Raw genomic sequence first — 89073 nt, 5'->3', positions numbered from 1 at the left:
CGCTGACCCTCAGGCCCGCTGGCCCCTGGCCCCGCCCCCGGCCCCCCCCCCCGGCCCCCGCGGGCGCTCGTATGAGGAACTGAGGCTGCGATGGTGCCCGGTGACGCGTCGCGGAGACGAAGGCGTACATTTCGTGGTCCACGCGGCGATCGACGGAGGGCTTCGGGCCGGTGAGACTCGCTACGTTCAACGTGCTGCACGGTCGGCGGATCCAGGACGGGCGCCCGGTGGCCGTCCCGGCCACCGTCGCGGCCGAGGCACCGCTCGCCGAAGCCGTCGCTTCCTTGAACGCCGACGTACTGGCACTGCAGGAGCTGGATCGTCTCCAGGAGCGCTCGGGCCGGGTGGACCAGGCGGCGGTCGCCGCCGCCGCGGCGGGAATGCGGGACTGGCGCTACGCGGCAGCCGTGCACGGCCGTTCCACGCCGGACCGGGGGTGGGTCCTCGATCCGTCCGAACGCGGCCTGCGTGTGCACGGTCCGCGGGACGCGCCTTCGCAAGGCGAAGTCCCTTCACATGGCGTCGCGTTGATGTCCCGCCTGCCGGTGCGGGTGTGGCGGGCACGGCGGTTGGCCCCGGCGCCCCTCGGGCTGCCCCTTCGAGTGGCGGGACGGCCCGGTCTCACCCGGGTCCGGGACCAGCCGCGCGCGGCGCTGGCCGCCGTACTCGAGGGACGCCACGGCACGTTGACGGTCGTGGCGCTCCATCTGTCGTTCGTACCGGGTTGGAACATCAGGCAGTTGCTCGTCGTCCGCGACTGGATCGCCGATCTCCCCCACCCGCACGTGCTGCTGGGCGACTTCAACCTGATCGGCGCGATTCCCCGAGCGGTGCTCAACGCTACGGGGCTGATGAGTCCCGTACGGCCGGGCGGGTGGCGGGACCTGGCCCGTAGGCCCACCTATCCCGCACACCGGCCGGTCGTGCAGTTCGACCATGCGCTGGCGCAGGGGGTGGGGGTGGAGGCTGTCGGCACCGCGCGTACTCCGAGGACGGCGATCTCGGACCACCGACCCCTGGTGGTCGAGGTGTCCCTGTGAACTCCGCTGGTTCGGGCACGTGGTGCCCGGAGTCGATTCCGTGACCGCGCGCGTCGGGTGCCCACTCCCGCGGGTCGGCGTCGATGACGCGTGCGGGGATGTCCGGCCGGGCGAAGAAGAACCAGTGCCACCACCGGGTGGCGAACGTGGCGGTGATGCGGGTCAGGCGCTCGCCGCGTCTCGGTTCAGGCCCAGCGGGGTGGCGCGTAGGCGCGCACCTGCTGCGTGGCGCGGCTCGCCACGCGGAACCGGCCGTTGGGTACGTTGCGGGACCTGGTGACATGCACCGTGAGGGGGCCGGCCCACTCGTAGCCCTTGAGATCCCCGTGGCGGGCCAGACTGTCGGTGAGCACCTGGTCGACGCGTCCCCCGTTCCGCTCCAGTTCGTCGTGGGCGAATGCGGCCAGCTCGACCTCATAGGCGTTGGGGACGACGACGCGGCTCTCGCTGCACACGACGATGTTGTCGTCGCACTCCCGGCACAGGGCCTCGACGAGTTCGACCGGGTTCTTGGGGCGGATCTGCGCGAGCAGCGCGGATCCGAAGCGTTCCAGTGCTCGCTCCATGCCAGTCAGCGTGCTCACGCTCTCCCTCTCCTCCTGCTCGCTTCTTCCTTCGTCCTTCTTCGACATGCCGTCGGTCGGGTGCCCCGGCAGCGGCGATCGAGTCATGCGTAAGCGGGACGGGCCGGAGCAGGGGCCTCCGTCAGGACGGTTCCCGGGAAGCCGGCAGCCCCTGTACAGCGGCAGTGACACACCGTGTTCGCCGTGATCCTCGGCATGCCGGAACGTGTGGCCTGGGTCAGCCTGGATACGTGGGCTGCAAGGCACAGAAGTCCGTCCGGAAGGTCACCCGCATCATGGTCCGCGAGAACGACGACAGCGACGACGTCGAAGACGTCATGGGCGACGTGGTCTACCAGCCCGCGGGCCCCGACAGCCGTGAGGACGAGGGCATCCTCGATCCGGAGGACACGCTCAACGGCCGGGACAGCGATCCCTACGACGAAGGCTGGTCGCCGCCCGAGCGGCCGCTGGGTGTGGAGCACCAGGGCACGACCGCACGTGAACAGCGGGAGGGCGAGACCCTGGATCAGCGGCTGGCCGAGGAGCGCCCCGACCCGGCGCTGGAGGAGCCTGACACGGACGACGACGTCGGAGACCTCCCGGGCGGGGAAGGTGAGCCGCTGGACGACGAGGCGGGGGCGGATCGCGCGGGCCTTCTCGCCGCCCCGGGCCGGGCCGCTCACGACGACGCCGAGCAGGACATGCTCTCCGAGGACGTCGGCATCGACGGTGGCGCTGCCTCGGCGGAGGAGGCGGCCGTTCATCTGATCCCGGACGCGGACGAGGACGACTCCTCATAGCGGTCGGCACCGCCGACTCCTCATAGCGGTCGGCACCGCCGTCACCCGCGAACCAAGGTGGTGCGCCCTGGAGGCCGTTGTCGCCACGACGTGCCCCAGGTCAAGGCCGGCTTCTCCGGCGATGGCCTGGGGCAAGGCGGTCGCCATGGGCAGGGCGATCGCGATGAGCGGGTCAGTTGCGCTGACGCAGGTCAGTCGCGATGACCGGGGGCGCAGAGGCGCCCACGCCTGGCGTCCACTCAGGTGACCAACAAGCGGTTGAAGAACGAACGGTAGTGGCGCAGTGCCAGCCGCAGGTCCTCGGTGTTCGCCTGCTCGCCCCGATTCCACTGTCCTTCCAGTTCCTGTTTGTGATCCGCGAAGGTGGCGGCGAGCCTCTGCATCACGTCAGCGACGAGGGCGTCGGCGGTGTGCACGGCGTCGCGCGGGTCGTCGACGAACTGGTTCTGCACCTCCTGCCAGCGCGCGCGGAACCCTTCCTCGTCCTCCGTGGACAGGAGCTGGGGAGTCTCATCCCCCGCGTCGGCGTCCTCGGTTCGGGCGTCCTTGGTCTGGGCGTCCTTGGTCTGGGCGTCCTCGCTCTGCGTGTCCTCGCTCTGCGTGTCCTCGGTCCGGACGTCCGAGAGCCCGGCCCCGCTCGTGGTGTCGGAGTCCTCGTCCCTGTCCTCAGGCTCGGTGGACTCGCTCGCCGTCCGCGTGCTCTCACCAGGGAAGGTCGGGGCTTCGGACGGTGGGCCCGCCGCGTTCTCCGTCGTCCGGTCGCGGGGCTGGGCAAGATCGTCGGTGGACAGGCCACTGGCGGACGCCGTGTCAGGTATGTCTTGACGCTTCATCTTTCTCTCCTCCGTTCCTGGGCGCCTCGGTGTCCCGGATCGGGACGGTGGGGCAGGCGCCGAGCCGCTCAAGCACGGGCGTGACGGGCTTGGCCTCCGTCGGAGAGCAGCTCGTCGAAGAGGGCGCGGTAGTGCACCATGGCACCCCGCAACTGCTCGGTGGTGGCCTGGTGCCGGCTGCTGAGCTCGTCCACCTCATGGGCGACGCGGTAGTGCTCCAAGGTGCGGCCGTGCTCGACCGAGAGGTCCTTGATCTGCTGCTCGAAGCCCTGGGTCGGATAGCCGCGCTCGTGCATCAGGGAGGTCACCAGACGGTCCGCGTCGTGCACGGCCCCCTCCGGATGGTCCACGAATTCTTCCTGGACGCTGGTCCAGTCCCGGGAGTACCGGTCCTTGACGCTGCTGTCCAACGGCTTGATGTCCAGCGAGTCGTGCCGCTTCTCGCGAGCCTTGAGCTCCCGCTCGGCGGACATACGGTTGTCAGCGTTCTCGACTGTCCGTTCGTACTCCGGACCGAACCGTTCGCGCAGCTTCCTGCGGCGCATGAACAGCGAGGCCGCCACTGCGACCAGGGCGAGCACCACCACGATGGGAATGATGATCGCCAGGAGTGTTCCTGTTGACATCGGGAAAGACCTCCTCACGGGCGCCCGATTTGCTCCCTTTCTTACCGAATCCCCCTACCTTTCCAATCGAAACGGAACGGACGGAACGCCCTGCGCGACGGCACCTTGAGGAGGCGGCCGGGGGCCTTGAGGAGGCGGCCGGGCACATGCGGGAGACGGGTCAGCCCGGCGACCGCCCCGGATGCTCCGGCCCGGGCCGTGCCCGCAGCTCGCTGAGCACGGACCAGGCGACCGACACCATCGGCACGGCCACCACCGCGCCGATCACGCCGGCCAGGATGCTGCCGGCGATGACGGAGACCGCCACGACCACGGGGTGCAGCCGGACCGCCCAGCTCAGCACCAGGGGGTGCAGCACATGGCCCTCGAGCTGGCCGATGACCACGATCAGCGCGAGCACCACCAGCGCGACGACCGGCCCGCGCGAAGCCAGCGCGACGACGGTCGCCACGGCCAGCGCGACGGGCGAGCCCACCAGCGGGATGAACGCGGCGAAGAACTCCAGCAGCGTCAGCGGCAGTGCCAGCGGCACGCGCAGCACGAACAAGGCGATCCCGACCAGTACGGCATTGGTGGCCGCCACGATGATGATGCCCCGCGTGTACCCGGCGAACGTCCGCCACGCCGCCCGGCCCGCGCGGCCCCATGGGTCCCGCGCCCCCTCTGGCAACAGCTTCTGGAACCAGTGCCAGAACTTGTCCCCGGAATGAATGAAGAACAGCGAGCAGAACAGCGCGAGCACCACGGCGGTAAGCACCTCCACCAGCCGGCCGGCGCCGGTGAGCGCGCTGCTGATCAGCACGGAACGGTGCTTCGAGATGAAGGTGGTCAGCTTGCCCTGGAGATCCGACACGACCGTATGGCTCACATGTAAGGGAGAGCCCTCCAGCCAGCGCTCGATCCGCCCGATGCCTCCCGCGAACTCCTGCCCCAACTGGTCCGACTCGCCCGCCACCAGGCTGCCGATCAGCGCCAGCAGCCCCAGGACGACCACCAGGCTCCCCAGCACACTCAGCACGACTGCCACGGTCCTCGGCAGATGACGTGCGAGCAGATCGGCGAGGGGGCGCAGCACCGCGGTCACGACCAGTGCGAGGAACAGCGCCACGGCGACCAGCTGCAAGAGCCCCAGGATCCTGAAGACCACATAGACGGCCACTCCGAGCACCAGCAGCCGCCAGGCGTACGCCGCGGCCACCCGCAGTCCGGGGTTCACCTCCACGCCGTCGCGCCGCCCGGCAGCCCGCATCGCCTTCCCGGCCGTACGGGCCCGCGCCACCGCCCCCACCCCATGGGCCGGCCGGCTGCCCAGCACGGTGTACCGCATCCGCTGCCCGCCGCGACCGGAGCCGGGCCCCGGGCCGGGCGCACCCGGCGGTCGCCGCGAACGCGAACGACGCGATCCGTCGTTCACCTGAGAGCCACCGCCTCCCGTATGTTCCCCGTCGGGCCTCTTCGACAGCCTGGACGTCGTGCAGCCGCCACGGTTCACCAGCCGTGGCGGCCGCACGCAGGCCCGATGAACGACGGAACAAGGGACGTCGGGCTATTCGACCTTGGCCCAGTCGAGCGTGCGCTCCACCGCCTTCTTCCAGCCCGCGTACCCCTCCTCGCGCTGGTCCTCGGACCACTGGGGCTCCCAGCGCTTGGACTCCTGCCAGTGGGTGCGCAGTTCGTCGGTGTCCCGCCAGAAGCCGGTGGCCAGACCCGCCGCATAGGCGGCGCCGAGCGCGGTGGTCTCGGCGACCACCGGGCGGCTGACGGGTACGCCGAGGACGTCGGCCTGGATCTGCATGCACAGGTCGTTGGCGGTCACACCGCCGTCGACCTTCAGCACGTCGAGGTGGACTCCGGAGTCCTGCTCCATGGCCTCGACGACGTCGCGGCTCTGGTAGCAGATGGCTTCCAGGGTGGCCCGGGCCAGGTGGCCGTTGTCGTTGTACCGGGCGAGGCCGACGATCGCACCGCGGGCGTCGGAGCGCCAGTACGGGGCGAACAGGCCCGAGAACGCGGGCACGAAGTACACGCCGCCGTTGTCCTCGACGGTACGGGCGAGTGTCTCGCTCTCCGCCGCGTTCTTGATGATCTTCATCTGGTCGCGCAGCCATTGCACCGCGGACCCGGTGACCGCGATGGAGCCCTCCAGGGCGTAGATCGCGGGGTCGTCGCCGAACTGGTACGCCACCGTGGTGAGCAGGCCGTGCTGCGAACGGACCAGCTCCGTGCCGGTGTTGAGCACCAGGAAGTTGCCGGTGCCGTAGGTGTTCTTGGCCTCGCCGGGCGCGTAGCAGACCTGTCCGACGGTGGCCGCCTGCTGGTCGCCGAGCACCCCGGTGATGGGGATGGCGGCCTGCAGTGGCCGGGTGGTGCGCGTCACCCCGTACGCCTCCCGGTGCGAGGAGGGGTTGATGGTGGGCAGCATCGCCCGCGGGATGTCGAAGAAGCCCAGCAACTCGTCGTCCCAGTCGAGGGTTTCCAGGTCCATCAGCATGGTGCGGCTGGCGTTGGTCACGTCGGTGGCGTGGATGCCGCCGTGTGGCCCGCCGGTCAGGTTCCACAGGACCCAGCAGTCCGTGTTGCCGAAGACGGCGTGTCCCTGCTCCGCGGCCTCGCGGACGCCGTCGACGTTCTCCAGGATCCACTGGATCTTGCCGCCGGAGAAGTACGTCGCGGGTGGCAGCCCCGCCTTGCGGCGGATCACGTCGCCCTGACCCGAGCGTTCCAGGGCCGCGGCGATGGAGTCGGTGCGCGTGTCCTGCCAGACGATGGCGTTGTAGTAGGGACGTCCGTTGCGCGGATCCCAGACCACGGTGGTCTCGCGTTGATTGGTGATGCCGATCGCGGCCAGGTCCTCCGGGGAGAGGTTTCCGTGCCGCAGGGCGTTCTGCATCACCGAGTTGGTGCGTTCCCAAATCTCCACCGGGTCGTGCTCGACCCACCCGGAGCGCGGAAGGATCTGGGCGTGCTCCAGTTGATGCTTCGCCACCTCGTTGCCGGCGTGGTCGAAGATCATGAATCGGGTGCTGGTGGTCCCTTGGTCCACCGCGCCGACGAAGTCAGCCATGGGTGCCGCCTCTGGTTGTGGGGGTCAGGCCTCGGGGGTGGGGACGCGCCCGGGAGGCTCCGGCTCCGCCGTCGGCAGGAACCGACCGATGAAGAACTTGTACACGGCCGCTCCGAGCAGACCGCCGACCAGTGGACCGACGATCGGCACCCAGAAGTAGAAGTTCCCGTACTGATCTCGCCATGCTGTGCCGTACCCCGTGATGAAGCTGGCCAGCCGGGGACCGAAGTCACGCGCCGGGTTGATCGCGTAACCCGCGTTGGTACCCCAGGCCATGCCGATGCCCACGACCACCAGACCGATGATGAACGGGGCCAGGTTGGCGCCGGGCGGTGTGTTCAACAGGTCCGTGATGGCCAGGATCAGCAGCAGCAGAATGGCGGTGCCGATGACCTGGTCGCGGAACGCGCCCCACTCGTGGACCGGCAGGTTCGGATTGCCGTTGGCGGGGAGGGTGGAGAACACGAACTGCGTCTTGATGGTGTGTCCGGGGTCTGCCTTCGCCAGCGCTTCGGTGTAGTTCCAGCGCACGATGAGGGCCGCCACGAAGGCGCCGGCCGTCTGGGCCAGCGCGTAGGGGGCCACCTTGCTCCACGGGAAACCCTTGAACGCGGCCAGGGCCACGGTCACCGCGGGGTTGAGGTGGGCGCCGCTCAGCCGGGCCGCCACATAGACGCCGAAGGTGACACCCAGGCCCCACGCCCAGGCGATGCTGTCGTGGTTTCCCAGACCGCCCGGCGGTGTCGTCAGCGCTCCGCCGGCGACCACCTGGGCAACGACGCCCACGCCGAAGAGGATGAGAATCATGGTGCCGAGGAATTCGGCCGCAACCTCGCCGATCAGCCCCATGTTTTTGAGTCGCTCAGCCATGGAAACCCGCTTCCCGCCGGCTCAGCACCGGCCGCCGAATGCCCGAGTCATCCACATATGAGCATAGATCGATCCGGGAGGGGCCGCAGAAGATCGCGGGCGCCCCTGGGCGGCTGGTTCCGGGCCCTCGGACCGGCGCGGGGACCGTCCCGCCCGACGGCGTCCCCCGGCTGCCTGAACCAGGCGCCGGGCGGGCGTCGGACATCAGCCGGGCAGGCGTCGGACATCAGCCGTGCAGGCAACAGACACCGACCGGGCGGAGGTCAGACATCGGTGGGCAGGCCACTCACCTCCGCGATCCCTCGCAGCTCCTCGTCGGTGCGGTGCCGTTCACCGATGAAGTCGGCGATCTCCTGGCACCTGGCGGGGTCAGCGGCGGTGTCCGAGTCCGTCACGACCCTGACGGGTCCGGCCTCCTCGGTCTCGATCTCGACGATCTGGTTGTCCAGGCGGCCCGTCACGGCGACCGCGACGACGAGGGACGCCTCGTCACGGACCTCCTGCGAGACGCTCTCCCCCTCAGCGCCGTCCAGGCTGAGCTCGATCGGCCCCGCGCGCTCCTCCTCGATCGCCTTGAGCACGGGGTCGACCATGCGCAGCAGCAACGCGTAGTCCGCCGGGGTCATGCGGAGGCGGAGCAGATCGAGGTACAGGTCCACGGGCCGGCCTTCCGGCGATTGCTCTGATTCACTCATGGGTCTCGCCTTCCCCATTGTCGGCAACGTGATCGCATGTCCGTCCAGAATGGTGCGCCTCCACGTCCACCGCCGCTCGGGGAGCGCGCCAGGGGGACGGGGGTGATCCGACGACACGACGTGGTGAACCGGCACGCCCCGCCACGGCCGGCCTGTGCGCCGGTCGCCGCCCGCCGGGTGCTCACGGCCCGGCCGTCACGGGCGTGGCGTGCCCCGGAGTCCGGCCGAGAATCCGCGGCCGCACGGCAGAGTGCCCGCCGGAGGTACCAAGGCCACGCCGTCACTGGGCCGTTGAGGCAGGCCCGATGCGCGTGTGAGGTCAGGCAACCCCTTGGGCTCGGCTTCCGTCCTCGTGGGGCGGGGAGTGTTCCGGGATCTTTCCCGGGACGCACAGGGCAGGCCGACCAAGAGGAGAAGACCTTTGATCCGTGTCCGGCGAATAGGGGTCGCCGCTACGGCGTTAGTGGCCATGATGGCGGGATCGCCAGGAGTTGGCCACGCGGAACCGGCGGCAGCCGGTGCCGCACGGTCCGCGCCCTCCGCGGATTCCGGCGGACAGCTGCCGGTGGGCTGGCAGATCACCGGCGAGGGGGCGGCGAGACAACTGGTCTGGCGCTCGGACGATCCGGTGCCCGTGAGCGACTCCGGTGTCGAGTTCTACGCCGGAGACCGGTTGCTCGGACGGCCGGTCGGCTCACGGGACGGCCGTACGTTCGTGCTCGCGCTGCCCGATGCGCGACGTGAGGAGCTGTCGGACCTTCGGGCACGGGCCGGCGGACGCCGTCTGGACGTGGCAGGCGCCGCCGAGGCCGGGCCGAGCCGACGACCGGGGGTCACCACCCAGCCGCCTACCCGGCTTCCGGCCAACGCGGTTGACCCCGGCAAGCCGGGCACGTACCGGACGGTCACCGGCGAGTACACGCTCCCCTCGGTGCGGCTGCCCGGGTTGGCCGCACCCGTGGAGATGCGCGCGGTGGTGGTCGCGCCCACCACCGCCCCGGGGCACCGCCCGCTGGCCCTGTTCCTGCACGGCCGCCACTCCACCTGCTACACCGGCCACGGTGAGGACGTGACCGGCGACTGGCCCTGCCCCGCGGGGTCGAAGCCGATCCCCAGCCACCGGGGCTACCTGCACGACCAGAAACTGCTGGCCTCCCAGGGATACGTGACCGTCTCGCTCTCCGCCAACGGCATCAACGGTCAGGACTACGCCGCCGAGGACGGCGGCGCACAGGCTCGATCATCGCTGGTACGGCAGCACTTGGCCCGCTGGGCGGACTGGGCGGCGCACCCGGCCTCGGCACCGCGGATCGTACGGAGCTCGGCACCGGCCGATCTGTCGCGCGTCCTGCTGGTGGGCCACTCGCGAGGCGGCGAGGGCGTGAACCGGGCCGCCATGGACAGCCTCTACCCGCCGCCGGCCGACCAGGACGGCTACCGGGGCCCGGTGCGCTGGCACATCCGCGGCACCGTCCTCATCGGCCCCACGATCTTCGGGCAGAACCCGACTCCCGACGTGCCGTCGGCGACGATCCTGCCCGGCTGCGACGGCGACGTCTCCGATCTGCAGGGCGAGATGTACGTGGACGGCACGCGCGGAGTCAGCCGCGGCGCCGCCCTGCACAGCGCCGTCTACGTGGTCGGCGCCAACCACAACTTCTTCAACACCGAGTGGACGCCGGGACAGGCCCAGGCACCGGCGGAGGACGACTTCTGGGCCGGGGACCAGCCGGACCGGGTGTGCTCGCCGGGCACCGCGACCCGGCTGACGGCCCGTCAGCAGCAGGCCGCCGGTGCGACGTACATCGCCGCAGCGGCACGGCTGTTCGTCGCGAGCGACGACCGGGTGCGTCCGCTGCTGGACGGCTCGAACCGGCGCGCGCCCTCGGCCGACCCCGCGCGCGTTCTCACACACGCGGTCGGCGGACGCCGGACGGCGGCTTTCCTGCCGGACGACCAGGTCGCCGTGGACGGCGGCCGACTGTGCGCGGAGGTGGACACCGATACGACCACCGCCTGCCTGCATCCGGACGCGGGAGGCGTCTCGCCGCACTTCGCCCAGTGGGAGACGTCGAAGGAGCCCGGCCGGCGTGCGGTGGCACTGCACTGGACAGCCGCCGGCTCCGGCTCCACGGTGCGGGTACGTCCGGCGCGGGCGGTCTCCGTCGCCGGGTCCAAGGCCCTGGCCCTTCGGGTGATCGTGCCGCCGAACGCCAGGGACACCCGGCTCGACGTCACCCTCGCCGACGCCGCGGGCCATCGGGCGACCCTGGGGCGGGTACGCCTCGACGGCCTTCCCGGAACCGACCGCACCGCCTCCCTCTGGGGCCAGGAGGTCCGCGTACCGCTGACCGCCGCCACCCGCGGCGGACTCGACCTGCACCGAGTGACGGCCCTGGAGCTCATCCCGCGCACCCGGTCCGGACGGGCCTGGCTCATGGACGCCTGGGGCTGGCGCGCCGGCACGCCGACCGTGCGGGCCGCCGCGCTGCCCCGTGTCGACATCGGCCGGTTGACGGTCAAGGAGGGGAACTCCGGAGTGCGGACCTACCACGTGCCGGTGAACGTCTCCGGGCACGGCAGCGGCACGGTCCGCCTGTTCGTCGCCGATCCGGCCTCGGACGGGGCCACGGCACGCGAGGTGACGGTCCGGCCCGGCAGCCACAGCATCGACGTACCGGTCGAGGTACGGGGCAACACGCGCTTCGGCTACGACGTCTCGCACGACGTCTTCGTGAAGGCGGTCCGCGGCGCGGTCGTCGGCGCCCACCGCGGAGGCGTCACCGTCCGCAACGACGACCCGCTGCCCGCCGTCACGGTGACGCCGGTCGCCGACCGGGTCGCCGAGGGCCGGCGCCTGACCTGGCGGGTGTCCCTCTCCGCGGTGGCCGACACGGAGATCCTGGCGGAGTTCGGCGTCCTGCCCGTCACCGGTGGCGCGGAACTGTCCACCACCGATGTCGACCCCCAGTGGCTGCTGGACAGTTCCGGCGCGTCACCGCGGCCGTCGCGGCCGCTGTCCTCGGTGGGCGGACTCACCTTCTCGGCCAGTGTCCCGGCCGGCCGGACGAACGCGGAGGTGACCATCCCCACCGTCACGGACGGACTGACCGAGCCGGAGGAGACGGTGCGAATCCAGACCACCGTGTACGACGACTCGGGTCAGCCGCGCACCGGGCCGGTGTTCACCGGAAAGGTGCATGACCCCTCGTAGGCCCGCCGAGTCGGTCACCGGTGAGCGCACGCCCGTCGCTCGGGGCGTGCGCTCACCGGCACCGGGTCCGGCCGACCCGCTGGTCCGTTCCGGATGCCGCTGTGCGGACAACCGCGCGCTCGCACCGCGCCCCTGCCGACGTCCTGACGAGTGGTCGGACCGCCGCTACGGGAGCCTGCTCGCCCTTCATCGTCGGCTCAGGACGTGAAGCCCACGTGCACATGGTCGTGGTGCGTGGCGTCCGAGAAGAACTGGTTGCCGGAGCCCCCCGACAGCTGGAGGGGGCCGCCCACGTTGTACGACCCGGCCGCCGCGGCGTCCCGCATGAAGGACTCGACCAGCCGCCGCGACGTGCCCGGGTCGACCACCGCGTGCCCGTCGATCTGCCACACGTCGAAGGCCCGGCCCCGCGGATGGTCACTGGGCCGGCTGGTGCCGAACACGTCCAGCGGATGCCCGGAGCGCACCACGCTGAGGTACATCCGATACGTCCCGGACAGCTCCAGCAGCGCCCGCAGCACGCTCGCGTGGACACCGCCGCCGCGGATGTCGGCCTGCGCCGCGGGCGGCAGCACGATCCGCGGGGCGGCGAGCGCCTGCCGCGCGGCGGCCGGCAAGGACGACGCCGCCGCGCCGGGGTGCGCCGGGTGCAGCGCCGTGACCGTCCACTCGGGCCGCGCACGGCTCAGCCGTACGTCGACGGTGGTACCGCCCGCACGTCCCGGCACCCACTGGCGGCACACCACGAGGACGCTGGCGGAGTCGGACAGAATGCCGCCGTACTGCACGTCGACCACTTGGAGCGCCGCCTCGTCGGCCGACGGCAGCAGCGCGCCCGCCTGGTCCACGAGTGAGGGCGCCGCACCGAGCGCGGCGACCTGTCGCTTCGCCGCCGCCGCGCCGCCCTGCCCGGCGGTCCAGGCTCCGATGGCCTCGACGACGCGCACGGCCCGCAGCTTCACGGCGGGTTCGACGTCACCCCGGTTCGGCTGCCACACCGTGGTCGCGGGCAGGGACGGGGCCGAGGAGGGAGCGGAGTGCGAAGGGGACGTACGAGGAGAGGATCCGGAAGAGGCAGGTTCGGCGCGGCTTCCGGTCGGCGTCGATCTCGAACAGCCGACGGCAGCCACCAGCAGCCCGCCGGCGCCGAGCAGCACCGTGCGCCGGTCGACCGGACGCCTCATGGCCGCACCTCCCTCGACCGCCGACGCCGTTCCCTCCAGCGTCTCACCGGCGCCCTCCACTCGTCCTTCCCGGCCTCGCGGAGTGTCCCGGCAGCCGGTCTCGGCCCATGGGGCGGTGAGGTACTACTTCTCGTCGAAGACAAGGTCCTCCGCAGGGCGGTTGAGCCGCACGGTGTCGCCGTTGGTGACCTCCACCACCGTGTCGAAGCCCGTCCACTGTCCGGTGGAGAGGATGAACAGCCGGTCGTCGCGCTGTCCCAGATAGGCACGGAAGCCGTCCAGGGAGGGGTCGCCGTCGTTGAGCTGGAGGTAGTCCGCCAGACGGCGGAACAGTTTGGGCAGCAGCACCGCCGAGTCGGTCAGGGTGCTGCGTCCTTCCACTTTCGCCCCGCTCTCGGTCTGGTCCCGGGGCCACAGCCCCTGGCCGCCCTGCCTCGCCTGTTGCGCGGCCGCGGTCAGCTCCTGGCGCAGGTCGACGAAGAGATTGCGGTAGAAGGTGGGGTAGGCGAGGCCTTCGCCGAGCTGGTGGTGGTTGGCCGTCTCGCGCAGGTGCTCGGTGGTGACGGTGACGAATCCGCCGCCGGGGCCGGGAGCCTCGCCCCCGCGACCGGCCAGAGCCACGCAGCGCCCGTGGATGTCCGCGTTGCGGGTCAGGACGTATCCGGGCACGGAGTCCGGCCGGCCGCGCGTGACGATCCCGTTGGCGCCGCGCTCCACGTCGGCGAAGCCCAGCCAGTCGAGCAGCGCTGCGGCGGCCCGGTCGGCGAACGGTGCCGGCTGGTGGAGCTCGGGGCCGTGCGGCGGGCGGTAGTGGGTCTCCAAAGAGTCGATGCCGTCCAGCCGGAGCTGGGCACCACCGGCCTTGTTGCGGCGTACCTTCCGGCCGGGCAGCAGATCCCACTGCCCGGGGTCGTCCGGGTAGAAGCGCACCGAGTCGCCGTCCGGACTGGCCCCGACGATCCTGTACGCGCCCTTGATCAGCAGCATCGGCATGGCAGTTCCCCCATGATCCCTTGGTCGCTCTGCCCGCTCGGTGGCAGTGCTCGCTTGATGGCAGCGCCCACTTGGTCGCCGTACCCACTCCACGATGGCGGGCTCTTGGCCCGACGGGACCGGAGAGGAGCCGGATAGGTACGGAAGTCATGCAAGGAGGGGACCGCCGTCGCGCATCTGGCGGGCGGCTCCTACGCGGCGCCGCAGAAGGCGGGCAGGGGTGCCGTGTCTCGCGCCCGGCGGCGTGCGACCGGTTGCGCTGTGGTCACCTCGGGCGGTCGGCCGCACCTACGGTGTCGAGCCAGGCCCTCGCCGCTCGCGGGGTCCTGAGGTGGATGACGTCGAGGGGCGCGAACTGTTCGTCGGCGCAGCGGTCGGCGATGTCGGCCCTGCGGCCCGCGTATTGCGACCAGGCCCACCGGACGGGGTGCTCGACGCTGAACCACGAACGCACCGTCTCGACGTTGCCGCCGAAGATCCGGCGCCGGAACAGGGTGCGGGCGACTGATCGGCGCAGCACGCGGCGTATGACCACCGCCCGTGAGTAGTCCAGCCACACGATCGTGTCCGCACGGTCCCACAACAGCTCGCGCACGGCCGGATGGCCGAAGGAGTCGAAGACCCAGCAAGGGCCGGAGCTGATGTGCGACACGTCCTCGAGCAGCCCCTGGTTCTCCCGCCAGTCGGGGCCGACGATGGCCAGCGCGTCCATCTCGTGGAAAGGAATCGCCCGACGCCTGGCGACCGCTCGGGCCAGGGTCGTCTTTCCTGCGCCGGTGCTCCCCGCGACCAGAATTCTCTTCATGCCCGATCTTCCCCACGCGGCATATCGATCGGCAAGATCGACCCTCCCGTCCCTCGGCGAGGTGGCGCCCGGGGGGAACAGTGACGGGGCCTGCCCGGGCAGGCCCCGTCCATACTCAGCGCCCTCATGACGTGCTGTCGTCTGCGCGTGCGCCCTCAAGAGTGCTGTCACATGTGCGTTTGCCCTCAAGACGTGCTGTCACATGTGCGTACGCCTGATGCGGCGGAGCAGCACGAAGCCGGCGATCACGAAGATCGCCCCGACCGCGGCCGGCCACAGTTGTGTGCCGGTGGCGGCCAGGCCGCCCTGGACCGCCTGCGGTTCGGTCTGCGCCGCCGCGGACGGGTCCGTCCCGGCGGTCGGCGGCGGTGTCTGCGCGGCGCTGCCCACTTCGCTGCCGTGATCGTGGTGCGAGCCGCCCTGCGAGGAAGGTGCCGCATGGCCCTGGGCGGCGGACGGCGTCACGTCGGCCTTGGGTTCCGCGCTGACGGGGGCTGTGGGTGAAGCCCCGCCCGCCGGTTCGGTGGCGGGCGTGCCGGCTGTGGGCTCGGAGGTCTGCCCGCCCTGGGGGTCGGTGGTGTGCGTGTCCCCCTTCCCGTCGGACGGAGCCTCCTGAGTGGCTGTCGGCTTCTCCTGCGGCGCGTCCGATCCCGAAGGCTGCTGCGGCTCCCCGGTGGCGGAGGGGTCCTGAGGTCGACCGGTGCCGGAGGGGTCCTGGGGCTGACCGGTGCCGGACGGCTCCTGGGGCTGACCGGTGCCTGTGCCCGGGCCGGCGCCCGAACCGCACTGCCGGCCCTCGTTGATGCACCCGACCATCTCCTGCATGAGGTCGTCGTCGAAGACATTGATGAAGTCGCCGTGGTCCGTGACCGGCTTGTGCAGCTGCTCGGGGAAGGAGTCCACCGCGAACAACGGTGTCGTGCGGCCGCCGTCCCGCAGGCTCGGCGCGGCGACGTCGTACACGATGCGCTGCACCAGCTGCGGAATCGCCCGGAAGTTGTCGGGGCAGTTGCCCTCGGCGTCCGTGAAGGCCACATGGGTGCGGTGGTTGGCGCTGTCGATGTTCTGGCCGTCCCAGCAGCTCTGGAACTTGAAGGTGCGGACCACGTCGCTGCCCTTCGGGCAGATGGGGTACTTGTCCTTCAGCTGCCGGTCCTCGAACCCGGTGCAGCTCCACGAGGCGTTGGCGTTGGCGTTTCCGTTGACGAACGCCTTGGCGTCACCGGTGATGATGCGCAGCAGTCGCGGCATGGCCGTGACCTTGTCGCGCGGGTTGCCCACGAACGTCAACGTGACCTCTTTGGGAGTGACGATCTCGCCGGCGTTGCCTTCGGTTCCACCCCCCGCGGCCCCCGCGTCCCGCTCCCGGGTGCCGTTCTGCAGCCGCAGCACGGGCCAGTAGTAGGTGGACTTGTCGCCCTTGTTCTCGCACGTCGTGTCGGCGTTGGCCAAGTCGTCGTCGCTGGCGAAGGCGTTGTTGGCCTGGTTGCCGACGTAGTCATGGAAGTGGTGGGCACCGTTGGTGACGCCGGGAGCCACGATCACGTTGTCGGAGTTGAACAGGCCGTTGGCGTTCACCCCGCAGCTGGTGGTGAAGTCGCCCCGGGAGGCGCCGTTCCCGGGCCGCGGGCTCTGCGCGCTGGGCTGGACGGTGTTGATGTCCGCGAAGTCGGCGGCCACGGGTCCGTTGCCCGCTTGCCCCCCGTTGCCTGCTTGCCCCCCGCTGCCCGCTTGGCCGCCGCTGCCGCTCTGCTGGTTGCCCTGACCCGGATCGCCGCCCTGGTTCTGTTCGTCACCGCTCTGACCGGCGCCGCCCTGCCCGGCGTTGTCACCGCTGCCGGACGGGTCGCCGGAAGGACGGAGGGTACAGGCCGCCAGTGCCTCCAGCCCCTGCGGGCGGTCCCCGTCGCGATCGATGACGTTCACGATCCGGTCGATCGCCGCGGCCCGGTCCTCCTTCAGCGGATTCATGATCGCGCTGTCGACGGCGCCGCTGTCCTGGCCGATGGTCTGCGCCTGGTTCTGCAGCCGCTGGTAGGCCTCGGCGATCTGCTGGTCCAGGGTGGCGAGTTCCTTGTCGACGTCCTCCCGCGCCGGGTCCGGAACCGCCGTCAGCTGACTGCCGACGTCCGGGCAGTCGATCGTGGCGGCCCCCGACGACAGGACGTGGTCGTTCGCGTTCGGCTGCTCGGCCGAACCACTTTCGGTCGCCGACGCGTAGACGTTGGCGGCTACCAGCCCGCCTCCCCCCAGTATCAGCGCGACTGCTGCAGAGGTGGCGCGTCTTGCGCCCTTGGGGCGTCTGCGCGTGTTGCGTCTCAAGGAAGTGCTCCTACGCGTCGTGGTCGGGTCGGCATGGAAATCCCCCGCCCCATACGCAGACGCGCTCCGCTGCGTTCAATCGCCTCGTGGATTCATAGGAACCTCGTAGGAAGCAGACGCACCCGGCACCAGGGCACGCGGATGCACCGCGGGTTCCGGGCGATCGCGTACACCTGCGCGTGCGCCGCCGACCAGAACGGCGCCACCGTACGAGCCGCCTCCACCGTCACGTCGTACGCCCTTGCCTCACCCCATGTGCCGATGACGCCGAGGACGAGAAACGAAGAGCTGGTCAACCGAAACGTCAGCCGTGGGGCGACCGTGACGCCACCCGATTACCGCACCCCACGCAGGGCGCCGACGCGAAGAACCCCGCGGGTGTCCCGCAGAATGCGGGGTATACGGGCGATCACGCCACCGACCGCATCTCCGGAAGGCACCAGACCCGTCAGCACCGAGGAAACCCCCCACGCGAGGAGCGCCTGTGACCACCTACGTCATCACCGTCCCCGGGACGTTCGTCCACGGCATCTCCGATGCCTCGCGTTTCGACGTGGAACGCAGGCTGCGCCCGCAGGACCCGCAGAACACGGACCTGGGCGAGACCGAAGAGCTGAGTCTGCTGACGGTCGATGAGAACCACACGTTCTCCGTCCGCCTGGAAGTCGAGGCCTCCGACATGCGCGGCGCCGAAGCCGAAGCGGTGCGCCTCGTCACCGGCGCCCTGCGGGACAGCGGCTTGTCCGAGGACGACGCCCCGTTGGGGCCGGCCGCCGTCACCGGTATCGACCGCGAATTCTGACCGTCCGTGGCTCCCGGTCCGCGACGCGGGACCGCGGTCAGCCGACGTACGCGGGCGCGCAGCGCTCCGTGGCGTCCCGCGGGTTCCGTTCGCGCAGCGGGTCGTACGACGCCTCGCCACGAGCGGCTCACATGGTCGCGGTCCACGTACGCCCCGGTCGGTGCCTTCGTCGCGCCGACGACGATGTCGGCGCGGTACCGGTCGACGACCTGAGGGCCCGTCGCGAACGGCGTGAGGGTCGGCGCCTCCCCTGCCTTGTCCGCGCTGCCGGACGCGTCGCAGGAGGTGTCGGCCCCGGTCTCCCCTGTCTGCCCCACGGAGCACAGAAGCGACCGAGGTCGCGGCATGCGCACGCATCGGATCGAGCACCCGGCTGTGGGCTCCCCGGCCGGGACGATGGCGGCGGGCGCCCCCGCGACCCGCTGCGTGATGTCGTTTCACGACGGTCAGGCGCTGCTGGAGGAAGACGAACTCTCCGAGAGGCCTGCCCGGTTGCTCACCGGCGTCCAGCGCCAGGTCCATGCGCGCATCCCGGACCTGGGTGCGGAGCGACGGGAACGGCACGACGAACGGCCTTGGTCGACACTGCCCTCGACCTGGTCATTTCCCGCGGCGACGCGGTCGTGCGCGTGGTGGGCCGGCGTATGACCCGGTCCGAGCGCGGCCGCCCGAGTGCCTCAACGGGCAGGTCGGGAAGGAGATATGCCAGGCGTGGAGCGTCGTGGCCGGCATCGCGGACGATCAGGATGTCCGTATCGCCTGTCAAAGGTTGCGGGTGATGAGGTGCTTGCCGTCCCGGGCGGAGACGATGAGGTTCCACGCGCGGGCGTTGTCGCCGTCGTCGCCGTCCCACCAGGTCGCGAATGCGTCTGCCAGCTGTTTCACTCCGGCTTTCGCACTCGTGCCGGTGTAGGCGGTGGCGAGTTCGACGTCGTAGTCCCGGTCCCCGAGGTGGACGAGGACCACCTGACCGATCTGCCGCGCGGGCTGCTTCGCTCCGTTCGCAAGGGCCCAGGACCGGAACCGGGCCAGGAGGTCCGGATCGGATTCGCGGCGTGTCACCCACCTGGTCGGCGGATGACGGTCCGTTCCCGATCCCACGGCCTGCTTGCAGCCCAGCACCCAGGCCCCGCGGTCCTTCTCCACGACGTTGTGCGGCTGAGCCGTAAGTGACCGGCGGACGCAGCCTCCCCACACCACCTCGCGGACCCCGGCGCCCTTGCCACCGTCCTTGAAGAGGCGTTCGCCTTCACGCCATCCGGCGTCGTACGCCGCTTCGTAGCCATGTTCGGCGGTAGTACGGGACGCGGGCGACTTCGGCGTGGTGCTGCCGCCGCCACAGGACACGGTGATCAGGCCGAGCAGAGCCGCCGCGACAGTGAGCCTGACCGGCCGTGCCCGTGCGGGTGCGTGCATGCCCGCTTCCCCTCTCGATGCCCTTGACAGTCCAGCCGGTCAGAGCCGATCCACAGTCCCTTGGTTGCTTCACGGACTCGCCTCCGCGTTCGAGAGGGGTCGGCGTCGACCCCCGACCGGCGGTCGTCGCAGGCCACCGAGCCAGCGGGGCCAAGCCGTCGCGGCCCGCCCCACCCGACGCCACTCTGGTCGAGCCCTCGCGACCCCGACATCGCTCTGGTCGGGCGCCCGCGACCCGTCGATCCACAGCCGCGGCTGTCATTGGCATGGACCTGACCGCTGTCCCTCGCTAACCTCGTCGTCGCACACCTGTGAGAGCGCTCTCACCCTGCCCTTCCGCTCCACTCCCCACGACCGGAACGACGAGAGGCAACTCCCTTGAGACGCACAACAGTTCTGCGCGCCGGCATGTCCGTGGCCCTTCTGATGACCACCGTGGCCGCCGCGCTCGGCACCCAGGCATCCGCCGCCGACACCCACGCCACCGCGACCGAATCAGCCGGCGCCACCACCACCGCCCCGGCCTCCACGGCCCTGCTGACCGCCATGCAGCGGGACTTCGGACTGTCCAAGGACCAGGCCACCGCCCGCCTCGCGGCCGAGACGTCCGCGCGAGACGTCCAACGGGCCGCCGAGCGCGCCGCGGCCGGCTCCTACGGCGGCTCGTGGTTCGAAGCGAAGGACGGCATACTCACCGTCGCGATCACCGACAGCTCCCGGAGGGAGGCCGTCGAGGCCACCGGCGCCCGGGTCGCCCTCGTCGAGCACACCGAGCGGCAGCTCGACGCCACCATGGTGCGGATCGACGCCCACGACGCACCGTCCGGCGTCACCAGCTGGCACGTCGACCCCGAGAGCAGCTCGGTCGTGGTCGGTGTGGCCGCCGACCGGAAGGATGACAACGATGTCCGGGCGTTCATGGCGTGGGCCCGGAAGGCCGGCCCGGTGACCGTCCGCACCGTGCGCCAGGCGCCGCGCACGCTCGCGGCCGGAACGGTCGGCGGAGATCCGTACTACACGGGCAACGTGCGCTGCTCCATCGGCTTCTCCGTGTACGGCGGCTTCGTCACGGCCGGGCACTGCGGGCAGGCCGGTGCCGGCGTGAGCGGCTGGGACCACAGCTACATCGGCAACTTCCAGGGCTCCTCCTTCCCCGACAACGACTACGCCTGGGTCAACGTCGGCAGCGGCTGGTGGACCGTGCCCGTGGTCCTGGGCTGGGGAACGGTCTCCGACCAGCTGGTCCGCGGCTCGGCCGAGGCGCCGATCGGAGCGTCCATCTGCCGTTCGGGCTCCACCTCGCACTGGCACTGCGGCACCGTGCTCGCCAAGAACGAGACCGTCAACTACAGCCAGGGCGCCGTGCACCAGATGACGAAGACGAACGTCTGTGCCGAGCCCGGTGACTCGGGTGGCTCCTTCATCAGCGGCGACCAGGCGCAGGGCGTGACCTCCGGCGGCTGGGGCAACTGCACCAGCGGTGGCGAGACCTGGTACCAGCCCCTCAACGAGATCCTCAACCGCTACGGGCTCACCCTCCACACGGCCTGACCGAGCCGACCACCGTCCGCCGACGACCGACCGCTCCGACACGAGCCACGTGTCGGAGCGGCACGACCCGCCTGTCGGAGCGGCACGACCCGCGTGTCGGAGCGGCACGACCCGCCTGTCGGAGCGGCACGACCCGCGTGTCGGAGCGGCACGACCCGCCTGCCGGAGCGGCACGAGCGAGTCCCAGGGGCAACAAATCAGGCAGAGCCCCGCAAACCGGGATGTCCGTGATCTCCGCACACCTCGCCTCTCACCCCGTGACCTGCGCTGACCATACTGGGAGGGCACACCGCTCCCCACCCGCGAAGTGACCCATGCCGAAGACCCACACCGACCGTCCCACGGCCCCGGAGACCGTCTGGCTGGCAAGCGGGCGCCACGCCGGACCCGCCCCCGAGGAGGTCCTTCGGGACAACCTCCGGAAGCTGAAGACCAACGAGACGATCCAGGACTTCCGGGAGGCGGACCGTTCCGCGCCCTCCGACGACCATGTCTTCGAGGCCCGCTGGATCGTGCGGGACGCCGTCACGGTACGGGCGCGACTCACCGTCGACGGGCGCGAGCGCGCGGAGAACGAGTGCCGCTGGACGCTGGCGGCCGAGGCCGAACAGCCCTGGGATCTCTCCTGGCCCTCCCCCGCGACGATGTTCTGGCCCGATGAGGACGACGCCTCCTGGGACCACGACGTCGTGGCCGGCCTTCGCCTCCAGGACATCAATCCGCTCCCGAAGGAGGACGCGGTACTGCGTCGCCGGCTCAGGGATGCCGCGCGCCACAGCTGGAGCATCAACGTCGTCGTCCATGAGGCGATGACTCCCGGCGACGGCGGCCGCCTCCCTCTGACGCGCCTGCTCCCGCCGGGTCTACGGCATCGGGTCGTGGAGCACCGCGCCGCGCCCGAGCAGTTCCAGGCCGTCAACTGGGCGCTGTACGACGTGGGGACGCGGGTCCCGCGCGGTGGAGCCGTCATTCTGCCCGGCACACCCGCCCGGCTCGGGTACGACGAGCAGGAATGCGGTGTGCGCAGTGTGTTCCTCGACGGTTCGGAGCCGACTGAGCTCCTGGACAAGGTCGTACGCTATGCCGCCCTGCCGTGGCCGCTGCCGGAAGACGCGGCGGCAGCCCTCACCGCTCTGCATGCGGACTGGCGGCTGATGACCCTCGAAGAGGAACTGGCGCAGGCACGCGCGCAGGTGGCCTCCTACGCCGAAGCGCTCGACGCCATGACCAAGTCCCGCGACCTGTACCGCGAGGCGACCGAACTCGCGCATGCGGCGCTGGCCGAGCTCAAGGAGTTCCGGGGCACGGTCTCCGCCGCGGGCGAGATCTCGCACGGACGGGACAGGCGGGGCAAGTGGTCGCCGAGCCCGCTGGGGAAGACCCTTCAGCGCGTGGCGGACACCATGCGGTCTCGGCGTACGCCGGGCGACGCGGCCCTCCCGGAGGATGTGCCCGGCGCCGAGGACAGGCCGGAGACGCCAGACACATCCGAGTGATCACCGCGGGGTTCGGACCGCCCACGACCGGCAAGGGGGCCGTCTCGTCCGCGCCCGCGTGGTGGTCAGGGGCCTCGCCAGATATTGGCGAAGGCCGCTTTTTCGATGGCACGCCGCTGGCGTACGGCTTCCAGTTCCATCACCGCGTCGTTGACGACGGCCAGCACGGTCGTCACCGCCTCGTCGTCGAGGTCCGGTGCGTCCGTGGGCTGCTCGCTCGGGATCCCGACGGCCGCCGCGAGGGCGGCGAGCACGGGCTCTCCCGCCGTCCAACGGCTCATGGCCCGGCTGCGCGCATCCGAATCGGCCGGCGTCAGGTGGTCGGCGCCGAAGAGCGCCCGGCCACGTCGTCGGGGAGTGAGGTCACCGGCCTCCTCCAGGGCGGCCTGGTAGACCGCGGCGAGGTCACGGCCCCTGCGCCACAGCCAGTCCTCGACCCGCTCGTACGGCACCTGCCGGACCAGTGCCGACGACGCCTCGCCCAAAAGCCGATCGTCCGGCGCCGGGTGCACGTTCGGCACGATGCGGTCGCCGTCGAGAGTGGCGGCCTCCGCAGCGAGGAGATCGATCAGCTCGGCTCCCGCGAGTGCGAGCGACAGGTCGCCCTGCCCGACGGGAGGACTCGGCCGCGGGTCGAGGGCGGTGATGAACAGATCCTTCGCCGTGGTCATGAACGGCTCTCCTCGGAGTCATCGGCAGCGGCACGTCGCCACGCGGTCGGCCCGGCATCTGGCGTGCGGCCGAACGGCGAGATCAACTGCCACGATCAGTGCCCTCCACGAGCACGGAACGACGTGCCGTCCCGACGAGCGTGAAGCCCGGCCGAAGGAGCTTCCGCTCCGTCCGACTCCAGTATCGCCTCGTCGCCGACGGCCCGTCGGGCCCGGGGGCCTCCTCGGCGCTGTCCGCCGGTCTCCGTGATCGTCAGAACCTCGGTGCCGGTGCCTGGCTCTCCACCAGTTCGGCGGCCTCCTCCGGCGTGCCGACGGAGGGCGGGGATCCGGCCAGCGGCTGCTGTGCGGTCTCCTTCATGCACGCCACGGCGATCACGCCGACGAGGGCCGCGGCCATCGCGTAGTAGGCGGGCATCATGTCGCTGCCGGTGGCGGAGATCAGCGCGGTGATCACCAAGGGGGTGGTACCGCCGAAGAGCGAGGCGGAGAGGTTGTAGCCGACGGACAGGGAGCCGTAACGGACCTGGGTCGGGAACAGCGCGGGAAGGGCCGCCGACATGGTGCCGAGCATGCAGACCAGGGAGAGACCGAGCATCAGCATGCCCGCCGAGACCGCCGCCAGGCCGCCCTGCTGGACCAGCAGGAAGGCCGGGACCGAGAGGACCAGGAAGCCCAGCATGCCCGCCATGAGCAGCGGCTTGCGGCCGAAGCGGTCGGAGAGCTTCCCCACCTGGCTGATGATCAGCATGAGGACCGCCATCGTGGCGATCAGGATGAGCAGCCCGTGGGTCTCGCTGTAGCCCATCTCGTCCGACAGGTACGTGGGCATGTACGACAGCAGCATGTAGTCGGTGATGTTGTAGGCGCCGACCAGGCAGACGCACAGGATGAGCGTCGGCCAGTAGTCCCGGAAGATCTTCGCCAGGTCACCCTTGGCGGTCGCCTCGACCGCGGAGGCGGCGTCGGACGCCTTGTGCGAGGACTCGTCCTCCAGCTTCTGGAACGCCGGCGTCTCGTCCAGCCGCAGCCGCAGATACAGGCCGACCAGACCGATGGGACCGGCCACCAGGAACGGCACCCGCCAGCCCCAGGACTCCATGCCGCCGCTCCCCAGCACGCCCGTCAGCACCGTCACCAGGCCGGCCGCCCCCACGTATCCGGCGAGCGTGCCCAGCTCCAGGAAGCTGCCGAAGAACCCTCGGCGCCGGTCCGGCGCGTACTCGGCGATGAACGTGGAGGCGCCGCCGTACTCACCGCCGGTCGAGAAGCCCTGCACGAGCCGGAAGAGGATCAGCAGCACGGGAGCCCAGAAGCCGATGGCGGCGTACGACGGGATCAGTCCGATGGCGAAGGTGCCGACCGCCATCATGATCATGGTCAGTGCCAGCACCTTCTTCCGCCCGATCCGGTCCCCCATCGGGCCGAAGACCATGCCGCCGACCGGGCGCACCAGGAACGAGACCGCGAAGGTGGCGAACGACGAGAGGAGCTGGACGGTGCCGTTCCCGGACGGGAAGAAGACATGACCGATGGTGACGGCGAGGTAACTGTAGATGCCGAAGTCGAACCACTCCATGGCGTTGCCGAGCGAGGCCGCCTTCACCGCGCGCTTCACCGCCGCCTCGTCGGTGACCGTGATGTCGGTGCGCCGCAGCGGCGGGTTCCTGCGCCGTCTCACCGCCCTGAACAGGGTGCGGTGCCGCTTGACGGCCTCCGGATCGACGCCGGCCTCGACGGGATCGGTCTCGGTGGCTGCCATGAAGGGTCCTTTCTGCCGGCACGGTCGACTGTCCGGGAACTCGCTTGCTCACTCGTGGCGGCTGCAAACGGAAAGTCGTCGAAGAGCTGCGCCGGCGTCGGCCCCTGGGGCGGTGGAGCGGTGCCGCGTGCCATGCTGGAACTTCCGGATCATGGCGAAGAGCGGAGAAAAGCGGCGGCGTGAGGACAGTGACACGAGCGGGCCGGACCGGGATCTGGGACCGCTTCTCGGCATCCGACCCCGGGCTGCTCCGGCTGATGGCCGGGCTGCGGACGGCCGGCTCCATCGCCCTCACCCTCGCGGTCCTCGCGCTGCTCAAGGTCGATGTGACTCACATGGTGGCCGGTGCCATCGCGGCCATGGTCGCGACCTTCGCCATCAAGGAGAAGCAGTGGCGCGAACAGGCCCTCACGCTCGCGCTCGGCCTGCCCGTGGCGCTCGTGGCGATGTCGCTGGGAGCGCTGCTGAGCACCCAGGTCGTGGCCGGCGACCTCTTCTTCCTCGCCCTGATCTTCGCCGCGGTGTACAGCCGCCGGTTCGGTGATCGCGGTACGGCCCTGGGACTCATCGGGTTCCAGTTGTACTTCGTGTCCCTGTTCGTCAGAGCCACTGTCTCCGCGCTTCCGGGGCTGTGCGGCACTTTGGTGGTCGCCTTCGTCTGCAGCGCGGTGGTGCGGTTCGCCCTGGTCGTCGAGACGCCCGAACGCATCCTGCTGCGACTGCGCGGGGCCTTTCGAGCCCGACTCGCTCAACTGGTGTCCGCCCAGATCGAGTTGCTCGACGCCGGGCCGGACCGCGTCGAGAAGGCCCTGGAGGACGTACGCCGGCACACGGCACGCCTGCACGAGAGCGCGATGATGATCCAGGGGCTGCTGGAGGAGGGCACCAGCGACAGGGCCGCCGCCTCACTCGTCCAGCGTCGCGTGGCCGACGCCGAGATCGCCGCCGAGCGGCTCGGCGTCCTCATCCTCAGCGCGCGCAGCGCCGAGCGGGCCGACACGCTCACGCTGCATCTGCCGCACGCGCCCGTACCCCCGCCCGGCAACGGGCTGCGGGCGCAGGACGACACGACCGCGACACTGCGCCGCGATCTCCACGCGCTGCGCCTGCTCGTGGCACGGCCGGCCCCGAACAATCGCGGCGCCGCGGTGGCCCACCTGCGCAACCGGCTGATCGGCTATCGGGACGAGGAGAATCTGCCGCGCGCCTCGGCCCCCGTCCAGGACGTCTTCCGCGGCATCGGCGAGGCGGCGCGCGCTGTGCTGGGCCTGCGGCTGGCCCTCGACGGGCCCCAGGACGAGTCCGACGACACCCCCTCGACAACGCGTTCCCGTGAGGAACTGGACGCCGAGGACGTCGCCATCGCCCAGGCCGAGGAGCCGGAGCCGGAGCCGGACGTGCGCAAGGGGCTGGAGCGTCCGACGACCCGTGCCGCGGTGCAGGTGTCGGTGGGTTCGGCGCTGGCCATCGTGGGCGGGGAGTTCCTGTCCAGTCAGCGTTGGTACTGGGCGGTGCTGACCTGCTGGGTCGTCTTCCTGAACACGTCGTCCACCGGGGAGATCCTGGTCAAGGGCTACCGTCGGCTGCTGGGCACCGTGCTCGGCGTGGTCGCCGGTGTCGGCCTGGCGGGGCTGGTGGGCCACCACACCTGGACGGCGTTCGCACTCGTCCTGCTGTTCGTCTTCGCCATGTTCTTCACCGCACCGCTGTCGTACGCCCTGATGTCGTTCTTCGTCACGGCGGCGCTGGGGCTGCTGTACACCCTGCTCAACACCTACAGCGCCGCGGTGCTCGTGCTGCGCATCGAGGAGACGGCGCTCGGCGCCGCCTGCGGGGTGATCGCGGCCGCCGTGGTCCTGCCGGTGCACACCGATCGCCGTACCGACGAGCTCCTCGGCACGGTGCTGACCCGGCTCGGTGACGTCACCGACGCCGCGGTGGAGCAGCTGAGCGGCGGTCCCGCGCTCGATCTGCTGGACAAGGCCCGGGACCTCGACACGGCACTGGACAGTCTGCGGTCCTCCGTGCAGCCGTTGACCCATCCGATCACGCCGCTGCGGGGCCGCCGCCAGACCGCTCGCTATGTAGTGGCCCTGTTGGAGACGTGCGCCTACCACGCGCGCTCACTGGCGGCGACCGCCGAGCTTCTCCCCTACAGCAAGACCGTCGCCGCGGATCCCCGCCTGAAGGGGGCCGGCCGGCGCATCGCCCACAACATCGACGTCCTCGTCGCCCGTGTGGAGGACGCCGACAGCGAGGGTGTGGTGGAGACCGGCGCGAGTCTCGCCTCCATGCTGGAGACGGACCAGCCGGGTTCCCCTCGGCACGACCGCGTCACGGGTCGTGTGCTGCGGCATCTGCAGCGTCTGGACGAAGGGGTGATCGGTCTGGCCCGCCCCCTCGGGGTGTCCGTCGCGACACCCGAGCCTGCCCCGTCCCGGGTGGTCGGCTCGTAGCCTGCGCCGGCGTCACGGGGTTCAGCCCACGTTCCACAGAAAACGGTGCGTGTGGATCCCGAAGTACGGGAACGACTGGACCTGGTGGACCCCTTCGATGGGGCGTACGACGTCGTTGACGAAGTCCAGCAGGTCTCTGGGACCCGGGCAGACCACCTCGGCGAACAGGTCGAAGCCGCCGGAGGTGAGCACCGAGTAGACCACCTCGGCCCGTTCGGCCAGCGCGTCGGCGACCGCGCGCGGATCCCCGTCCACGGCGATGCCGAGCAGGGCCATCGACTGGCCGCCCATGCCCATCGGGTCGGTGACCCCGACCACCTGTACGGCCTGGGTGTCGAGCAACCGTTGCAGTCGCTGGCGGGCCGCCGACGCGGACAGGCCGACCTTGGGGCCGAGTTCGGCATATGCGATACGGCCGTCGATCTGCAGTTCCCGCAGAATGGCCCGGTCGATCTCGTCCACGCTGTTCCTCTCCGGCTCGCCCGCTCCAAGATCAACGGCGCGGTTCAGCCGACCAGTTCGGCCAGGGCGGCGGCGAAGACGTCGGTGTGCCGGTCGACGTCCTCCGCCGTGGTCGCGGGGCACATGAGCGCCATGTTGTGGAACGGGGTCAGCAGGATGCCCCGGTTGGCGAGATAGAGATGAAGGAAGTCCTCCAGCTCCGCGTCGGCGGCCGCCGCGGACTGCGTGCCGGTGCGCGGCGCCGGATCGGCGAACCGGTACTCGGTCCGTGCGCCCAGCCGGCTCACCGACCACGGCAGGGCCCACGCGTCGATCCCCGCGCGCACCCCGGCCTCGAACCGCTCCGACAGCTTCGCCATTTCGCTGAAGGCCTCATCGGTGAGGACGTGTTCCAGGGTCGCCCGCATCGCGGCGACGGAGAGGGCGTTGCCGGCCAGGGTGCCGCCGACTCCGCCCATGTCGACAAGGTCCAGGTCGTCACGGTCGAGGAGCGTCTCGGCGAGCGCCGCCGACAGCCCGTACGCGCCGGCCGGAATGCCCCCGCCGATCGCCTTGCCGATGGTGAGCAGGTCCGGTTCCAGGCCCCATGCGGCGGTGCAGCCACCGGGCCCTGCCGAGAACGTGTGCGTCTCGTCGTTGATGAGGAGCGTGCCGTACTGGCGCGTCAGTTCTCGCACACCTTCCAGGTAGCCGGGTTCGGGCAGCACGATGCCGATGTTGGTGAGCGCGGGCTCCATGAGGACGGCGGCGACGTCGCCATGGGCGAGTTCGCGCTCCAGCTGCGCCAGGTCGTTGAACTCCGCGACCCGGCTGGTGAGCGTGACGTCACAGGGGGCGCCGACGTTTCCGGGGCGGGCGGTGCCGTGCCCGTCCGGGCCGACCACGATCAGCGACTCGTCGACGCTGCCGTGGTAGCTGTAGCTGTTCACCAGGATCTTCGGACGTCCGGTGACCGCCCGGGCCAGCCGGATGGACCAGCGGTTGGCGTCGGTCGCGGTCAGCGAGAAGCTCCAGCGGGCGAGACCGAACCGGCGGGTGAGCTCGGCGCCCACCCACTCGGCGTCCTCGGTGGGCAGCATCGCGGTCGCGCCACCGAGCTCGGCGAAGCGGCTGCGCACCGCTTCGGCCACGACCGCGGGCGAATGGCCCGCCATCGCGCCGGTGTCACCGAGGCAGAAGTCGAGGTACTCGTGCCCGTCGATGTCCGTGATCCGGGCGCCCCGCGCCGTGTCGAGGTAGCGAGGGAAGGCACCCGCGGTCTTGTTCATCCACGTCATCGGGACCCGGCCGAAGAGGTGGTCGGCCCGCTCGTAGGCGGCCTTGGAGCGCGGGTTGCGACGCTCGGCCTCGGCGCTCTCACGGGCCAGGAGCTGCTGCAGGCGGGTGCGGTCCATCGAGGTGCTCCTTGGATCTGGCGATCTCGTGATGTCGCTTTGGCGAGCTATCGATCCAGTCATCTGGGTCCGGGATCCGGGGTCTGGGGTCTGGGTCCGGGATCCGGGGTCTGGGTCTGGGATCCGGGGTCGGGGATCCGGGGTCTGGATCTGGGGTCTGGATCTGGGATCCGGGGTCTGGCGTTCGGATGCGGCGATGCTACGAATGAAAACATCGCCATCGCAACCCTCGACAATCGATTCCGCTGCGCCGGCGACTGAATCATCACCGTCCGCTGGGGCGGGAGAGAGACCCCGATCTGTGCCTCGCCCACGCCTACGCCTCGGCCACCGAGCCCCGTCGTCCTGACCTCGTCATGCCCGCCGGCGCCGTCAGCGTGCGTCCTCCCGCCGGGCCGCAGGCCGTGGCGGGAACCACGGGAAACTCACCGGGTCAGGCGCTTGTCTCCTCCAAGGCCGCCGCGGCGCCGCTCAGTTCGGCCGTGAACTGGGCACCCGCCAGCAGGGCGAGGTTGGACAGCCACAGCCACACGAGGAAGACCACGACGCCGGCGAGAGAGCCGTAGAGCCTGCTGTAGGCACCGAGGACGGAGGCGTACAGGGCGAAGCAGGCGGAGACCGTCAGCCAGAGAACGGCTGCCAGGATGCCGCCGGGCAGGCTGTGGCCACGACGGCGAGCCGGGCGTGGCCCGGTGTGGAACACCACGAGGACCAGCAGGGCGACAAGGCACATCAGCAGCGGCCAGCGCAGGACGCCCCACGCCACGGCCGCCGTGTCGTCGAGTCCGAAGAGACGGCCGGCGGCCTCCGCCACGGGTCCCGTCAGCAAGAGCACGAGCGCGCTCACCACGAGCAGTCCGAGCAGGGCGAGCGCGGTGAGCACCAGGCGGTGTGCGGTACGCCAGGCCGAGCGCCGGTCCGCCACGTGGTGCATGCGGTGCAGGGCCCGGCGGAAGACAGCCAGATAGCTGGAGGCCGACCAGAGTGCGCTCGCCGCACCCGTGACCAGCAGCGTCCACGCGGCGGACCGTTCCCGCAGCATCTCCGCCAGCGCCTGGTGCAGCTCCGCTCCGGACTGCGCCGGGGCGTACGCGGTGACATGCGCGATGAGCTGTTCGGCGGTGTCGGGGTGGATCAGGCCGAAGGCGACGACCATGACCAGCAGGGCCGGCAGCACGGCCAGGATCGCGTAGTAGGTGAGCGCGGCCGCCCAGTCGGTGACGTCGTCGTTCCACATCGACACCGGCGTGCGGCGCAGGGCCGGCCACCAGACCTCGGGCAGCCGTGGCCCGTACCGGCGCAGCCGCGTGGGCCGGACCGCCTTGATGGTGCCGTTCGGCTGGGGTTCAGCGGCCATGGGGTGTCCAATGCGGGTTCGGTGCGGTGTCGTGATCGGGCCGCTCAGGTCAGCGGGACGAGGACGCTGATCGTCTTGCCACCCTCCGGGGAGGGCTCGATGGTGATCTCCCGGGACAGGCGGATGATCAGCGGCCACCCGTATCCTCGTGCCGGATGCCCTGGCGGGATCTCTCCCGAACCGTACGCATCGGCGGGGACGACGTCGCTGTTGTCGCGCACGTGAAGCCGTACGCCCTCCTCGGTCACCGTCGCATGGAATCCGGCCAGGCCCTCTCCATGCCGGATGGCGTTGGTGACCAGTTCGGAGACCACCAGAAGCAGATCGATGACGGCTTCCTGAGGTACCTCCGCGGAGGGGGAGTTCCAGTGTGCGCGCACCAGGGACTGAACGTGGCGGCGGGCCGCCGAGGCGCTCGTGATCGAGGCCGGCGACGCCGACACCGCGCCCGGCGGCGACGGTTTCGGCGGACTGGCGGGCGGAGCCGGGATTGAGGCGACTTGCGGTGCGTCGTTCTGGTCCCAGCGGGTGTCGTCCCCGAGACCGGCCTTCCCGGCGCCGCTTCCGCCCCGGCTCCGGGTGGCCGCGGCAGGGTGGTCGGCCGCGTTCATCGTTCGGCCGCCGAGTCCGGTACGTCCATCGTTGCCTGAACGCTCCTCATGGTGGTGTGTGGGCCCTTCAGCGACATCGCCCGGAGGCTGTTCGACGTGGTGCCGCCATGAGTGTTCCGCAGGCCCGGTGGGCGCGGTGTGCTTCGAGGCGGACGTGCGGGATCGACGAGTCCGCGACGGCCGTCCCCGCGAAAACGGCCGCCGTGCGCCGTGAGCCCCCGTTGCTCGAGGTCCAAGCCTCTTCCCGCTCTGGTCCGGTTGGCCAAGGGCACGCTTCCGGGCGACGGCTCATGCGGACTGCCTGGGCGGCAGACTTCGGTAGTAACTGCCCACCCGGGCCAGGTATTCGGGGTCAAGGGTCTCGCGGTCGGTCCTGAAACGTGGGGCCGACTTGATCTCCTCCCGGGTGCACACCACCGTGATCTTCCGCTCGTGCGTGTCGATGCCGGCGACCACGCCGACCGGTACCAGGACGCTCTTTCCGAACACCCACACACCCGTGTCGACGATCAGGTGACGCATCCCGGAGTCGTCGGCCTGCCGGTCCACTTGCCCTATGGTTCCGTCGGTCGCTTCCACGGTGTACCCGGTGAGTTCCCGCGTTTCGGGATGGTTGAACTCCGGTGCGTACGACCAGATTCTGTCGACCATCACGCTTTCCTCCTCCTGTGTCGCCCGTTCAGCGTCCTCCAGAGCAGCAAATACCCTGCCGTCCGGTCGACACTCGGCGGATATTCCTCGCGAATCGGTGCACGTGAGGTGAAGCAGCCGCTCCGGGCCGACGGTCTCCCACCCAGGTGTCAGCGCCCGCGACGGCTCGCCCAGCCACTGCCGACGCCGGCCAGGTGCAGGGCGAGTACGGCAAGCCCGATGAGCATGACATTGGTCGACGTGAACACGTCATTGGTCGAAATGTCGGCGGCATTGATCAGAAAAGCGATGAAAAACAAGACCGCCGCGACGATGGCGAGCATGGGACTCCCCTTTCGAATGGATGAAGTCCGAATGCCCCCAAGAGGCCGAATGACACAACGTCACGCGGCCCACCACGGACGGCGGACGCATCGCCGCGGCATGTCGACCGACGCCGCGCTCAGCCTGACGGGAGGAACGCCCCGAATGCTCCGGGAATGCTCCGGCGGACGCTCCGGGCGTGCGCGGCGGCGCCTGAACGGCCGGCCCGCCTCGACGCGCCCCGCCTGACCCGGCAGGGACGGGGTAGTGGGAGCGCAAGCAGCCCATCAGTCCCCACCGGGAGGAACGTCATGCCGGGAATGGTCGAACGGATCAAGCGGTTCGCCAGGAGCCCTCAGGGTCGACGCACGGCCGAGGAGGTACGGCGCGCCGCGGCGGATCCCCGTCGACGGGCCCAGGCACAGCGGCTCCTGGGCAAACTGCGCGGACGCCGTTGACGTCCGCTCGCGAGGCCGTCGACTCACGGTCGCGGCGCGCGGGCGGCGCCGCCCGACACCGTGCGCGCCTCTCGCGACACGGATCCGGTCCCGGACTCCCTCGTGCACAAGTCCGGCCCTGCCGACCGGGGTCGGTCACCGGGTGTTTCGGTCATCATTGAGCCCACGCCACCTGGGGTGCGAGTGCCGTACGCCGTGTTCGAGTCGCCGTACGCACCCCTGCGGCCCACAGCTCATCGGAAGCGAATGCAATGGCCAACACCCGGGCCGTGTCGGCCTGTTCTCCCGCCGGAGGCCCGTCATGACGGCGGCCCGCGTCCCCGGTCTCATCCTGCCCCTGGTCTTCCTCTGCGCCCTCGTGGCGGGGCTGGTCTGGTACTGGCGGCACCGCGGCGAGTAGCGGCCGAGGGGGCGAGTAGCGACCGAGGCAGGCCGCGCGGCGGACGGGCACGTCGAGAGTGTGTTCACCGATTCCGATCGGTGCCGACGCACCAGGCGTCGAATCGAACAACCGGGGTAACCAGCCCAGCGAGCATTCGCATCTGTGGGAGGTATTCGTGCCCGGAGCCCAGAATCCGTTGTCCATCGACGTGGCCGTGCCCCGCGAGGACGTCGCAATCCTGACAATCGGGGGCGACTTGGACATCGATACGGCAACGGAGTTGCACCATCATCTGGCGAACCAGCTCCACCACGGACGGCGCCGGTTCCTGCTCGATCTGTCGGCCGTCCCCTTCATGGACTCGTCGGGCATGAACGTGATCCTGCGGGGCTATCAGGAGACCCGCAAAGTGGCGGGCAGCGTGCACGTCATCGCTCCCACACCTGCCGTACGACGCGTCCTCGACCTCACCGGAGTCAGTCTCACCGTGCCGACGTCGGAAAGCGTGGACGAGGCGCTCGCGCTGGTGGACTCGTGGCGGGAGCAGGGTGCGAGCCGGACAGGAACGCCGGAAGCCACGAGTGCGCCGGAGGCCTGACTCTTTTCCTGAGTTCCCGCAGCAGAGGCTGTTTCACCGGCAGAGGCTGCTTCATCTGTGGGCAGAGGAAGAGCCTGTAGGGAGCGGAAGAGGGGGCCACCACCCGGCTGGGTGATGGCCCCCTCTTCTCTTCCAAGGTGGCGGGGGATCAGAGAAGCGCCCCCGGCGCTGCTCCGCCCTGACCGCTCATGGCGCTCACTTCGCCCACGTCGACATGAGACTGCGCCAGATCGACATGCGGCTGCGCCAGACGCGCGGCGGCGGGCGCCTTCTTCCGCTCCCCGCCGAACGCCACCTCTCTCCGAGCACTTCCGGCGATCAGCAGGGCGTCGGCGGCCACCACGGCATCCTGAACGCTGTTGGTCCCCGTCATCACGCAGAGCGTGTAGGTGACGTCCTCCAACTCGCGTGCTGTCTCCAGAGTCTCCTTCTCGGCGTACGCGATCTTCAGGCACGCGTACCGCGTCAACAGCCTCCGGACAACCTTCGGGTCGGGTACGAGCACGGCGAGGGCTCCTCTCTCGATTTTCACTCCGTGTTCCCGGCCGTCGCCGGGGCATGCACAACTTCCGTCCTGAGCGCCCTCTTTGGCGGAATCCTGATGCAGCCGACGCGTATACCACTGTCGGGACGCGTACACCGCTCTCGGAGCGTCCCTCGACTCGCAAAGGAAGGTGTGTTCCAAATGCTCCAGGGCACTTGATGTCCCGGAGGTTGATACCGAGGGATCCCCTGCTTCTTGTTCTTCTGCTCGCCCTGCTCCTTTTCGGTGTCGGCTTCGCCGTCAAGGCGCTGTGGTGGATAGCGGTCATCGTGCTCGTCGTGTGGCTGCTCGGCTTCGTCGCACGTCCCGGCGCCTGCAGCGGTCGCAGCGGGCGCTGGTACCGCTGGTAGCCGCGGCCCACACCTCGGCAACGGAGAACACCCGCAAGACAACTGTGCGCCAAGGAATGAATTCACGGCGACTTCTGCGACACCGAAGTACAGGGCCCCCGGGGTCAGCAACCAGGACGGCGGAAGGATCATCGAACTTATGGGCCTGCGTCTGCACGCCCTCAATGACCTGTCGCTCACTCTGAAGCACATCCACTGGAATGTAGTGGGCCCGCACTTCATCGCCGTGCACGAAATGCTCGATCCCCAGGTGGACCGAGTACGGGCAATGGCCGACGACACGGCCGAACGCATCTCGGCTCTCGGTGGGGTACCGCACGGCACCCTGGGTGCGCTCGTCGCCTACTCCGGCAGCGTCCTGGCCACCGCCGACGCGCAGACCGAACGTGCGGCGGCGCGGTCGGCACGGCAGGGCGACGCCAGGTAGGGCCCGCGCGGGCTCACGCGCCGTCCGGTAGGGCCGGTCCGGGACGGGTGTCCCGCGACCTCGTCACGTACGGCCGAGGTAGCTGCGCACCGTCGTTCCCGACGCACCGGTGTGCACCCGGACGAGGTCGGACAGGAAATGGACGAGCAGCAGACCACGACCGCCGATCTGTTCGGGACGTGCGGGGCGACGACCGGCCAGCGGGTCCGTCAGACACCCCTCGTCCCGCACCTCGCACACGATCTGCTCGCTCTCGGCCCAGACCCTCAGCGTCCCCGAACCGCCCCCGTGCACCACACTGTTGGTGGTCAGCTCCGCGACGACGAGGTTCAGGTCCTGCAATCGGGCCCCCGACATCCCCCGCTCCCGCGCCGCGCACATCGCGGCATCGCGGGCGGCCGGCAGGAGCGCGGCGTCGAAGCGGACCGTCGCCGCTCCCGGAGGATGGCGCAGCGTCTCGTTGTAGTGCGCGAGCACGCGCTCCGGATCGTAGGCGTCACTGACGGTCTGTCGGCCCCCGTCGATCACGACGGGATGCGTGGCATGCGCGTCGGCTATCACGTCGTGGGACAGGGCCCGGGCGTCGTACGGGCACAGGATCGTGACGTCGCGTCCACGGAAGGCCTCGTTGATCAGAGCCTCGTGCTGGACGCAGGCCGGGTACTCCGTCGCCGTACGGCCGTCCCAGATCGGTTCCCCGATGATGCGTACATGACCGCCCGGGTGGGCGTCGGCGAACGCGCGCAGCACCGCAGGGATGATCCGGCCGGGATTCCGGCCCGCCCGCGTCATGTCGATCCAGCGGACATCGGCGGCGCGCGAACCCAGCTCCGCCTTGATGAGTTCCAGTCGGGAGGGCGGCACGGCCACCGCCACCGGCTCCCCGGCGGCCACCCCGTCCGACACGAACCGCGCTGTCCCTTCCACGTACTCCCGGTCGCCACGGTAGAAGAGCGCCGGATGGACGAAGGGTTCGGCTCGGGACGTCGTACTCGTCATGCCACCGCCTCCGTCGCCCGAAGCCCGGGCCGCCCGTCCACGTGCCGCGCGCGGCCGACGGCCGGGCGCTCAGTGGGGCGAACCTGACCGGCGGTCAGGGGCCTCGGGCCTGTCACCCGGCAGGCCTGCCGAAGTGCGTCGAAGCACACCGGAGCGAGGAGCGGCAACGCTCTGTCTTCCCCCGGCTCCCTGCTCACGGACTCACCCCGGAACTTAGTTTACGGGGCGGCCGGTGCCCTTCGGCCGTCGCCCGTCCGCGCGGGCCTCGCGCGTATGGTGCGTCGGCACACTCCCGTGCCCGGGTCCCTCCACCGACACCCCCGGCGCCCGGGCCCGCCGCGGACGTGGTCCGAAGATTTTCGGCATCGGGGGGCATGAGCGGCGTGAGGGAGGGCAAACGGCCTTCTGTCATCAATTCCTTCGAACGATTTGGGGTGGGCGGCATGGCAGCCGTGACGGCAGCGAAGGCAACGGCCACGGCACTGCTGGCGGGGACGGTCGAGGGGGAGGTCCTCCCTCAGATCGACGAGCCGCTGAAGATCAGCCCGAAGGACGCGCGGGAACTGTCCCGTCCGTTCTTCGACCGGCTGGCCGTGCTGGAAGAGGGCACACACGAATACCATTACGTGCGCAACACCCTCATCGAGATGAACCTCTCCCTCGTGCGGTACGCGGCGGCACGCTTCCGCAGCCGCAGCCAGGGCGAGATGGAGGACATCGTCCAGGTCGGCACGATCGGGCTCATCAAGGCCATCGACCGCTTCGAGCTGTCCCGCGAGGTCGAGTTCACCTCCTTCGCGGTGCCGTACATCGTCGGTGAGATCAAGCGCTTCTTCCGCGACACGAGCTGGGCCGTCCACGTGCCCCGCCGTCTGCAGGAGGCCCGCGTCGAGCTCGCCAAGGCGACGGAGGAGCTGCGCACCCGCCTGGGCCGCACCCCGACCACGCGCGAACTGTCCGAGCTGATGTGTCTGTCCGAGGAAGAGGTCATCGAAGCCCGCAAGGCCTCCAACGGCTACAACTCCTCGTCCCTCGACGCCGCGCTCACGGCCGACGGTGGCACGGACGGCGAGGCCGTGCTCGCGGACTTCATCGGCGAGGACGACCCGGCGCTGGAACTGGTCGAGGACTTCAACTCGCTGGCTCCGCTGATCGCCGAACTCGACGACCGTCAGCGTCAGATCATTCATATGCGCTTCGTGGAGGAGCGCACCCAGGCCCAGATCGGCGAGGAGCTCGGCATCTCGCAGATGCACGTCTCCCGTCTGATCACCCGCATCCTCAAGCGCCTGCGCAGTGGACTGCTCGACCCCTCGATCGCCTGACGCTCCCCGCGCCCGCCGGCACCTGCGCACTTTCTACGACGGTCCCGTCGCCCTCCCCGGACTCCGGTCCGGAACCGGGCGGCGGGACTTTGCATGTCCCGCCCGGTACGGTGACAGAGAGAGGGTCCTGTGTATCCCCTTCTCACGCGGTTATGCCTCTTCCCGGAAACTTTCTTGGACCGGCCGAGAGTTTCCACCAGCGCTTTGGTCAGCGCACACATTCCGGGTTAGCCTGCGGCGTATTTTCTTATCGGGAAGACCCGTGATCTGCGGGAATTCCATGGGCGGGCGTGGGGACCGTCCATGGGCCCGGCGTGGTTCCGAGTCCGATGCAGCGGACTCCAGGGGAGCGGAACGAGGGTGCGCATGACCAGGGCAGCGAGCGAGACGTCCGCACGGACGCCGGGCGAGCAGGAGCTGCGCCAACTGCTGGCCGGCCTCACCGCCGTACGCGACGGGGACTTCGGCACCCGGCTCCCCGACGAGGCCGGTGGCCTCCTGGGCGACATCGCCACCGTGTTCAACGGCATGGTCGACCAGTTGTCCGTGTTCACCTCCGAGGTGACGCGCGTCGCGCGCGAGGTGGGCACCGAGGGGACGCTCGGCGGCCAGGCGGAGGTGCCGGGAGTCTCCGGCACCTGGGCCGACCTCACCGATTCGGTCAACGCCATGGCCGGAAACCTCACCACGCAGGTCCGCGACATCGCCCAAGTGGCGACGGCCGTCGCCAAGGGAGACCTGTCTCAGAAGATCGACGTGCCGGCCCGCGGTGAGATCCTGCAGCTGAAGGAGACCGTCAACACGATGGTCGACCAGCTCTCCGCATTCGCCGACGAAGTCACCCGCGTCGCCCGGGAAGTGGGCAGCGAGGGACGCCTCGGCGGACAGGCGCAGGTCCCCGGCGTCGGCGGTGTCTGGCGGGATCTGACCGACTCGGTCAACCTCATGGCGGGCAATCTCACCGCCCAGGTCCGCAATGTCGCTCAGGTGACCACGGCGGTGGCCCAGGGGGATCTCTCCCAGAAAATCACCGTGGACGCCCGCGGGGAAATCCTGGAACTGAAGAACACCATCAACACGATGGTCGACCAGCTCTCCGCCTTCGCCGACGAAGTCACGCGCGTCGCCCGGGAAGTCGGCACGGACGGACGCCTCGGCGGCCAGGCCGACGTCAAGGGCGTCAAGGGCACCTGGCGCGACCTCACGGACTCCGTGAACTTCATGGCGGGCAACCTCACCGCGCAGGTCCGCTCCATCGCGCAGGTGGCCACGGCCGTCGCGAAGGGTGATCTCTCCCAGAAGATCACCGTCGACGCCCGGGGGGAGATCCTCGAACTCAAGGAGACCATCAACACGATGGTCGACCAGCTCTCCGCCTTCGCCGACGAGGTCACCCGCGTCGCGCGCGAGGTCGGCACGGCGGGCAACCTGGGCGGACAGGCCACCGTACGCGGCGTCTCCGGCACCTGGAAGGACCTCACGGACAACGTCAACGTCATGGCCTCGAACCTGACCGGTCAGGTTCGTTCCATCGCCCAGGTGGCCACGGCCGTGGCGCGTGGTGACCTGTCCCAGAAGATCACCGTCGAGGCGGAGGGCGAGGTCGCCGCTCTCGCGGACGTCATCAACACGATGGTCGACACGCTGTCCGCCTTCGCCGACGAGGTGACCCGTGTCGCCCGTGAGGTCGGCACCGAGGGACGCCTGGGCGGCCAGGCGCACGTGCCCAACGTGGCGGGCACCTGGAAGGACCTCACCGACAACGTCAACTCGATGGCCAACAACCTCACCGGCCAGGTGCGCAACATCGCTCTGGTGACGACGGCGGTGGCCAAGGGCGATCTGTCCAAGAAGATCGACGTCGACGCCCGCGGCGAGATCCTCGAGCTCAAGACGACGATCAACACCATGGTCGACCAGCTCTCCGCCTTCGCGGCCGAGGTGACCCGTGTGGCGCGGGAGGTCGGCAGTGAGGGACGGCTCGGCGGCCAGGCCGAGGTGGAGGGCGTGTCGGGGACATGGAAGCGCCTGACCGAGAACGTGAACGAACTCGCCGGCAACCTGACCCGTCAGGTCCGCGCCATCGCCGAGGTCACCAGCGCCGTCGCCGAGGGCGACCTGACGCGTTCCATCACCGTGGAGGCGTCGGGCGAGGTCGCCGAGTTGAAGGACAACATCAACTCCATGGTCGAGTCGCTGCGTGAGACCACGCGCGCCAACCAGGAGCAGGACTGGCTGAAGACCAATCTGGCCCGCATCTCCGGCCTCATGCAGGGCTACCGTGACCTGGACATCGTGGCCGATCTCATCATGGACGAGCTCACCCCGCTGGTCGCCGCGCAGTACGGTGCGTTCTATCTCGCGGAGGAGACCAGGAAGGGGACGCAGCTCAGGCTGGTCGGCTCCTACGGCTATCCCGACGAGGCCGGACGGCCCACCCGCATCCCGCTGGGCCGCTCGCTCATCGGGCAGGCGGCGCGCAGCCGTCGGGCCATCACCGTGGAGGAGTTGCCGCCGGGCTACGTGACCATCTCCTCGGGCCTGGGCCATGCGGTGCCGACGGCACTGGTGGTGCTTCCCATCGTGGTCGAGGACCAGGTGCTCGGCGTCATCGAACTGGCCTCCGTCAGCCGCTTCACGCAGGTCCACCGCACGTTCCTGGAACAGCTGATGGAGACCATCGGCGTCAATGTCAGCACCATCGTGGCCAATGCCCGCACCGACGAGCTGCTCGGCGAGTCGCAGCGTCTGACGGCCGAACTGCAGGCGCGTTCGGAGGAGTTGCAGGTCCAGCAGGACGAGCTGCAGCGCTCCAATGCCGAACTGGAGGACAAGGCCTCGCTGCTGGCGACCCAGAACCGCGACATCGAGGCCAAGAACCTCCAGATCGAACAGGCCCGGCAGGAGCTCGAGACCCGCGCCCAGCAGTTGTCGCTGGCGTCGAAGTACAAGTCCGAGTTCCTCGCCAACATGAGCCACGAGCTGCGCACACCGCTCAACAGCCTCCTCATCCTCGCCCAGCTGCTGGCGCAGAATCCGTCGCGCAATCTCACGCCGAAGCAGGTCGAGTACGCCGGCATCATCCATTCCGCGGGTTCGGACCTGCTCCAGCTGATCAACGACATCCTCGATCTGTCCAAGGTCGAGGCCGGCAAGATGGACGTCACGCCCGAACGCGTCCCCCTGCGCCAGCTGCTCGAGTACGTCGAAGCCACCTTCCGGCCGATGACGTCGCAAAAGAGCCTGGACTTCACCGTCAGTACCGCTCCGGGAGCCCCCGCCGACCTGCTCACCGACGACTCCCGGCTGCGGCAGGTGCTGCGCAACCTGCTGTCGAACGCGGTCAAGTTCACCGAGGAAGGACGCGTCGAGCTGCGCATCGAACCGGCGGCCGACCACGAGATCCCGCAAGGGGTGCTGCGCGGCGGCACCGTCGCGGCCTTCCGTGTGCAGGACACCGGCATCGGTATCCCGGAGCAGCAGCTGGAGACGATCTTCGGCGCGTTTCAGCAGGCCGACGGCACCACGAGCCGCAAATACGGCGGGACGGGACTGGGGCTGTCCATCACACGGGAGATCGCCCACCTTCTCGGCGGAGCGGTCACCGTCGACAGCACCCCCGGTCAGGGCAGTACGTTCACCCTCTTCCTGCCCGTCGCCCGCCCCGACTTCGAGGAATTGCTGAGCAGCGGCCGGACGCCGGACACCGCGGCGGACGAGGACTCCGGGGCGGTCGTGGAAACGCGGCTTCCGCTGCCCGGCTCGACCGGCCTGCCCCGTCAGCGACGGCGCCGACTGCTGGTCGTCGAGGAACGGCCGCGGGGCCTGCTGACCCTCGTGGCCGAAAGCGCCGTCGAGGACATCGCGCGCAGTCGTGACGAGGACGACGCTCGCGACACGGTCGACGTGGTCACCGTCGTGGGGGCACAGGAGGCGGCGAGCGCGCTGGCCGCCGAGCCGTGGCACTGCGTCGTCCTCGAACTCGGCATGCCGGAAGGGGAAGCGGCTGGTTTCCTCGAAGCCGCGGAGGGCGACTCCGCACTGGCGACCGTTCCCGTCCTCGTGCACAACGGCAGCCGGGTGGACCTGGCGCAGGAACAGGCACTGCAGTCCCGTTCCGGCGCCCGGTCGCTGGAATTCCTCTCCAGTCTCGACGAGTTGCGCGAGCGCATCGCCTTGCACCTGTCCGCCGAGGAGCCGGGTGACGTGGTCCCGCTGGTCCGCGCCGAGGAGACCTGGCACCGGCCCGCCGAGCCGCTCGACGACGCGTTCCAGGGTCGTACGGTGCTCGTGGTGGACGACGACGCGCGCAACCTCTTCGCGCTCAGCGGGATCCTGGAACTCCACGGTTTTCAGGTGCTGCACGCGGAGAACGGCCGGAAGGGCATCGAGACGCTGGTGAACCGGCCCGAGATCGCGCTGATCCTGATGGACGTGATGATGCCCGAGATGGACGGCTACGCGGCGACCGCCGAGATCCGCAAGATGCCCCAGTACGCCGACCTCCCGATCATCGCGGTCACCGCCAAGGCGATGCCCGGTGACCGGGAGAAGAGCCTCCTGTCGGGTGCCAGCGACTACGTGACCAAGCCGGTCGACACCGACGACCTCATCGCGTGCGTCCGGCGCTGGCTGGGAATGTGACATGCGCCGTGCGCGGCCGTCCGGCCGCTCGGCGGGCCTCCCGCCGCTGTCTCTCCTCCCCCACGTCCCCGGGCGTACCAGCCAAGGAGCAGCCACCCAGTGAGCATTCCCGAGGCGACCGACGCGGACCGCGCGGAGGTCGAGCGGACCGGCGATCTGCCGGACGGGTCCGCGATGTCCGCGGTGGGCAGGCTGGCGGCCACGGTCGAGCGCCTGCGCCACGAGGTGCGGGCCGCGCAGGCGGAGGCGGACGGGCGCGCCCTGATCGAGCTCGCCAAGGGCATTCTGGTCGAGCGTCTCGGCTGCGGACCCACACAGGCCGCCCGCCAACTCGACGAGTTGGCTGAGCAGGCCAACGTGCCCCGCATCCAGCTCGCCGTCGAGATCATCAATCAGGCGGCGCACGACCGGCTGTCGGACGTGACCCGGACGTTCCTGGCCGCCACGGCGGATCCACCCGTTCCCGACGACACCGCACCGGCGGTACGGCTGCGCGCGGCCGAAAGCGGCGCCCTGGCGGCGGACGACACACAGGCCGTGGCCGATTCCCTGTTGCAGCACGCTCTGACCCCGCTCGGCGCGGTCGCCGTGGCCATCTGGGCGGCGGGCTCCGACGGTTCCCTCACCTTGGCGGGCAGCGCGGGGTTCGCGGCGGACGAGGCCGGGCGCTGGCGGTACGTCCCGCCGGGCGTGGCGACCGTGGCGCGGCGCGCCCTGTCCGAACGCACCACGCTGTGGACGGGATCGCTGGCGAGCACGGGACTGCCGACCATCGGACACGCGGAGTACCGGGACGGCGGAAGGGTGGCCGTGCCGGCCGGCAGCGGCGGTCGCATACACGGCGTGCTGGAAATCGCCTGGCCGTCCGTACTCGAACGACAGTCGCCGCAGGTCGTTCGCCAGGTCGAGGCGCTCGCCGAGCTGTGCTCGCACACGTTGGAGACCAACGCGGTGCCGCACGACGGCCACGGCGCACCGGGCTCTGCCGATCTCGCCGAACTGGTCGACCTGGTGGACGGACTGCATGACCCCGCCCTGGTCCTGATGCCTCACCTCGACGACCACGGGCGGCTCGCGGACTTCCGCATCCGCCACGTCAACAGCCGGTTCCTCGATCCCGCGGGCCGGCCCCGCGGGACCGTCCAGGGCGCCCTGCTGCTGGAGGCCTATCCGATGGTCGCCGGGGACAGCGACCTCTTCCAGCACATCGAGCGGGTCTACGCCACGGGGGAACCCTTCCGGGCCCGCCGGATGGACCTCACCGCCCTCGTCGACCAGGTGCCGCTGCCTGCCGTCGCCGACATCAACGTCAGCCGGCACGGCCGCTGCGTGCTGCTCATCTGGCGCATCGAGGACGAGACCGCGCGGCTCGCGAGTCTGCTCCAGCACGCCCAGCGCCTGGGCAGGATCGGCGGCTTCGAGGAGAACCTGCTCACCGGCGACATCACCTGGAACAGCACACTCTTCGATCTGTACGGCCGCTCACCGGCCGGAGTTCCGGTGCCGCTGGAGGAACTCGCCGCCCACGCCCACCCGGACGACGCCGTGACCATCGGCCGTTTCCTGCGCACCGTCCTCCACCACCGCCGCCCGGCCACGGCCGCCTTCCGCCTGCAGCGCCCCGACCATGTGACGCGGCACATCCGCGTGGTGGCCGAACCGGTCCTCGACGCCGACGACCGGCTGTTCGTCGTACGCGGTGCCTACCAGGACATCTCGGCGCAGCACTGGACGGAGGTCGCGCTGGCGGTGACGCGCGATCAGCTCGCGCACACCGAACAGCAGGCGCACGAGCGCAACCGGCTGACCTTGCAGCTGCAGCACGCGATCATGCCGCCGACCCAGGCACCGTTGCAGGCCCCCGGCCTCGAGGTGGCGGTCCGCTACCGGCCGGCCGAGACCGAGCAGCTCGTCGGAGGCGACTGGTACGACGCCGTGGTCCTCCCTTCCCGGCTGGTCCTGCTCTGTGTGGGGGACGTGGCCGGTCACGGGATCGAGGCGGCGACCAGCATGGTGGTGCTCCGCAACGCGCTGCGGGGGCTCGCGGTGACGGGCGCCGGACCCGGGCAGCTGCTGACGTGGCTCAACATCGTGGCCCACCACCTGACGGGCGGCGTCACCGCCACCGCGGTCTGCGGGCTCTACGATCCGCGCCGCCGCACCCTGCGGTGGGCCAGGGCGGGGCATCTGGCGCCCGTACTGGTCCGCGGCGCCGAGGCCGGCTCGCTGCCGCTGCTCAAGGGGATGCTGCTCGGTGCCGTGCCCGAGGCGAAGTTTGAGGAGGACGAGGTACAACTGGCGGTCGGTGACACCCTGTTGATGTACACCGATGGGCTGGTCGAGCGGCGTGACCGCTCGTTGGAGGAGTCCCTGAGTCAACTCCTGAGCGCGGCGCGCACGACCTCCTCCACGCTGGACCACCAGCTCGATCGCCTGCTGACGTACAGCAGGTCGGACACCGACGACGACACCTGCATCGTCGGGATCCAGGTCGAGTAGGGCGACGAGGAGCGGCGGGTGCGTGCACGGGCGCACCGCCGCACCCACTGCGGCGGGTACGTGCACCGGCGTACCGCCGCTGCGGCGGGTACGCGGACGAATGCGGCCCCGCCATCAGCCGGGGGGAGTGGCTGAGGGCGGGGCCGAGAGGCTCGGGGTCGCCAGGGGGGCGGCTTCCACGAGCTGTCTGATGCTGCGGGTGCCCCGGCCCGGGCGAAGCATGCACACGAGGTGCCGCCGGAGTCCGGCCGGACGCTCGCCGGCCGGGCTCCGCCCGGCTGGGCGGGGAGCACTCGGTGCGGTCAGGCGGGGAGCTTGTGCGCGAGGACGTCGACGGGTTCGACCACCGGGGGTGCGGCGAACAGTTCGTCGGCGCGGGCCATCACTGCGGCTCCTTCGTCCGGCGAGGGCATCGCCCCCGAGCGGTGCGAAGGGGCAGCCGTCGTCCTTCCGCCGAAGTCCGCCCGGGTACGGCCCGCGGACGGGGCAAATGAGGGACGCCCTTCCTGCCATGGTCCGGTGCGGGTCGGGGTACCCGGAGGCTCTACGTCCACCACCTCCAGGGGCCTGTCTTGATCACCGCGGTGCGCAGAACGCTCGTCATGCAACTCGAGACCGAGACCACGGGACGGTTCCCGGTACTGGCTCATCTGAGCTATCAGGCGGACGATCCGTTCGCGCTCACCATCGCCTTCAGCCACGACGGCCACGTCCTGGCCCGGTGGCGCCTCGACCGGCAGATGGTGGCCGACGGGATCGAGCGTCCTGTCGGCGCGGGCGACGTGCGCATCCGACCGCGGGTCACGGGTGTGTGGCGGGAACTGCGCCTGGAATTCCTCGGCCGTCCCCACAGCGACGGCGGCCGTCAGCGTGCCGTGGTGCTGGCCTGGGCCCCGGCCGTCCTGTCGTTCCTGGACGAGACCCATCGGATCGTGGCTCCCGGGCGGGAAGAGGTGTCCCTCGACGGATTCCTCGCGGAGGTGCTCGCCCGGGGCTGACGGTACGCACTGGCGCGCACCGGCCGAAGCTAGCCGGTCACTTGGCCGATGTGCGGCACCACACGGGTCAACCGCAGCACGCCCCACAGGATCAGTCCGGCCCCCATCGCCTCGGGGAGCAGCCACCAGCCGGTGCGGATGCTCTCCCCGAAGACGGTGATGCCCAGGAAGAGGCTGACCGTCGCGTCGCCGATGGTCAGGGCGGGCTGCGAAGCCACCAGGGGACCGGCCTGCAACGCGTTCTCCAGCAACAGGACGGCGCCTACGCCGGTCAGCGCGAAGCCGTAGGTCTGCCAGGTGCTCAGAAAGGCGTCGAAGCCGTGGTCGGAGAGTGTGCCCATGGCCGATTTCAGGAGCGCGGCGGTCAGGGCGTTGCTGATGGCCGAGGCCGCCCCCAGGACGGCGGCCCGGAACAGCGGCGGCCGCCCCGGGCGGGCGACCACGATCGCGCCTCCCACGGCTCCCAGGCACAACGCCAGCACGGGGATCCAGCGCGCCATCGACGCGAAGTCACGCGCTGCCGAGGGAGCGGCCGCGACGAGGACCAGGGCGAGTCCGGCCACCACACCGGCGACGGCCCACCAGCCCGCGCGGGGCAGCCGTCGGTGCATCAGCGGGATGGCGATCAGCAGGGCGAAGGGCAGTTCCAGGATGAACAGGGGCTGCACCAGGGCAAGTGGACCGTTCACAAGCGCCAAGGCCTGGAAGATCGCGGCACCGACCACTCCGGCGATGCCGATGAGCCAGGCCGGCCGCCGGGCCAGTTCGAGGACGAGTCGCAGTCCGCCGCCGGTGGCGACGTCGGCCGCCGCCTTGCGCTGGAACGCCGTACCCATCGCATTGCTGGCGGCCCCCAGGAGGGCGAACAGCACAGCCAGCACGATCACTCTTCCACCATGCCCCGGGAAGGAGCCCGGGGCCTCCCCGGGCGGGCCGACCGGATCGCGAACGACCAGGTCCGACCTTGTCCGACCGGGCCCGCCGCTCGGCTTTCGCGCTCGGCGGAGGTCCTTGCGGTGTTCATGGTCATCCGGGTTAGGGTCGGTGCGAGTGCTTGGGAAGCAGGCACGCACCGCAGCCGCTGCGGGCCACGCGTTTCGCGTGCCCGGGGGTTGCGGGGGCGGCCTGTCATGCCTTCCCGCGGGTGTTCGGGCTGCCTGTCGATATCGACATCGTCAGTGAGGATGCCTTTCACCATGAGCCAAGAGGCCGAGCTCCCGTTCCCCACCGGTACGCGCGGCGAGGAAGCCGAGCAGGATCCCGGCGCCCTGAGGCAGGAGATCGCTCGTCTCAGACAGGACAACGCCGACCTGCGGGAGCGTCTTCACGCCCATCCGCCGATCTCGCTGGCTCAGGGCGTGCTGATGGAGCGCTATCGGCTGCCCGCGCCCGAGACGGCTTTCGCGCTGCTGCGTGAGGCGTCCCAGCGGTTCAACATCAAGCTGCACAGCCTGGCGGACGCCGTCGTGCGGACCCCCGACAGCCAGGACACCACAACCCGGCTCGCCGATCAGGCACGGCTCGCCCCTCCCCCGTTGCCCGGCCTGCGTGTTGCGAGTGCGGATCAGGCTCACCAAGGGGCGGTGCTGACCGCGACGCTGCGCCATGTCCTGGAGATCACGCAGACCGACATGGGCAATGTGCAGCTCGCCGTGGGCGGTCGGCTGCGCATGGAGAAGCACACCGGTCTGGGGCGCGAGTTCACCAGCTTCTTCGCGTTCGTGGACTCGCCCACCACGTCGTGCGCCCAGGCCGCCGAGGACCGCCGGCAGGTCACCGTCCGCGACGTGGCGACCGCGGAGGTCTTCGACGAGGGATCCCGGCGCACCATCCTGCGCGCGGGCAGCCGCGCCTGCCACAGTGTGCCGCTGGTCAATCGTGCGGGTGTGCCGATCGGCATGGTCTCCTCCCACCACGACAGGCCGTTGACGGGGTTCACCCAGGCCCAGCTCGACGCCCTGCAGGGCACCGGCATCATGGTGGGGCGCTGGCTGTCCTGGCATCGCCAGACCGTCGTACTCGACGCGCTGGCCCATCTGCACACCACGGCGACCGCCCTCCGCTGACCGCGGACCACGAGCCACGGGCCACGGGCCGGGTCGTACGGCCCGGCCCCGGCGCGTCGGCCTAGAACGGCGTCAGGGTGAGCCGGATCGCCGTGGGCGCGGTGTCCTGGATGTAGGAGGCGAAGTCGGCGACGTCGTCGAAGGCGAAGCCGTAGGCCTTGCCGTCCTCGGTCGCCGCGTGGATCGCCTTGGCGTAGTGGTTGGTGAGCTCGGTCCGGTAGAAGTCGCTCGCGCCGGTCGTCGGCTGCGCCGGGTTGCTGAGCAACGTGGAGCGGTTGAAGCCGGCGCCGAGAACCGCGGCGACCGGACCGGTCGTGCCGTCGTTGGGCGCTGCGAGATTGCCGTCGCAGAAGAGGACGTCACGGGTGGAGGGCTTGCTGAAGGAGACCGGGGCGGGGCCGTCGAAGGTGAACTTGTCGGCACGCACCCGCCCGGTGAACGTACCGGCGTTGGTGGTGACGGTCAGATCCTTGCCGGTGTAGGTGCTCCACACCTCGTCGATGTACGGGGCGAAGTAGTCCTTGGCGAACAGGCCGGCGTCCAGGCCGTGACCGGGCGCGATGACGCGTACGTCGTCCACCACGAGCGGCGCGAACTCCGCGATCTCCTTCACGGCGGCGAAGGCGGCGGCGCGTCCGCCGTCGCGCAGCGTGCCCGTGGTCTGCTCCTTGTCCCCGGTCAGCCGGATACTCATCGGCACGCTGAACATGTCGACCATCGTCGTGTTGCAGAACATCCCGGCGGAGTTGTGGGTGAACTCGGCGCAGTCGTGCAGCACCGCGTAGTTGGGGTCCGAGGTCACCCAGCCGGCCGGGTACTGCAGGGCCGCGTCGCCGTTGCCGTCCGCCACGGCTTTGAACTTCAGCTTCTCGCCGAGCGACACATAGATACGGCCGGACATGTATGGCAGGGAGAGGCGGGTCTCGCCGCTGCCGGCCAGGGTGAGCGCGTAGTCGGTGAACCCGTCCGCGCCGTTGTCCGAGAGGGATATGGGGGCCAGTGTGCCGTCCTGGGTGACGCGGACCTGCTTCCCGTCCTGGTTGCCGACGATGTAGACGTGCACCGACGCGTTGTCGAACGAGCCGTTGTCATTGACGATCGTCAGGGGCAGCGAGCCCGCGGCGGCCTTCGCCGCGTCGTCGGCCGTTCCGGCGAGGGCGTACGGCGCGACGACGGCGATCGCCGGGGCGGCGACGGCCGCACCGCCCAGCGCGACGAAGAGCTTGCGGCGGGTCAGGGTGCGCTGATGACGTGGTGTCATGTGCGGTGTGCTCCTTGGAACTTGTGCCTTTGGAGGCGGTGGGGGGATGAGGGGGAGATGCCGGGGGATGAGGGCGGAGATGCCGTGGGGGGGATCGCGGGCGTCCGACAGGCGAGCCTGAGAGCGCTCTCTCTCCGGCACCGGGCCCCGATGCTACGCACGAGCCGCCCCGGGGCCAACCTCTCGACAGAAACGTCAAATCTCCTTGACCTGCGGCTATTTGAGACGGCGCGCGGGGACGAGGAGCGCTTAAGGCGGACTTAACCGCCGCTTAAGCGGTCGGCTCGCCTCCCCGCTTCTGAGCAAGCGTCAGGGAGAGTCGCTGGGCCGTGCTCGAAGTGGACGTGAATTCCCGGCAGTTGACCACGGCACGCATGACGAGCGCGGCCGCCCTGATGAGGCCCCACGTGCCCGCCGAACGCCGCCGACGCCACATCGGCGGCGAGCTCGGCGGAGTCCGGGAGAGTGAGAGAGGACCAAACGATGAAAAAGAATGAAAGAGCAACCAAGTAAAAGGGTCAAAACCGGCGTAATTCCTCCCGGCGTGGAAACCTGGTAACAGCCGTCCCACTCAGCACGGGCCACGACGATCGGATTCCACGGAGGGCACATGGCTGTACGTCATCAGCTGATCACAACGCCTCCGGACGTGGTGTGGTCCGTCCTGGCCGACCCGACCTGTTACAGCCAATGGGTGGTCGGTACGGCCACTACACGACCGGCCGAGGGGAACTGGCCCGAGGTGGGCGCTTCCCTGTCGTACGACATCCAGCTGGGTCCCTGGACGGTGGGCGACAAGACCGTGGTGCGCCGCTGCGAGCCGCCCAGAGAACTGGAGCTGGAAGCCCACTCCGGTCCGCTGGGCACGGCAAGGATCGCCGTGGACCTCCGCTCGTGGGGCGAGGACTCGCTGGTGATCGTCGACGAGCACCCCTTGCGCGGCGCCGGGGGCTCCGTGCACACCGCGGCGCTCGACGTGTTCATCCAGCTGCGCCATCGCGCCATGCTGAGCAGGCTGGCGCGACTGTGCGAAAGCCGCCACCTCGCGCGGCGCCCGATCGGATAGGCCCTGCCGGGCGCCGGGTGCGCCGCGGTCGATGGAGGCAGTCATGCCGGAAGCGGTGGTGATCGGAGCCGGGCCCAACGGGCTCGTCGCGGCGAACCTGCTGGCGGACGCCGGCTGGAGCGTGGAGGTCCTGGAGGAACAGGCCGAACCCGGCGGGGCGGTGCGCCACGACCACGGTGTGCACCCCGACTACGTGAGCGACCTCTTCAGCTCGTTCTACCCGCTGGCCGCCGCGTCGCCGGTGCTCGCCGCGCTGAAACTCGAGCGTGAGGGACTGCGCTGGAGTCACGCGCCGTACGTGCTGGCCCATCCGCTCCCGGACGGCCGCTGCGCCCTGCTAGGACGGAACATCGACGACACCGCCGCCGCGCTGAGCGGCTTCGGCGCCGCGGACGGCGATGCCTGGCGGGAGCTGTACCGCGTCTGGGAGCGGCTGAGCCCCGATATCGTCGACGCGTTGTTCACTCCCTTCCCGCCGGTGCGCGCGACGGCACGGCTGGCCGTGCGACTGCGCGGTGCGGGCGGTCTGCGGCTGGCGAGGTCCATGCTGCTGCCGGTACGACGGCTGGGCGAGGAGGAGTTCGAGGGCGAGGGCGGCAGGCTGCTGCTCGCGGGGAACGCCCTGCACGCCGATCTCGCGCCCGAGGCCGCGGGCAGCGGCGGTTTCGGCTGGGTGATGTCGATGCTGGGCCAGACACACGGCTTTCCCGTGCCGACCGGTGGCTCGGGAGCCCTCACCCAGGCGCTGGTCCATCGCCTGCGCGCGCGTGGTGGGGTGATCCGGTGCGGCGAACGCGTCTCACGCGTCGTCGTGCACGGCGGCCGAGCCGTCGGCGTGCAGACGGCCGACGGCGAGACGGTCCCCGCCCGCCGAGCCGTGCTGGCGGATGTCTCCGTGCCCGCTCTGTACGGCGGCCTCGTCGACGAGAGTCATCTGCCCGGGCAACTCCTCGCCGATCTGCGCCGCTTCCAGTGGGACTTCGCCACCTTCAAGGTGGACTGGGCCCTCAGCGGGCCGATCCCGTGGAACGCGGCGCCCGCGTCCTTGGCCGGGACGGTTCATCTCGCCGACGGCGTCGACGACTTGAGCCGGTTCGCGGCGCAGATCGCCCTGCGTCGTGTCCCCGACCGGCCGTTCCTGCTGTTCGGTCAGATGACCACCGCGGACCCCTCGCGCTCGCCTCTGGGCACCGAGTCCGCCTGGGCGTACACCCACGTACCTCAAGAGGTCACCGGTGACGCGGGGGACGACGGCCTGTGCGGCGCATGGGACGAGCGGGAGCAGGAAGCGATGGCCGACCGCATGGAAGCCCAGGTCGAGCGCTACGCACCGGGTTTCCGCGCCCTGATCCGGGCTCGCCGCATCCTGGCTCCGCCCACCCTGCAGAGCTTGGACGCCAACCTGCGCGGGGGCGCCCTCAACGGCGGCACCACGGCACTGCACCAGCAACTGGTCTTCCGCCCCGTCCCGGGCACCGGCCGCCCCGAGACCCCCGTGAAGCACCTCTTCCTCGCATCCGCGGGCGCCCACCCCGGGGGCGGGGTCCACGGCGGCCCGGGCGCGAACGCGGCGCGCGCCGCGCTGCGCGGCCGTCGCCCCACCGGACTGACCGCGGCGCAGCGGATCCTCGCACACCACGACCGGAAGGGCGTCCGGACCGGGCATACGCCCTGATGCCGAAGACACTCGAGGGCCCGCTGCCGGAGGCGCGCTCGACGGCCGGTTACCGCAGGCGCGCTGGACGGCCGACTGCCCACGGCGCCCGGCGCGACCGGTGCATCACGGAGCGACCGTCCGCGCCGGCCGGCACGCTCGGGTGCGGCTCGACGCTCCGAGCCGCTCGGCACGCGCGGGTGGCCCCTGGGCACGCACGGGTGCCGCTCGGGCCGCCCCGTTACAGTGAAGATGACGCAGAGTAACGAGGGAAGGTTTGACGTGATCAGCATCCCGGCGCACGCACTCAACGACGGTACGAAGATCCCCGCCATCGGCCTCGGAACCTGGCCGATGGACGACGCACAGGCGGAGAAGGCCGTGAGCGAGGCGTTGGCCATCGGTTACCGCCTCATCGACACCGCCACCAACTATCGCAACGAGACCGGCACCGGGCGCGGCATCGCCCGCAGCGACGTCCCTCGCGAGGAGATCGTCGTCACGACCAAGCTGCCGGGCCGGCATCACGGGTACGAGGAGACCCTCACCTCCTTCGAGGAGTCCCGCCGCCGACTCGGACTGGCGTATGTGGACCTCTACCTGATCCACTGGCCGCTGCCGCGCGTCGGGAAGTACCCGGAGTCCTGGAAGGCCATGGTCAAGCTTCGCGAGGAGGGCCTCGTCCGTTCGATCGGCGTATCGAACTTCACTCCGGAGCACATCACGCGGCTGGAGGAGGAGACCGGCGTCCTGCCCTCGGTGAACCAGATCGAGCTGCATCCGTACTTGCCGCAGGACGAACTGCGTGCCTTCCACACCGAGAAGGGGATCGTCACCGAGAGCTGGAGCCCGCTGGGCCGCGGTTCCCAGCTCCTGGACGACCCCACCCTCACCGAGATCGCCCAGGCCCACGGCGTGACGCCCGGCCAGGTCGTGCTGCGCTGGCACACGCAGCTCGGCGCGGTCCCCATTCCCAAGTCCGCCGACCCCGGGCGCCAGCGCGAGAACCTCGACGTGTTCGGCTTCGAACTGACCCCCGCCGAGATGGCCGCCGTGTCCGACCGTCCCCGGCGGCGGCTCGGCGGAGACCCGGACGTGCACGAGGAGTTCTGATCCGGCGCGGGACCGCCCACAGGAGTTCCCGCCCCGCCACCGCGCAGCCGCCCCCGAGGGGACGGTGCCGGCGGATGACGTCGTGTCAGTGACCGGACCCGTAGTGGCCGCCGAGCTGATCGCGGTAGTGCGGGTCGCCGAGGTGCTTCTCCTTGTCGAACTCCGGTGCCGACTTGATCTCGTCCTTGGAGCGGGCGACGGAGATGGACTTGTCTTCGTGGCTGATCGCGATGATCGTCCCGGCGGGCAGCAGGACCTCCTTGCCGAAGATCCAGACGCCCGTGTCGACGACGATGTACTGAGAACCGACCTCCTCGGAGTGCTTGTCGACCTTCCCGATGTGTCCGTCGGTCGCTTCCACCTTGTACCCGGTCAGATCGGCGTCGGGGGTGTGGCCACTGGTCGGGGCGTAGGCCCAAAGGTTCTCGTTCACGAAGAATTCCTCCAACGGTTTCGCGGGTGCGCGCTCGGGTGACCGGACTGGCCGGCCTCCCGTTTTCCTGCCGCGTTCCCGGGTCGAGGTCCCCGGGTGTCCGCTTCCCACCGACTCACACTCCGTTCCGGGGGCATTCGGATGTCATGGCGAGGAGAGATGTCATGCATCTGGCACGCGGAACGAGTGACACCCTTGAGGCGTGGTGGTGGGTTCTCGGCGCGGTGGCGCTGTATGCCCTGATGAGCTACGGGCTCGAGTACCGGGCGCGCGCCCGGCGCGGGTCCCGGCACCCGGCACGTGACGCCCTGCGGGATCTGAAGGACCGCGAAGAGCCCCAGTCGGGCCGGCAGCGGTTCGTCAGCCGCGTGATCATGCTGTGCGGAGGAGCGCTGACCGCGCTGACGGCCCTGGTCACGTCCGGAGTCGTACGGGTCCTGGTGGTCGGCGTCACCGCGCTGGTGGCGGTGACCGTCTGGGCGTACTACGACCATCGCGCCGAAGCCCGCTCGCTGGGAAGCGGCTGACACGACGGAGGCGCGCGGCGCAGAGAGGGGCCGTCGCAGGACGCCAAGAAGCGGCCCCGCTCGCGGTCCAGGGGGGGGTGGGACCACGGGCGGGGCCGACAGGCTCGGGAGTGCCGGGGGGAGGGCATCCACGAGCGGTCTGCGGGTGCTTATGCCCCCGCTCCCCCGGTTCATGCACAGGCGGGGGACCCGAGGTGGGGTGAGCCGGATGGAGCGGGACCGACCGGAACACGCATGACTGGCCGAATGCCTCGCCGCCGCACGTCAGGGGAGTTCATTGCGCGGTGCCCCGCGCACCCGGTATCCGCCAATAGCGCTGGGGCGGCCACGGTGGCGTCCGGCACCGTCGGACATGCCGGGTCGGCCCCTCGACTCCGCACTGCCGTGCGGCGATGCCGGACGGCGGCCTGTGTGAAGACACCTTCACGACTCCCTCACCGCACATCCACTTCCGGCCGATCGTCGTTCCCGGTGTTCCCGGCGGGGCAGACGGTGCGCGCCAGGCCTGCCTAGCCTCCCGGGCCATGCGATCCACTCAGCTGAGACGCCTCGGTCTCGCCTCCGTCTTCGCCCTTGTCCTCGCCCCGTTCGGCCTGGCCCCCACCGCGAGCGCGGCCGACCCGAGCCCGGCCGATCTGACGTTTGCCACCGACAGTGCCACCACGCACCCGGGCGGCACGGTGAACCTGTCCATGACGATCACCAACAACCGGACGTACGACGTCTGGTTCGTCTACCAGACGATCGAGCCGACCTGGCTGACCACCCAGCGGCCCGATCTGAAGTACGGCTTCGCCGGCTGCACTCTGGCCACGGCCTCCGGCAGCGTCCCGTGTTCCGGCACCGGGCCCGCCGACCTCGGCGCCAATTACGGCGCCACCATCCCGCCCGGCCAGAGCCGGACCGTGACGCTCACGCTGCACATCGCCGCCGACTCCGGCTGCAACGGCAACATCGGCTTCTACTCGTACTACTACGCCGAGTTCAGCGACAGCGCGAACACCAGCGGCGGTCCGGTCTACACGCCCGAGACCCGCGTGCTCTGCGCCTGACCACCCCTCGGCGCCCGCCTCCGAGTGGCGCCGCCTCGGCTCGCCGTCAGCTCACCGCCACCTGTAGGACAGCTCCTTGACAGGTCGACGGGCTCGGCCCCGGCCGGTCCGCGCGGGCCCCGCGGACCGGCCGTCACAGGCGCCCCACAGACGTACCACAGGCTGCGATAAGGGGTGACCTAAAACCGATCAGGCACCGAGAAGTCGGCATGGTCTGAACCACTGGCGCTCCGGCTTCGTGCACTTCGGTGCTCCACGTGCGCCGCGTCCGAGTCCGTGGCCAGCACAGGAGTGTTTTCCGCAGGTCTCGTTCGAAGCGTGCCGGTGACCGCCGCACACACGTCCCGACTCTGATCTCCACCCGTTCGACGCCTGCTCTTTTCCGTCATGTTTCGCTGCAGGCGCACGGACACTACACACAGACCTCACTATGTGACGCGACGGATGCGTCGACGACCACGTCTGAGGGGGGCGGTGGCGTCGCGCAAGGGGGTGCGTCCGCTCCGTAGGAGCAGTGCTCATCCCTGCCCGGGGAAGGGTCTTCACCGCATGAAGCGGACCATTCGCAGCACCGCGCTCACCGTGGGCGCGCTCATATCCTCGCTCGGCTTACCGGCCGGCACGGCGCACGCCGAAACCGCCACACCCCGCATCGATCTGCGGGTCCTGGTCGTCAGCGACGGAGACCCGTCGACCGACGCCATCGCCGCCGAACTGGACGCGGCCGGCACGCCGTACACCGAGGTCGATCTGCAACAGGCCGGCCGGCCGGTGATCGACGCCGGCTTCCTCGCGGACACGGTGAACGGCACGCCGCGCGCCAAGTTCCAGGCCGTCGTCCTGCCCAACGACAATCCGTTCGCGGCGGACTCCCCCGAGATGGCGGCGCTGGCCGCCTACGAGCAGACGTACACGATCCCGCAGGTCGACGCCTACACCTACGCGCGTCCGGAGGCCGGGCTCCAGAATCCGGCCGGTGGCGGCTACTCCGGCAGCGTCGACGGCGTACAGGCGCAGGTCACGGCGGCCGGAAAGGCTGGGCCGTTCGACTATCTGGACGGATCCGTTCCGTTCGAGGACAACTCCCCTGACGTGGGCGAGAGTTACGCCTATCTCTCGACGCCCGCCGCGGGTGCGGACTTCACCCCGTACGTCGACGCGCCGATCCCCGGGCAGTCGACACGGGGCTCGCTCGTGGGCGAGTACCGGCACGACGGACGGCGCGAGCTCGTCGTCACCTTCGTCTACAACCAGTACCAGCAGCAGTTCCGGCTGCTCGCCCGCGGCATCGTGGAGTGGATGACCGGGGGCGTCCATCTGGGCGCCTCGCGCAACTACTTCGCGGTGCACGTCGACGACGTCTTCCTCGGCGACGACCGGTGGGACACCACGCTCAACTGCACACCCGGCGACATCGACTGCCCGCAGGGCGCAGGCGTGGAGAACCCGATTCGCATGACCCCGGCGGACGTCGACTACGCGACCGCGTGGGAGAGCAGACAGAACTTCACCTTCGACTTCGCCTTCAACGGCGCGGGCAGCGTCGACCAGCGTGAGGGGAACAACGGCGTCGACGTGCTGGCCGACAAGCTGATCGCCGACCGCGACAAGTTCCGCTGGATCAACCACACCTACACCCACCCGTTCCTCGGCTGCGCGCAGGACACCACCGTGGTGCCGTGGAAGTGCGCCACCAACGCCGACGGCAGCACCCAATGGGTCAGCGGCACCACGATCTCGGACGAGATCGCCACCAACCGCGCCTGGGGCCAGGCCGCCGGACTTCCCCTGGAGAACGGGGAGCTGATCACCGGGGAGCACTCCGGTCTGAGACTGCTGCCGCAGCAGCCCGAGGACAACCCCGACCTGGCGCCCGCCCTCGCCGCCAACGGCGTCACCTGGCTCGGCTCCGACAACTCCCGCGAACCCGGCCAGCGTCAGGTCGGTCCGGCCACCACCGTCCCCCGCTATCCGATGAACGTCTTCTACAACGCGGGGAAGGCGGCCGAGCAGGTCGACGAGTACAACTGGATCTACACCAGCCGCGCCCAGGGCGGCAGCGGGGTCTGCGAGGACCACGCAGACACGTCCTCCTGTCTCTCCGCGCCGCTGGACACCTCCACGGGGTACACCGACCACATCGTGCCGTTGGAGACCAGGATCGACCTCGGACACGTCCTCTCCAACGACCCCAAGCCGCACTTCATGCACCAGTCGAACCTCGCCGAGGAGCGCATCGGCTACCCGGTCCTCGACGGCGTGCTCAACGGCTACAACGCCCTGTTCGCGGACAACACGCCCGTGGTGAACCTGCGGATGCAGGACATCGGCACCGAGTTGCAGCGGCGCGCCGCCTGGAAGGCCGCGGTCGCCGCCGGTCAGGTGACCGCCTACCGCGTCGGCGACACGGTGACCGTCCAGGCGCCCGCCGGCGTCGCGGTGACGGCGACGATGCCCACGGGCACCACGTACGGCGGCAGCGGCTTCGGCGACGCGTACGCCGGCGAGGTGTCGGGATGGACCGCGTCGGCCGGCACACCGCTCACCCTCACCCTCGCGTCCTCCACCCCGTCACTGTCCGCGACCGTCGACGCCGGGGGCAAGGCCCATGCGACCCGCACCACTCCCCGCACCCGGGTGCCGGCCGGCGTGAGCGAGCAGGTCCCCTACACCCCGGACGACTGAACGGCGCACCGATCGAAGGTCCCGGCCGCACCCGCCGGGACCGGCACGACCACCTCACACCTCGGCCGTGGAGCACATCGATGCACGTTCCCCACGGCGCGCGACGCCCCAGCGCAACGCGCGTCACACTCCTCACCGAAGGCACGTACCCGCACAGTCACGGCGGCGTGAGCGTCTGGTGCGACCAACTCGTCGACGGGATGCCCGACATCGACTTCGACGTGATCGCCGTCACTGGCACCGGACGCGAGCCGCTCGTCTGGGACATCCCCGCACACCTCTCGCGCGTCGTCGCGGTCCCCATGTGGGGGCCCGCGCCCGACGGCCGGCCGCCCCGCGGGCGCCGCCGCAACCAACTGGCCGCCGCCTACGAGCAGTTCCTCACCGCCCTGCTCGACCCGTGCGCCGAGGACAGGTTCGCCACCGCGCTGTACGCGATGGCGTCGGCCGCGGCCGACGGGCTACTGAGTCCCTTCCTGCGCGGCGACCGGGCGATCGGCATCCTCACCGCCGTGTGGAACCGCCCGGGCCTGGCCGTCCGCGAGGCCCGGCCGACCCTGCACGACGCGATCACCGCGACCGCCCTGCTGGAACACGCCCTGCGTCCCCTGGCCGCGCCGCCCCCGGAGCAGGGGGTGGCGCACGCGGTGAGCGGCGGCGTCGCCGTGCTGCCGGGCCTCGCCGCGCTCGAACGGCACGGCGTGCCGCTGCTGTTGACCGAGCACGGTGTCTATCTGCGTGAGCGCTACCTCGGCTACCGCACGGCTCCCTACCGCTGGCCGGTGAAGGCCGTCGTCCTGGGCTTCTTCCGGCTGCTGGCCGAGGAGACGTACCGGCGGGCCGCCCTGATCACTCCGGGCAACCGGTACAACCGGCTGTGGGAGGAGCAGGGCGGTGCCGACCCCGAGTCGATCCGCACGGTCTACAACGGGGTGGACCCCAGCGCGTTCCCGCCGGCCGGTCCCGAGCCGGAGCAGCCCACCCTCAGCTGGGCCGGCCGGGTCGACCCGATCAAGGACCTGGAGACGCTCATCCGGGCCTTCGCGCTCGTGCGGGCCCAACTCCCGGGCGCGCGGCTGCGGTTGTTCGGGGGGACGCCACGCGGCGGCGAGGCCTACCGCGAACGGTGCGAGGCGCTGGCCGCCGAGCTCGGCCACGCGGACGCGGTCACCTTCGAGGGCCGGGTCGACGACATCAAGGACGCCTACGCCGCGGGCAATGCCGTGATGCTCTCCAGCATCAGCGAGGGCTTCCCCTTCACCCTGATCGAGGCCATGTCGTGCGGGCGGGCGACGGTCTCCACGGACGTGGGCGGCGTACGCGAGGCCGTCGGCGACACCGGCCTCGTCGTACCGCCCCGCGATCCGGCCGCCATGGCCGCCGCGGCACTGGAGCTGCTGGGCGACCCCGGACGCCGTCGCTCGATGGGCGAGGCGGCCCGCCTGAGGGTCATCGAGCAGTTCACCCTGCGGCAGACCGTCGACACCTTCCGGTCCATCTACCTGGAACTGTCGACGCTCGGCGGCATCACCCCGCGCGACCCGTGGGCTGCCGAGACCGAGGCCGAACTGGCCGCGGCGGGCGGCCCGGAGACCGCGCGGCCGAGGAGTCTGGCCGGATGAGCGGACCGATGGCTCTCGAACCCGTCGGCGCGGCAGGAGACACGCTGTCCCTGCGGCTCGCCGACGACCGTGCCCCGGCCGCGCGGACACCGGGCCGGGGCACGGACCAGGACGCGGTCGACCGGCTCGCCGCCGAGCTGGCCGACCGCATCGGACCGGCCGTCCACCCGTACGAGGTGGCCGCGCTGCTGGAGTCGGAGGGACTGACCGCCGAGGTGATCCAGGAGCGGTACGGGCACCCGAACCTCTTCTCGCTCGCCACCGCGCTGTACGAGCGGGTACCGCGCACCTTTCCCGAGCCCGCGCCGCCCGCCGACCCCTGGCGACCGGACCACGTCCGGTGCGCGCTGCGGGGAGCGCTGTTCGCCCTGCCGGGTCTCGCCTATCTGCTCACCGGGCGGCTGTGGCACGCCGACCGCGACACCGACGCCCTGGTGGTGGCCGGGCTCGTCTCCTGGGCCTGGGGCCAGGCGCTGGGCCACCGGGCGTATCTGCGGATGACCACAGGACGGCGCGAGGCGGGCCGCACGCTCCTCAACGGCGCGCCCCTGGGTGCCGCGGCGGCGACGATCGCCGGGATGTTCCTCGCCGGGAGCCGCACGGCGGTCGTCGTCGCGGAAGCGCAGTCGGTGTACCTGGCGGCGGCCGGCGTACTGCTGGTGCTGGGCCGGGAGCGGTTGCTGCTGGCCGCACTGACCCCGCTGATCGCCGGTGCCGTGGTGCTGCCGTGGTGGGAACCGGGCACCGTACTGCGGGTCGGACTGCCGCTCCTGTCCCTGCTCGGCGCGATCGCCGCGGCCGGCTGGGCCCTGCGGACCACCCTCGCGGCCTCCCCCACCCCGGGGGCCACCCGGCCCCCACTGCTGCGGTCGCTGCCCTACGGCCTGTTCGGCCTGGCCGCCGGGGTGCTGGTGCTGCTGGAGGGGAGGCAGCACCCGTACGCCGTGATCGTGCTGACCGTGAGCATGGGGCCGGCCGAGTGGCTGCTGTACCGGTACCGCGGGATGTCGGTGGCGGCGCTGCGGGCCACCGCGACTCCGGCCGCCTTCCTGCTGCGCTCGGCCTGCATCCTCGCCTGCTGCCTGCTCGCCTATCTCGTGCCGCTGCTGCCCGCGGCCCTGCTCACCGATGCCGATCCGGCCCCGCTGCTGCTGCTCGCGGCGACGCTGTGGACCGCGCTGCTGCTCCAGGCCTTCGGGGTGGCCTGGCCCCCGGCCGGGGTGTGTCTGGTCGCCGCCGGCGGCGCCACGACGACGGCCGTGCTCCATTCCTCACCGGGCACCCCTGCGCTGTCGCTGTGCTGCGGCGCGGCCGCGCTGTGTCTCACGGCGTGCGCGCTGCGGCTGCTGGGGCGGCCCGCACCGCACGCCTGACCACCCGGTCCGCGGCGCGGATCCGTGCCCGTACCGCACGCAACGTCCAGAGCCCGTACCACCACCGCACCGGATGACACCGGGCCCCATGAGGGCTCCGACACGTCGACATCTCACGCCCAACCGACCGGAAGGAACCACGAGTTGACCTCCGCACCGCTCGCCGCCGTCACGGGAGCCGAGGGCTTCATCGGCTCCCATCTCACCGAGACGCTGGTCGCCGCCGGACACCGGGTGAGGGCCATGGCGCAATACAACTCCTTCTCCTCCTACGGCTGGCTGGAGACCCTGGCGCCCGACGTCCTCGACCACGTCGAGATCGTCCTCGGCGACGTCCGGGACCCCGGCTCGGTCCGCGGTCTCGTCGAAGGCGCCGACTGCGTCTACCACTTGGCCGCCCTGATCGCGATCCCGTACTCCTACCGGGCCCCGCACAGCTATGTGGACACCAACGTCACCGGCACGCTCAACGTGCTGGAGGCGGTGCGCGCCCTCGGCACACCCCGGCTGGTGCACACGTCCACCAGCGAGACCTACGGCACCGCCCGGACCGTGCCGATCACCGAGGACCACCCCATCAACACCCAGTCGCCGTACGCCGCTTCGAAGGCGGGCGGGGACCGGCTGGCCGACAGCTACCACGCCAGCTTCGACACCCCGGTGGTGACACTGCGGCCGTTCAACACCTTCGGACCGCGCCAGTCCATGCGGGCGGTCATCCCCACCGTCATCGGCCAGGTGGCGGCGGGCGAGCGCACCATCACCCTCGGCGACCTGCGCCCCACCCGGGACTTCAGCTACGTCAAGGACACCGCGCGGGCGTTCCTCGCGGTGGGCACCGCTCCCGCCGAGCGGGTCGTGGGCCGGACCTTCAACGCGGGTACCGGGGGCGAGATCTCGGTCGGCGACCTGGTCGCGCTGATCGGCAAGGTGATGGACACCGCCCTCGACGTGCGCGAGGACGCCCAGCGCATCCGGCCCACGGGCTCCGAGGTGATGCGCCTGGTCGCCGACGCGACCCGGCTGGGCGAGGCCACCGGCTGGAGCCCGGACCACACCCTGGAACAGGGACTCGCGCACACCGTGGAGTTCTTCCGCGACCCGGCCAACCTCGCCCGCTACAAGACCGGCATCTACAACATCTGACCCCGTCCGGCACGTCCCACGAAGGAGGAGTCCCATGCACGCAGTGATCCTGGCGGGAGGCAAGGGCGTCCGGCTGCGGCCCTACACCACCGCGCTGCCCAAACCGCTCGTGCCCATCGGCGACCAGCACGCCATCCTGGAGATCGTGCTGCGCCAGCTCGCCTCGGCCGGTTTCACCAGCTGCACCCTCGCCATAGGACACCTGGGCGAGATCATCCGCGCCTATGTCGGCGACGGCTCGCAATGGGGCATGGCCGTCGACTACGCCACCGAGGAGAGCCCGTTGGGCACCATGGGGCCGTTGCTCACCATGCGCGAGCGGCTGCCGGAGACGTTCCTCGTGATGAACGGTGACGTCCTCACCGACCTCGACTACGCGGACGTCCTCCAGCGGCACCGCGCCGAGGGCGCGCCCCTGACGATCGCCACGTACGCGCGCAAGGTGCACATCGACTTCGGGGTGCTGACCACCGACGCGAGCAGAGTCGTCGCCTTCACCGAGAAGCCGAGCATCGACTATCGCGTCTCCATGGGTGTGTACGCGCTCTCGCGTGCCACCCTCGACGGCTACACGCCCGGTCTGCCGCTGGGCTTCGACGAACTGGTCCTCGACCTGCTCCGGACCCAGAACCCCCCGCACGCCTACGCGTTCGACGGGTACTGGCTGGACATCGGCCGTCCCGACGACTACGACCGGGCCAACGCCGAGTTCACCACCCGCAAGTCACTGCTGCTCAAGGGAGCCTGACCACCGCATGCGCATTCTCGTCCTGGGCTTCACCGGATATCTGGGCAGCCATGTCGTCGAGCGGCTGCACGCCCTGCCGGGCGTGCGGGTGCTCGGCGGCGGGCGCTCGCCGGACGCGGAGCTCGGCATCGACCTCGCCACCGCCTCCGCGGACCTGCTGGCAAAGGCCCTGGCGTCGGCGGCGCCCGACGTCGTGATCAACTGCGCGGGCGCGACCGGCGGCGACGCCGTGACCCTCGCCGAGGTCAACGCGCGTGGCCCCGCGGTCCTGTGCGCGGCGCTGCGCGAGGCGGCCCCCACCGCACGCCTCGTCCACCTGGGTTCGGCCGCCGAGTACGGCCCCGGCGTCCGGGACACCAGCGTGGCGGAGTCTGCGGCCACCCGCCCCGTCACCCCGTACGGCGCCACCAAGCTCGCGGGCACGGTCACGGTCATCGCCTCCGGCCTCGACGCGGTGGTGCTGCGGGTGGGCAACCCGGTCGGGCCCGGAGCCCCGCCCACCGGGCTGCCCGGCCGGATCGCGGGTCTGCTGCGCGAGGCCGGCCGGGACCCGGACGCCGTGATCCGGCTGGGTGACCTGTCGGCGTACCGCGACTTCGTGGACGTACGCGATGTGGCGGGTGCGGCGGTCCGCGCGGCGACGGCGGCCGGGCCCCTGCCGCGTGTCCTCAACATCGGCGGCGGCAGAGCAGTCCCGGTCCGCGATCTGGTGCGGGCGATGGCGCGGATCGCCGGATTCCAGGGACGGATCGAGGAGGACAGCGGCGGATCCGCCCGCTCGGGAGAGGTGTCGTGGCAGTGCTCCGACATCACCGCCGCCGGTGACGCCCTGGGCTGGCGGCCGGCCCACACGCTCGACGACTCGCTGGCCGCGCTGTGGGCCGCTGTGCGCGCGGACACCCCGTCCGGGCAGCGGGACGGCGACCGAGCGCCGTGAGCCTGCTGATTCCGCTGTACGTCCACCCGGGCGAGGATCCGGGAGCCTGGCACCGTCTGATCACGGCGGCCGACCGTACGTACGCGGTGGTGCTCAACCCGGCCGACGGGCCGGGCGCGGCTCCCGACCCCGCCTTCACCGCGGCGGCCGGCGCACTGCGGGCGGCGGGCGCCCGGCTGCTCGGCTACGTGGACACCGACTACGGGGCGCGCGATCCGGACGCGGTCGCGGAGGATGTCGTCCGGCACCGGGAGTGGTACGGGGCCGGCGGGTGCTTCCTCGACCGGGTGCCGGCGACTCCGGCAGCGCTGCCCGCGTGCCGACGGCTGGTGCGGACCGTCCGGCGACTCGGCGCGGCTCCCGTGGTGCTGAACCCGGGCGTCCACCCGGCGCCGGGCTATGCCCGTCTGGCGGATCTCGTCGTCACCTTCGAGGGGCACTGGTCCACGTATGTGTCGGCGTTCAGCAGACCGGCGTGGACCGCACGACACCCGCCGGAGCGGTTCTGTCATCTCGTGTACGGCGTACCCGAGGCACTCGTACCGCTCGCCGTGCGTACCGCGCACGAACGCGGCGCCGCTGTCGCCGGACCTGTGACGGGTGAACTCCCCAATCCCTGGGCACGGTTGACGCCCGCCCTGGGCGAGAGGGATGCGTGACGCCCGCCGAGGGCGCCGGCTGAGAACGCCCGACGGGAGCGTGCACGGTTTTACCCCTTCCTGATGGCATGCCCTGGTCAAATCTGCCAGGCTTCGGGGGCTGTCGCCCTGATCCGAGGGGGACGGCAACGGACATCTCACCCAACGATCGCGCAACCCATGCGCGCCGACCGCGGCCGTCCCCCGGCGCACCCCAGTCGTCCGGGCGGCCACCGAGCAGGCCGGAATCCCGGCCGCCTCAAAGGAGTTACGTGTGAGACCAACCCCCCGCAACGCCTTCGCAGCGAGCGCATGCGCCGTCGCCGCGCTGGCCGCAGTCTCGCTCCCCGTCACCCCGGCGGCAGCCGCGCCGCCCGCGGCCCCCGTGGCGGCCGCCTGCACACCGGCCCAGGTGGTCACCAACGGTGGCTTCGAGAGCGGCACTTCGCCCTGGACCCAGTCGTCGACCAGCGTGATCACCAACCGCGCCGGCCAGACCGCCCACGGAGGCACCAGCTTCGCCTGGTTGAACGGCGTCGGCAGTACACACACCGACACCCTCTCGCAGAGCGTCACGATCCCGTCCGGGTGCAGCAGCGCCACCCTCACCTTCTGGCTGCACATCGACACCGCCGAGACGACCTCGTCCACCGCGTACGACAAGCTGACGGCGAAGATCGGCAGTACGACGCTGGCGACCTACTCGAACCTGAACAAGGCCGCCGGCTACGTCCAGAAGTCCTTCGACGTGTCGTCGTTCGCGGGCCAGACCGTGAACGTCGCCTTCACCGGCACCGAGGACTCCAGCCTCCAGACCAGCTTCGTCCTCGACGACATCGCCCTCAACACCTCGGGCGACACCACCCCGCCGGCGGACTCCACCCGCACCCCGGCCGCCCCCTCGTACACCGTCAGCCTGAGCAGCAACACCAGCGGCACCGCATGGACCGGCCACGAGAGCGCCGCCTTCACCAACGCCTCCTCCACCGCGCTCAGCGAGGTGTACCTGAGGCTGTGGGACAACTACCACGGCACCTGCTCGGCCATGCCGATCACGGTCAGCAACGTCACCGGCGGCACCGCGGGCGCCCTCTCGGTCGGCTGCACGGCCCTCAAGGTCACCCTGGCGACACCCCTGGCGCAGGGGCAGACCGCCACGATCGGCTTCGATCTGGGGATCACCGTCCCGAGCGGCGCCGACCGTTTCGGCTACGACGGAGCCTTCAGCTTCATCGGCAACGCCCTGCCCGTCCTCGCGGTCAAGGACGGGGCCGGCTGGCACCTGGACCCGTACACGAACAACGGCGAGTCGTTCTACTCCCTGGCCGCCGACTTCAAGGTGACCCTCGACCACCCGACCTCCCTGCTGGTGCCGGCCACCGGCGCCTCGGTCGACACCCCCGGCTCCAGCGGACGCACGGTCACCACGGCCACCGCTTCCAAGGTGCGTGACTTCGCCTGGGCGGCCGGACCCTTCACCAAGATCTCCGGCACCTCGGCCGCCGGCACCCCGGTGAACGTCTACTCCGTCTCGGGCATCAGCTCGTCCGACGCGCAGTCGATGCTCACCACCGCCAAGACCGCCGTGGACGCGCACGCCGCGCGCTTCGGCGCCTACCCGTACGGCGAGTTGGACGCGGTGATCGACAACAACTTCTGGTTCGGCGGCATGGAGTACCCGGGATTCGTCCTCGACCTGGTCAGCACCACGGCGCTCACCCATGAGATCGGGCACCAGTGGTGGTACGGGATCGTCGGCGACGACGAGTACACCAGCCCCTGGCTCGACGAGGCGTTCACCGACTACGCCACCGACCTGGCACTGAACAAGACCGGCACCAACTGCTGGAACAGCGTCTCCTGGGCCTCGACGGCGGAGAAGATCACCAACTCGATGGCCTACTGGGACGCCCACTCGTCCCGGTACTCCACCGTCGTCTACGGCTACGGCAAGTGCGCCCTGCACGACCTGCGGCGCCTCATCGGCGACACCGCCATGACCAAGCTCCTCAAGGACTACGCGACGTCGCACTGGTACGGGGTCTCGACCACGGCCGAGTTCAAGGCGGCCGCCCAGGCCGCCACGACCACGGACCTGACGTCGTTCTGGACCACGCACCGCATCGACGGCTGACACGGCACCGGCTCACCGGCCGCGGGTGGCGCTCTGTGGCGTCACCCGCGGTACCCGCGGTACCCGCGGTACCCGCCGGACTCCTCGCCCGCCTGTTCCGCTGACGTACGGTTGCCCGGGAACGGCCGGTGATCTGAGGGGCGGGGATGGCGCATTTCCAGGGCGAGTCGACGCGTGCGTTGCCCGACACTCTGAAGCTGCACGCCGCCCGGCTGGGCGGCAAGACCGCGTACCGGGACGCCCGTCGCGCCGTGACTTACGGCGAGCTGGAGCAACGCACCGGCCGACTCGCGGGGCACCTTTCACGCCTCGGGGTCCGGCCCGGAGACCGGGTCGCGCTCCATCTGGGCAACCGGGTGGAGATGGTGGAGGCCTGTCTCGGCGTGCTGCGGGCCGGCGCGGTCGGCGTGCTGCTCAACCCCGGTGCGACGGAAGAGGAGTTGGCGCACTTCCTCGACGACAGCGGCGCGGTCCTGGTCGTCACCGAGGCACCGCTGCTGCCGCGAGTCACGCAACTGGTGCCGGAGCGAACCGAGTTACCAGTGGTGGTCGCCGGAGCGGGCACCCTCCCGGCCGGCACGATCGCCTTCGAGGACCTGGCCGGGACGGATCCGGGAGTGGTTCCCCGGGATGATCTCGGTCTCGACGATCCGGCCTGGATCATGTACACATCGGGCACCACCGGCCGGAGCAAGGGCGTGGTCTCCACGCAGCGTTCCGCCCTGTGGTCGGTGGATGCGGCCTACATACCGGCATACGGGCTGCGGGAGGCGGACCTGCTGCTGTGGCCGCTGCCGATGTTCCACTGCTACGCCCACTCGCTGTGCCTCCTGGGAGTGGTCTCGGTCGGAGCGAGCGCCCAGCTCCTCGACGGGGGTGCGAGCATCGCCGAGGCACTCACCGTGCAGCCGTTCACCCTGCTGGCCGGCGTCCCCGCCACCTTCCGCCTGCTGCTGGACTCGCTCCGGGAGACCACGGCTCCGGTCCCCTCTGCGCTCCGGGTGTGCGTCAGCGCAGGCGCGCCCTGCCCTCCGGAGCTGCGGGCGGCGGTCGAGGACGCGCTGTCCGCTCCCCTCCTCGACGGCTACGGATCCACCGAGACCTGCGGGAAGATCGCGGTCAATCGGCTCGACGGGCCCCGCGGCGACGCCTCCAGCGGCCCACCGCTGCCCGGACTCTCGGTGCGGCTGACCGACGCGGCCACCGGTGCCGAGGTGGCCGACGGGGACGAAGGGGAGATCTGGGTCCGTGGCCCCGGTCTCATGGCCGGCTATCACAACCGTCCGGACGCCACCGCCGAGGCCTTCACCGACGGCTGGTACCGCACCGGGGACCTCGGGCGACGCGTGGCGCACGGCCATCTCCAAGTCACCGGCCGCATCAAGGAACTGATCATCCGCGGCGGTGAGAACGTCAACCCGTCCGAGGTGGAACAGGTCCTGCTGGCCTGCGCCGGCGTCACCGACGCCGCCGTCGTGGGCCGACCGCACGACGTGCTCGGCGAGGTGCCGGTCGCTTTCGTCGTCGCCGGACCGCACGGAGTCGACACGGCGCGGGTGCTCGCCGCGTGCCGGGAACGGCTGTCCGGGTTCAAGGTGCCGGACGAGATCCATCTGGCCGCGTCCGTACCCCGTACCCCGTCCGGAAAGATCATCCGGCCGGTGCTCGCCGAGCAGGTGGCGCAGCGGCTCGCCGAGCGGCGCGCGACCGCCTCCGCGGCCCTGCGCGAGCGACTGGCGGCGGTCTCCGACGCCGTCCTGGACCTGGTGCTCGAGGAGACCGCACGGACGGCCGACGTGCCCGTGCACGCGCTCGACCCCGAACGGCCCTTCACCGAGGTCGGGCTCACCTCGCTCGGCGGTGTGCTGCTGCGCGACTGCCTGAGCGCTGCGACCGGTCTCGCCCTGCCCGCGACGCTCGTGTTCGACCACCCCACGCCCGCGGCAGCGGCGGCACTGGTGCGCGCGGCGCTGGGCGGCGACGCCGGCGCGGGGACAGCGCGCACATCCGGCGGCCGGCCGGGCACGGCTGTCGGGGAGAGCGCCGAACCGATCGCCATCGTGGCGATGGCCTGTCGCTACCCCGGCGGCGTCGAGTCACCGGAGGACCTGTGGCGGCTGCTGGCGGCCGGCACCGACGCGACCTCCGATTTCCCGACCGATCGCGGCTGGGACGTGGCCGGGCTGTACGACCCCGACCCGGACCGGCCGGGCACCTCCGTCACCCGCAGGGGCGGCTTCCTGCACCGGGCGGCCGAGTTCGACGCGGCCTTCTTCGGCATGTCGCCCCGCGAGGCGCTGGCCACCGATCCACAGCAGCGGCTGCTGCTGGAGACCGGGTGGGAGCTGCTGGAGCGCGCGGGCCTCGACCCTGCCGGGCTGCGCGACAGTGACACCGGTGTCTTCGTCGGAGTGATGCACGCCGATTACGCGGGCCGCCTGCTGCACCGGTCAGGACACGAACTGGAGGCGCACCTCGCCCTCGGATCGGCGGGAAGCGTGGCCTCCGGCCGGATCGCGTACACCCTGGGCCTGCGCGGCCCCGCCGTGACGGTGGACACCGCGTGTTCGTCGTCGCTGGTCGCCCTGCACTCCGCCGCCCGGTCGCTGCGCGACGGCGAGTGCTCGCTGGCCGTCGCGGGTGGGGTGACCGTGATGGCCTCGCCGGCGCCGTTCCTCGCGTTCAGCAGGCTGCGCGGGCTGGCTCCGGACGGCCGGTGCAAGCCGTTCTCCGCGGCGGCCGACGGTACCGCCTGGGGCGAGGGCGTCGGCCTGCTGCTGCTGGAGCGCCTGTCCGACGCCCGTCGCCACGGGCATCAGGTGCTGGCCGTACTGCGCGGCTCGGCCGTCAACTCCGACGGCGCCTCCAACGGACTCACCGCGCCCAACGGCCCAGCGCAGCAACGGGTGATCAGAGCGGCACTCGCCGACGCGGGGCTCGCCCCGGCCGACGTCGACACGGTGGAGGCGCATGGCACGGGCACCGCACTCGGGGACCCCATCGAGGCGCAGGCGCTGCTGGCCGCGTACGGGGCGGGCCGTACCGACGAACGGCCCCTTTGGCTGGGCTCGTTGAAGTCCAACCTCGGACACACCCAGGCCGCGGCGGGTGTCGGCGGTGTCATCAGGACCGTACTGGCGATGCACCACGGGCGGCTGCCCCGCACGCTGCACGCCGACGAGCCGTCGCCCCGGGTGGACTGGTCGTCCGGCGCCGTACGGCTGTTGACCCGTGAGCAGGAGTGGCGGCCCGAGCCGGGACGGCCTCGGCGCGCGGCGGTGTCGGCGTTCGGAATCGGCGGGACGAACGCGCATGTGATCCTGGAGGAGGCCGTCGGCGCGGACGTGCCCCAGGGAGCGGCCGGGGCGAGTGAGGCCGTAGCGCTGGGAGCCGCCGAGACCGAGACCAGGGCGGTCGTACCGCTGGGATTGGCAGAGACCAGGGCGGTCGTACCGCTGGGAGACGCGAAGCCGGGCGCGGACGTACCGCTGCAAGCAGCCGAGGCGACTGCGGACGTACCGGTGGGAGCGGCCGAGGCGAGCGGGGACGTACCGCTGGGAGCAGCCGAGGCGAGCGGGGACGTACCGCATCGTCCTCTCATGGTTGCGCCTCCGTTGCTGCTGTCCGGGGCGAGTGGAGCCGCCCTGCGAGCTCAGGCCGCGCGGACGGCCGCCGCGCTGCGTGAGCGGCCCGAACTCGACGTGCTGGACGTGGCGTTCACGCACGCCACCGCCCGGGCCGCGCTCTCTCACCGGGCCGCCGTCGCCACCGACGACCGCGAGGGCCTGCTGGGCGCCCTGGACTCGCTGGCGGCGTCCGCTCCGCTGCGCTCGGCGGGCTCGGCGCCCGGCGGGCGGCTGGGACTGCTGTTCAGTGGGCAGGGATCCCAACATCCGGGCATGGGACGGGAGTTGTACGACAGCTTCCCGGTCTTCTCCGACTCGGTCGACGCCCTGTGCGAGCGCTTCGACGCGCACCTGGATTACTCGTTGCTGTCGGTGCTCCGGGGAACCGGCGGGGACGTGCCGCTGGATCGTACGGACTGCGCGCAAGCGGCCCTGTTCGTCTTCGAGGTGGCGATGTTCCGCCTGCTGGAGTCCTGGGGCCTACGGCCGGACTTCTTGGTCGGGCACTCCGTCGGCGAGCTGGCGGCCGCCCACGTCGCCGGCGTGCTGTCCGAACCGGACGCCGTCGAACTCGTGGCTGCACGGGGGCGGTTGATGCGCCGGCTGCCGGAGGGCGGCGCCATGGTGGCGCTGGACGCCACCGAGGCCGAGGTGGTCGGCGAGCTGACCGACGAGGTCGCGATCGCGGCCGTGAACGGCCCGCGCGCGGTCGTCGTCTCCGGCGCGGCGGGGCCCGTGCTCGCACTCGCGGAGCGATTCGCGGTACGGGGGCGCCGCGTCGCCCGGCTACGGGTCAGCCACGCCTTCCACTCCCCGCTGATGGAGCCGATGCTCACCGAATTCGGCCGCGTGGCAGGCGGGTTGGCGTACGGGGTGCCCCGTATCCCCGTGGTGTCGGGGCTGACCGGACGCCCAGCCACCGGGGAGGAGCTGCGGTCGGCGGCGCACTGGGTCCGGCATGCGCGTGAGGCCGTGCGGTTCGGCGACGCCGTGGCATGGCTGGCGCGCGAGGGGCGGGTGACGGCGTTCGCGGAGATCGGACCGGACGCGCAGCTCACGGCCCAAGCCATGACAGGCCTGGTCGACGCCGGTCAGGACCTGCTGTTCACGGCCGTCGCGCGGCGGGGGGCCGTCGGGCCCGAGCCGCGGACGTTGTTCACCGCGCTGGGCCAACTCCACGTTCACGGCGTGCCGGTGGAGTGGCGCCGCGTGTACGCGGACAGTGGCGCCCGGCGAGTGGATCTGCCGACGTATCCCTTCCAGCGGCAGCGCTACTGGCTGTCCGATGCCGGGGCCGCTTCCGATGCTGACGCCGGGCATCCGGTGCTGACGCAGACGGTCACCGTTCCGGGGACCGAGCGCGTACTGTGCGCCGGCTGGCTGTCCGACGTCGCCCAGCCGTGGCTGCGCGACCACGTCGTGGCCGGTCACGCCCTCGTACCCGGCGCCGCGTTCGCCGATCTGGTGCTCCACGCCGGCGACGTCTGCGGCCTCGACGTACTGGAGGATCTCGCTCTTGTGGCCCCGCTGCCCCTGCCTGCCGCCGAGGGGGACCGGGTCCAGCTCCAGGTGGTCGTGGGAGAGCCGGACGGCAGCGGGCGGCGCAGCGCGGACGTGTACTCCCGGCCCGAGGAGTCCGGTGCGCTCGGCGCCTGGACCCATCACGCGACCGGGCGACTCGGCCCGGCCGTCCCGGGCCGGCCGGAGCCCTTCGACGCGTGGCCACCACCGGATGCCACGCCCGTGGATCTGACCGGGGCGTATGAGCGGCTGGCCGCCACCGGTCCCGCGTACGGACCGGCGTTCCGTGGGGTGACGGCCCTGTGGCGGCGAGGCGAGGAACTGTTCGCCGAGGTCGGCCCGGTGCCGGGCGCTCAGGCCCGGCGGCACGCCCTGCACCCGGCGCTGCTCGACGCCGCCCTGCATGCCGGGCTGCTCGCCGAGCCGCCCACCGGTCCGGCCCGGCTGCCGTTCGCGTGGCGGGGCATGACGCTGTACGCCGCCGGGGCCACGGCGCTGCGCGTACGCATCAGGACGACCGGTCCGGACACGGTCGGCCTGGATCTCGCGACCCCCTCGGGCGCGCCGGTCGCCCGGCTGGAGTCGATGACCACGCGTCCGCTGCCGGAGACGGGTCCCGTGGCCGCCGGGGAGCTGTACCGGCTGCGCTGGACGGGCCTTCCGGCCGTCGGGGAGGCGATCGCCCTGGCCGTGGCCGAACCCGACGAATTGGGCGCGGCGGCGGTGCTCCGGTCCACGGGGCTCCCGCGGACGGTCGCATCGGCCCGGTCCACGGACGTGCCGGATATCGTCACGGTGACCCTGTCCCCTCCGGCCGTCGACGACGTCGGCCCGGCCGCCGCGGCGTACGAACTGGCGGTGCGGACCCTGGGCCTGCTGCGGGCCCGGCTCGCCGGTACCGGGCGGCTGGTCGTCGTGACGCGCGACGCCGCCGCCGAGGCGCCCGACCTGCCCGCCGCCACGATCTGGGGGCTGCTGCGGGCCGCCCAGGCGGAGTACCCCGGGCGCCTCACGCTCGTGGATGTGGACGGCCGCCCCGAGTCGCTGCGGATGCTGCCCGCCGCCGTCGCGACAGGTGAACCTCAACTGTCCATCCGGGACGGGGCGTTGGCCGTTCCCCGGTTGGTGGCCACTCCCGGCTCGGTGCCCGGCGGGTCCCTCGGCCGGGGCACCGCCCTGATCACCGGCGGCACCGGGTCGCTGGGCGCCCTGCTGGCGCGGCATCTGGTCGTCCGGCACGGGTTGCGGCGTCTCGTGCTCGTCAGCCGGCGTGGTGCGACGGCGCCGGGAGCGCAGACGCTGCGGGCCGAGCTGGAGCGAGCGGGCGCGCGGGTGGACGTGGTGGCCTGCGACATCGCCGAGCGCAGCCAGCTCTCCTCCCTCATCAAGGAGTTCGGGTCCGACCTCACCACGGTGGTGCACGCGGCAGGGGTCCTGGACGACGGCGTACTGGAGGCGATGACGCCCGAGCGGCTGGCGGCCGTGCTGCGGCCGAAGGCCGACGCCGCCTGGCATCTGCACGAGCTGACGAAGGATCTTCCCCTCACGCACTTCGTGCTGTTCTCGTCGGCGGCCGGACTGCTCGGCAACCCCGGACAGGCCAACTACGCGGCGGCGAACGCCTTCCTGGACGCGCTCGCCCGGCACCGCGCCGCGCTGGGGCTGCCCGCGCTGTCGCTGGCCTGGGGGCCTTGGGCGGACGAGGAAGGGATGGCGGCGCGCACCGGACGGGTGCACGGGGGCGCGGTGCGCGCGGTCTCCCCTGAGCAGGCACTGGCGCTGTTCGATGCCGCGTCGGCCAGCGGCGAGCCGTTCCTCGCGCCGCTGCCTCTCGACCGCTCGCCGGGGGCACTGGCCGCCGGCTCACCGGTTCCGCCGCCGCTGCGCGGGCTGTTGCGTCCGGCTCGTCCGACGGCCTCGCCGGGGGCGGTGGCCGTCGACGACGAGCGGGACGGCACGGCCGGATCCTGGCGCAAACGGTTGTCCGCGCTCCCCGAGCCCGGCCGGTCGGCCGCCCTGCTGGAGTTGGTCCGTGCCGAGGTCGCCGCGGTGCTCGGGCACACGGACGCGAGCGCCATCGACCGGCGCTTCCCCGAGCTGGGTCTCGACTCACTGATGAGCGTGCAGCTGCGCAACCGGCTGAGCCTGCTGACGGGGCTGCCGCTGGCGGCCACCGTCGCCTATGACTGGCCGAGCGTGGAACAGCTCGCGGATCACCTGTACGGGGAGTTGAGCGGGACCCTGCCCCACAGCACCACCGCGGCCCCCCACGCGGGCGGCCGGGATCGTACCCCCCGGCGCGCCGAGGCGAGCGTCCCCACGGGTTCGGCACAGTCCGCGCATTCAGCCGCCCCTGTCATCGCCGGGGCCGCCGGTGCGGAGACCATGCTCCCCGGTCCGGCGGCGACCGCCGGGCCGATGCCATCCGCGGCGGTCCCGTCCGCTCCCTCGCCCGCGACTGCGGCAGTCGGGCCGCCGGTCACGTCGCCGGACCGGCGGGGTAGGCGCGGCCCGCATGTCGGGCAGTCCCTGCCGGCCCTCTACCGGCGGGTCTGCGCGACGGGCGACGTGGTCGCGGCGATGCACATGCTGGTGACCGCTTCCGTCGGCGCGCCGTCCTTCGGGCAGGACGACGGGGCCCGGCACGCCTTGTCACCGCTCCTGCTGGCCACCGGCCCGGGTGACCCGGCGCTCGTGTGCGTGCCGGGGTTCGCCACGAACCTCGGCCGGCCATGGCACGCGGGGCTCGCCCGCTGCTTCGAGGGCGAGCGGGACGTGTTCGAGCTGCGGCACCCGGGCGTCGACCACGGGGCAGCCGTGGCACGGGACTTGGCGACGCTGGCCGAACTGCACGCCATGACCGTACGGCGGCACCTCGGCGACCGTCCGTACGTCGTCGTGGGCCACTCCATGGGCGGTTCGGCCGCGCACGCGGTGACCACGCGGCTGGCGGCCGGCGGAACTCCTCCGGCGGGGCTGGTCCTGCTGGACTCGTACCACATCACCCCGGACCGGGAGGCCGAGCCATGGCTGCTGGCGCTGCCCGCGCGGATTCCGGTGGCGTTGGGCGAGCGATTCGACACCGAGGTGGACGACTTGACGCTGCTGTCGCTGGGCGCGTACACCCGGATGTTCCGCGGCTGGCAGCCGGCTGCCACCGAGGTCCCCACTCTCCTCGTACGCGCCACGCGACCGTTGCCGGACATGCCGGAGCGGTGGCGGTCCGGCTGGCCGGGCCGGCACGACACGGTGGACGTCCCCGGCAGCCATCTGAGCGTGCACGAGGAACACGCTCCGACGACCGCCCGGGCCATCCGTGACTGGATCGACAGCCCCCGTCGCCCTGGTGAGCAACGGCCGCACGGACCGACGATCCGGCGATGACGAGGCGATGACGACACCCGACTGCCACATCTGCGGCCAGGAGGCCCGACTGGACGCGCTGCCGCTCAGCGAGCGCATCGTCGTCGACGAGCACTGGCGGGTCGCCCACGCCTTCGACACCGCACTCCCCGGCTGGCTGGTCCTGCTCCCCCGCCGCCATGTCACGGCGGTCCATGAGCTCACCGACGCGGAGGCGGCGACACTGGGAACCTGGCAGGTGCGGTTGTCCCGGGCACTCCATGAGGTGACGGGCTGCGTCAAGACGTACGTCGCGCAGTTCGCCGAGCGCGAGGGCTTCTCGCACGTGCACTTCCACGTGATGCCGCGCAGGGCGGACCTGTCGCAGGAGCTGCGCGGACCGGGCATGTTCGCCCTGCTCGGGCGGCCTGCGCCGGAACGGGTGGCGGCCGGCCTGATGGACGACATCGCCCGCTCCCTTCACACCCGCCTCACCTCGTCGCCCCAACACCCGGCGGGCGAAACCGAGTTCTGAGCCGGAGCCAGCCGGAGCGACGGTCGGGGCGCTGTCCCCCGGTATGGGGTGCCGGCGCGGACGCGATGCATAGGGGGTGTGCGGTGCCGGCGCGGAGGCGATGTCCAGGTCGCCCGCCGTCCGGAGAGGGAACGGCGAGGGCGTCCTTCCCGGCCCGGAGCGCGTGGTCGCCCGGCACGCGGCGAAGGACGCGCGGATCCCCAGCATGAAATCTGTGACGGCACGCACCCACCGCGGGGCTCAGCGGCTCGGCACGATGCCTGCCACGCGGTCGACGGCGCGCAGTACGTCGGCCCGCGAGACGTCCCGGTGGGTGATCAGGCGCAGCCGACCGCCCAGTGACAGCGCGCGGACTCCCACGCGCCCGAAGTCCTCGACCGCCTTGGCCACATCGGGTACCTGCACCATGACGATGCCCGTCTCGGGCTCCACCGCGTCCCAGCCGAGTTCGCGCAGGCGCGCCTGCGAGAATGGGGGCAGCGTCGGCGTCAGTCAGAGCGTGCCGCGGATGATGGAGGAGCGCTGTGCCACTGCCCTCGACCCCCTTGCGGAAGCTGGGGTTCTTGACCATCGGGCTGTTCGACCAGGACGATCCCGGCCGCGGCCACGAGTCGACACTCGGGATCATCGAACTGGGTGAGCGGCTCGGCTTCGACAGCGCTTGGGTGCGCCACCGTCATCTGCAGTACGGCATCTCCTCCCCCGTCGCCGTGCTGGCCGCGGCCTCTCAGCGCACCCGCCGTATCGAACTGGGTACCGCGGTCATCCCGGTCGGCTGGGAGAACCCGCTGCGGCTGGCCGAGGACCTGGCCACCGTCGACCTCCTGTCCGGAGGCCGCCTCAATCCGGGCGTGAGCGTCGGTCCGCCGATGCACTACGAGCAGGTCAAGCACGCCCTTTATCCGGAGACGGCCGACGCCGAGAACTTCGGCTACGAGCGCGTGGAACGGCTGCTGGACTTCGTGCGCGGCAAACCGGCAACCGACTTCAGCGGGATCGAGGGCTTCGAGGTGTTCTCCGACCGCGTCCAGCCCCACTCCGCGGGTCTGGGCCGCCGTATGTGGTACGGCGGCGGCAGCCTGCGGTCCGCGCGCTGGGCCGGTGAGCACGGAATGAACCTCTTGACCAGCAGCGTCGTGAAGGCGGAGGAGTCCGAGGACTTCGCCGAGGTCCAGCTCTCACACGTACGGGCCTTTCGCGCCCATCATCCCGACGGCGAGCGTGCCCGCGTCTCCCAGGGACTCGTCGTGATCCCCACGGACAGTGCCTCGCCGGAGCAGCGCGCGAAGTACGAGGAGTACGCGCGCAAGCGGCTGCCGCGCACCGCCGCTCCGCAGGGGCCGGCGCGCTTGATGTTCGCGCCCGATCTCGTCGGCACCTCGGAGCAGATCGCCGAGCGGCTCCACGCCCACGCCGCGTTCCGGGAAATCGACGAGGTCGCCTTCGCGCTGCCCTTCACCTTCGACCACGACGACTACGTCCAGATCCTCACCGACATCGCCACCCACCTCGGCCCGGCACTGGGCTGGCGGCCGGCGGCCTGAAAGCAGGCGGCGCGCAGTCGATGCGTCTCGTCGCTCAAGGCCGCAGGCGGGGCGCCTCGTCGTCCGGAGTGTCCGGGCTCGCGAAGTGGAAGGGCACCGCGAGATGGGCGGCCAGGGCTCTGCCGGCCCTGTCCGCCGCGGCCGCCGCCGGGTGGCGCGGGCCGGGGTCCTCGTCACCGAAGTGCCGCGCGGCCGTGCTCCGGTAGATGGTGGCCAGCGGTTGCTCGCCCGCGGGGTCGGCGGTGACGGCCAGCAGGTTCACGAACCAGTCGTGGACGGTGTCGCCGTCCCAGACGGCCTCGATCGCCACGACGCGGCCGGCGGCGCCGGTGGCACGGGCGGACAGGGACTCCAGGTCGAGCGGGCTTTCGGGGGTGCGGGCGACCCGGTCGCCGTGGTGGAGGTACCGGTCGTGGACGAGGAGTTGGGCGTCATGGAGGCCCAGACCGCGGGCGCGGCCGGCCTCGAAGGCGATGCGGATCGCCTGAAGGCGGGCGTCCTGGAGGACGTATCCGTCGACCTGGTCGCGGATGCCGGCCGGCAGCAGTTCCCAGCACCGGCCGGTGGGGATGTCGGTCATTCGCTTTCCGCCCGTCCTTCGTATCCGTGCGGCCCGTGCGGCCGGGCCGTGGTGCGACGTCGGCCACGGAAGGTGCGGCGCAGATCGTCGACCCAGGCATCGGGGACTTCCCAGGGGATGAAGTGGCCGCCGTGGTCGTGGGCGGTCAGGTTGACGTGGTGGTACCAGTCGGCGCGGTCGCCGGCGAGCCAGTTCTGGATGCGCTGCTCGCCGGTGGTGACGCCGGGCGGGTTCTCGTAACCGACGAAGGTGATGCCGGTGGGGGCCTCGACGACCGGCCGGCGATCGTGGGAGGGGGCCCAGGGGTAACGGTTGGCGTTGGCGTAATAGCGCATCGAGGTTCCGATGGCGTTGTTCACCCAGAAGATCGTGGCGTGGGTGAGCAGGTCGTCCTTGGAGAAAACGTGTCGCACGTCGCCGTGGTTGTCGCTCCAGTTCGCCCAGCGTTCCAGGATCCATGCGAGCAGTCCGACCGGTGAGTCGGAGAGCCCGTGCGCGAGCGTGCTGGGCGCGAGGACATGGGCGGCGAGGTGGACGGCGAAGCGCCGTTCGAAGGCGACCAGTTGGCGGCGTACGGGCTCGGGCAGGCCCTCGGGGATCGGTTGGCCGCCACTGAGGTCCCAGGCCCGGTCGCCGTTGAAGAAGTCGAGCTTCAGGCCGGAGCCGATGTGGATGCCGTGCAGTTCGTCGGCGTACTTGTGACCGAGCTGGCCGGTGACTAGGGCACCGACGTCGCATCCGGCGGCGGCGTACTTCTGATGGCCGAGCGTGCCGGTCATCAGGGTGTGCCAGAGGTCGGCGACCTTCCAGAAGTTCATGCCGGGGTGGTCCGGCAGCGGGGTGGAGAAGCCGAAACCGGGCAGCGAGGGAACGATGACGTCGAACGCGTCGTCCGGGTCGCCACCGAAGGCGGCCGGGTCGGCGAGCGGGTCCACGACCTTGGACCAGTGCCAGAAGGTCCAGGGCCAGCCGTGGGTGAGGATGAGCGGCGTGGGGTCGGGGCCGACGCCGGGTCTGCGCATGAAGTGGACCGGAACGCCCTGGACGCTGACCTTGTAGTGCTCGTAGGCGTTGATCGCGGCTTCCGCTGTGCGCCAGTCGTAGTGATGGAGCCAGTGGTCGGCGAGTTCCTGGAGGTGGCCGCGGCTGACGCCGTAGGACCCGTCGTCGTTGCCCGCGTCGTCGGACCATCTCGTGAGCCGCAGCCGCGCCTTGAGGTCGTCGAGGACGGCGTCGGGGACATGGATGGGGGCGGGTTCCAGCGGGAAGCGTGCAGTGGCTGCCATGGAATGTCCTTCCGCGTCGGGAGAAGTGGCCGCGCCGGCGATCAGCGCTCGGTGTCCATCAGCGCGGCCATCCGTGCCAGCGCGGGCAGGGCGGCGCCGATGTCGCGGCGTTCCTCGGGAGTCAGGGCTTCGAGCAGCTGCGAGAACTGCCGGATGCGGTCTTCGTGCCGGGTCCGGACGATCTGGGCACCGGCGGGGGTGACGCCTACGAGCACCGCGCGGCCGTCTTCGGGGTCCGGACGCCGCTCCACCAGGCCCTCGCGTTCCAGTCGGCTGACGAGTTGGGTGATGGCGGGCTGGGTGACCTGTTCACTCGCCTTCAGCATGGTCATCCGCATCGGCCCCTTGTGGGCCAGCGTGTGCAGGACCGACAGCGTGGTGAAGCTGTGCTTCTCGGTGGCCGGCAGGCGGATGGACCTGCGGGTGAAATCTCCCAGCACAGCGGCGAGTTCCGCTGCGTCGAGGCCCTGCTGACTCCGTGATGCCATACCCCGAATGTATCACCGATTTATTTAAATCGATTATGCAATTGCTCATCGGCAGCCGACCGCGCGCACGGACGTACAACGGCGGTTCGGCTGGGGCCCCGAGCCGGGGAGTCGGGGCCCGTCAGTCCTTGAGGCGGTCTATCTGCCGGATCTTGTTGGTCGCGTCCAGGGCGGCGACCTTGTAGGACTCGGCGAGGGTCGGGTAGTTGAACACCGCGTCGACCAGGTAGTCGACCGTGCCGCCGCAGCCCATCACGGACTGGCCGATGTGGATGAGTTCGGTGGCGCCGGTACCGAAGCAGTGGACCCCGAGCAGTTTCCGGTCGTCGGGGGAGACCAGCAGCTTGAGCATGCCGTGCGAGTCGCCGATGATCTGGCCCCGGGCCAGTTCGCGGTAGCGCGAGATGCCGACCTCGAACGGTACGCAGTCTTCGGTGAGCTGATCCTCGGTCCGCCCGATGAAACTGATTTCCGGGATGGTGTAAATGCCGATCGGCTGGAGGTCGTGCATCCGGTTCACCGGCTCGCCACAGGCGTGGTACGCCGCCGTGCGGCCCTGTTCCATCGAGGTGGCGGCGAGCGCAGGGAAGCCTATGACATCACCGACGGCGTAGATGTGCGGCACCTCGGTGCGGTAGTGCTCGTCCACCGTGATCCGGCCCCGCCGGTCGGCGGACAGGCCGGCCTTGTCCAGGTCGAGTTCGTCGGTGAGCCCCTGCCGTCCCGCCGAGTACATCACCGCGTCCGCGGGGATCTTCTTGCCGCTCTCCAGGACCGTCAGGGTGCCTCGGGGATGACGTTCGACCGCGGCGACGGTCTCGCCGAACCGGAAGGTGACGGCCAGGTCCCGCAGGTGGTACTTCAGCGACTCGATCACCTCGACATCGCAGAAGTCGAGCATCCCCGGCCGCTTCTCGACCACCGTGATCTTGCTGCCGAGCGCGGCGAACATGGAGGCGTACTCCATGCCGATCACACCGGCCCCGACGATGACCATGGAGCGCGGCACCTGCTCCAGGTTCAGGACGTTGTCCGAGTCCATGATCGTCCGCCCGTCGAACTCGACGCTCGCGGGCCTGGCCGGACGGGTACCGGTGGCGATGACGATGTGATCGGCGATCAACTGCCGTTCGTCACCGTTCACTTCCTGCAGGGCGATGGTGTGGTCGTCCACGAAGCGGCCGGTGCCCGCGAAGAGGGAGACGTGGTTGCGGGACAGCTGACTGCGGATGACATCGACTTCGCGGCTGACCACGTGCTCGGTACGCGCGGTCAGATCGGCGACGGTGATGTCCTCCTTCAGCCGGTAGCTCTGGCCGTACAGATCGCGCTGGGAGAGGCCGGTGAGATAGAGGACCGCCTCCCGCAGCGTCTTGGAGGGGATGGTCCCGGTGTGGATGGAGACCCCCCCGACCATGTCGGGGCGGTCGATGACGGCGACCCGACGGCCGAGCTTGGCCGCGGCGATGGCGGCCTTCTGGCCGCCCGGGCCGGATCCGATGACGAGCATGTCGAAGTCGGGCATCCTCCGGAGTCTGGCAGCCCGCGACCTTCCACCGAAAGGGTGAACCGGTGATCTTTCGTAAAGGGTTGATCCGGCGTCGGCTGCGCGGCGTGACCGCTGGGCCCCCGTGCACGGGGACGACCGGCGCCCCACGCCGGGTTCGACCCGCGCTGCTCCCGGACGACTGTCCACGGCTCGCGCGGCGGGCCGGGCGGCCTCGCCGCGATGCTGCCGGCCGGACGCCGGCCCCGACGGGAGGGAGAACCCGGGGAGACGGCACCCGGGAGCGGCCGTCGGGGAGCTGACGAAGGCGGGCGGGACGGACCGTCCACGGGCCGGAGATCCGGCGGCGAGGGAGCCGCTAGCCGAATCGCTCACGGCCGTCCCCGCTGTGGGCTAGATTCGGGAATCCTCGACACCGGCGGCTCTGGGTGAGGCCACGTTGAGGAGAATTCCGGAGCGGCGCATGCACCAGTCCGAACTTCCTCCACCGGCTCCAGCACAGATGCAGGGGGGCCTCGCCGACAGTCTCTTCGAAACGGCACACCGCACCCCCGACCACCCCCAACTGGCGCGCCGCCCCGATGCCTTCGCGGCCTGGACACCGGTGACCGCCGGGGAACTGTGGGGTGAGGTGGTCGACCTGGCGCGGGGACTCGTCGCCTCGGGCATACGCCCGGGCGACCGCGTGGCCATCATGGCGCGCACGCGCTACGAGTGGACCGTGCTCAACTACGCGCTGTGGTCGGTGGGCTCCGAAATCGTCCCGATCTACCCGACGTCCTCGCACGACCAGGTCGCGTGGATCCTCAAGGACGCACACTGCGTCGCTGTGGTGGTCGAGGACGAGCAGGGTGTCATGACGGTGGGCTCGGCGTGCGCGTCGCTCCCGTTCCTGCGCCACGTCTGGCAGTTGGACACCGGCGCGCTGGCACAGTTGGTGCAGCGGGGCCGGGCGATCCCGGCGACGACGGTCGACTCACTGCGCCGGATCGTGCTGCCCGACTCGACGGCGGTCATCGCCTACACGTCGGGCACCACGGGACCCCCCAGGGGCTGCGCCCTGACGCATCGCAACCTGGCGAGCCCCTGCGACACGCTGCTCGAAGGCTGGAGACACACGGCGGCGCCTCCCGGAGAACAGCCCGCCATCCTCGCCTTCCTGCCCTTCTCCCACGTGTACGGCCTGATGATCCAGGGGCTCTGTCTGCGGGGCGGCTTCCTGATGGGGCACGAACCCGATCTGCGGGAGGAGGCGCTCTCCGATGCGATGCTGTCCTTCCGTCCGACCTATCTGTACGCGGTTCCCTTCGTCTTCGAGAAGATCTACAAGAACTTCCTGCGGTCGGCTCAGCGGGCGGGCCGCAGCGCGCTGTTCGAGCGGGCCGTCCGCACCGCGCAGGATTTCGCCCTGGCCGAGGAGCGTCAACGGCTGGGCACGGGCCCCGGCCCCGGCTTCGACCTGCGCCTGCAGCATTCCCTCTACGAGAGGACGGTCTACAGGAGGCTGCGCGCCGCGCTGGGCGGGCGGGTGTGCGGCGCGGTGTCGGGCGGCTCGCCTCTCAATCGTGAACTCGCCCTCTTCTACGCGGGAATCGGGATCCTCGTCCACGACGGGTACGGGCTCACGGAGACCGCCGGAGGCATTACGGCCCAGCCGGTGGGGCGCGAGAAGCTCGGCACCGTCGGACGCCCCCTGCCGGGCACCGACATTCACGTGGCCGACGACGGGGAGATCTTCGTCTGGGGGCCCTCGGTGTTCCAGGGATACATCAACGACGCCCGGGCCACCGAGGCCTCGTTCCTGAACGGTTGGCTGGCCACCGGGGACATCGGGCGTCTGGACTCCGAGGGCTATCTGACCATCACCGGGCGCAAGAAGGACATCATCATCACGAGCGGCGGCAAGAGCGTGGCGCCGGCGGCGCTCGAGGAGCTGCTGCGGGTCCATCCGCTCATCGATCAGGCCGTGGTGGTGGGCGACAACCGGCCCTGTGTGGGCGCCCTCATCACGCTGGACCCCGAATTCGTCGCGCACTGGCGCCGGTCCCGGGCCAGGGGTGACACGCCGGCCCGGGACGCGCGCGAGGAGAACGAACTGCGGGAGGAGGTCAGACGCGCGGTCGCCGCGGCCAACAGCACCGTGTCCCGCTCCGAATCCATTCGGGTGTTCCGCGTCCTCCCGGAACCCTTCGACCTGGCCAACGGACTGCTGACACCCTCGATGAAGTTGCGCCGGGACGCCATCGCCCGGCGGTTCGCCGCCGAGATCGAGGCGATGTATCAGTCGTCGTCACGGGTTCCGCGGGGGTACGCGTCCGGTGAGCCCTCGGTCTGGGAGGACCCGGACAACGTGTTCCGGTGAAGGTGAAAGGCACGGGAGCCGGCGCGGCGCGGGACGTAGGTGCCTCCCAGGAGGGACCTCAGAGGCGTCACACGGCTCCTGACGTCCGGCTGAGTGGTGGTGATGTTCATGCCTCCACCTTGCGCCGAGGACGTCGGGGCAACCAGATCCCTCCCGTGAGGAGGACCACCGGTCCTGGTACCGAAGCCACCACGGTCGGCGGGAATAGACGCCGGTCCCGGGTCAGTCGGCCTCGGCGGCGGGCGCGGCAGCGGCGGCGGGCTCCGTCGTGCAGGGTAGCCGCAGGGTGAAGACCGAGCCGGCGCCGGGTTCGCTGGTCACCGTGACGGTACCGCCGTGGGCGGCGACGAGCTGGCGGACGATGGGCAGGCCCAGGCCGCTGCCTCCGGTGCGCCGGCTGCGGGACTTCTCGGCCCGCCAGAACCGGTCGAAGACGCTGGGGAGGTCCTCGGGCGCGATGCCGGTGCCGGTGTCGGCGACTTCGAGGACGACCTGACCGTCGTGGCCGCGCGCGGCCAGGACGATGCTGCCGCCGGCGGGGGTGTGGCGCACCGCGTTGGACACCAGGTTGCCGAGCGCCTGCCGCATCCGCACCGGGTCCGCGTCGAACCACGGCGTGCCGTCCACCGTCGTGAGCAGGCTGATGCCCGCCGTCTCCGCGCCGACGCGGTGGGCCGCGGCGACCTGTTCGAGGAGTTCGTCGGCGCGGATCTCCTCACGGTGCAGTCCGAGGGCGCCCGCGTCGGCGGCGGCGAGGTCCTGGAGGTCGTCGATGACGCGCTGGAGGACCACCGCCTCCTCGTGCAGGGAGGCGAGCAGCTCCGGGTCGGGGTCGACGATGCCGTCGCGGGTCACCTCCAGCCAACCGCGGATGTTGGTGAGCGGGGTGCGCAGTTCATGCGCGATGTCGCTGACCATCGCCTTGCGCTGGGCCTCCATGCGTTCGCGGCGCTCGGTCAGCTCGTTGAACGCCACGGCCAGGATGCCGGTCTCGTCCTGCGTGGTGACGGGCACCCGCACATGCTGCTCCGGCGGCTGCTGGGCGGCCTGCGTCAGTGCGCGCAGGGGGCGTACGAGTCTGCTGGCGACGAGCGCGGTCACGGCCACGGTGAGCGCGAGGACGAGTCCCGCGACGCCCACCACCTTGGCCTTGTTGGCCGTGGACATGTCGAAGCGCGGGACGGCGCTGTCCCCCGTACCCAGGAACAGTTCGGCGGCCGGGGCGACATAGGGTGCGAGCTGCTCGCGGCGTGCGCTGTCGAGGCACGCGTTCGTCGTCGCGGTCACCGCGTCGCGCTGATCGCTGCGGGTCTTGCCCGCCAGGAACCCGGGCCGCAGGGTTGTGGACGTGAGGTCGACGGTGACGGCCTTGGTCGTGGCCTGAGGCACGTCATGACGGTTCAGACAGGCTTGCGCACCCTTCGTCAGAGCGGCCAGTGCCTTCTCCTCCGTCGGGGTGGGGCTGTAGAGCTTCCCGTCCGCGCACTCCGTCGGCGCATAGCCGGACGCGGACTCCTCGCGTCCGTCCGCGGTGGTGAGGACGGAACGGCCGCTGGGCGTACGCGCGATGGTGGTGTCGATCCCGTACCGCGCGAAGCACGCCCGGCGCACGACGGCGAGCTTGGCCACGCGGAGCCGCTCGGTGGCTGTCAGCCGGTAGGGACCCACGGCACGGGGATCGATGCCGCTGAGCTGTGCTCCGGGTTCCGTGAAGGTGTCGGTGCGCAGGGGGTCGACCGTCGCGGCGGCACGAGGTGGCAGGGCGGTCCTGGTCCTGCCGGCCGCCGAGTCCGCGATCGCGGTTCGGTCCGAGGTCGTCAGGGCGATCCGCCGGCCGGTCCTGTCCGACAGCGCCCGTACGGTCTTCTCGACGCCCGACCAGTCGGGGTGGGTGGCCGCGTAACCGCTGAGCTGCCGGAGGATGTCCATGTCGTCGGCGAGCACCTGGCCCTGTTCCTCCTGGAGGGCCCTGGTGGTGGTCTGCACGGCGAGCCACGCCGTCGCCGCCACGGAACAGACGGCGATGAGCACGGAGGTGATCAGCATGCGCACCAGGAGGCTCTTGCGCAGCGGTATGCCGCGGCTCACGCCCGGTCACCCTTGAGCTTGTATCCCACGCCGAAGACCGTGCGCAGGCGGACCGGTCTGCGCGGGTCCGCCTCGATCTTCCTGCGCAGGTTCATGATGTGCACGTCGATGGCCCGCTCGGTCGAGGCCCGGTCGATGCCCCGGGTGCGGTGCAGCAACTGCTGCCGGGAAAACACCCGCTCGGGCTCGGCGGCCATCGCCAGCAGGATCTCGTACTCGGCCGGCGTGCACTCCACGGGCGAGCCGTCGCAGACCACCTCGTGCCGCACCGGATCCACCGCGATTCCGGCGGCCCGTACGACCGGATCGGCACGCCGTTCCATGGCGGCGCGTCCGCTGCGCCGCAGCACGGTGCGGACGCGGGCCATCAGCTCGCGCGGACTGTACGGCTTGGTCATGTAGTCGTCCGCGCCGAGCTCCAGGCCGAGCAGGACGTCGTCCTCCGTGGAGCGGGCGGTCAGCATGAGGACGGGAATGTCGTCGCTCTGCCGCAGCACCCGGCACACCCCGAAGCCGTCGACCACCGGGAGCATCAGGTCCAGGACGACGAGGTCCGGCCGGCGGCGCCGAGCCTCGTCGAGCGCCGCCCCGCCGTCGTGGACCACGGTGGCCGTGTGTCCTTCCCGCAGCAGTGAGCGACGTATCAGCTCCGCCTGCTTCTCGTCGTCCTCCGCGACCAGCACATATGCGCACACGCGGCCGATGCTAGGCGCAGAACACCGGCGACAGTACGGGCGAGAGGGGCTTGCCACACCCTGACACCTTCCTCACATCCGCCTGCGATGCTCGCGCGCGGGCCCGATGGGCGCCCTGCCGTCGTGCCCGTGAGGGTGGTTCAGCGTCTGAGCGAGGCGGCGTCGCCCATCACCACGACGGGTTCCCGGCCGGGATCCAGGGCGCGCAGCAGCTCCCTCATGTGGTCCTTCCGGAGGCTGACGCAGCCGTGCGTGGGGCCCCCGTGGTCGACGTGCAGCCAGATGCCGCCGCCCCGGGCCGCGCCCAGGGGGCGGGTCCAGTCCAGCGGGCTGGTGCCGGGCTCACGGTTGTAGTCGATGGCGATGACGTAGTCGAAGGAGCCGGTCAGGGGCTCGCCCTCGAAGCCCGTGCCCGGCGCGCTGAAGGCGCCCGAGCGGTCGTACGGGAGCCGGGTACCGGGGTCGGGCATCAGCCCGCCGGCATCCGTGAGGGTGTAGACGCCGACGGGCGAACGGAGGTCACCGGCGCGGTGACGGTCGGTCCAGCCCTTCAGGGCGTTGTGCGCGGGCCACCGCGCACCTGCCCGCCAACCCGCCTCCGTACGCTCGTACAACACCACCGTGGATATCGGGGAGTTCCTGCCGCGGCCGGTCACCACGACGGCCTGGCGGGTCTTCGCCGGGACGACGGCCCAGGTCTTGGGCCCGAGTCCGGGCAGTTGCTGCGGAGCCACCTCCAGGGAACCGGTGGGGGCGGGGTGTGTCACGGTCTCCTGCGTCAAGGGGCCACCGGCTCCCTGGCCCATCGTCTGCGCCGCGCCGCCGCCGCAGCCGACCAGCAGGAACGAAGCGGTCAACACCGCGACGGGAACACGCTGTACGGGATTGATCATGCGTCGACCCTGGCCGACACATGTGAGGAACTCGTCAGGTCAGGCGACCGGTGTGCGTCCGGCCCGGGCGCGCACCCAGCCGAGCAGGGCGACCGAGCCCACCGCCGCGAACGCACACCACGTCGAGACGAACTCCAGCTCCCACAGCGCCCAGCAGATCACCGCGCCCACGGCGACCAGGACACCGAGCAGCACCAGGCCCCGATCGCCGGAGAGCAGCAGCGCGCCCACGGTGGCCAGGAGATAGCCCGCGATGAGCAGGTCGGCGTGGGACAGGTCGACGACATAGCCCATGGTGTGGCCGCGGATCTCGGCCGTGACGGGACGGGCGGCGAGAGCGTACGCGAGGGCCGCGGCGGTCGCGAGGCCGGACACGAGCGGCAGCGCCAACCGGCCCCGGGCGGGCCGCGGCGCCGCGCACACCACCCCCACCGGCACCCACACCGCCAGCAGGGGCAGGGCTATCACGGCCCAGGCGACGGTGGCCGGCCCGCTGCCTCCGTCGGAGTCCCACACCACGGACTCGACGATCTGATGGGCTCCCAGCAGCAACGGCAGCGCGGCCAGCGGGAGATACCGGAGATCCCGCTTCCCGCGCACCTGGGCCACGGAGGCCACGCCGACAGCGGCGATCCCGGCACCGGCTGCCAGATCGGCCGTCGCACTCCAACACATCGCGTCACCATGGGTCCGCCGTCACAAGCTCCCGCCTTACGCGCACAACGCTACGACGCGCGCGATCCCTGCCCGTCGCTGACACGAAGGCCCGGACGCCCGGTTCCTCACAGATCGCATCCGCCGTGCGGCGGGTCGCCCCGGCCGTCGGCTGGCATGCTGCCCCCATGTCGACACCCATGCACCCGAGTCCCTCCACCACCGGTCGAAGCCCCGGCACGCCGGTCAACGGCCTGCGCGTACAGGCGCGTCGGCTGAGTCAGCGGGTGCGCGGGGCGGGGCGCGTGCTGCACGACGTGTCGTTCGACGTCGATCCCGGTCGGCTCACGGTGATCGCCGGAAGCAGTGGGGCGGGCAAGACGATTCTGTTGCAGACACTGGCGGGACTGCGCGCGCCGGCCGAGGGCGCGGTGCTGCACGCCGGGGTCCGACCCGGGCCGCCCGGACCGGAGTTCGGGTTCGTGCCGCAGGAGGACATCATCCACCGTGAGCTTCCGCTGCGCCGGACGCTGGTGTACGCGGCCGGTCTGCGGCTGCCCCCGGGGACGCCGGCCGAGACGGTCACCGCGAACGTGGACCGGGTCCTGGACACCCTTGGTCTGTCGCACCGGGCGGGGACGCCCGTGCGCGCGCTGAGCGGCGGAGAGCGCAAACGGGCCTCCATCGCCGTCGAGTTGCTGACCCGGCCGCGGGTGCTCTTCCTCGACGAGCCGACCTCCGGCCTGGACCCGGTCACCGGGGCGGCGCTGCTGCGGACGCTGCGCGCGCTGGCCGAGGACGGCACCACCGTCGTGCTCACCACGCACGTGCTCGCCGATCTGCTCCGCTGCGATCAGGTCGTGTTCCTCTCCCCCGGCGGCGAGATCGCGTTCGCCGGTGAACCGGACGCGCTGTGCGGTGCGTTCGGGGTCGGCACGGTCGAGGAGGTGTACGCGGCGGTGGCCGACGGCGTAAGGGCCGAACGCGCCGCTCCCGAAGAGGTCCACCCGCCTGAGTCCACGTCGCCGTCCCCTCGGGCGGCGCGTGTGGGTGCCGTACGCCAGTGGGGGCTGCTGACCCGCCGCGGTACGGCTCTGCTCCTGCACAACCGGCTCTCGGTCGCCGTCCTGGCGGGGTCGCCGGTGATGATCGTGGCGATGTTCGCGGTGCTGTTCCGCTCCGGTGCGTTCGATCCGGCGGCGCCGGACCCGGGATCCAGCGCGATGATCATGTTCTGGATCGCGTTCGGCGCGTTCTTCTTCGGGCTGACGTACGGGCTGCTCCAGATCTGTACCGAACTGCCCGTGCTGCGCCGCGAATGGCTGGCCGGGCTGCGGATCGGCCCCTACATCGCCTCGAAGCTCACCACCACGCTTCCGGTGCTCGCGCTGGCGGACGCGCTGCTGCTCGTCGTGCTGCGGGCACTGGACCGGCTGCCCTCGGCGGGGTGGGGCACCTATGGGTCGTTGTTCATATCGAGCGTGCTGGCCTCGGCAGCCGCCCTGGCCCTGGGGCTGCTCGCGTCGGCGGCGGTGTCGGAGCCGGGGCAGGTGACACTCATGCTGCCGCTGCTCTGCTTTCCCCAGGTGTTGTTCTCGGGGGCTTTCGTGCCGGTGCCCCGGATGACGGGTGCCGGGGAGGGCATCAGCTGGGCGATGACCAATCGCTGGGCCTTCGAGGCGCTCGGCAGCGGGGTCGGCCTGGAGTCCCTGTGGCGCGCGGGCGGCTCACCGTTGGGACCGCCGCTGCTCGCGTCGTACGGAGACTCGTTCGGGCATCCGGCGGCCCGCGGCTGGCTGATCCTCGCGGGCTTCGCACTCCTGTTCATGGCGGTGACGTGGACGGTCCTGGTGCGCAAGTGCCGGCAGGGGGCGGCACGGGAGAGGGACGGACGCTGAAGGATCCGGGGCGGGACGGGCGCTGAAGGATCCCGGGCGGGACGGACGCTGAAGGATCCCGGCCGAGACGGACGGGCACTGGAGGCTCGCCCGGCGGCCGGGGGTGGCGCCAAAGCCTCCCCAGCGCCCGGGACAGGGACGAGGGCCCCAGCGGCCGGGACGGACACGGACGACTCCAGCGGCCGGGACGGACACGGACGCTCCCAGCGGCCGGGACGGACACAGATTGCCCCGGTGCCTCGGGCCCTCCGGCGGTCCCGGTCGACCAAGAATCCTCGCTCCAGGTACCCCGACCGCCAAGGCCTCCGGCAAGGGGACACCGTTGGGGTCCTCTCTCAGCACCCCGCCCGGGCCGCCAGTCCCGTCGTCCCCGGCACCCGGTCCCGGTAGGTCTCGGCGACGAAGGTCAGGAATGTCTCCACGTCCCTGGG

Annotated in this window: 68 protein-coding genes and 1 pseudogene (1 of these 69 cut by a window edge); 34 read left to right on the top strand and 35 right to left on the bottom strand. The window is 71.1% G+C overall.

Features of this window, described 5'->3' with window-relative positions; genetic code table 11:
* Positions 1-170 precede the first annotated feature (170 nt).
* On the top strand, positions 171-1040 hold the full coding sequence (locus tag ACFVXA_RS08060) for an endonuclease/exonuclease/phosphatase family protein (RefSeq protein ID WP_362021176.1): 870 nt from the start codon (positions 171-173) through the stop codon (positions 1038-1040).
* Between the two features lie 185 nt (positions 1041-1225).
* On the opposite strand, the gene ACFVXA_RS08055 is transcribed toward ACFVXA_RS08060, so the two are convergent.
* Positions 1226-1624 (bottom strand): DUF3662 domain-containing protein, encoded by a 399-nt coding sequence (locus ACFVXA_RS08055; RefSeq protein WP_362021179.1) that lies wholly within the window; start codon positions 1622-1624, stop codon positions 1226-1228.
* Positions 1625-1899: 275 nt separating this feature from the next.
* On the opposite strand from ACFVXA_RS08055, the gene ACFVXA_RS08050 reads away from it, so the two are divergent.
* Positions 1900-2406, top strand: a complete 507-nt coding sequence (locus ACFVXA_RS08050; protein ID WP_390024424.1) for a DUF5709 domain-containing protein — start codon at positions 1900-1902, stop codon at positions 2404-2406.
* 239 nt (positions 2407-2645) lie between these two features.
* Here the strand turns inward: ACFVXA_RS08050 and ACFVXA_RS08045 are convergent, their stop codons facing one another.
* The 6 genes from ACFVXA_RS08045 to ACFVXA_RS08020 form a co-directional block, all read right to left on the bottom strand.
* On the bottom strand, positions 2646-3239 hold the full coding sequence (locus ACFVXA_RS08045; protein ID WP_362021181.1) for a hypothetical protein: 594 nt from the start codon (positions 3237-3239) through the stop codon (positions 2646-2648).
* A 68-nt stretch (positions 3240-3307) separates the two neighbouring features.
* On the bottom strand, positions 3308-3865 hold the full coding sequence (locus ACFVXA_RS08040) for a hypothetical protein (protein ID WP_362021184.1): 558 nt from the start codon (positions 3863-3865) through the stop codon (positions 3308-3310).
* A gap of 160 nt (positions 3866-4025) precedes the next feature.
* Positions 4026-5192, bottom strand: a complete 1167-nt coding sequence (locus tag ACFVXA_RS08035) for an AI-2E family transporter (RefSeq protein ID WP_383742431.1) — start codon at positions 5190-5192, stop codon at positions 4026-4028.
* A 219-nt stretch (positions 5193-5411) separates the two neighbouring features.
* Positions 5412-6929 (bottom strand): glycerol kinase GlpK, encoded by a 1518-nt coding sequence (gene glpK / locus ACFVXA_RS08030; RefSeq protein ID WP_362021189.1) that lies wholly within the window; start codon positions 6927-6929, stop codon positions 5412-5414.
* A 24-nt stretch (positions 6930-6953) separates the two neighbouring features.
* Positions 6954-7799 (bottom strand): MIP/aquaporin family protein, encoded by an 846-nt coding sequence (locus ACFVXA_RS08025; protein ID WP_362021192.1) that lies wholly within the window; start codon positions 7797-7799, stop codon positions 6954-6956.
* Between the two features lie 263 nt (positions 7800-8062).
* On the bottom strand, positions 8063-8494 hold the full coding sequence (locus ACFVXA_RS08020) for a hypothetical protein (RefSeq protein ID WP_362021195.1): 432 nt from the start codon (positions 8492-8494) through the stop codon (positions 8063-8065).
* Positions 8495-8915: 421 nt separating this feature from the next.
* Between ACFVXA_RS08020 and ACFVXA_RS08015 the strand changes: the two genes are divergently transcribed.
* Positions 8916-11708, top strand: coding sequence for a hypothetical protein (locus ACFVXA_RS08015; RefSeq protein ID WP_390024251.1), 2793 nt, complete (start codon positions 8916-8918; stop codon positions 11706-11708).
* A 197-nt stretch (positions 11709-11905) separates the two neighbouring features.
* Here the strand turns inward: ACFVXA_RS08015 and ACFVXA_RS08010 are convergent, their stop codons facing one another.
* The 4 genes from ACFVXA_RS08010 to ACFVXA_RS07995 form a co-directional block, all read right to left on the bottom strand.
* Positions 11906-12892: a hypothetical protein gene (locus tag ACFVXA_RS08010; protein WP_390024249.1), complete on the bottom strand. Its 987-nt coding sequence runs from the start codon at positions 12890-12892 to the stop codon at positions 11906-11908.
* Between the two features lie 123 nt (positions 12893-13015).
* Positions 13016-13885, bottom strand: a complete 870-nt coding sequence (locus tag ACFVXA_RS08005) for a nuclease (protein ID WP_390024247.1) — start codon at positions 13883-13885, stop codon at positions 13016-13018.
* A 265-nt stretch (positions 13886-14150) separates the two neighbouring features.
* The gene (locus tag ACFVXA_RS08000; protein ID WP_389746833.1) at positions 14151-14690 is read right to left on the bottom strand and encodes an AAA family ATPase; all 540 of its coding nucleotides are present in this window, start codon (positions 14688-14690) and stop codon (positions 14151-14153) included.
* A 198-nt stretch (positions 14691-14888) separates the two neighbouring features.
* Positions 14889-17012, bottom strand: a complete 2124-nt coding sequence (locus tag ACFVXA_RS07995) for a DUF1996 domain-containing protein (protein ID WP_390024245.1) — start codon at positions 17010-17012, stop codon at positions 14889-14891.
* Between the two features lie 484 nt (positions 17013-17496).
* Between ACFVXA_RS07995 and ACFVXA_RS07990 the strand changes: the two genes are divergently transcribed.
* A complete protein-coding gene (locus ACFVXA_RS07990) occupies positions 17497-17814 on the top strand; it encodes a hypothetical protein (RefSeq protein WP_362021214.1) in 318 nt (105 codons plus the stop codon).
* Between the two features lie 345 nt (positions 17815-18159).
* Positions 18160-18462 (top strand): hypothetical protein, encoded by a 303-nt coding sequence (locus tag ACFVXA_RS07985; protein WP_390024444.1) that lies wholly within the window; start codon positions 18160-18162, stop codon positions 18460-18462.
* 114 nt (positions 18463-18576) lie between these two features.
* On the opposite strand, the gene ACFVXA_RS07980 is transcribed toward ACFVXA_RS07985, so the two are convergent.
* Positions 18577-19230, bottom strand: a complete 654-nt coding sequence (locus tag ACFVXA_RS07980; protein ID WP_390024243.1) for a hypothetical protein — start codon at positions 19228-19230, stop codon at positions 18577-18579.
* Positions 19231-19638: 408 nt separating this feature from the next.
* Here ACFVXA_RS07980 and ACFVXA_RS07975 point away from each other — a divergent pair, with 408 nt between their 5' ends.
* Together ACFVXA_RS07975 and ACFVXA_RS07970 are read left to right on the top strand one after the other, a co-directional pair.
* Positions 19639-20781 carry a S1 family peptidase gene (locus ACFVXA_RS07975; protein WP_390024241.1) on the top strand — a complete coding sequence of 381 codons (1143 nt, stop codon included), beginning with the start codon at positions 19639-19641 and terminating at the stop codon, positions 20779-20781.
* Positions 20782-21095: 314 nt separating this feature from the next.
* Positions 21096-22277, top strand: a complete 1182-nt coding sequence (locus ACFVXA_RS07970; protein WP_390024239.1) for a hypothetical protein — start codon at positions 21096-21098, stop codon at positions 22275-22277.
* A gap of 65 nt (positions 22278-22342) precedes the next feature.
* On the opposite strand, the gene ACFVXA_RS07965 is transcribed toward ACFVXA_RS07970, so the two are convergent.
* Positions 22343-22948 (bottom strand): GPP34 family phosphoprotein, encoded by a 606-nt coding sequence (locus ACFVXA_RS07965; protein WP_383742456.1) that lies wholly within the window; start codon positions 22946-22948, stop codon positions 22343-22345.
* Positions 22949-23201: 253 nt separating this feature from the next.
* On the bottom strand, positions 23202-24710 hold the full coding sequence (gene proP, locus ACFVXA_RS07960) for a glycine betaine/L-proline transporter ProP (RefSeq protein ID WP_389466095.1): 1509 nt from the start codon (positions 24708-24710) through the stop codon (positions 23202-23204).
* A 257-nt stretch (positions 24711-24967) separates the two neighbouring features.
* Here proP and ACFVXA_RS07955 point away from each other — a divergent pair, with 257 nt between their 5' ends.
* Positions 24968-27166, top strand: a complete 2199-nt coding sequence (locus ACFVXA_RS07955; protein ID WP_389746848.1) for an FUSC family protein — start codon at positions 24968-24970, stop codon at positions 27164-27166.
* A 21-nt stretch (positions 27167-27187) separates the two neighbouring features.
* On the opposite strand, the gene ACFVXA_RS07950 is transcribed toward ACFVXA_RS07955, so the two are convergent.
* From ACFVXA_RS07950 to ACFVXA_RS07925, 6 genes are all read right to left on the bottom strand, one after another.
* A complete protein-coding gene (locus ACFVXA_RS07950; protein ID WP_362021232.1) occupies positions 27188-27628 on the bottom strand; it encodes an Lrp/AsnC family transcriptional regulator in 441 nt (146 codons plus the stop codon).
* A gap of 44 nt (positions 27629-27672) precedes the next feature.
* Entirely contained in the window at positions 27673-29022 is a 1350-nt protein-coding gene (locus ACFVXA_RS07945; protein ID WP_383742463.1) for a transaminase, read from the bottom strand.
* 433 nt (positions 29023-29455) lie between these two features.
* Positions 29456-30379: a YihY/virulence factor BrkB family protein gene (locus tag ACFVXA_RS07940; RefSeq protein WP_390024237.1), complete on the bottom strand. Its 924-nt coding sequence runs from the start codon at positions 30377-30379 to the stop codon at positions 29456-29458.
* 44 nt (positions 30380-30423) lie between these two features.
* Entirely contained in the window at positions 30424-30759 is a 336-nt protein-coding gene (locus tag ACFVXA_RS07935) for an ATP-binding protein (protein WP_390024235.1), read from the bottom strand.
* A gap of 519 nt (positions 30760-31278) precedes the next feature.
* Entirely contained in the window at positions 31279-31641 is a 363-nt protein-coding gene (locus ACFVXA_RS07930; RefSeq protein ID WP_384395904.1) for a PRC-barrel domain containing protein, read from the bottom strand.
* Between the two features lie 149 nt (positions 31642-31790).
* Positions 31791-31964: a hypothetical protein gene (locus ACFVXA_RS07925; protein WP_362021242.1), complete on the bottom strand. Its 174-nt coding sequence runs from the start codon at positions 31962-31964 to the stop codon at positions 31791-31793.
* Between the two features lie 995 nt (positions 31965-32959).
* Between ACFVXA_RS07925 and ACFVXA_RS07920 the strand changes: the two genes are divergently transcribed.
* A complete protein-coding gene (locus tag ACFVXA_RS07920; RefSeq protein ID WP_390024233.1) occupies positions 32960-33382 on the top strand; it encodes an STAS domain-containing protein in 423 nt (140 codons plus the stop codon).
* A gap of 148 nt (positions 33383-33530) precedes the next feature.
* Here the strand turns inward: ACFVXA_RS07920 and ACFVXA_RS07915 are convergent, their stop codons facing one another.
* Complete coding sequence (locus tag ACFVXA_RS07915; RefSeq protein WP_384021619.1) at positions 33531-33914, bottom strand: DUF5133 domain-containing protein; 384 nt, start codon at positions 33912-33914, stop codon at positions 33531-33533.
* Positions 33915-34084: 170 nt separating this feature from the next.
* Between ACFVXA_RS07915 and ACFVXA_RS07910 the strand changes: the two genes are divergently transcribed.
* Both ACFVXA_RS07910 and ACFVXA_RS07905 read left to right on the top strand, forming a co-directional pair.
* Entirely contained in the window at positions 34085-34276 is a 192-nt protein-coding gene (locus tag ACFVXA_RS07910) for a hydrophobic protein (RefSeq protein ID WP_390024231.1), read from the top strand.
* Between the two features lie 127 nt (positions 34277-34403).
* Positions 34404-34619 (top strand): annotated as a pseudogene (locus ACFVXA_RS07905) (Dps family protein); the annotation flags it as partial.
* Between the two features lie 147 nt (positions 34620-34766).
* Here the strand turns inward: ACFVXA_RS07905 and ACFVXA_RS07900 are convergent.
* Complete coding sequence (locus ACFVXA_RS07900) at positions 34767-35702, bottom strand: anti-sigma factor RsbA family regulatory protein (protein WP_384395645.1); 936 nt, start codon at positions 35700-35702, stop codon at positions 34767-34769.
* 443 nt (positions 35703-36145) lie between these two features.
* Between ACFVXA_RS07900 and ACFVXA_RS07895 the strand changes: the two genes are divergently transcribed.
* From ACFVXA_RS07895 to ACFVXA_RS07880, 4 genes are all read left to right on the top strand, one after another.
* A complete protein-coding gene (locus tag ACFVXA_RS07895; protein WP_362021251.1) occupies positions 36146-37027 on the top strand; it encodes an RNA polymerase sigma factor SigF in 882 nt (293 codons plus the stop codon).
* 366 nt (positions 37028-37393) lie between these two features.
* A complete protein-coding gene (locus ACFVXA_RS07890) occupies positions 37394-41671 on the top strand; it encodes a HAMP domain-containing protein (protein WP_383742479.1) in 4278 nt (1425 codons plus the stop codon).
* 99 nt (positions 41672-41770) lie between these two features.
* Complete coding sequence (locus ACFVXA_RS07885) at positions 41771-44170, top strand: SpoIIE family protein phosphatase (RefSeq protein WP_383742482.1); 2400 nt, start codon at positions 41771-41773, stop codon at positions 44168-44170.
* Positions 44171-44772: 602 nt separating this feature from the next.
* Positions 44773-45168 carry an SsgA family sporulation/cell division regulator gene (locus tag ACFVXA_RS07880; protein WP_383910189.1) on the top strand — a complete coding sequence of 132 codons (396 nt, stop codon included), beginning with the start codon at positions 44773-44775 and terminating at the stop codon, positions 45166-45168.
* Between the two features lie 29 nt (positions 45169-45197).
* Here the strand turns inward: ACFVXA_RS07880 and ACFVXA_RS07875 are convergent, their stop codons facing one another.
* Positions 45198-46055 carry a DMT family transporter gene (locus ACFVXA_RS07875; RefSeq protein WP_384395649.1) on the bottom strand — a complete coding sequence of 286 codons (858 nt, stop codon included), beginning with the start codon at positions 46053-46055 and terminating at the stop codon, positions 45198-45200.
* 309 nt (positions 46056-46364) lie between these two features.
* Between ACFVXA_RS07875 and ACFVXA_RS07870 the strand changes: the two genes are divergently transcribed.
* Positions 46365-47234 carry an ANTAR domain-containing protein gene (locus ACFVXA_RS07870; protein WP_390024229.1) on the top strand — a complete coding sequence of 290 codons (870 nt, stop codon included), beginning with the start codon at positions 46365-46367 and terminating at the stop codon, positions 47232-47234.
* Between the two features lie 61 nt (positions 47235-47295).
* Here ACFVXA_RS07870 and ACFVXA_RS07865 read toward each other — a convergent pair whose 3' ends face one another.
* Positions 47296-48495 (bottom strand): glycoside hydrolase family 64 protein, encoded by a 1200-nt coding sequence (locus ACFVXA_RS07865; protein ID WP_362021264.1) that lies wholly within the window; start codon positions 48493-48495, stop codon positions 47296-47298.
* A gap of 610 nt (positions 48496-49105) precedes the next feature.
* Here ACFVXA_RS07865 and ACFVXA_RS07860 point away from each other — a divergent pair.
* From ACFVXA_RS07860 to ACFVXA_RS07850, 3 genes are all read left to right on the top strand, one after another.
* Positions 49106-49561, top strand: coding sequence for an SRPBCC family protein (locus ACFVXA_RS07860; RefSeq protein WP_362021265.1), 456 nt, complete (start codon positions 49106-49108; stop codon positions 49559-49561).
* Positions 49562-49604: 43 nt separating this feature from the next.
* Complete coding sequence (locus ACFVXA_RS07855) at positions 49605-51236, top strand: phytoene desaturase family protein (RefSeq protein ID WP_390024227.1); 1632 nt, start codon at positions 49605-49607, stop codon at positions 51234-51236.
* Positions 51237-51497: 261 nt separating this feature from the next.
* Entirely contained in the window at positions 51498-52328 is an 831-nt protein-coding gene (locus ACFVXA_RS07850) for an aldo/keto reductase (RefSeq protein ID WP_383742498.1), read from the top strand.
* A gap of 85 nt (positions 52329-52413) precedes the next feature.
* On the opposite strand, the gene ACFVXA_RS07845 is transcribed toward ACFVXA_RS07850, so the two are convergent.
* Entirely contained in the window at positions 52414-52761 is a 348-nt protein-coding gene (locus tag ACFVXA_RS07845) for a PRC-barrel domain containing protein (RefSeq protein WP_389753992.1), read from the bottom strand.
* A 164-nt stretch (positions 52762-52925) separates the two neighbouring features.
* Between ACFVXA_RS07845 and ACFVXA_RS07840 the strand changes: the two genes are divergently transcribed.
* From ACFVXA_RS07840 to ACFVXA_RS07785, 12 genes are all read left to right on the top strand, one after another.
* Complete coding sequence (locus ACFVXA_RS07840; RefSeq protein ID WP_362021276.1) at positions 52926-53288, top strand: hypothetical protein; 363 nt, start codon at positions 52926-52928, stop codon at positions 53286-53288.
* A 524-nt stretch (positions 53289-53812) separates the two neighbouring features.
* Positions 53813-54340 carry a hypothetical protein gene (locus ACFVXA_RS07835; protein ID WP_383742503.1) on the top strand — a complete coding sequence of 176 codons (528 nt, stop codon included), beginning with the start codon at positions 53813-53815 and terminating at the stop codon, positions 54338-54340.
* Positions 54341-54889: 549 nt separating this feature from the next.
* Positions 54890-57025 (top strand): hypothetical protein, encoded by a 2136-nt coding sequence (locus tag ACFVXA_RS07830; protein WP_390024225.1) that lies wholly within the window; start codon positions 54890-54892, stop codon positions 57023-57025.
* A gap of 80 nt (positions 57026-57105) precedes the next feature.
* Positions 57106-58647 carry a GT4 family glycosyltransferase PelF gene (gene pelF / locus ACFVXA_RS07825; RefSeq protein WP_390024223.1) on the top strand — a complete coding sequence of 514 codons (1542 nt, stop codon included), beginning with the start codon at positions 57106-57108 and terminating at the stop codon, positions 58645-58647.
* Entirely contained in the window at positions 58644-60020 is a 1377-nt protein-coding gene (locus ACFVXA_RS07820) for a hypothetical protein (protein ID WP_390024221.1), read from the top strand. Before pelF ends, ACFVXA_RS07820 begins: the two co-directional genes overlap by 4 nt.
* 144 nt (positions 60021-60164) lie before the next feature.
* Positions 60165-61166: a GDP-mannose 4,6-dehydratase gene (locus ACFVXA_RS07815; protein ID WP_383910462.1), complete on the top strand. Its 1002-nt coding sequence runs from the start codon at positions 60165-60167 to the stop codon at positions 61164-61166.
* A 34-nt stretch (positions 61167-61200) separates the two neighbouring features.
* Positions 61201-61914 (top strand): sugar phosphate nucleotidyltransferase, encoded by a 714-nt coding sequence (locus tag ACFVXA_RS07810; RefSeq protein ID WP_362021294.1) that lies wholly within the window; start codon positions 61201-61203, stop codon positions 61912-61914.
* Positions 61915-61921: 7 nt separating this feature from the next.
* Positions 61922-62851 (top strand): NAD-dependent epimerase/dehydratase family protein, encoded by a 930-nt coding sequence (locus tag ACFVXA_RS07805; protein ID WP_384021595.1) that lies wholly within the window; start codon positions 61922-61924, stop codon positions 62849-62851.
* Positions 62848-63510: a spherulation-specific family 4 protein gene (locus ACFVXA_RS07800; RefSeq protein ID WP_383742521.1), complete on the top strand. Its 663-nt coding sequence runs from the start codon at positions 62848-62850 to the stop codon at positions 63508-63510. The genes ACFVXA_RS07805 and ACFVXA_RS07800 overlap by 4 nt, the downstream gene beginning before the upstream one ends.
* Positions 63511-63763: 253 nt before the next feature.
* Positions 63764-65623 carry a M1 family aminopeptidase gene (locus ACFVXA_RS07795; protein WP_390024218.1) on the top strand — a complete coding sequence of 620 codons (1860 nt, stop codon included), beginning with the start codon at positions 63764-63766 and terminating at the stop codon, positions 65621-65623.
* A 146-nt stretch (positions 65624-65769) separates the two neighbouring features.
* Complete coding sequence (locus ACFVXA_RS07790; protein ID WP_390024216.1) at positions 65770-74154, top strand: SDR family NAD(P)-dependent oxidoreductase; 8385 nt, start codon at positions 65770-65772, stop codon at positions 74152-74154.
* A gap of 7 nt (positions 74155-74161) precedes the next feature.
* Positions 74162-74647: an HIT family protein gene (locus ACFVXA_RS07785; protein ID WP_390024214.1), complete on the top strand. Its 486-nt coding sequence runs from the start codon at positions 74162-74164 to the stop codon at positions 74645-74647.
* Positions 74648-74887: 240 nt separating this feature from the next.
* Here ACFVXA_RS07785 and ACFVXA_RS07780 read toward each other — a convergent pair whose 3' ends face one another.
* The gene (locus ACFVXA_RS07780) at positions 74888-75079 is read right to left on the bottom strand and encodes a hypothetical protein (RefSeq protein WP_390024212.1); all 192 of its coding nucleotides are present in this window, start codon (positions 75077-75079) and stop codon (positions 74888-74890) included.
* 92 nt (positions 75080-75171) lie between these two features.
* Here ACFVXA_RS07780 and ACFVXA_RS07775 point away from each other — a divergent pair, with 92 nt between their 5' ends.
* A complete protein-coding gene (locus ACFVXA_RS07775) occupies positions 75172-76191 on the top strand; it encodes an LLM class flavin-dependent oxidoreductase (RefSeq protein ID WP_362021312.1) in 1020 nt (339 codons plus the stop codon).
* Positions 76192-76225: 34 nt separating this feature from the next.
* Here ACFVXA_RS07775 and ACFVXA_RS07770 read toward each other — a convergent pair whose 3' ends face one another.
* From ACFVXA_RS07770 to sthA, 4 genes are all read right to left on the bottom strand, one after another.
* The gene (locus tag ACFVXA_RS07770; protein WP_362021315.1) at positions 76226-76771 is read right to left on the bottom strand and encodes a hypothetical protein; all 546 of its coding nucleotides are present in this window, start codon (positions 76769-76771) and stop codon (positions 76226-76228) included.
* Positions 76768-78057, bottom strand: a complete 1290-nt coding sequence (locus ACFVXA_RS07765; protein ID WP_362021318.1) for an epoxide hydrolase — start codon at positions 78055-78057, stop codon at positions 76768-76770. Before ACFVXA_RS07765 ends, ACFVXA_RS07770 begins: the two co-directional genes overlap by 4 nt.
* 41 nt (positions 78058-78098) lie before the next feature.
* The gene (locus ACFVXA_RS07760) at positions 78099-78545 is read right to left on the bottom strand and encodes a MarR family winged helix-turn-helix transcriptional regulator (protein WP_390024210.1); all 447 of its coding nucleotides are present in this window, start codon (positions 78543-78545) and stop codon (positions 78099-78101) included.
* 121 nt (positions 78546-78666) lie between these two features.
* Positions 78667-80070, bottom strand: a complete 1404-nt coding sequence (gene sthA / locus ACFVXA_RS07755; RefSeq protein ID WP_390024208.1) for a Si-specific NAD(P)(+) transhydrogenase — start codon at positions 80068-80070, stop codon at positions 78667-78669.
* A gap of 445 nt (positions 80071-80515) precedes the next feature.
* On the opposite strand from sthA, the gene ACFVXA_RS07750 reads away from it, so the two are divergent.
* The gene (locus tag ACFVXA_RS07750) at positions 80516-82414 is read left to right on the top strand and encodes an AMP-dependent synthetase/ligase (protein ID WP_390024206.1); all 1899 of its coding nucleotides are present in this window, start codon (positions 80516-80518) and stop codon (positions 82412-82414) included.
* A 222-nt stretch (positions 82415-82636) separates the two neighbouring features.
* Here ACFVXA_RS07750 and ACFVXA_RS07745 read toward each other — a convergent pair whose 3' ends face one another.
* The 4 genes from ACFVXA_RS07745 to ACFVXA_RS07730 form a co-directional block, all read right to left on the bottom strand.
* Complete coding sequence (locus ACFVXA_RS07745; RefSeq protein WP_390024204.1) at positions 82637-84502, bottom strand: sensor histidine kinase; 1866 nt, start codon at positions 84500-84502, stop codon at positions 82637-82639.
* Complete coding sequence (locus tag ACFVXA_RS07740) at positions 84499-85197, bottom strand: response regulator transcription factor (RefSeq protein WP_384395707.1); 699 nt, start codon at positions 85195-85197, stop codon at positions 84499-84501. The genes ACFVXA_RS07745 and ACFVXA_RS07740 overlap by 4 nt, the downstream gene beginning before the upstream one ends.
* Positions 85198-85337: 140 nt before the next feature.
* Positions 85338-86090, bottom strand: a complete 753-nt coding sequence (locus tag ACFVXA_RS07735; protein WP_390024201.1) for a L,D-transpeptidase family protein — start codon at positions 86088-86090, stop codon at positions 85338-85340.
* 39 nt (positions 86091-86129) lie between these two features.
* The gene (locus tag ACFVXA_RS07730) at positions 86130-86765 is read right to left on the bottom strand and encodes a DUF6629 family protein (protein WP_383742544.1); all 636 of its coding nucleotides are present in this window, start codon (positions 86763-86765) and stop codon (positions 86130-86132) included.
* 167 nt (positions 86766-86932) lie between these two features.
* Here ACFVXA_RS07730 and ACFVXA_RS07725 point away from each other — a divergent pair, with 167 nt between their 5' ends.
* Positions 86933-88642 carry an ATP-binding cassette domain-containing protein gene (locus tag ACFVXA_RS07725; protein WP_390024199.1) on the top strand — a complete coding sequence of 570 codons (1710 nt, stop codon included), beginning with the start codon at positions 86933-86935 and terminating at the stop codon, positions 88640-88642.
* A 335-nt stretch (positions 88643-88977) separates the two neighbouring features.
* Here ACFVXA_RS07725 and ACFVXA_RS07720 read toward each other — a convergent pair whose 3' ends face one another.
* A protein-coding gene (locus ACFVXA_RS07720) for an aminotransferase class V-fold PLP-dependent enzyme (RefSeq protein ID WP_384395716.1) crosses the window boundary here: on the bottom strand, positions 88978-89073 show its final stretch. 1500 nt of this gene lie beyond the right edge of the window; only the last 96 of its 1596 coding nucleotides appear in the window; its start codon lies off the right edge, out of view; it ends in the stop codon at positions 88978-88980.

This window comes from Streptomyces sp. NPDC058246 (genome assembly GCF_042881985.1).
GTDB lineage: Bacteria > Actinomycetota > Actinomycetes > Streptomycetales > Streptomycetaceae > Streptomyces.
Note: the sequence above shows the minus strand (reverse complement) of the source record. Positions and strands in the feature narration are given on the sequence as shown.

What these genes read in the sequence shown, in the direction of transcription:
- glpK (WP_362021189.1), bottom strand. Translation starts at nt 6,929, where the DNA reads ATGGCTGACTTCGTCGGCGCGGTGGACCAAGGGACCACCAGCACCCGA.
- ACFVXA_RS08045 (WP_362021181.1), bottom strand. Translation starts at nt 3,239, where the DNA reads ATGAAGCGTCAAGACATACCTGACACGGCGTCCGCCAGTGGCCTGTCC.
- ACFVXA_RS07955 (WP_389746848.1), top strand. Translation starts at nt 24,968, where the DNA reads ATGGCCGGGCTGCGGACGGCCGGCTCCATCGCCCTCACCCTCGCGGTC.
- sthA (WP_390024208.1), bottom strand. Translation starts at nt 80,070, where the DNA reads ATGCCCGACTTCGACATGCTCGTCATCGGATCCGGCCCGGGCGGCCAG.
- ACFVXA_RS08020 (WP_362021195.1), bottom strand. Translation starts at nt 8,494, where the DNA reads ATGAGTGAATCAGAGCAATCGCCGGAAGGCCGGCCCGTGGACCTGTAC.
- ACFVXA_RS07750 (WP_390024206.1), top strand. Translation starts at nt 80,516, where the DNA reads ATGCACCAGTCCGAACTTCCTCCACCGGCTCCAGCACAGATGCAGGGG.
- ACFVXA_RS07930 (WP_384395904.1), bottom strand. Translation starts at nt 31,641, where the DNA reads ATGGTCGACAGAATCTGGTCGTACGCACCGGAGTTCAACCATCCCGAA.
- ACFVXA_RS07925 (WP_362021242.1), bottom strand. Translation starts at nt 31,964, where the DNA reads ATGCTCGCCATCGTCGCGGCGGTCTTGTTTTTCATCGCTTTTCTGATC.
- ACFVXA_RS07820 (WP_390024221.1), top strand. Translation starts at nt 58,644, where the DNA reads ATGAGCGGACCGATGGCTCTCGAACCCGTCGGCGCGGCAGGAGACACG.
- ACFVXA_RS08035 (WP_383742431.1), bottom strand. Translation starts at nt 5,192, where the DNA reads ATGCGGTACACCGTGCTGGGCAGCCGGCCGGCCCATGGGGTGGGGGCG.
- ACFVXA_RS07730 (WP_383742544.1), bottom strand. Translation starts at nt 86,765, where the DNA reads ATGTGTTGGAGTGCGACGGCCGATCTGGCAGCCGGTGCCGGGATCGCC.
- ACFVXA_RS07835 (WP_383742503.1), top strand. Translation starts at nt 53,813, where the DNA reads ATGCGATCCACTCAGCTGAGACGCCTCGGTCTCGCCTCCGTCTTCGCC.
- ACFVXA_RS07855 (WP_390024227.1), top strand. Translation starts at nt 49,605, where the DNA reads ATGCCGGAAGCGGTGGTGATCGGAGCCGGGCCCAACGGGCTCGTCGCG.
- ACFVXA_RS07810 (WP_362021294.1), top strand. Translation starts at nt 61,201, where the DNA reads ATGCACGCAGTGATCCTGGCGGGAGGCAAGGGCGTCCGGCTGCGGCCC.
- ACFVXA_RS07940 (WP_390024237.1), bottom strand. Translation starts at nt 30,379, where the DNA reads ATGGCCGCTGAACCCCAGCCGAACGGCACCATCAAGGCGGTCCGGCCC.
- ACFVXA_RS07890 (WP_383742479.1), top strand. Translation starts at nt 37,394, where the DNA reads ATGACCAGGGCAGCGAGCGAGACGTCCGCACGGACGCCGGGCGAGCAG.
- ACFVXA_RS08010 (WP_390024249.1), bottom strand. Translation starts at nt 12,892, where the DNA reads ATGAGGCGTCCGGTCGACCGGCGCACGGTGCTGCTCGGCGCCGGCGGG.
- ACFVXA_RS08005 (WP_390024247.1), bottom strand. Translation starts at nt 13,885, where the DNA reads ATGCCGATGCTGCTGATCAAGGGCGCGTACAGGATCGTCGGGGCCAGT.
- ACFVXA_RS07765 (WP_362021318.1), bottom strand. Translation starts at nt 78,057, where the DNA reads ATGGCAGCCACTGCACGCTTCCCGCTGGAACCCGCCCCCATCCATGTC.
- ACFVXA_RS07970 (WP_390024239.1), top strand. Translation starts at nt 21,096, where the DNA reads ATGCCGAAGACCCACACCGACCGTCCCACGGCCCCGGAGACCGTCTGG.
- ACFVXA_RS07965 (WP_383742456.1), bottom strand. Translation starts at nt 22,948, where the DNA reads ATGACCACGGCGAAGGATCTGTTCATCACCGCCCTCGACCCGCGGCCG.
- ACFVXA_RS07840 (WP_362021276.1), top strand. Translation starts at nt 52,926, where the DNA reads ATGCATCTGGCACGCGGAACGAGTGACACCCTTGAGGCGTGGTGGTGG.
- ACFVXA_RS08040 (WP_362021184.1), bottom strand. Translation starts at nt 3,865, where the DNA reads ATGTCAACAGGAACACTCCTGGCGATCATCATTCCCATCGTGGTGGTG.
- ACFVXA_RS08000 (WP_389746833.1), bottom strand. Translation starts at nt 14,690, where the DNA reads ATGAAGAGAATTCTGGTCGCGGGGAGCACCGGCGCAGGAAAGACGACC.
- ACFVXA_RS08025 (WP_362021192.1), bottom strand. Translation starts at nt 7,799, where the DNA reads ATGGCTGAGCGACTCAAAAACATGGGGCTGATCGGCGAGGTTGCGGCC.
- pelF (WP_390024223.1), top strand. Translation starts at nt 57,106, where the DNA reads ATGCACGTTCCCCACGGCGCGCGACGCCCCAGCGCAACGCGCGTCACA.
- ACFVXA_RS07880 (WP_383910189.1), top strand. Translation starts at nt 44,773, where the DNA reads ATGCAACTCGAGACCGAGACCACGGGACGGTTCCCGGTACTGGCTCAT.
- ACFVXA_RS07900 (WP_384395645.1), bottom strand. Translation starts at nt 35,702, where the DNA reads ATGACGAGTACGACGTCCCGAGCCGAACCCTTCGTCCATCCGGCGCTC.
- ACFVXA_RS07760 (WP_390024210.1), bottom strand. Translation starts at nt 78,545, where the DNA reads ATGGCATCACGGAGTCAGCAGGGCCTCGACGCAGCGGAACTCGCCGCT.
- ACFVXA_RS07830 (WP_390024225.1), top strand. Translation starts at nt 54,890, where the DNA reads ATGAAGCGGACCATTCGCAGCACCGCGCTCACCGTGGGCGCGCTCATA.
- ACFVXA_RS07945 (WP_383742463.1), bottom strand. Translation starts at nt 29,022, where the DNA reads ATGGACCGCACCCGCCTGCAGCAGCTCCTGGCCCGTGAGAGCGCCGAG.
- ACFVXA_RS07870 (WP_390024229.1), top strand. Translation starts at nt 46,365, where the DNA reads ATGAGCCAAGAGGCCGAGCTCCCGTTCCCCACCGGTACGCGCGGCGAG.
- ACFVXA_RS07770 (WP_362021315.1), bottom strand. Translation starts at nt 76,771, where the DNA reads ATGACCGACATCCCCACCGGCCGGTGCTGGGAACTGCTGCCGGCCGGC.
- ACFVXA_RS08050 (WP_390024424.1), top strand. Translation starts at nt 1,900, where the DNA reads ATGGTCCGCGAGAACGACGACAGCGACGACGTCGAAGACGTCATGGGC.
- ACFVXA_RS07910 (WP_390024231.1), top strand. Translation starts at nt 34,085, where the DNA reads ATGTCCCGGAGGTTGATACCGAGGGATCCCCTGCTTCTTGTTCTTCTG.
- ACFVXA_RS07785 (WP_390024214.1), top strand. Translation starts at nt 74,162, where the DNA reads ATGACGACACCCGACTGCCACATCTGCGGCCAGGAGGCCCGACTGGAC.
- ACFVXA_RS07725 (WP_390024199.1), top strand. Translation starts at nt 86,933, where the DNA reads ATGTCGACACCCATGCACCCGAGTCCCTCCACCACCGGTCGAAGCCCC.
- proP (WP_389466095.1), bottom strand. Translation starts at nt 24,710, where the DNA reads ATGGCAGCCACCGAGACCGATCCCGTCGAGGCCGGCGTCGATCCGGAG.
- ACFVXA_RS07735 (WP_390024201.1), bottom strand. Translation starts at nt 86,090, where the DNA reads ATGATCAATCCCGTACAGCGTGTTCCCGTCGCGGTGTTGACCGCTTCG.
- ACFVXA_RS07805 (WP_384021595.1), top strand. Translation starts at nt 61,922, where the DNA reads ATGCGCATTCTCGTCCTGGGCTTCACCGGATATCTGGGCAGCCATGTC.
- ACFVXA_RS07975 (WP_390024241.1), top strand. Translation starts at nt 19,639, where the DNA reads ATGTCCGTGGCCCTTCTGATGACCACCGTGGCCGCCGCGCTCGGCACC.
- ACFVXA_RS07865 (WP_362021264.1), bottom strand. Translation starts at nt 48,495, where the DNA reads ATGACACCACGTCATCAGCGCACCCTGACCCGCCGCAAGCTCTTCGTC.
- ACFVXA_RS07980 (WP_390024243.1), bottom strand. Translation starts at nt 19,230, where the DNA reads ATGCACGCACCCGCACGGGCACGGCCGGTCAGGCTCACTGTCGCGGCG.
- ACFVXA_RS07790 (WP_390024216.1), top strand. Translation starts at nt 65,770, where the DNA reads ATGGCGCATTTCCAGGGCGAGTCGACGCGTGCGTTGCCCGACACTCTG.
- ACFVXA_RS07985 (WP_390024444.1), top strand. Translation starts at nt 18,160, where the DNA reads ATGCGCACGCATCGGATCGAGCACCCGGCTGTGGGCTCCCCGGCCGGG.
- ACFVXA_RS07860 (WP_362021265.1), top strand. Translation starts at nt 49,106, where the DNA reads ATGGCTGTACGTCATCAGCTGATCACAACGCCTCCGGACGTGGTGTGG.
- ACFVXA_RS07895 (WP_362021251.1), top strand. Translation starts at nt 36,146, where the DNA reads ATGGCAGCCGTGACGGCAGCGAAGGCAACGGCCACGGCACTGCTGGCG.